121 protein-coding genes, 15 tRNA genes, 7 rRNA genes and 1 other annotated feature (2 of these 144 cut by a window edge) are annotated in these 114,436 nt (G+C 49.5%); of the genes, 9 read left to right on the plus strand and 134 right to left on the minus strand.

The genetic code is table 11. The annotated features are described in order from the left end of the window. From R50912_RS29200 to R50912_RS29355, 31 genes are all read right to left on the minus strand, one after another. Positions 1-331 carry the beginning of an alpha/beta hydrolase family protein gene (locus tag R50912_RS29200; RefSeq protein ID WP_042239879.1) on the minus strand. The gene continues 560 nt to the left of window position 1, outside the view, so the window shows 331 of its 891 coding nt (coding positions 1-331); the start codon lies at positions 329-331; its stop codon lies off the left edge, out of view. Positions 332-364: 33 nt separating this feature from the next. Then, positions 365-1,240 carry a GyrI-like domain-containing protein gene (locus R50912_RS29205; RefSeq protein ID WP_042239881.1) on the minus strand — a complete coding sequence of 292 codons (876 nt, stop codon included), beginning with the start codon at positions 1,238-1,240 and terminating at the stop codon, positions 365-367. A gap of 507 nt (positions 1,241-1,747) precedes the next feature. Beyond that, the gene (glmS, locus tag R50912_RS29210) at positions 1,748-3,580 is read right to left on the minus strand and encodes a glutamine--fructose-6-phosphate transaminase (isomerizing) (protein WP_042239882.1); all 1,833 of its coding nucleotides are present in this window, start codon (positions 3,578-3,580) and stop codon (positions 1,748-1,750) included. A 646-nt stretch (positions 3,581-4,226) separates the two neighbouring features. Then, entirely contained in the window at positions 4,227-5,567 is a 1,341-nt protein-coding gene (glmM, locus tag R50912_RS29215) for a phosphoglucosamine mutase (RefSeq protein WP_042239885.1), read from the minus strand. Between the two features lie 111 nt (positions 5,568-5,678). Then, positions 5,679-7,127 carry a CdaR family protein gene (locus tag R50912_RS29220; RefSeq protein ID WP_052416755.1) on the minus strand — a complete coding sequence of 483 codons (1,449 nt, stop codon included), beginning with the start codon at positions 7,125-7,127 and terminating at the stop codon, positions 5,679-5,681. Next, positions 7,120-7,950: a diadenylate cyclase CdaA gene (gene cdaA, locus R50912_RS29225; RefSeq protein WP_042239887.1), complete on the minus strand. Its 831-nt coding sequence runs from the start codon at positions 7,948-7,950 to the stop codon at positions 7,120-7,122. Before cdaA ends, R50912_RS29220 begins: the two co-directional genes overlap by 8 nt. A 211-nt stretch (positions 7,951-8,161) precedes the next feature. Next, positions 8,162-8,776, minus strand: a complete 615-nt coding sequence (locus R50912_RS29230; protein WP_042239889.1) for a zf-HC2 domain-containing protein — start codon at positions 8,774-8,776, stop codon at positions 8,162-8,164. A 123-nt stretch (positions 8,777-8,899) separates the two neighbouring features. Continuing rightward, positions 8,900-9,466, minus strand: a complete 567-nt coding sequence (sigW, locus tag R50912_RS29235) for an RNA polymerase sigma factor SigW (protein WP_042239892.1) — start codon at positions 9,464-9,466, stop codon at positions 8,900-8,902. A 610-nt stretch (positions 9,467-10,076) separates the two neighbouring features. Further along, positions 10,077-12,869, minus strand: a complete 2,793-nt coding sequence (ppc, locus tag R50912_RS29245) for a phosphoenolpyruvate carboxylase (protein WP_042239897.1) — start codon at positions 12,867-12,869, stop codon at positions 10,077-10,079. 288 nt (positions 12,870-13,157) lie between these two features. Next, complete coding sequence (locus tag R50912_RS29250) at positions 13,158-13,439, minus strand: holin (protein WP_042239899.1); 282 nt, start codon at positions 13,437-13,439, stop codon at positions 13,158-13,160. Beyond that, positions 13,439-14,146 (minus strand): M15 family metallopeptidase, encoded by a 708-nt coding sequence (locus R50912_RS29255; protein ID WP_042239900.1) that lies wholly within the window; start codon positions 14,144-14,146, stop codon positions 13,439-13,441. The genes R50912_RS29250 and R50912_RS29255 overlap by 1 nt, the downstream gene beginning before the upstream one ends. Continuing rightward, positions 14,118-14,507: a hypothetical protein gene (locus tag R50912_RS29260; RefSeq protein ID WP_042239903.1), complete on the minus strand. Its 390-nt coding sequence runs from the start codon at positions 14,505-14,507 to the stop codon at positions 14,118-14,120. Before R50912_RS29260 ends, R50912_RS29255 begins: the two co-directional genes overlap by 29 nt. Further along, on the minus strand, positions 14,494-14,691 hold the full coding sequence (locus R50912_RS29265) for a hypothetical protein (protein WP_042239905.1): 198 nt from the start codon (positions 14,689-14,691) through the stop codon (positions 14,494-14,496). The genes R50912_RS29260 and R50912_RS29265 overlap by 14 nt, the downstream gene beginning before the upstream one ends. A gap of 1 nt (position 14,692) precedes the next feature. After that, the gene (locus tag R50912_RS29270) at positions 14,693-15,034 is read right to left on the minus strand and encodes a hypothetical protein (protein WP_042239906.1); all 342 of its coding nucleotides are present in this window, start codon (positions 15,032-15,034) and stop codon (positions 14,693-14,695) included. A 452-nt stretch (positions 15,035-15,486) separates the two neighbouring features. Next, positions 15,487-17,193: a hypothetical protein gene (locus R50912_RS29275; protein ID WP_042239910.1), complete on the minus strand. Its 1,707-nt coding sequence runs from the start codon at positions 17,191-17,193 to the stop codon at positions 15,487-15,489. An 11-nt stretch (positions 17,194-17,204) separates the two neighbouring features. Beyond that, a complete protein-coding gene (locus tag R50912_RS29280) occupies positions 17,205-17,816 on the minus strand; it encodes a putative phage tail protein (RefSeq protein ID WP_042239913.1) in 612 nt (203 codons plus the stop codon). 2 nt (positions 17,817-17,818) lie between these two features. Continuing rightward, positions 17,819-18,154: a hyaluronate lyase N-terminal domain-containing protein gene (locus tag R50912_RS29285; RefSeq protein WP_081956713.1), complete on the minus strand. Its 336-nt coding sequence runs from the start codon at positions 18,152-18,154 to the stop codon at positions 17,819-17,821. Between the two features lie 12 nt (positions 18,155-18,166). After that, on the minus strand, positions 18,167-19,189 hold the full coding sequence (locus tag R50912_RS29290; protein ID WP_042239915.1) for a DUF2793 domain-containing protein: 1,023 nt from the start codon (positions 19,187-19,189) through the stop codon (positions 18,167-18,169). 1 nt (position 19,190) lies between these two features. Continuing rightward, positions 19,191-19,604 carry a hypothetical protein gene (locus R50912_RS29295; protein WP_042239920.1) on the minus strand — a complete coding sequence of 138 codons (414 nt, stop codon included), beginning with the start codon at positions 19,602-19,604 and terminating at the stop codon, positions 19,191-19,193. A 2-nt stretch (positions 19,605-19,606) separates the two neighbouring features. Beyond that, the gene (locus R50912_RS29300) at positions 19,607-20,665 is read right to left on the minus strand and encodes a baseplate J/gp47 family protein (protein ID WP_042239923.1); all 1,059 of its coding nucleotides are present in this window, start codon (positions 20,663-20,665) and stop codon (positions 19,607-19,609) included. Next, positions 20,658-21,089, minus strand: coding sequence for a DUF2634 domain-containing protein (locus R50912_RS29305; RefSeq protein WP_042239924.1), 432 nt, complete (start codon positions 21,087-21,089; stop codon positions 20,658-20,660). The genes R50912_RS29300 and R50912_RS29305 overlap by 8 nt, the downstream gene beginning before the upstream one ends. Next, positions 21,086-21,379 carry a DUF2577 domain-containing protein gene (locus tag R50912_RS29310; protein WP_042239926.1) on the minus strand — a complete coding sequence of 98 codons (294 nt, stop codon included), beginning with the start codon at positions 21,377-21,379 and terminating at the stop codon, positions 21,086-21,088. The genes R50912_RS29305 and R50912_RS29310 overlap by 4 nt, the downstream gene beginning before the upstream one ends. A 5-nt stretch (positions 21,380-21,384) precedes the next feature. Then, entirely contained in the window at positions 21,385-22,347 is a 963-nt protein-coding gene (locus R50912_RS29315; RefSeq protein WP_042239928.1) for an XkdQ/YqbQ family protein, read from the minus strand. A gap of 12 nt (positions 22,348-22,359) precedes the next feature. Beyond that, positions 22,360-23,106 (minus strand): LysM peptidoglycan-binding domain-containing protein, encoded by a 747-nt coding sequence (locus tag R50912_RS29320; protein ID WP_042239931.1) that lies wholly within the window; start codon positions 23,104-23,106, stop codon positions 22,360-22,362. 1 nt (position 23,107) lies between these two features. Continuing rightward, positions 23,108-24,940, minus strand: coding sequence for a phage tail tape measure protein (locus tag R50912_RS29325; RefSeq protein ID WP_042239934.1), 1,833 nt, complete (start codon positions 24,938-24,940; stop codon positions 23,108-23,110). Positions 24,941-25,132: 192 nt separating this feature from the next. Beyond that, the gene (locus R50912_RS29330) at positions 25,133-25,555 is read right to left on the minus strand and encodes a phage tail assembly chaperone (RefSeq protein WP_042239937.1); all 423 of its coding nucleotides are present in this window, start codon (positions 25,553-25,555) and stop codon (positions 25,133-25,135) included. A gap of 195 nt (positions 25,556-25,750) precedes the next feature. Then, a complete protein-coding gene (locus R50912_RS29335; RefSeq protein WP_039294168.1) occupies positions 25,751-26,221 on the minus strand; it encodes a phage tail tube protein in 471 nt (156 codons plus the stop codon). 1 nt (position 26,222) lies between these two features. Further along, positions 26,223-27,545: a phage tail sheath family protein gene (locus R50912_RS29340; RefSeq protein WP_042239940.1), complete on the minus strand. Its 1,323-nt coding sequence runs from the start codon at positions 27,543-27,545 to the stop codon at positions 26,223-26,225. Further along, the gene (locus tag R50912_RS29345; protein WP_042239943.1) at positions 27,545-27,751 is read right to left on the minus strand and encodes a hypothetical protein; all 207 of its coding nucleotides are present in this window, start codon (positions 27,749-27,751) and stop codon (positions 27,545-27,547) included. Before R50912_RS29345 ends, R50912_RS29340 begins: the two co-directional genes overlap by 1 nt. Further along, positions 27,748-28,170, minus strand: a complete 423-nt coding sequence (locus R50912_RS29350; protein WP_042239946.1) for a phage tail terminator family protein — start codon at positions 28,168-28,170, stop codon at positions 27,748-27,750. Before R50912_RS29350 ends, R50912_RS29345 begins: the two co-directional genes overlap by 4 nt. 429 nt (positions 28,171-28,599) lie before the next feature. Continuing rightward, complete coding sequence (locus R50912_RS29355) at positions 28,600-29,082, minus strand: ArpU family phage packaging/lysis transcriptional regulator (protein WP_042243594.1); 483 nt, start codon at positions 29,080-29,082, stop codon at positions 28,600-28,602. Between the two features lie 289 nt (positions 29,083-29,371). Here R50912_RS29355 and R50912_RS29360 point away from each other — a divergent pair, with 289 nt between their 5' ends. Both R50912_RS29360 and R50912_RS29365 read left to right on the plus strand, forming a co-directional pair. Beyond that, on the plus strand, positions 29,372-29,818 hold the full coding sequence (locus tag R50912_RS29360; protein WP_442950496.1) for a helix-turn-helix domain-containing protein: 447 nt from the start codon (positions 29,372-29,374) through the stop codon (positions 29,816-29,818). Between the two features lie 42 nt (positions 29,819-29,860). After that, positions 29,861-30,274: an ImmA/IrrE family metallo-endopeptidase gene (locus tag R50912_RS29365; protein ID WP_042243597.1), complete on the plus strand. Its 414-nt coding sequence runs from the start codon at positions 29,861-29,863 to the stop codon at positions 30,272-30,274. A gap of 79 nt (positions 30,275-30,353) precedes the next feature. On the opposite strand, the gene R50912_RS29370 is transcribed toward R50912_RS29365, so the two are convergent. The 20 genes from R50912_RS29370 to R50912_RS29465 form a co-directional block, all read right to left on the minus strand. Beyond that, positions 30,354-30,427 (minus strand) — tRNA-Pro (locus R50912_RS29370). Positions 30,428-30,445: 18 nt separating this feature from the next. Then, positions 30,446-30,519, minus strand: a tRNA-Gly gene (locus R50912_RS29375). Between the two features lie 12 nt (positions 30,520-30,531). Continuing rightward, positions 30,532-30,605, minus strand: a tRNA-Pro gene (locus R50912_RS29380). Positions 30,606-30,636: 31 nt separating this feature from the next. Continuing rightward, positions 30,637-30,713: transfer RNA gene (locus tag R50912_RS29385), tRNA-Arg, on the minus strand. A gap of 8 nt (positions 30,714-30,721) precedes the next feature. Next, positions 30,722-30,796: transfer RNA gene (locus R50912_RS29390), tRNA-Gly, on the minus strand. Between the two features lie 7 nt (positions 30,797-30,803). Beyond that, positions 30,804-30,887 (minus strand) — tRNA-Leu (locus tag R50912_RS29395). 16 nt (positions 30,888-30,903) lie between these two features. Continuing rightward, positions 30,904-30,976: transfer RNA gene (locus R50912_RS29400), tRNA-Lys, on the minus strand. 5 nt (positions 30,977-30,981) lie between these two features. After that, a tRNA-Gln gene (locus R50912_RS29405) sits at positions 30,982-31,055 on the minus strand. Positions 31,056-31,108: 53 nt separating this feature from the next. After that, a tRNA-Val gene (locus R50912_RS29410) sits at positions 31,109-31,184 on the minus strand. Positions 31,185-31,239: 55 nt separating this feature from the next. Further along, positions 31,240-31,314, minus strand: a tRNA-Glu gene (locus R50912_RS29415). A 17-nt stretch (positions 31,315-31,331) separates the two neighbouring features. Further along, positions 31,332-31,407, minus strand: a tRNA-Thr gene (locus tag R50912_RS29420). A 1-nt stretch (position 31,408) separates the two neighbouring features. Then, a tRNA-Asn gene (locus R50912_RS29425) sits at positions 31,409-31,484 on the minus strand. Between the two features lie 9 nt (positions 31,485-31,493). Then, positions 31,494-31,610 (minus strand): 5S ribosomal RNA (gene rrf, locus R50912_RS29430). A gap of 77 nt (positions 31,611-31,687) precedes the next feature. Then, a 23S ribosomal RNA gene (locus R50912_RS29435) occupies positions 31,688-34,616 on the minus strand. Positions 34,617-34,907: 291 nt separating this feature from the next. Further along, a tRNA-Ala gene (locus R50912_RS29440) sits at positions 34,908-34,983 on the minus strand. Positions 34,984-35,011: 28 nt separating this feature from the next. Further along, positions 35,012-35,088 (minus strand) — tRNA-Ile (locus R50912_RS29445). 44 nt (positions 35,089-35,132) lie between these two features. Continuing rightward, a 5S ribosomal RNA gene (rrf, locus tag R50912_RS29450) occupies positions 35,133-35,249 on the minus strand. A 124-nt stretch (positions 35,250-35,373) separates the two neighbouring features. Beyond that, positions 35,374-36,931 (minus strand): 16S ribosomal RNA (locus R50912_RS29455). Together the 16S, 23S and 5S rRNA genes with 14 tRNA genes alongside form the textbook arrangement of a ribosomal RNA operon. A gap of 389 nt (positions 36,932-37,320) precedes the next feature. Next, entirely contained in the window at positions 37,321-37,551 is a 231-nt protein-coding gene (locus tag R50912_RS29460) for a hypothetical protein (RefSeq protein ID WP_025336637.1), read from the minus strand. A 242-nt stretch (positions 37,552-37,793) separates the two neighbouring features. Next, a complete protein-coding gene (locus R50912_RS29465) occupies positions 37,794-38,405 on the minus strand; it encodes a stage II sporulation protein M (protein WP_042239951.1) in 612 nt (203 codons plus the stop codon). A 132-nt stretch (positions 38,406-38,537) separates the two neighbouring features. Between R50912_RS29465 and pdaB the strand changes: the two genes are divergently transcribed. Further along, positions 38,538-39,341: a polysaccharide deacetylase family sporulation protein PdaB gene (pdaB, locus tag R50912_RS29470; RefSeq protein ID WP_042239954.1), complete on the plus strand. Its 804-nt coding sequence runs from the start codon at positions 38,538-38,540 to the stop codon at positions 39,339-39,341. A gap of 46 nt (positions 39,342-39,387) precedes the next feature. Here the strand turns inward: pdaB and R50912_RS29475 are convergent, their stop codons facing one another. Continuing rightward, positions 39,388-40,209: a PPK2 family polyphosphate kinase gene (locus tag R50912_RS29475; RefSeq protein ID WP_042239957.1), complete on the minus strand. Its 822-nt coding sequence runs from the start codon at positions 40,207-40,209 to the stop codon at positions 39,388-39,390. Between the two features lie 130 nt (positions 40,210-40,339). Next, complete coding sequence (locus R50912_RS29480) at positions 40,340-40,930, minus strand: KinB-signaling pathway activation protein (RefSeq protein ID WP_042243600.1); 591 nt, start codon at positions 40,928-40,930, stop codon at positions 40,340-40,342. Between the two features lie 127 nt (positions 40,931-41,057). Between R50912_RS29480 and gerD the strand changes: the two genes are divergently transcribed. Beyond that, complete coding sequence (gene gerD / locus R50912_RS29485; RefSeq protein ID WP_042239960.1) at positions 41,058-41,759, plus strand: spore germination lipoprotein GerD; 702 nt, start codon at positions 41,058-41,060, stop codon at positions 41,757-41,759. A gap of 79 nt (positions 41,760-41,838) precedes the next feature. Here the strand turns inward: gerD and R50912_RS29490 are convergent, their stop codons facing one another. From R50912_RS29490 to R50912_RS29680, 41 genes are all read right to left on the minus strand, one after another. Continuing rightward, complete coding sequence (locus R50912_RS29490) at positions 41,839-42,948, minus strand: Mrp/NBP35 family ATP-binding protein (RefSeq protein WP_042239963.1); 1,110 nt, start codon at positions 42,946-42,948, stop codon at positions 41,839-41,841. Positions 42,949-43,037: 89 nt separating this feature from the next. Then, entirely contained in the window at positions 43,038-43,784 is a 747-nt protein-coding gene (gene cwlD / locus R50912_RS29495; RefSeq protein WP_042239966.1) for an N-acetylmuramoyl-L-alanine amidase CwlD, read from the minus strand. Positions 43,785-43,856: 72 nt separating this feature from the next. After that, positions 43,857-45,032 carry a sulfate adenylyltransferase gene (gene sat, locus R50912_RS29500; RefSeq protein WP_042239969.1) on the minus strand — a complete coding sequence of 392 codons (1,176 nt, stop codon included), beginning with the start codon at positions 45,030-45,032 and terminating at the stop codon, positions 43,857-43,859. 35 nt (positions 45,033-45,067) lie between these two features. Next, positions 45,068-45,760: a phosphoadenylyl-sulfate reductase gene (locus R50912_RS29505; RefSeq protein ID WP_042239971.1), complete on the minus strand. Its 693-nt coding sequence runs from the start codon at positions 45,758-45,760 to the stop codon at positions 45,068-45,070. Between the two features lie 226 nt (positions 45,761-45,986). Beyond that, positions 45,987-46,379, minus strand: a complete 393-nt coding sequence (gene rpsI, locus R50912_RS29510) for a 30S ribosomal protein S9 (protein ID WP_042140127.1) — start codon at positions 46,377-46,379, stop codon at positions 45,987-45,989. Between the two features lie 20 nt (positions 46,380-46,399). Next, positions 46,400-46,837: a 50S ribosomal protein L13 gene (rplM, locus tag R50912_RS29515; RefSeq protein WP_042140128.1), complete on the minus strand. Its 438-nt coding sequence runs from the start codon at positions 46,835-46,837 to the stop codon at positions 46,400-46,402. 234 nt (positions 46,838-47,071) lie between these two features. After that, positions 47,072-47,851 (minus strand): tRNA pseudouridine(38-40) synthase TruA, encoded by a 780-nt coding sequence (gene truA, locus R50912_RS29520; protein ID WP_042239973.1) that lies wholly within the window; start codon positions 47,849-47,851, stop codon positions 47,072-47,074. A gap of 179 nt (positions 47,852-48,030) precedes the next feature. Continuing rightward, on the minus strand, positions 48,031-48,396 hold the full coding sequence (rplQ, locus tag R50912_RS29525) for a 50S ribosomal protein L17 (RefSeq protein WP_019908254.1): 366 nt from the start codon (positions 48,394-48,396) through the stop codon (positions 48,031-48,033). A 41-nt stretch (positions 48,397-48,437) separates the two neighbouring features. Next, positions 48,438-49,382 carry a DNA-directed RNA polymerase subunit alpha gene (locus R50912_RS29530; RefSeq protein WP_039298711.1) on the minus strand — a complete coding sequence of 315 codons (945 nt, stop codon included), beginning with the start codon at positions 49,380-49,382 and terminating at the stop codon, positions 48,438-48,440. 131 nt (positions 49,383-49,513) lie between these two features. Beyond that, positions 49,514-49,909 (minus strand): 30S ribosomal protein S11, encoded by a 396-nt coding sequence (gene rpsK / locus R50912_RS29535; protein ID WP_019908251.1) that lies wholly within the window; start codon positions 49,907-49,909, stop codon positions 49,514-49,516. A 19-nt stretch (positions 49,910-49,928) separates the two neighbouring features. After that, positions 49,929-50,297 (minus strand): 30S ribosomal protein S13, encoded by a 369-nt coding sequence (gene rpsM / locus R50912_RS29540; RefSeq protein ID WP_025706577.1) that lies wholly within the window; start codon positions 50,295-50,297, stop codon positions 49,929-49,931. A gap of 19 nt (positions 50,298-50,316) precedes the next feature. Beyond that, entirely contained in the window at positions 50,317-50,430 is a 114-nt protein-coding gene (rpmJ, locus tag R50912_RS29545; RefSeq protein ID WP_003322638.1) for a 50S ribosomal protein L36, read from the minus strand. 53 nt (positions 50,431-50,483) lie between these two features. Further along, positions 50,484-50,699: a translation initiation factor IF-1 gene (gene infA, locus R50912_RS29550; RefSeq protein ID WP_018753971.1), complete on the minus strand. Its 216-nt coding sequence runs from the start codon at positions 50,697-50,699 to the stop codon at positions 50,484-50,486. A 2-nt stretch (positions 50,700-50,701) separates the two neighbouring features. Next, the gene (locus R50912_RS29555) at positions 50,702-51,010 is read right to left on the minus strand and encodes a KOW domain-containing RNA-binding protein (protein WP_039298678.1); all 309 of its coding nucleotides are present in this window, start codon (positions 51,008-51,010) and stop codon (positions 50,702-50,704) included. A gap of 11 nt (positions 51,011-51,021) precedes the next feature. Then, complete coding sequence (gene map / locus R50912_RS29560) at positions 51,022-51,774, minus strand: type I methionyl aminopeptidase (RefSeq protein WP_042239978.1); 753 nt, start codon at positions 51,772-51,774, stop codon at positions 51,022-51,024. A gap of 4 nt (positions 51,775-51,778) precedes the next feature. Then, on the minus strand, positions 51,779-52,423 hold the full coding sequence (locus tag R50912_RS29565; protein ID WP_042140132.1) for an adenylate kinase: 645 nt from the start codon (positions 52,421-52,423) through the stop codon (positions 51,779-51,781). Positions 52,424-52,521: 98 nt separating this feature from the next. Then, a complete protein-coding gene (gene secY / locus R50912_RS29570) occupies positions 52,522-53,820 on the minus strand; it encodes a preprotein translocase subunit SecY (RefSeq protein ID WP_039298668.1) in 1,299 nt (432 codons plus the stop codon). Next, on the minus strand, positions 53,820-54,260 hold the full coding sequence (rplO, locus tag R50912_RS29575; RefSeq protein WP_039298666.1) for a 50S ribosomal protein L15: 441 nt from the start codon (positions 54,258-54,260) through the stop codon (positions 53,820-53,822). Before rplO ends, secY begins: the two co-directional genes overlap by 1 nt. A gap of 40 nt (positions 54,261-54,300) precedes the next feature. Next, a complete protein-coding gene (rpmD, locus tag R50912_RS29580; RefSeq protein ID WP_019908243.1) occupies positions 54,301-54,486 on the minus strand; it encodes a 50S ribosomal protein L30 in 186 nt (61 codons plus the stop codon). A 14-nt stretch (positions 54,487-54,500) separates the two neighbouring features. Beyond that, the gene (gene rpsE / locus R50912_RS29585; RefSeq protein ID WP_036652980.1) at positions 54,501-54,998 is read right to left on the minus strand and encodes a 30S ribosomal protein S5; all 498 of its coding nucleotides are present in this window, start codon (positions 54,996-54,998) and stop codon (positions 54,501-54,503) included. A gap of 27 nt (positions 54,999-55,025) precedes the next feature. Then, positions 55,026-55,394, minus strand: a complete 369-nt coding sequence (gene rplR / locus R50912_RS29590; protein WP_042140134.1) for a 50S ribosomal protein L18 — start codon at positions 55,392-55,394, stop codon at positions 55,026-55,028. Between the two features lie 84 nt (positions 55,395-55,478). Then, the gene (rplF, locus tag R50912_RS29595) at positions 55,479-56,021 is read right to left on the minus strand and encodes a 50S ribosomal protein L6 (RefSeq protein ID WP_036692405.1); all 543 of its coding nucleotides are present in this window, start codon (positions 56,019-56,021) and stop codon (positions 55,479-55,481) included. A gap of 30 nt (positions 56,022-56,051) precedes the next feature. Beyond that, entirely contained in the window at positions 56,052-56,450 is a 399-nt protein-coding gene (gene rpsH, locus R50912_RS29600) for a 30S ribosomal protein S8 (protein WP_019908239.1), read from the minus strand. Positions 56,451-56,482: 32 nt separating this feature from the next. Further along, positions 56,483-56,668, minus strand: coding sequence for a type Z 30S ribosomal protein S14 (locus R50912_RS34600; protein ID WP_036589425.1), 186 nt, complete (start codon positions 56,666-56,668; stop codon positions 56,483-56,485). Positions 56,669-56,712: 44 nt separating this feature from the next. Next, the gene (rplE, locus tag R50912_RS29605) at positions 56,713-57,255 is read right to left on the minus strand and encodes a 50S ribosomal protein L5 (protein WP_039298657.1); all 543 of its coding nucleotides are present in this window, start codon (positions 57,253-57,255) and stop codon (positions 56,713-56,715) included. Between the two features lie 30 nt (positions 57,256-57,285). After that, positions 57,286-57,639 (minus strand): 50S ribosomal protein L24, encoded by a 354-nt coding sequence (rplX, locus tag R50912_RS29610; protein WP_019908235.1) that lies wholly within the window; start codon positions 57,637-57,639, stop codon positions 57,286-57,288. A gap of 56 nt (positions 57,640-57,695) precedes the next feature. After that, the gene (gene rplN, locus R50912_RS29615) at positions 57,696-58,064 is read right to left on the minus strand and encodes a 50S ribosomal protein L14 (protein ID WP_019908234.1); all 369 of its coding nucleotides are present in this window, start codon (positions 58,062-58,064) and stop codon (positions 57,696-57,698) included. 38 nt (positions 58,065-58,102) lie between these two features. Then, on the minus strand, positions 58,103-58,369 hold the full coding sequence (rpsQ, locus tag R50912_RS29620; RefSeq protein ID WP_039298654.1) for a 30S ribosomal protein S17: 267 nt from the start codon (positions 58,367-58,369) through the stop codon (positions 58,103-58,105). 43 nt (positions 58,370-58,412) lie between these two features. After that, entirely contained in the window at positions 58,413-58,610 is a 198-nt protein-coding gene (rpmC, locus tag R50912_RS29625; RefSeq protein ID WP_019908232.1) for a 50S ribosomal protein L29, read from the minus strand. Next, on the minus strand, positions 58,600-59,034 hold the full coding sequence (gene rplP, locus R50912_RS29630) for a 50S ribosomal protein L16 (RefSeq protein ID WP_039298647.1): 435 nt from the start codon (positions 59,032-59,034) through the stop codon (positions 58,600-58,602). The genes rpmC and rplP overlap by 11 nt, the downstream gene beginning before the upstream one ends. A gap of 2 nt (positions 59,035-59,036) precedes the next feature. Next, on the minus strand, positions 59,037-59,702 hold the full coding sequence (gene rpsC / locus R50912_RS29635) for a 30S ribosomal protein S3 (RefSeq protein WP_039298645.1): 666 nt from the start codon (positions 59,700-59,702) through the stop codon (positions 59,037-59,039). Positions 59,703-59,715: 13 nt separating this feature from the next. Continuing rightward, the gene (gene rplV / locus R50912_RS29640; protein WP_036680546.1) at positions 59,716-60,048 is read right to left on the minus strand and encodes a 50S ribosomal protein L22; all 333 of its coding nucleotides are present in this window, start codon (positions 60,046-60,048) and stop codon (positions 59,716-59,718) included. Positions 60,049-60,079: 31 nt separating this feature from the next. Next, positions 60,080-60,358 carry a 30S ribosomal protein S19 gene (rpsS, locus tag R50912_RS29645; RefSeq protein WP_039298640.1) on the minus strand — a complete coding sequence of 93 codons (279 nt, stop codon included), beginning with the start codon at positions 60,356-60,358 and terminating at the stop codon, positions 60,080-60,082. A gap of 76 nt (positions 60,359-60,434) precedes the next feature. Further along, a complete protein-coding gene (gene rplB, locus R50912_RS29650; protein WP_039298637.1) occupies positions 60,435-61,265 on the minus strand; it encodes a 50S ribosomal protein L2 in 831 nt (276 codons plus the stop codon). Positions 61,266-61,292: 27 nt separating this feature from the next. After that, positions 61,293-61,586 carry a 50S ribosomal protein L23 gene (rplW, locus tag R50912_RS29655; protein ID WP_039298634.1) on the minus strand — a complete coding sequence of 98 codons (294 nt, stop codon included), beginning with the start codon at positions 61,584-61,586 and terminating at the stop codon, positions 61,293-61,295. Continuing rightward, positions 61,586-62,209: a 50S ribosomal protein L4 gene (gene rplD, locus R50912_RS29660; protein WP_042239980.1), complete on the minus strand. Its 624-nt coding sequence runs from the start codon at positions 62,207-62,209 to the stop codon at positions 61,586-61,588. The genes rplW and rplD overlap by 1 nt, the downstream gene beginning before the upstream one ends. A 25-nt stretch (positions 62,210-62,234) precedes the next feature. Further along, positions 62,235-62,858 (minus strand): 50S ribosomal protein L3, encoded by a 624-nt coding sequence (gene rplC / locus R50912_RS29665; protein WP_036692386.1) that lies wholly within the window; start codon positions 62,856-62,858, stop codon positions 62,235-62,237. A 42-nt stretch (positions 62,859-62,900) separates the two neighbouring features. Next, positions 62,901-63,209, minus strand: coding sequence for a 30S ribosomal protein S10 (gene rpsJ, locus R50912_RS29670; RefSeq protein WP_017692074.1), 309 nt, complete (start codon positions 63,207-63,209; stop codon positions 62,901-62,903). A gap of 285 nt (positions 63,210-63,494) precedes the next feature. Then, positions 63,495-63,635 (minus strand): hypothetical protein, encoded by a 141-nt coding sequence (locus R50912_RS35405; RefSeq protein ID WP_156123403.1) that lies wholly within the window; start codon positions 63,633-63,635, stop codon positions 63,495-63,497. A 257-nt stretch (positions 63,636-63,892) separates the two neighbouring features. Beyond that, positions 63,893-64,669 carry a protoglobin domain-containing protein gene (locus R50912_RS29675; RefSeq protein WP_042239982.1) on the minus strand — a complete coding sequence of 259 codons (777 nt, stop codon included), beginning with the start codon at positions 64,667-64,669 and terminating at the stop codon, positions 63,893-63,895. An 87-nt stretch (positions 64,670-64,756) separates the two neighbouring features. Beyond that, positions 64,757-65,395: a Crp/Fnr family transcriptional regulator gene (locus tag R50912_RS29680; protein WP_052416756.1), complete on the minus strand. Its 639-nt coding sequence runs from the start codon at positions 65,393-65,395 to the stop codon at positions 64,757-64,759. A gap of 243 nt (positions 65,396-65,638) precedes the next feature. Here R50912_RS29680 and R50912_RS29685 point away from each other — a divergent pair, with 243 nt between their 5' ends. Both R50912_RS29685 and R50912_RS29690 read left to right on the plus strand, forming a co-directional pair. After that, entirely contained in the window at positions 65,639-66,088 is a 450-nt protein-coding gene (locus R50912_RS29685; protein WP_231637732.1) for a V4R domain-containing protein, read from the plus strand. A gap of 52 nt (positions 66,089-66,140) precedes the next feature. Next, positions 66,141-66,482, plus strand: a complete 342-nt coding sequence (locus R50912_RS29690; RefSeq protein WP_042239986.1) for a cupin domain-containing protein — start codon at positions 66,141-66,143, stop codon at positions 66,480-66,482. An 89-nt stretch (positions 66,483-66,571) separates the two neighbouring features. On the opposite strand, the gene tuf is transcribed toward R50912_RS29690, so the two are convergent. The 25 genes from tuf to R50912_RS29810 all read right to left on the minus strand — a co-directional run bounded on the left by tuf (position 66,572) and on the right by R50912_RS29810 (position 92,815). After that, complete coding sequence (gene tuf, locus R50912_RS29695; protein WP_039298612.1) at positions 66,572-67,762, minus strand: elongation factor Tu; 1,191 nt, start codon at positions 67,760-67,762, stop codon at positions 66,572-66,574. 109 nt (positions 67,763-67,871) lie between these two features. Beyond that, positions 67,872-69,950 carry an elongation factor G gene (fusA, locus tag R50912_RS29700; RefSeq protein WP_042239988.1) on the minus strand — a complete coding sequence of 693 codons (2,079 nt, stop codon included), beginning with the start codon at positions 69,948-69,950 and terminating at the stop codon, positions 67,872-67,874. Between the two features lie 47 nt (positions 69,951-69,997). After that, on the minus strand, positions 69,998-70,468 hold the full coding sequence (gene rpsG, locus R50912_RS29705) for a 30S ribosomal protein S7 (protein WP_020427074.1): 471 nt from the start codon (positions 70,466-70,468) through the stop codon (positions 69,998-70,000). A 46-nt stretch (positions 70,469-70,514) separates the two neighbouring features. Beyond that, positions 70,515-70,934, minus strand: a complete 420-nt coding sequence (gene rpsL / locus R50912_RS29710; RefSeq protein ID WP_020427075.1) for a 30S ribosomal protein S12 — start codon at positions 70,932-70,934, stop codon at positions 70,515-70,517. A 134-nt stretch (positions 70,935-71,068) separates the two neighbouring features. Further along, on the minus strand, positions 71,069-71,320 hold the full coding sequence (locus tag R50912_RS29715; RefSeq protein WP_039298604.1) for a ribosomal L7Ae/L30e/S12e/Gadd45 family protein: 252 nt from the start codon (positions 71,318-71,320) through the stop codon (positions 71,069-71,071). A gap of 178 nt (positions 71,321-71,498) precedes the next feature. Then, positions 71,499-75,110 (minus strand): DNA-directed RNA polymerase subunit beta', encoded by a 3,612-nt coding sequence (gene rpoC, locus R50912_RS29720; RefSeq protein ID WP_042239992.1) that lies wholly within the window; start codon positions 75,108-75,110, stop codon positions 71,499-71,501. Positions 75,111-75,222: 112 nt separating this feature from the next. After that, positions 75,223-78,768, minus strand: coding sequence for a DNA-directed RNA polymerase subunit beta (gene rpoB / locus R50912_RS29725; protein WP_042239995.1), 3,546 nt, complete (start codon positions 78,766-78,768; stop codon positions 75,223-75,225). Positions 78,769-79,197: 429 nt separating this feature from the next. Beyond that, positions 79,198-79,794: a class I SAM-dependent methyltransferase gene (locus tag R50912_RS29730; protein ID WP_042239999.1), complete on the minus strand. Its 597-nt coding sequence runs from the start codon at positions 79,792-79,794 to the stop codon at positions 79,198-79,200. A gap of 133 nt (positions 79,795-79,927) precedes the next feature. Beyond that, the gene (gene rplL, locus R50912_RS29735; RefSeq protein ID WP_039298590.1) at positions 79,928-80,287 is read right to left on the minus strand and encodes a 50S ribosomal protein L7/L12; all 360 of its coding nucleotides are present in this window, start codon (positions 80,285-80,287) and stop codon (positions 79,928-79,930) included. A gap of 63 nt (positions 80,288-80,350) precedes the next feature. After that, the gene (gene rplJ / locus R50912_RS29740) at positions 80,351-80,854 is read right to left on the minus strand and encodes a 50S ribosomal protein L10 (RefSeq protein WP_042240002.1); all 504 of its coding nucleotides are present in this window, start codon (positions 80,852-80,854) and stop codon (positions 80,351-80,353) included. 64 nt (positions 80,855-80,918) lie between these two features. Then, positions 80,919-81,071, minus strand: a sequence feature (ribosomal protein L10 leader region). A gap of 68 nt (positions 81,072-81,139) precedes the next feature. Next, positions 81,140-81,832 (minus strand): 50S ribosomal protein L1, encoded by a 693-nt coding sequence (rplA, locus tag R50912_RS29745; RefSeq protein ID WP_039298583.1) that lies wholly within the window; start codon positions 81,830-81,832, stop codon positions 81,140-81,142. Positions 81,833-81,913: 81 nt separating this feature from the next. After that, positions 81,914-82,339 (minus strand): 50S ribosomal protein L11, encoded by a 426-nt coding sequence (gene rplK, locus R50912_RS29750; RefSeq protein ID WP_020427083.1) that lies wholly within the window; start codon positions 82,337-82,339, stop codon positions 81,914-81,916. Between the two features lie 75 nt (positions 82,340-82,414). Next, positions 82,415-82,948, minus strand: coding sequence for a transcription termination/antitermination protein NusG (gene nusG / locus R50912_RS29755; protein WP_020427084.1), 534 nt, complete (start codon positions 82,946-82,948; stop codon positions 82,415-82,417). A gap of 21 nt (positions 82,949-82,969) precedes the next feature. Beyond that, on the minus strand, positions 82,970-83,161 hold the full coding sequence (gene secE, locus R50912_RS29760) for a preprotein translocase subunit SecE (protein ID WP_020427085.1): 192 nt from the start codon (positions 83,159-83,161) through the stop codon (positions 82,970-82,972). Positions 83,162-83,181: 20 nt separating this feature from the next. After that, positions 83,182-83,331, minus strand: coding sequence for a 50S ribosomal protein L33 (gene rpmG / locus R50912_RS34605; protein WP_074086515.1), 150 nt, complete (start codon positions 83,329-83,331; stop codon positions 83,182-83,184). Positions 83,332-83,695: 364 nt separating this feature from the next. Then, entirely contained in the window at positions 83,696-84,340 is a 645-nt protein-coding gene (gene sigH / locus R50912_RS29765; protein WP_020427086.1) for an RNA polymerase sporulation sigma factor SigH, read from the minus strand. Positions 84,341-84,478: 138 nt separating this feature from the next. Beyond that, a complete protein-coding gene (locus R50912_RS29770) occupies positions 84,479-85,000 on the minus strand; it encodes an NYN domain-containing protein (protein WP_042240004.1) in 522 nt (173 codons plus the stop codon). A 2-nt stretch (positions 85,001-85,002) separates the two neighbouring features. Beyond that, a complete protein-coding gene (rlmB, locus tag R50912_RS29775) occupies positions 85,003-85,764 on the minus strand; it encodes a 23S rRNA (guanosine(2251)-2'-O)-methyltransferase RlmB (RefSeq protein WP_042140140.1) in 762 nt (253 codons plus the stop codon). A gap of 60 nt (positions 85,765-85,824) precedes the next feature. Then, positions 85,825-86,262 (minus strand): Mini-ribonuclease 3, encoded by a 438-nt coding sequence (locus tag R50912_RS29780; protein WP_039298565.1) that lies wholly within the window; start codon positions 86,260-86,262, stop codon positions 85,825-85,827. Beyond that, the gene (gene cysS / locus R50912_RS29785) at positions 86,259-87,665 is read right to left on the minus strand and encodes a cysteine--tRNA ligase (RefSeq protein ID WP_042240007.1); all 1,407 of its coding nucleotides are present in this window, start codon (positions 87,663-87,665) and stop codon (positions 86,259-86,261) included. The genes R50912_RS29780 and cysS overlap by 4 nt, the downstream gene beginning before the upstream one ends. A 52-nt stretch (positions 87,666-87,717) precedes the next feature. After that, entirely contained in the window at positions 87,718-88,410 is a 693-nt protein-coding gene (gene cysE / locus R50912_RS29790; RefSeq protein WP_042240009.1) for a serine O-acetyltransferase, read from the minus strand. Between the two features lie 519 nt (positions 88,411-88,929). Beyond that, positions 88,930-90,393, minus strand: a complete 1,464-nt coding sequence (gltX, locus tag R50912_RS29795; protein ID WP_042240012.1) for a glutamate--tRNA ligase — start codon at positions 90,391-90,393, stop codon at positions 88,930-88,932. A gap of 55 nt (positions 90,394-90,448) precedes the next feature. Continuing rightward, entirely contained in the window at positions 90,449-90,937 is a 489-nt protein-coding gene (ispF, locus tag R50912_RS29800; RefSeq protein WP_042140144.1) for a 2-C-methyl-D-erythritol 2,4-cyclodiphosphate synthase, read from the minus strand. Continuing rightward, entirely contained in the window at positions 90,934-91,632 is a 699-nt protein-coding gene (ispD, locus tag R50912_RS29805; protein WP_042240015.1) for a 2-C-methyl-D-erythritol 4-phosphate cytidylyltransferase, read from the minus strand. The genes ispF and ispD overlap by 4 nt, the downstream gene beginning before the upstream one ends. Positions 91,633-91,726: 94 nt before the next feature. Continuing rightward, positions 91,727-92,815, minus strand: a complete 1,089-nt coding sequence (locus R50912_RS29810) for a PIN/TRAM domain-containing protein (RefSeq protein WP_042240017.1) — start codon at positions 92,813-92,815, stop codon at positions 91,727-91,729. A 212-nt stretch (positions 92,816-93,027) separates the two neighbouring features. Here R50912_RS29810 and R50912_RS29815 point away from each other — a divergent pair, with 212 nt between their 5' ends. Continuing rightward, positions 93,028-93,423 (plus strand): nucleoside triphosphate pyrophosphohydrolase family protein, encoded by a 396-nt coding sequence (locus tag R50912_RS29815; RefSeq protein WP_039298549.1) that lies wholly within the window; start codon positions 93,028-93,030, stop codon positions 93,421-93,423. A gap of 123 nt (positions 93,424-93,546) precedes the next feature. Here the strand turns inward: R50912_RS29815 and pssA are convergent, their stop codons facing one another. From pssA to R50912_RS29875, 12 genes are all read right to left on the minus strand, one after another. After that, positions 93,547-94,287, minus strand: a complete 741-nt coding sequence (gene pssA, locus R50912_RS29820; RefSeq protein WP_039298546.1) for a CDP-diacylglycerol--serine O-phosphatidyltransferase — start codon at positions 94,285-94,287, stop codon at positions 93,547-93,549. A gap of 65 nt (positions 94,288-94,352) precedes the next feature. Then, positions 94,353-95,429, minus strand: a complete 1,077-nt coding sequence (disA, locus tag R50912_RS29825; RefSeq protein WP_039298543.1) for a DNA integrity scanning diadenylate cyclase DisA — start codon at positions 95,427-95,429, stop codon at positions 94,353-94,355. A gap of 13 nt (positions 95,430-95,442) precedes the next feature. Next, the gene (gene radA / locus R50912_RS29830) at positions 95,443-96,810 is read right to left on the minus strand and encodes a DNA repair protein RadA (protein WP_042240020.1); all 1,368 of its coding nucleotides are present in this window, start codon (positions 96,808-96,810) and stop codon (positions 95,443-95,445) included. Between the two features lie 222 nt (positions 96,811-97,032). Then, positions 97,033-99,510, minus strand: a complete 2,478-nt coding sequence (gene clpC, locus R50912_RS29835) for an ATP-dependent protease ATP-binding subunit ClpC (protein ID WP_042240021.1) — start codon at positions 99,508-99,510, stop codon at positions 97,033-97,035. A 36-nt stretch (positions 99,511-99,546) separates the two neighbouring features. Beyond that, positions 99,547-100,611: a protein-arginine kinase McsB gene (locus R50912_RS29840; protein ID WP_039298534.1), complete on the minus strand. Its 1,065-nt coding sequence runs from the start codon at positions 100,609-100,611 to the stop codon at positions 99,547-99,549. A gap of 29 nt (positions 100,612-100,640) precedes the next feature. Beyond that, entirely contained in the window at positions 100,641-101,165 is a 525-nt protein-coding gene (locus tag R50912_RS29845; RefSeq protein ID WP_039298531.1) for a protein-arginine kinase activator protein McsA, read from the minus strand. A 30-nt stretch (positions 101,166-101,195) separates the two neighbouring features. Then, on the minus strand, positions 101,196-101,657 hold the full coding sequence (locus tag R50912_RS29850; protein WP_039298529.1) for a CtsR family transcriptional regulator: 462 nt from the start codon (positions 101,655-101,657) through the stop codon (positions 101,196-101,198). 364 nt (positions 101,658-102,021) lie between these two features. After that, positions 102,022-103,194: a GNAT family N-acetyltransferase gene (locus R50912_RS29855; protein WP_042240025.1), complete on the minus strand. Its 1,173-nt coding sequence runs from the start codon at positions 103,192-103,194 to the stop codon at positions 102,022-102,024. A 435-nt stretch (positions 103,195-103,629) separates the two neighbouring features. Next, positions 103,630-103,746 (minus strand): 5S ribosomal RNA (gene rrf, locus R50912_RS29860). Positions 103,747-103,873: 127 nt separating this feature from the next. Continuing rightward, positions 103,874-106,802: ribosomal RNA gene (locus R50912_RS29865) — 23S ribosomal RNA — on the minus strand. Positions 106,803-107,105: 303 nt separating this feature from the next. Beyond that, positions 107,106-107,181 (minus strand) — tRNA-Ala (locus tag R50912_RS29870). 103 nt (positions 107,182-107,284) lie between these two features. After that, positions 107,285-108,842, minus strand: a 16S ribosomal RNA gene (locus tag R50912_RS29875). Between the two features lie 402 nt (positions 108,843-109,244). Between R50912_RS29875 and R50912_RS29880 the strand changes: the two genes are divergently transcribed. Then, entirely contained in the window at positions 109,245-110,495 is a 1,251-nt protein-coding gene (locus R50912_RS29880; RefSeq protein WP_042240029.1) for an MFS transporter, read from the plus strand. Positions 110,496-110,678: 183 nt separating this feature from the next. Beyond that, a complete protein-coding gene (locus tag R50912_RS29885) occupies positions 110,679-111,953 on the plus strand; it encodes a molybdopterin-dependent oxidoreductase (protein ID WP_042240032.1) in 1,275 nt (424 codons plus the stop codon). Between the two features lie 103 nt (positions 111,954-112,056). Here the strand turns inward: R50912_RS29885 and R50912_RS29890 are convergent, their stop codons facing one another. The 3 genes in view from R50912_RS29890 to R50912_RS29900 are tightly spaced (at most 13 nt apart) and all read right to left on the minus strand, a layout consistent with a single transcriptional unit that may run on beyond the window. Beyond that, positions 112,057-113,001, minus strand: a complete 945-nt coding sequence (locus R50912_RS29890; RefSeq protein ID WP_231637733.1) for a hypothetical protein — start codon at positions 112,999-113,001, stop codon at positions 112,057-112,059. A 13-nt stretch (positions 113,002-113,014) separates the two neighbouring features. Then, a complete protein-coding gene (locus R50912_RS29895) occupies positions 113,015-114,289 on the minus strand; it encodes an ABC transporter permease (RefSeq protein ID WP_042240037.1) in 1,275 nt (424 codons plus the stop codon). Continuing rightward, positions 114,286-114,436: the 3' end of an ABC transporter ATP-binding protein gene (locus tag R50912_RS29900; protein WP_052416757.1), read on the minus strand. 578 nt of this gene lie beyond the right edge of the window; only the last 151 of its 729 coding nucleotides appear in the window; the start codon falls outside the window, past its right edge; its stop codon occupies positions 114,286-114,288. Before R50912_RS29900 ends, R50912_RS29895 begins: the two co-directional genes overlap by 4 nt.

Here is a 114,436-nt window from a genome sequence, read left to right on the forward strand (position 1 = left end):
TACCTTCCAAACTATTATCGTTGCGGTTATTGAATGGATGTTCGAGCAGGCCAACGATAAAGCCGCTGCGCGCCAAATGCCGAGCGAGCGACCGGTACACAAGCGGTGAACCGCCTGTACCGTGTGAAATGAGGACCATCCTAAATTCCCCATCCAACGGCGCTGCATCTCTGGCCACCTCCAACGAGTACGGCCCCATCCTATCAGTCTGTTCCGGTGCATCTGTCGGATACATCACGATCATGGGAACGGTCACCCTCAATGCGTTGTCGGTAATTTGTACCTCGCAGCAACCTGCATATACTTCAACAATGTCTTCTATTTTGTTCATCCTGATCTCTTCCTCTCCTTGAGCTACATACTCCTAATATGGCGAGCCAACGGGAATATATATGTCTACTACCGAATCCTCGTTCATCGGTCCTAGATATCGATGGTCATAACGCACAAACTCCGGGTATTTCGTACGAACGCTGCCTGACTGGGGTAACCATGTTTCATAAATGTACTGGACCGTATCGTTGAGTCTCGATAATGTCCCCTTATGAGTAAAAACCGCATAAGTTACCACTGGGAGCAGCTTAGCGACCATTCCCAAGGGAACTGCACTCTCCTCGCTAGCCACCTCGACACAAGCGATATACGTGATTTCCCATTGCCTACCTGTAAGTTCAATGACCGCATAAAATATGTCTTCCGTATCCGGCTTTCGCTCAATTTCAAACAAACGCTGCCTAAAGCTCCGCCATAGCTTTCCGACCTCGTCCGAATTGACACCCGGTATTGACATGCCGACCAGATTCAGCTTATTCAGGCAAACAAAAGCTGGCACTAGGGAAACGCTCTTATTCAAATGCTGTAGCCCCACTTCATCCAAAGGAAGCTTCTCCATTGCCCGGAACAGCGTGTCTTTCATGTCCCTTTGCTTTCGAAATTGTCCAGGCGAGATGGAGAACATTTTCCAAAAGGCTCGGGCGAAGGATTCCTGAGACTCGAATTGGTACAATATGGCAATATCTATGATCCTTTGATTGGTATAAAATAAATCGTATGCTGCTTGTGTCAATCTCCGCTTGCGTATGTACTCCGAGACGGAGTTTCTCGTAACCGATAGGAAGATCCGGTGAAAATGGTACGGCGAATAGCCCGCAGCCTCCATAACCTTGTTGCTTAAGCTCTCTTCGGTCAGATGATCCTCAATATAGGTAATGGCCTTGATTACCAAATCCTTATAATCCACTTGAATACCTCCATATCGATATACTCACTTTACGACAGATGGAACGCTCTGTTTTGATATTTTTTGCGGAATTTCACTTTACTCAACAGCTAACACTACTTTCCAAGCATAGATAGTTTCCTGTTCAGTCACACTCTTCGGTTCGCAAAAAGAGCGACCTCTGGCAATTGCTCAGTCTCGCTGGTTTTACACAAATTTGCCCGTCCCTCGGTTAATGATGCATCGTTAGTCTAAAACTTTATTTTTTAGTCTATCATTAAATATTCCCACTAATATATTTAGTAGAATTAGTATTTACAAAATAGTTTTTTATAGAACAAAAAAAGCGGCACAAAAAGAGGGATGCACCTTTCGTACACCTTGCTCTTCTTGTGCCGCATGGCTAGAAGCGATACCGTTACCGTCCATAATGGTTGACGACCGTAACTACTCCCATTTGAAATTTTTATAAAACCAGTTACTAACATTAATGTCTCTGAACAATCACCATGACGCCAATTCCCTCATTTATTCAACAGTAACACTCTTAGCCAAGTTTCTTGGCTTATCAACATCATGACCCAGAGCCAATGAGGCGTAGTAAGCCAGCAACTGCAGCGACACTACGGACAGTGCAGAGGTCAGCAGCGGCAGGGTCTGAGGAATCACGAACACCTGGTCAACGGATCTGAGCAGATCGTTTTTGTGTTCTTCATGAGTGATGGCCAGGACATGTGCGCCGCGGGCCTTCACTTCTTTGATGTTGCTGACAGTCTTCTCAAGCACGGATTCCTGGGTTGCCAAGGCAATGACAGGAACGCCTTCTTCGATCAGCGCCAGTGTACCATGCTTCAGTTCACCCGCAGCATAAGCTTCGGAGTGAATGTAGGAGATTTCTTTCAGCTTCAGCGATCCTTCTTGGGCGACTGCGTAATCTACGCCGCGGCCGATGAAGAAGAGGTGCTTATGCTCAGCGATTTGCTCGGCGTAAGCTTTAATCGCGTCTTTCTGAGCCAGGATTACTTCTACTTGCTCCGGCAGGGACTGCATAGCTGCCAGAATCTTAGCCACTTCTGGTTCAGACTGGGTGCCGCGTACTTCAGCCAGGTACAGACCCAGCAACGTGAATGCGATCAACTGGGAAGTATAAGCTTTGGTCGAAGCTACAGCGATTTCTGGACCAGCCAGGGTTACGAGTACACTGTTTGCTTCCCGGGCAATGGAACTGCCTACCACGTTAGTGATTGCCAGAACATGGGCTCCGTTGGCTTGCCCTTCACGAAGAGCGGCCAGTGTATCTGCAGTTTCACCGGATTGGCTGACTACGATAACCAGTGTTTCCGGAGTCACGATTGGCGCACGGTAACGGTATTCGGAAGCAATGTCATTCTCTACCGGAATACGCACCAGGGACTCAATCAGGTTACGTCCTACGAGACCTGCGTTATAAGCAGTACCGCAAGCGACGATCTGAATGTTGCGGATGTTCTTAATTTGTTCTTCAGTCAGGTTAAGCTCAGGTAAAATGACTTTGTTGCCTGCAGCATTCATGCGTCCGCGCATTGTATCGCGGTAAGCCTTTGGCTGCTCGTGGATTTCTTTCAGCATGAAGTGCTCATAACCGCCTTTTTCTGCGGTAACAGCATCCCAATCGACAGTAATCATTTCCCGAGAAATAAAGTTGCCTTCAATCGTCATGAGTTCGACAGCATCCCGTGTCAATACAGCCATTTCGCCGTCGTTCAGAATATATACGTTGCGGGTATATTCCAGCAGAGCAGGAATATCAGACCCGATAAAGTTCTCGCCTTCTCCAAGACCGATAATCAGCGGGCTGGCCTGACGTACAGCTACCAGTTTATCCGGTTCATATTCAGTCAGAACACCCAGCGCGAACGCACCGCGCATATAAGTGATCGCTTTTTGCACAGCCTTCACGATATCCCCATTGTATTCACGCGCAATCAGATGGGAGATAACTTCGGTATCTGTTTCGGAAGAGAAATTAGCTCCTCCAGCAATCAGTTCTTCCTTGAGATCCAGATAGTTCTCAACAATCCCGTTATGAACTACGGAGAATTTGTGGGTGTTATCTGTGTGCGGATGAGAGTTCTCATCGGATGGCTTGCCGTGTGTTGCCCAGCGGGTGTGGCCAATTCCTGCGCTTCCTGTCAGCGGAGTTGCTTCGAGACGGGATTCCAGGTTCGCCATACGGCCCTGTGCTTTTACAACCTGCAGACCTTCCTTAGTGAATACGGCAATACCTGCGGAATCATACCCGCGATACTCCAGCTTCTTCAAACCCTCGACCAAGATCCCCTGCGAATTCTGATTACCAATATATCCTACAATACCACACATTATATTTTCCTCCGTCCAATTTTTCGTAGTAAGGGCGGCCATGAGGAAAGAAACGTGCCGTGCGGCATGTTTTGAAGAAAAGCAAATATGTTGTTGTCATTTACAGATCAACAAAATAACCTGTCACTTGCATCTATAGTCACGAAAATGCACAGTCTTCTCCTCTGCCGTGGCAGAACCATCTGCGTTTCCTGCATGCGCATACCCATGATTTGTACATTTCAATTGGCACCCACAGGAGCGTTGTGTGAGAGGTCGCCCTCGCATTTTCCGCTTCCATTTACGGCTCTGGTGCATCACCGGGAGGTCCCCGCCGAACATTTCGAACACCTCCACCTCGTCAGCTTACATCTGCCGTGATCCGTTCAGGCCGTTCTGCCCTTAATGGCAGCTTCCAGTCTTCCCTTCTCCCCCGCGCAAGATCAAGCTCTGGCGCTTGCATTGCTCCAACCTTACTATCCCCGCTTTCCTTCTGGAATGACACTTAGTCTATTATATGCACCTTACATCGTTTTGGCAATGATGCGGCAAAGAAAACCTTTTTCATCCATTTCAATTGAAAACATCGTCCACATTAAAGGTTCAGCCGGTGAACGAATATTACTCCTCCGTCCCACCGGCTGCCCATTTTGCTTTATTAGTGTAATTACACCAGCTCGCGCTGCACCACTTCAACAATCTGTCCTACAAAAAGATCAAGCTCAGCCTTATCCGGTCCTTCCGCCATTACACGGATCAGCGGCTCGGTTCCCGAAGGACGCACCAATACACGCCCGTTGTCGCCTAGCTTGCCTTCCACTTCTATGATCGCAGCTTCAATTGCCGGATTGTTCGGATAATTGGTTTTGTCCTGCACACGCACATTTACCAGTACCTGCGGATATTTGGTCATCATGGACTTCAGTGTGCTAAGCTTTTTGCCGGAACTCTTCATGGTATTGACCAGTTGAATCGCCGTCAGAATACCGTCACCTGTCGTATTGTAGTCCAGGAAGATTACATGGCCGGATTGTTCTCCGCCCAGGTTATAACCGCCACGGCGCATTTCTTCCATGACATACCGGTCGCCGACAGCAGTCTTCGCCGTATTCAGCGATAATTTCTCTGTCGCTTTGTAGAATCCGATATTGCTCATTACTGTAGATACAATTGTACCGTCTTTCAGCTTCCCTGCACGATTCATGGCATCCCCGCAAATGCAGAGGATAAAGTCACCGTCAACCTCATCGCCGTTCTCATCGATAGCAATCAGGCGGTCGGCATCGCCGTCAAATGCGAGTCCCAGGTCCGCCCCGTGACGCAGTACTTCCGCACGCAGGGTCTCCGGATGCGTGGAACCGAATCCATCATTAATGTTAAGCCCGTCCGGCTCTGCACCGATGGAGATTACTTCGGCTCCCAGCTCTCTGAACAGCCGTGGTGCCAGCTCATAAGCAGCGCCGTGCGCACAGTCCAGTACTACCTTAATGCCCTTGAAGTTCTGGTCGATCGTCGTTTTCAAATATTCCAGATACAGATATTTGGCATCATTATCTACCTGGAGCGTACCGAGACCCGATCCGACCGGACGCGGCAGCTCATCCTGCTCGGCATCCATCAGTTCTTCAATACGCAGCTCTGTTTCATCAGTCAATTTGAAGCCGTCTCCGCCAAAAAACTTAATCCCGTTATCTTCCACGGGGTTATGCGAAGCTGAAATCATGACGCCGGCATCCGCCTTGAGCAATCTTGTAATATAAGCAACCGCAGGTGTAGATACTACACCCAGGCGGACTACATCCGCACCAATGGACAATAACCCGGCAATCAGTGCCGATTCCAGGAGCGGACCAGAAATCCGTGTATCCATCCCAATTACGACCTTAGGCTTTTCCACATTTCCTGCCAGTACATATCCACCGCAGCGTCCAATGCTGTAGGCCATCTCCGCTGTTAATTCACGGTTTGCGACACCGCGTACGCCATCTGTTCCGAAATACTTACCCATCTTTTTTCTCCTTCTAATACGCTGCTTCAGCTTAATAAATTATAGTATGATTGATTCTTTATTCCGTGTATATGAGATGCCTAATAAATAGACGTGTTCTTGAACAAAAAGTTACGTCCCCCCCGTACTTCCGGCGTTATTCCCGCCTGCTGCCGGTGTAGCCGTGTTCTCCGCAGGAGTGTGTGACAGAGTCGGGGTCGGCTCTGCAGACTCGTCAGTATGGGTAGGAGACGGCTCTAAGGGCGTCTCCTCAACGGCAGCCGGCTCAGCACTGGGCTCCGTAGTAGGAACTGCCGTGCTGTTGTCAGCACCGGCAGAAGGCTCCGGTGTAGCTGGAGCCAGCAGTTCTACCTTTGCAGTAAGCTGCGGACCGTCATTCTGCAGTGCTATGAACCGGGGAAGGGAGATTTGCAGCGGAATATCATGAATTCCAGCCGTAAGCCCGCCCACATCAGCAACCACACTGACATTATCCTGGTCCAGCTGGTCCAGAAGGGTGGGCGCACCCGATACCGTCAGATCCATGGAGGTGCTCACAGGATCTAATATAAGGGCCGTCAGCCCGGTAGCTACACCCTCCAGCTTTATAGGCACAGCGGAGATCGTCCGCTGGGCGATCTCCGCTGTTGAGACCGATACATTCATGGCCGCCGGTTCGATCTTACCGGTCCCTTCTGGCGGCTTCAGCTCCAGCTTCAGCTGTTCTGTACCGGCAGCTGTAATGGAGCTTAGATTAAGAACCGCCTCATAGGAGGATAGGTTCTGCAATGTCTCCGCACTGCCATATACAGTCACCATATCCTGTTCAGGCGTAACCCGGGACAGGACCAGTGAACCGGGCAGACTGCCGGTATAGCTGATATCCAGCGGCAGTGTTTTGGATGGAAGCGTAATAGGCAGTTCTACACCTACTGTTGAAGGTTCGATCATAGCATCCTTCAGCTCGTTTCCTTCACTGTCATAAGCATAGAGCTTCAGCTTCTTCTCACTGAACGGCTCATTCTCGCCATCCAGCTCAATATCCCCCTGTACCTTCGCTACCCGTCCGAGTTCACTGGCCGGAAGGGTCACCTCTGCCGATACCGGGTCAACCACCGGAGCCCCCACCTGATAACCTGCTGCAGGCTCCCCCGTGATATTCAGGGTTACCGGAAAAGACTTGGTCGTCCGCAGCTCAATATGCACATTCACCTGATTCGGCACCATATCATCCAAGGTTACACCACTCGGCGTCGAATACATTAAGGGAAGCGTATTGTCGCCGGGTTTCACATCACTAAGATCCAGCCACACCCGGTAGGCATCGGAGAACTTGTAGGTAAGATCGGACCTCTTGCCCCTTACCTCCATCCTTACGCTATCTACATCCTTGGTCAGTACATAAGCATCACTGTCGAAGCCTTCAATCTCCACTTTGACATTCTCGATCGTCTTCGATTCGGTATTAACCGTAGTCTGATTCGCCGGTGCCGTATCTACATGTACAATGGTCCAGAGAATAATACTGAGGGCAAGCGCAAGAATTTTGTTGAAGTTATTATTCTTCATCCATTTATCCATTGTTCTTAGTCCCCCTCCATTTCCAGAAAGCGGAACCTTTATCCTTTAGGAGTGAGCTTGCACTCAGCTCTTGATGCAGCTTCGAGATCAGCGACTCTTCCTTAATATCCCGGACGATTTGTCCGTTGATGGCCAGAGAGATCTGTCCGGTCTCCTCGGAGACGACAACAGATACGGAGTCTGCCACTTCACTAATACCGATGGCGGCACGATGCCTTGTTCCGAGCTCCTTGCTGATGAATGGATTCTCTGACAATGGCAGGTAACAGGCGGCCGCAGCAATCTGGCTCCCCTGCATAATCAGCGCCCCGTCGTGCAGCGGTGTATTGGGAATGAAGATATTAATCAGCAGCTCAGAGCTGACTTCCGAACGCATGGCGATCCCGGATTCCGTATATTCATTAAGCCCTGTGGCCCGTTCAAATACGATTAATGCCCCGATTTTGCGCACAGCTAAATAATTCACAGCTTTTATAACTTCCCCAATTAATTTACTGATCTCTTCATCATTCTCGGCAGTCCGCCCGAAGAATTTCCCCCGGCCGAGCTGTTCCAGCCCCCTGCGCAGTTCCGGCTGAAAAATAATAAAGATCGCAAATACCCCAAACGTAAACATCTGGTTCATCAGCCATTTGAGCGTGTACAAATCCAATAGGGTACTGCCCCCCCAGATTACAACCAGGACCAGAATTCCCTTCAGGAGCTGAACGGCCCGCGTACCGCGCACCATATTCAGTACTTTGTAGATGATGTAGCTGACAATCAGAATATCAATTATATCTTTAATGGACTCTTTCCATGTAAGGTCGGTAAAATAGCTCATGGCCGAAAACCCCCGTCATTTCAAAATTAGCTGGGTTTATGTAAATTGTATGTTAGCACTTTATCATATCTAGGTTATAACGTTCTGCCTCCGGTTGCAAGTTTAGGGCTGAAGCAAATTGCAAAACTGGTGTTTTCAGGCAACAAAAAAGCGCCATCTTTCCGGAAAAAGAGGCGCAAATGAGTTTTCTGCTACAAGCGACCAACATTAGCTATCGGTAGGCAACTTCAGAGAACATGTTCGTCACTTTATACCAGAGCCAGCTTACCGCTTGGTCTATGCTTTTGACTTGCCCGGAAATATGGGCGGTTGAAGCCTGATACAGCGAGCCGTCGATCACCGTCACATTGCCGTTGACTTCCCCATAAACTTGAGTTTTACCGTTCTCCACCGTCAGATTGCCGGAAATGACTTTGCCGGAAGGTACGATAACCGTATCCCCTTGGATAACAACCTGATCGAGGTCAGTCCCTCTGACTACAAGCTGTCTATCCTGATTCCAAAAAGTTACAGAGCTCATCAGCATCACGAAGATAAACACAGAGGCTGCCGTAAGCGCCGGATGTCGTTTGATCCAGGTGATAAAAGCTCTTTCCTTCTTGGGTTTCGGTAATGAATTCATAATCCGGCCTACAAGATCCTCCGAGGCAACAGGGGTCTGGTGCATCAGGGAAAACATCAGCATATCGGTCTGTTCCAGTTCCTTGAACTTCGCACGGCAATCCGTACAGGATAGAAGATGCTCCTTCAATTCCCTCTGCTGCAGTTCGGGCAAGTCGTCATCCAGGTAGTCGTGCATCATAGAGACGGCCAGTTTGCATTCCATAGGAGCCAATCCTTTCATGAGTGCTTATTTAATTCTTTCAAGACATAGGAGCAGGACGCATAAGACTTGCTTAACTTACATACGTCACTGCCATGCAGGAGTTTCATAAAAAATAATCTATTTTTACAATTTAGGGCCTAATTTTTTACGTAAAAACTCACGTCCGCGATGCACACGGGTCTTGATCGTCGTCACAGGCATATCCAGCACATCACTGATTTCCTGAAGCGATAAATCCTGCAGATAGCGCAGTATCATCACCGATCTGTATTTCACGGGCAGACTGTCGATGGCTTCATAGATGAGGCCCTGAGTCTCTGAGAGCAGCAGTTCTGTCTCCGGTGTCACATTATCGCTCGGAATCATCGAATACCCGTCAATTCCCTCTTGATCGTTCATCTCGGCATCTAATGAATACGTTGGGCGCCGCTTGCGCAGCCGGTCAATACAAAGGTTCGTACCGATACGGTAGATCCACGTTGAGAACTTCTGTTTATCATCATAACGGTCCAAATTCCGGTACACGCGCAAAAACGTTTCCTGAACAATATCTTCCGCCTCATGGCGGTTATTCAGCATACGGTAAGCCAAATGATATATTTTGTCTTTATATAGTTCCACAAGCTCGGCAAATGCCCTTTGGTCGCCCTTCAAGGCGAGCTTTGTCAATCTGCCTTCCAGATTCTCCACCTGTTAACTCCCCCAGACTTGCCGCCCTTGGTATCTCAGTTTCCGAAAATCCACGGTACAAGCATATAAATCGTAATTCAAGTTCTTGCAAAAATCAAGGTTTGTATTGTTACCTTCTATATATTGTGATTGGAAAAGAGGACAGGCGGGCTGATTAGTCGCGGACTGCGCAGAACATTTGGACTTCCGGTCGCTGTTATTGGCAGATTTCCTGATTGGAACCGCAATCTGCGGTCGAAATCTGCCAATAAAGGCGAACGCTGCCGCTCCTCCAGTTCCAAATTTCCGCTCCGCCGTCTCCATCAGCCAGGGGGGACCTCTTTTTTGTTGCCCAAAGTATATCTCAGGCAACAATGGGGTAGGGCAAAGTGCGCGAAGCTGCACTGTGTTTAAGCAGCTTCTACTACTGGCACTTGGATTCGGCTGGATTTATGACTCCCGGCCTCCCTTATACAAACAAACCCCCCGTCCAGCCTCTAATGCAGAGGCGACGGGGGGTTTGGGAAGCGGCTGCGCCGGCTTCACATCAAAACCTGCAAAGCGGCTTCGCCGACTTTAAGATCAAGATCGCTAGATCAAGACCGAACAAGCAAGAGCTCAAGCAAAGGCATCAGCCGGTATTCCGGAGACCGGCGGCAATACCGTTGATGGTAAGCAGTACCTCGCGCAGCAGCTCAGCGTCATCGCCCTCCACATCGCGCAGGGCGCGAAGCTCGGCAAGGAGCTGAACCTGCAGGTAGCTGAGCGGATCAACATACGGGTTACGCAGGCGGATCGATTCCTGAATAACCGGAACATTATCCAGAATGTCCTGCTGACCGGTAATCTTCAGGATCAGCTCGGAGGTCAGCTTGAATTCGGCTTCAATCTGGCCGAAGATCCGCTGACGCGCCTCTTCGTTTTTGCCCATGCCGGCATATTCCTTGGCGATTACGAGATCCGCCTTGGCAATAGCCATCTGCAGGGTATCGATCAAGGTCGTGAAGAAAGAGAAGTTGGCATACATATGCTGCATGATCTTCAAATTCTCTTCTTTATCCTCATAGAAGCTCTGCAGTCCTGTTCCGGCCGCATACCATGCAGGCAGCAGATAACGGCTCTGCGTCCAGGCGAATACCCAAGGGATGGCACGCAGATCCTCGAAGCGTTCACTGTTCTTACGCTTCGAAGGACGTGAACCGATATTCAGTTCCCCAACCTCCGGCAGCGGGGTTGATTCTTTGAAGTACGTCAGGAAATCTGGATCACGGAAGATCAGATCCTGATATTTGTTCAGGGAGACTTCAGAGATGCGCGCAATAATCTCATCCCATTTCGCTTCATACAGATCCGCCTGTGGCGATCTGGCATGAATGGCTGCCGTAACCAGAGCAGATGTCGCCTGCTCCAGACTGCGGTAAGCAATGCCTTTCATCGAATACCGGGAAGAGATCACCTCCCCCTGCTCGGTAATCTTGATACCGCCGCCAATGGTGGAAGCCGGCTGGGCCAGAATACTCCGGTTCAGCGGCATACCGCCACGTCCGAGGGCTCCGCCGCGTCCGTGGAAGAATTTCAGCTTAATGCCGAATTCATCGGCTGTCGCTGTAATCTGCTTCAGGGCAACGCGCAGCTCCCAGTTCGCCGTAACCACGCCACCGTCCTTATTACTGTCCGAATAACCAAGCATGATTTCCTGCAGGTCATTCATCGCAGTAACGGCATCGCGGTAGATCGGCATGCTGAGCAGCGTATGCATAATCTGCGGTGCCTCATGAAGGTCGTCAATGGTTTCAAACAGCGGTACCGCCTGCAAAGTACAAACCACCGTACCGTCGTTGTCTTTGCGGAACAGTCCCACTTCTTTGGAGAATACCATGACTTCAAGAATATCACTGGCTGCCTCCGCCATACTGATCAGATAGCTTGTGATACACTGTTTGCCGTATTCCTCCTGGGCCTGGAAGATTGTCCGGTATACCGCAAGGCACTCCTCCGTACCTTCACTATAAGACTGGTAAGGAGATGTCAGCGGACGCGGATCATTCAGCAGCTTTTCGAGCAGCTCAATCTTTTGTTTCTCCTCAAGCTTGGAGTAGTCCGGTGTAACATTCATTTTGGCCAGAATCTCCGTCATCGCATTCTCATGCTCCTGGCTGTGCTGGCGGACGTCCAGGGTTGACGTATGGAAGCCGAACAGCTCCACCTGGCGGATTAGCTTCTTAATGTAGGTGTCTGCTACATAATCAGCATAGTGATGCCGCAGGCTGCGATCAATCACGTTCAAATCATCTATAAATTGCTCTGGTGAGGAGTAGCGCACAGGCGTGCCTTTTTTCTCATCGTCCAGAACATTCTGTGTCTTGGAGATCATATAGCTGAGCTTAATCCGGTATGGTTCATTATCATTACGCCAGGCATCAACCCGGTTAAGATTGATAATATTACGGTCCTTCTCAATGGACTCCAGCAGCTCCGGCGTCACATTGACGATGCTTGTACTAAAGCTTAGGTACTGCATCAATTCGCGCATAATCCGCTGATACTCACGAATGGCCAGTTTGCGCTGCAGACGCAGCGTCTGCATAGTTACGGCTGCTGTCACGGAAGGGTTACCGTCGCGGTCGCCGCCAATCCATGAACCGAAACGAAGATAAGTTGGCACATGCCAGTTCTGGCCAGGATAGTACTTACTCAAACATCGCTCAAGTTCTTGATAGACATCCGGCAGCACTTCAAAAATCGTCTCATGGAAATAGTACATGCCATTGCGCACTTCATCGAGCACAGTAGGCTTACGGTCGCGCAACTCATCCGTCTGCCACAGTGTAATCACTTCATTCAGCAGCTTCTCACGGAGCTGTTCGCGTTCGCGGAACGTCAGAGTCGGATTATCCAGTCCCATGACATCATCGGAGATCCGTTTGTGGATATCGAGGATCGCACGGCGCATAGCTTCCGTAGGGTGAGCCGTCATAACTAGTTCCAGAGACAGGCCGTTCATAATCTCATGAACATCCTCGTGGGAGAAATCCCGCTCGCGGAGCTCCTGAATCGCGCTTTCAATCGACCCTGGCTGTACGGTCTCCCCGGCAGAACGTTCATAATCGCGCTTACGGCGAATCCGGTGATTCTGCTCGGCTATGTTCACTAATTGAAAATAAATGGCGAAAGCCCGTATCACCTGATGCCGGTTCTCCGTATCCAGTGAACTAATTAGCTCTTTAAATTCATTGTGCAGTTCAGGCAAAAACAATGAGCGCAGCGATTTACTGGTTTCACGGATCTTCTCCACGATATCCAGCAGTTCGTTGCCACCTTGGTGTACCAAGACTTCGCCCAGAATATTCCCCAAGAACCGTACGTCCCGCCGCAGCAGATTATTGGAGTTGCTTTTGCTAACGGTAGTCGTAAGTTCGGTCATTCTGCTCCCCCCATCCTCTTCCGGATCAATGCTCTTAACATTGTCTATTTAAAAGCTTTCCTCATATCATACAATAAAACTGCCCGGAAATCTTCAACTTTATTGCGCGGTAAAGCGATACAGCAATTAAGATTATACACCAATCCAGTTATTTATGCAGTCAGAATTAATTATGTATCTCTTCCTATATATATTGTCTGTTTTATGTAGTTAATATGTAATATTACATGACATAAAATAGAAAAAAAGCCGACTCCTCAGAGCCAGCTGTCAATTATAAGTCATGTTTCATTTCATGGTATTCCCTGGCCGGTTATTGAATGCCAATTCAAATAATCCTGTAGCAGACAGTCCGGCAATCCCTCCTGCCCAGAGGCGAAGGGTAATACCGAGATCTGTAAAAGGGTACGCTGCCGCTCCAACCAGTAACCCTATGCCTAATCCTACAAACGGGATAACGCCCCGCGGCAGACGGGTATTATTTTTGATCAGCTGCACCAAAGCCAGAATAACTACGGCCAGTATTGAAGCAAAAGCTAACACATTGTCAAACAGTTCACTGTTAATCATCAGTTCGCTCCCTTCTGGTGGCTACTTGTAATATTCACTGTTCTTGTCGCCGGATTGTAGCCGACCTGTGCTCCTAGCGCTTCTGCGATCACACGAACGGGAGCATAAGTAACACCATTCTCCAGCATCCCTTCTACAATCTTCACTCCGTTCACTTTTACCGTTGCTGTAATTTCACTCTTCACAGTTTGTTCCTCCTTGAGCTTGATGCGTTCATACACTGCCGCCACTGCTGCCGTAGCAGGCTCCGCTCCTGTCCGAAGTGCTGCCAGCGTCATTCCAAAGCTCAGCTGAAAATGCGGATAATCCTTGAAACTGGTCCAGTCCCCGCCCCATTCAAACCCGATTGCCTTGGCCTGCTGCACCACTTCCAGCCAATCGGCCGTGCAGTCATTGTCCCCGTCCTTGTTCGTATCCCAAGAAACACTTGAGCCATTCGGGAGCAGCAGTGCAAAATCCACCGCCAGTCCATAATTGTGATAGCTATATCCGCCGCGTGCATTAGTGACAATCGTTCCCGGCTTGGTTCGTCCCTGGGCATAGAGCGCATCCTGCTCGGCAGTCGTCCGCAGTCCCTGGGTAATCAGGATGGGAACACCGCAAGCATAGCAGCGTTCAATCAGCGTTGTAGCTGCGGCGAGTACGGCGGGATGGAGTCCGGATAGACGGGCAGCGGATCTATTTAAAACCTGAGTCAGAGTCAGCATGCGGATCCCTCCCTTTCCTGATCCCGGACAGTACCAAGAACAAATCCTGGCATTTGGTGTACATTAACAGCGTCAGAATGACCAGTCCTACAGTAGTGCACGTCTGGGCAATGGCCCAGGCTTCCGATTGCAGCGAGCTCAGCACAGCGTCCGAACCGGAAGTACTGAATCTGATCCAGAAGGCAACCGCCATGTTAACGGTATACGCCCCCAGAAAAAAGAACACTGCCAGCATAAACAGACTGACCACGCGTACCTGGAACCTTTTGCGGAAATACAAAAAAAGCGCAGCTATCAGCAGCAGCGCACAGATAAAGGATATGGAATACGCTATGAACAACACAATATCAATGATGCTCATCCTCTGCCCCCCGATCATAGATTAGGAACTCGGCGAACCCGTTGTTCCTGATTTCATCTTGAATTTCTTTGGAGACATTCTTGTACCTTCGGATAGAGAGCGATACTCTCATTCCCGCTTGCGTCAGCTTCCGTTCTCTATCCCGGTGCAGGGGAGATAGTCGCTTGATCCAGTGGCTCAGCACGTTATCCCCCCCTGTCTTCTTCATTAATACCATCTGAATTCTTGTTGCCCGCTGAATGGTCGATCTTCAATCGCTGCAGCACTTCAAGTGTCGGTGCCATGAAGTCAGACCGCTCTTTGTCGAGGATATTCTGCAGCCTGTCCCTGTCTTCCTCAGCACGCTCCAGCAGTTCACGCGGCACCAGATTCCCCTTCACAATCGACCGCAAAAGCACAAGAAAAATCATCAGCAGAATCAAAGCGATGATGTAGGCCAGCCCATACTTATCTGCCAAAGGCAGCAGCTTCTCCAAATTCGCAACATCGTTGCTGTCCATTGCTTCACTCCCTTCTGTGTTGGTCATTGATGAAATTGCCCCCGAATGGGTCCGGGGGCAAAATAAAAACGCCTTGTTCGGCGCCTGCTAATCTTTTTGTGATGTGGCAAGAATTTCATCCAGTTCTTCGGCTGTGATATATTTTGGGCTGTACGTCTGCAGTTTAGTCTCTGTGACTTTGCCCATAACCCACATGTTAAGCAAAAACGGATACATTCGTAATCTTCTCCTCCATCTCATAAGCAAGCCCATTACAGGCCAAAATCCAGCAGCGCCAGAATTGCAGCCTCGTTCGCCTCGGTACGCTGCTGTAGCGTAGCTATTTCTTATGAGAGCGGCTTTTTAATAGATTGTTTCCACTGGGGTCCCCGAGTCCTCGCTGGGAGTAGGACAACTAATCTCTAGCTTTTTAGTTTCTGGATTGACTCGTTAGTTGTTGTTACATTCTGCAAAGTCCTGGCTGTACTTGTTCTACTCCCTTAACCCCATGCTTCCCACGTAAAGGGTACGCTTATTGTGCTGCTCCAACCATCAATAAATCCACCGAACCCACTACTATTAGTGTAAACATACCCCCCCATAGTTTGGGATGTGAATAAATATACGTTCCCTATGCCAACCTTCCTCCAAAAACAGTATGTCACTCCATCCTGCGGCACATTCCATACTATAGACATACTATCAGTAGTCTTCAGTCTGATAAATTCAGGTTTGAACGCCAAACCGCCTACAGAAACATAACCCATTTCCCCCCCTGGAGTACTGTTACTTATATCTTTTGCGGGGTAAACAGTATTTAGTACGGTACCTGAACCTGAAGCATATAGTTTAGGTTGCATCGTGCCAACTACATTAAAGATATCAACACCACTACGAATATTACTTGCTATGAAGTTGCCATTTGCTATTACTGTAGACGCAATACCTGTTCCAAATCCACTATTAGTCACATAAGCCCCTGTAGGAAAACCCACAGATAATTGTCCCGCTCCGTTTGTCCAAATAGTTGTTGCCGATTGGTCATTAGCTCTATTAGGCATCGTCCCCACCGTCCCAGCAATAGTAGTTCCAGCCAACACATTTGCCGCTGGAACTGTAACGGCGGCAACCGTCCCGCCAGAAGTATATCCCGCCGGAATTGATTGAGCTACATTGCTAGGCGTACGATTAACAGCTCCGTTGTTCGGCATTGTCCCAGCAGTCCCCGCGATAGTTGTCCCAGTTAACACATTAGCTGCCGGCACAGATACACCAGCCACCGTAATATCGGCATCATAAATTCCTGCTGCCTTCACAACAGCCGAAGCTCCCGGCGTCACCGTCCCTCCCGTTTGCACCGCCAGCGTACCGGTTACATCCCCTGCATCCGTTGCCGCCGTTTTTCCCGCGCGAATATCTCCGGCCACTGCATTCCCGGAGCCACCCGCGCTATCTGCCAAAAAATCCGTTCCAACCTTGCGGAACATATAGGGTTTGCCTGCAAGCAGTTTCCCGGCGGCGTAGGCGATACCTTTTTGATCTTTCAATGGGATAGCTCCAAGACCGTTCACATTGAGGGTCGGTCCTGCTGTATTTACCAGATTGGGCACAATTGTAATACCGAATCCTTCCGGCAAACTCGCTGGTGCAGGGGTCAAATTTACAGTATAAGCTGCACCAGTACCTGCCGTTATTGAATACGCAGGCTGCCGCACGTAGTCCACAGTAGGGGATTTCCCATTCAACTGCCCCTGAATCCCCGCTGTCACCCCATCCAAATACCCGAACTCCGCATTAGTCACAACACCCGTCCCGATCTTCGTAGCATCAATCGCCGCAGCAGCATTAACGTCCGCATTCACAATCACCCCCGGAGCAATCGCCGTTACGCCATCCCCCGTACTGGTTACATCCCCGGTATGATTGGGATGCACATAATTATTCGCCCCGGCAGCCACACCATCCAGCTTCGCCTTATCCGCTGCAGCCATCAGCCCGGCGGCGGACGCAGTAGCGGCGGCGGTGGATGCCTTGGCATTCCATGCTGTGCGATCAGCAGCCGTGATATGCTTGACCGCATCTGCGGCATGATCCTGTACAGCCTTGACGGCTGTGTCCAGAATATCCATATTGCCGTTCAAATCCGTAATATCCACGATATCTGTGCCATCCGGCTTTTTCAGTCCCAAATTCCCTGTTGTTTTCATCGCTCACACTCCTATTCATATACTCTTAATTCGTTCCAGGTCTTGCCATGTGCACCACTCCAGGTAAGCGTCTTGACGGAGTCCCACCAGGTATAGCTGTACACGAAGCTATAATCCAGATGCGCCGGCTTAATCTCTTCCATGATCTGAATCAGACCGGCCATATTGGCCGGGATGCCCAGCGTACCGACGAAACGCACCTCGAAGCTGTACGCTCCGGGCACCTCCACCACCTCAACATCCCCGCCGGAAAAAGCAGATGCCGTCCTCCGGATCATCTCCGGCGTGGTCGTTCCGTTCCCCCGCAGCTTGGCCTTGATCATCTCCCGGCGGGTTGCGTAAGACTTCCCCGTATCCGAAGTCAGCGCCAGCATCCGCTCCCAGCGGGACAGACTCCACGTTGCAGACTCCAGAGTCTTCTGTGCATCGCTGTCAGCCATCGCATAGGCAAGCTCGCCACATTCCGCACCGGCGCTCGCCTGCAGCTGCTCCATCTCGGGTACGCTCTGATAATACTCCGGCAGGTATTTCATCAGATCAGGGACCTGAACTTCCGGCCCTTCCCCCGACACACCCTCTTCGGAATACTTCAGAAGGCCATATATACTGTCTCCATAAGCCACAGCTACACCCCCTTAAGCTGATTCCAGGTTAGCGGACCTCTGGGCAAATAATCATGGGTATGCGCAGCCGGTGGAAATACGGATGGCTTGCCGTCCACACCGGACCAAGGGACACTATCCGCAGCCTGCGCATAATCGACCTTGCCGTTGTTATTGGTATCATAGATGCTCTTCAGCATGTCGCCGGTGCTTTGGGCGGCAACCAGCAGCAAATTGCTGCTGCCATTCCCAATGTAGAGCTTGCCTGTATCGGTGCAGTAGCCCAATTCGCCTGCGGCAAGCGTACCCAGTGCACTTTCCAGGCCGCGGCGGATTTGAATCAATGTCTTCAGTGCCATGGTCACCGCCCCCTAGAATGTTCCGCCATCTATACTGCCCACCGTCAGCCGGTTGCCGTTGCCCGCATCATAGACAATGCTGCTTCCATCCACATTGGCCGCAACACCTGCCGCATCTACAGTAATACCTTTGCCGGCGGTTACAGCAATCGCATCTGCACTTACCGTAATCCCGTTTCCCGCTCCGACATTCAGCGTTACCGCATCGGCCTGTCCGCCGCCGGTGAGCCCGCTGCCCGCTGTAATGGTCTGCAGTGCTCCCCCCGTCCGCACCCAGGCGGTCCCGTTCCAGCTGTAAATTTTCTGCTCATCATCCACATAAGCCGTCCAGCCGACAACCGGAACATAATACACCCAGACAGCAGACTGGTACTCGGCAACCTGATTGGTTTTCCCTGCCCATACACCCGTAGCTCCAGCCGGGATGATGTAACGTTCACCTTCGACCGGGCTGGCCGGCGGAGCGCTGAGGTTCTGATCCTTGACCGAGGCCTGAGGCTCGATATTATGCTTGGCCAGCTCAATCTCATTTTTGATTTTTTGTGCAGACCACAGATCCGTAATTGCCGTTCCCGTATCATTGATTAACCGGTGCTTAGCGGCATCGTCGATATGGGTTTTGATCTCAGCAGCCGTCTTGGTATTAGTGCCGTCCGACACCTTGTTGGGATGTCCCGCAGTGATATCCGCTTTGAGCACTTTGGCATAGGTAGTGCCATCTGCGATATCATCCACGGTTCCGGTCAGATCTGTTAATTTCTGCGCATTCACCCGGCGCCAGGCCGCCCCGTCATCGAAGTACAAATAACCGCTGTTACTTCCGCTGCTCACATAATACAGCCGGCCCACAGACGCTGCCGCAGGGCGAGAGGCTTCCGGACCGGACAACGCCCGACCGACCATGGAATTGGATGTACCGTCTCCGATGTATATTTCCTTCGTGTCTGTACAGAAGCCCATTTCACCGGCCTTCAGCGTCCCGTAAGTGGATAGCTCTGCCCGCGTACCGCGTTTCACTTGAATAGTTTGTGCCATTTTACACCTCTCTTTTGAAAGATCCGCCGTCAATCAGCCCGGCCTTTTTATAACGATCCAGCTCACTCTGCGTGGCTGTCAGCCCTGTCTGCAGCTGATTCACATCATCCGCTTCCACCGTATCTCCCGGCGTTTCGTAAGTCACGTACACTTCAGGCACATCGGCATAAATCTTAATCATCCGCCGCCAAGGTGCCTCGTCAGGAAAAGACACCGAGTAATTCCGCACCTCTGTCCCGCTATAGCGTGAACCTGTATAAACAGATAAGGTCTGATTATTAATGTTATCGTGGGCAAGCAGGCCGCTGTATACACCGCCTGCCAGAAGAAGCTTCTCTTCGACGACATAGCTACTGCCGTTTGCTTTTTTGTTCAGCTTGTCCTGAAAGACGTCAATCTGCTCCGGATATCCCATAGCTACACCTCCAGTACGACATTGCCGAATAGCGGCACTTCAGTCTCGTTTAGAGTCACATTTCCCGTCCCGCCGTTCAGCTTGAGTCCGCTATAATCCATAACACCCTCGGTATCCAGCAGCAGCGAACCAACTACGGATTGACTGATATAGGTGGCATCAAAAGCCTTCTCTTTGCGGTATTTCTCCAGAATCGCTGTAAAAGCTTTAATGACCGGCTGCAGCGCATAACCGGCTGCCAGCGTAACCCTGGCTGTGACGTTAATGGTTTTGCCTGTGGCGGATTCCACCGTCACTACGGCTCCGACCGGAGCTTGTCCTTCGCCAAGACCCGGAGCAGGATCAATGTATTGTTGAACCTGGGAGACCAGCAGCGCGGAAGCAGGCTTATGCTCCGCGTTCACAATGACCACTTTTACCGTCTTCGGCCCGGCCCACAGCGGAAAAACCCGCGCTCCCCCTACGCCCGGGGTGTCCAACGCCCATTCCATATAATGATATTTATTGCCGCTCGTCGAAGGCCGTCTAGCCGAGTCGAAGTACCGCTGGCGCAGCGCCTCATCTGACTCCGCATCCGTACCGGGAACGAGCAGTGCCGTAATCTCCCCGCGTGCCAGCCCGGAAATATAATCGATGGGCAGCAGCGTACCCGAGTACTGATTCCCCTCTGCACCGGCGGTCTCACTTTCAAGACGGTACGTTCCGGGCGACAGCTTCTCCGCTGCGCTATAGTGGTGCAAGCCCAGGGAAAACCGGCTGCCAAGAGGAACATCCAGCAGCTCCCCTCCGCTTGTATAGAACTTGCCGCTCAGCTGCGCTTTCCCTGCGGGATGACGGGTAATCCCCGTCCAGGCAATGCTGCGTTCCAGATACTCACCACCCGCTGTATCGGGGAAATACAGGTTATTGCTGACCTCAAGCTCAATATACATCTGGGCCATTTCAGCCGCCGCCGGAGCGAGTGCATCATAAATAATGCTTCCCTCGCGCTTGTCCATCCCTTCCGGAACCCGGTCCAGCATACGTTCGAGCAGGGCCTCATAGGTTTGATCTTCATACACCGGCAATCTCCTCCTTTCTCAGTTCAAAATTGCCGTAAACCGTGACCGCAGTGCAGCTGAAGCTCACCGTATCCCCGTTAAAAAGAATGTCCACATCCTCAAGCTGTTGAATCCGCTCATCCTGCAGCAGCGCCTCACTTACGATTCTGCGCAGCTCCGGCCGGGCCAGCAGCCTGTCTTGTCCAAGTACGAGACTCCATTCCGTTCCGTAGTTTGGACTATAGATCAAATGCTCGAAGCGGGCGGTCTGCAGCACTTTAACCGCTGCCTGTTTCACTGCCTCAAGTCCATCCATACGTCCGGCTATCCGCTTGTGCTCAAAGTCCATCCGGTACGTCAGACTTGGACTGACTCCGGAATACAGAGCATTTCCTGCTTCAAGAGCTGCCGTAACCGGACCCGATCTGCCAATGGCCGGGATCATAGGTCCACCAGCCGATCCAGGACGATATAGCTCTGTCCGCCCTGCATACGCACAAGCAGCACGCGGTCTCCCGCTGCCAAGGCCCGGCGGAGCAAGATCTCTCTGCCCTCAAACACTGCCTTGCTCTCCATCACGGACTCTGGCACAACCAGCGCCGGTCCCGTCAGAATGAACCGCTGCTCCACCTGGATCTGCAACGGCTGTACCCCGACTACTGTCCCATAAGAAAAAGCCACCGGATTCGTATTCGATACGGCCCCGAGGCTTGCTTGTTTAATAATATCGAGCATGTCTTCTACACCACCTTAATGTCTAGGGACATCGTATGCTCCCCGCCTGAAATCTTATGGCTGCATTGATCGACCAGAAACAGCTGTGTCTGAAACTCATCCAGCAGTACATAAATGAAATTCCCGGCCCGGACCCGCATATCGCCAATGGCCTGCACAGATAGGCTAAGCTTCTCGCGGTTATGCAGCTTCAGCAGATTACCTGCCTTTTCCTGGATTTGTGCGGCATTCGCTTTATCATCTGCCTTCTGGTACAGGTGAAGAATCCCCCAGCGTTCCACATTTTCCTTATCCGTCTCCGGATAGAACTCCCGTTTGCCGGTTTCCTCATTGTCTTGATAGAGCAGGATCGTATTGTACGTATCATCGTCAATGCTTCTTTTCAGCGAATAATCATACAGATAATGACCGGCACCAAGGATCACATTCAGCAGCATTGCCTGAGGCGCACGCAGGGTCAGCTTTCCGAAATCATCATAAAAAGCCATCAGCTGGCCCATATACTGCAGTTCACTGCCCACAGCTCCCATAATTATATCCAGCAGCTTTTTATTATCCTCGATCAGGGAAGGAATCGTGTACTTCGCCGGGTCCATTACTCCGAGCCGGAGGCCATAGTCTTTGGCGATTTTGCTGATCAGCTCACTTGCTGTAATATCCTGCAGCACATAACTGCCGTTGCCCAGCAGATAACGGATCTGATCATACGCCGTCAGCTTCATTTCCTGATTCGCTCCCGTATCGATGCTGAAGACGAACCCGTAGAACACATCCATCCCGTCTTTCCTGAACTGCACAATATCCCCGTTGCTGATGCCGAACTTAGCATGCTGATAAATGCCGCTATCCACCAGTGTGAGCTCGAGGGTGGCAGGCTTGCCGGTACGGGTGGTTTTCCAGGAGATGTCAGTGGCAATCCCGGAAACATCCCAGATCGTGCCTTCTTTATTGATTACTATTAATTCCATCGCCATGGCCTCCTACGACAGCTTAATCACTCTGCCGGGTTTGAGCTTCTTCAGTTCGCTGTCAGAGATACTGTTAAGCTTTTGCAGAGTTTGATATTTGCTGCCTTCACCCAGTTGTTTTTGGGCAATGGACCAGAGGGTATCACCGGCTTTGATGGTATAAGTGGAGGCTGCTGTTTTTTCGCTTGCCCGCTTCTGCTGCGTCTTCACTTCACCCTTGCTGTCAACCTTCATGGCTAACGCCTGATAGAACACATATTTTTTCAAGCCGATCGTATACTCGATATCCCCGGAAGAGCCCGCACTCAGCTTCCAGGAGAAGCTTTCAATGCTGACAGCCATATTGATGCCAATGTCCCCGGTAAAAGTCTGCTGCGCCTGTGCATTCGCCTGCTTCAGCCAATCTGGAGTCTGCGTATCCTGCACATTCACCGCCTTCAGCCCTGAGAAAACAAACCGGACCGGCCTGCGGCTCAGCATCCATTTGCGGATCAGCTCCACATATTCATAAGGCTTCAGCAGCTTGCCGGCATTCTCTCCCGAATACACCACAAACGGATAATACTGTGCCGGAAAAATACTCTCAATGGTGATCTCCGTCAGCTTCGGATAAGCAATAGCATTGATCTCGCCAAAATCTATGACCGTATAGCTCTTGCTGTCGCCATTCTCTTTGATCTCGAGGGTCTCAGGATTAACCGGAAGCCGGATCACCTCTTCATAGTTATTGAAGCTAAGATAGAACCCATACTCCTCCATGTTACGTATACACCCCCTGGGCCGTAGAGACAAACTCCTCTTTCAGCTTTTGTCCGATCTTCGTGATGATGGAGTCAATATCGCCGGAGTTATTAATATTACCCGTTGTTACCTGAACTGTTGGTGTCAGCTCTACAAAATTCTGAATCGACTGAATCTCGGCCAGCTCGCGCAGCATGTCCAGATCATCGCTGGAGATATCGACCTTATCATTAATGGAGCCTACTTCACCCACTTTGTTGATGTTGTTGATGTTAGCTGCAGCAGTTTGAGCAGGATTCTTGGTTTTATCATCTTTGGGCTTGGCCGAATCCAGCTTGGTATTGAATTTTGCGGGGAGAGCTGCTGCCTTGTTCTCATATTCCGCTACTGTTTTGGCGGTATCGACAAATTCTTTCTTTGGGGTATTGTGTACATCCTTAGTTGATGTAGGCTCTACCAGGGTACCTTGAGCATTCTTGACCATATCACTGAAGACATGCGGATTCTCTGCTTCAAGAAAGTTGGGTTTGAAATCGGCCAAAAATTCAAAACCGGGGAATTTGCTTAACCACCCTGCCACACTTTGAATCCCCTTAAGCACAAAGTTTATTCCTTCTGCTATGGCCTTTACGAACCCGCCTGCAAAGCTTTCAACACCTAACGCCATTTGGTAAATGAAGCCCAGGAAGTTCGTGGCCAGGTCATAAAATAGCTTTTGCACAGCATACGTCGGATCAATAAACAAGTTACGGAAGAAGTCTGCAAATGAAACAAAGTTATTGTACAGACCGATAACAAAATTCTCTATAGTCGCCCTCAGCCAGCCAAAAGCTCCCCCGATAAAAGCCACTACCTCGTTTATGGACACACCTGCTTGTTGAAGAATATAAATAAGCAGCGCTACAGCAGCAACAATTAAAAGGATCGGCCCCATGCCTACAAGCCACGCGGCAGCAAGATTATATAACTGCACAATCATCGCAGCTATGAAGACAAGGGCAATGGCCGCAAGGATAGGCCCTACAACATCCCAGTTCTCCTGGAACGCAGTAAACATATACAAGATGCCGTCTACCACCTCTCCAATCACCGTAGCTATTACCAGGAATGCATTCGCGATCAGATTTAGTGCAGTAGACATTCCTTCAGACTGAAATGCATTATTCAAGGTATCCAGAACCGGACGTAACGCAACGATGGCTTTTTGACCCATCATTTCAACTGCGCTATCCATGTTTCCCTGCAGCTTGTTCCATTTCCCCTTATCTTCCTCCGTCGCGTTAGCAGCTATCGCTTTCGTACCCAGAGACTTCACCTTATCGAACACACCGCCAAGGTCCAGTGAACCCAAGGAGTCCTTCGTTTTGGAGAGGAATCCCGGCTCCGCTGCTTTCCGTGCCTTCTCTGCTGCCTTTTGTTCCTTTTCCGCTGCAGCTTCCTTCTTCTTGTTCTGCATATAACCTATAGCTTTGTCCCCAACGTAAGTGATAAGTTCGAATCCGCCTACGTCCAGGGCCTTCATTATTTTTTGGACTTCACCCATGAATCCGCTTTTGGCATTCCGGACATCGTTATGATCCGGATCGTCATCGTTAGAACTGCCTGCAGAGCGGCGGGGTCTGGAAGAGTCTCCTTCATCCGCCAGCCGTCTGGCCGCTTCCTGAGACTGCATGAACCCTTCCATGAAAGACTTGTTTTTCTCTTCATACACCCGCTCCAGTATCTGCTGCAGATCACCCAGCGAGTGGCTGGCCCGGTTGAAATTCTGATTCAGCCGGTCCCACTGTGAGTTCACATTTTGCCAGACGGTTAATGCTGTTACGGGAACCAATGCTGTACTCGTAATTTCCATTCATTCACCCCCTTCATCTCTTCTTCCCCTTGCTCCGGGCGCGCTCCCGCTTCTCCTTGTCCACGCGCACAGCAATCATGGCATAGATCGCCGCGCGTTCGCGGACGGAGAGCTTCATCAGCTCATGCGGCAGAATATGCAGCTCGTGGAGGGCGTAGTAGGCCAGATTGGCCTCACCATCGCCCTCGTTGATTAGTTTTTTACGTCATCTACCAGCTCGTTCATATCTGTAGCGAAGCCGTTCAGGGCCTGTACCCGCTCACCAAGCGCGGCGAACTCACCGGGCAGCAGCATTTTGCGCAGCAGTGATTCGGCCCCCATCACCCCATAAGAACGCTGCAGCTCGGTGTTCTTCAGATCCGGATGCACAACGCTTGCCGTCATCAGCTTGGCCATATACTCATTCGGATCAATCTCGGTGGTGTAGGTGCCGTTCTTTCCTTTGACCTTGCGGGTTGCGGCTTTGCGGCATTCCTGGTTCTCATCCTCATTCATGCTGCGCAGCTTCCAGACGGCAGCTTTACCTTCCTTATCCTTGAAACGTAGCGAGACCACAAACTCCTCTGTTGTATCACATGCTGCATTTTGCGCAAAAAACAAGCTTAATTCACTCATGTTGTTCCTCCCGGATTCTTAGTATTGGATTAATTAGAGACAGAGAAAAGACCCGCCGCAAAATAACCCCACAACGTGGGGCTTGGCTTCGATAATTATTCAGGTACTTTGCGGGGACCCCGAAACAAATAAATAAATTTAAAACACACGCCCGGGTCTTCCAGCTCCTGTCTGGGCGATGAATCTGCTTATCTGTTATTGGCCGGAATTTGCCGGGGCACTGAAGGGCTGAACCAACTCCACATCCTCAAAGGTAAAGCTGACCTCTTCCTCCAGCGCATCCGACTCCGTATCCAGCGAAGCCATAATGACACTGTCCAGATTGACATCCTTCAGCATGATGCGCTGCGCGCCAACTGTAGAGGACGGGTCTTCATTCGTCACAATAATACTGAAATACTGGTCAATCCCCGTCTTCATGTATTCCAGCATCATTTGCCGGAAACGGCTGGTCATATAGAAAATCGTCATCGTACCGCTGCCCGACCATCCGGTTGCCTTATGCTGCACCCCGCGGCGTCCAAGCGTTTTCACTTCCGCCTTCTGTTTCTCCACTGTAGCCTCCAGCGTTTTTACATAGAACATTTCTTCCGTCTGTCCGTTAATTGTCGCATAGGCCCGGCCCTCCTGGCCGGATAGCGTATCGCTGGCTTTCAAGAATGTCATCTTAAACCACCTTCACTTTCATATATACTTTTTCTACGGAATCCACCGGCTTCACAGCCACATCCAGCACAACACTGTCACTGTCCGCTCCGGGGGTAACTACAATATCGCTCTGTGCATTGAAGTTCTCAATCGCCCCCAGGTTCTGCAGATCATTCATATAGGTGACGCACTGCGACCAGAACAGCGCACGCCCGTCTTCATTATTCGGCAATTTACCGATGAAGTAATTCTCAAAAATACGCTTCAAATCACCGGAGATTCCATCCAGTACGCGCAGTACACGATTTTTGGAGAATGCCTTACCCTTATCTGGTGAAAATGAAGTAAAGGTGTTGATATCCTGCTCTACCACAGCACGGCCGCCATTATACGTAAAGAGCAGTTCACCGTCTGTAAGCGCGGCTACGGTCTCGGAATGGCTGAAGCGCACATCCGCATCAACAGCGTCATCGTAGGCCTGATAGGTCAGGGATTCGTTCACCGCAGCGGCGGCAGTAGCACCGGCTACCCAAGCCACGGCATGTGCTTTATCCACCACAGTTCCGTCACTCAGCACCACACCGTTTGCCACACTGATAATACCCTCGTGGTCAGCCGTAGCATAATCGGACAATACTGCCTGCACCTTCTTGCCTTCCGTATTACGCAGACGCTTCACATAAGCGCTATATAGCGCCTTGAGCGTGTTATCCTCGGATACCAGCCCCACAGTCTGGAAGTCCTGAACCTCCAGCTCCGCCAGGAAGTCGCTATGTTCTGCATTCGTTACCGTACCATTAGCACCGCCTACAAGCGGCATCCCGGCTGTTAGCGTCAGCGCACCGGGTCCATTCGGCTTAAATTCTACATAGTCGTTCGCAGTCAGCCCGGCAGCCGTAGCTACTGTCTGCTTGTCCACCTCTGTATTCTCAAGCAAAGTCCGCACATCGAACTGAGCGTTGTCGTCGATATTCTTCTCGATAACAATCTTGAGTGCATTGCCGCGTTCCCCGCCATACAATGCAGTAACTTGAACCCCATTATTGGTCACAGCTGCCTTTACACCCTGATTCAAACGATAGAGCAGCAACGTGCCTGCCCGTTTCAGTACCTCTCTTACCGGCAGCAACTCAGCACCCGTCAGATCATACCCAAGCTTCTTCTGGAAATCATCCTGTGCGGTGAGCTTAAGAATTACTCCGGCTTGTCCCCAAGGCAGCGTAAGCGCCAGGGCCGCCGTACCGCGTTCCCCCATTTTACCTGACACGCTTCCGTTCGAAGCCACATTTACGTATACTCCCGGACGCACCTTGTTTTGTGTTGTCCATGTTCCTCCAGCCATTAGATAACCTCCTTATTTAGATAAAGCATCATTAATTGCTTAACCTCTTCCAGGCTGTAGCTCCCGCTCTCATGCAGAACTACATCCAGTACATCTTTTTCCTTCGGCGAAAATAAGACAGAACCCATAATCTGCTGTTTGCCAAAAGCATTCTGCTCTTCCCCGCCTCGCTTCAGCTCACTTGCATTCATTTCCTTTGAATTCATTTCAGCCGTGCTCCTTCTGTGAAGTGACCCATCAGTTCTGCCTCGCCCTCCGGCTGCTTCTGCTTCTGGAGATAGAGCATATAGTCTACTGTGAACAGCGGCCCATGTCCCTCTGCTCCTGCCTCCCATGACTGGCGCATTACACGAAAAGCTGGATTGCCGCTTTCCCTGTCCGCCAACGCTTCACACAAGCCGTCCGCCATGCTCTCTGCATCCAGCGGACTTCCCTGCTCGTAGCGGATACCGAAACGGTACACCGCCATGTATCTGCCTTCACGCTGCCGGTCGTAGGTTGCTGAGATGAGCCCCGTTTTGAAGTAGGCTGACTGCGGCTTGTCCCCTTCCACATAGACAGGTACATCGGGATAATACTCTGCCAACGCATCTGTGATGTTCTCCCGCACTTGTTGTACAGTCATGATTTCAATCCTCTCAAGATTAGTTGTGATAATCCCTCCCCCCTTCCTGGAAATCACAACGGATACTATCCTGACAAGAATAATATCCGTCTTGTATTAGGCCTCTGCTGAAGGAACTTTCACCACGCTTATGCCTCAGCCCCCAAGGGAGCCGATATTTTGTAGAGCATTCATGCTCCCGCGGTGTCCTTCTGCTTCATTTGCCATGTTATAAATATAGACCCTTTGAATCTCTGCGCAGACGCTATTATAGAGGAGAATGGACTAACTTCCGGAGACCCTTGGGATGAAAAAAGGAGGTGCCAGTTGTGCCGCAAAAAAAGCCGCATCACCCATTGGGCAATACGGCTTCGTGTACTACTTATTATCTAAAATAACCGAATCTCCAGGCTATTTCCGTGAGAAGGTTCAGCTTCAGCGGGCAGTCTACTATTTCTCCTTGCGGGGCCCTGATGTTTTCTCTAGCGAAGTTAATGACAACAACTGCAGATCTGCGAGCGCCAGCGCCATTTTATAGAACGCCTTCGACCTTATTTTCACATAAGTGTCCTTGCTCACCGGGGGATCGAATACATGATTATAGATCGTGTAGTCGTAGCTCTCCTCTCTGCGCAAGTAACGTTCCCGCACAAGCTGCTGTTCTCTAAGTGTAAGTCTCTCTACTACGGAATCTATCATTGCACAGTATGCTCTTCTTGCCGCAGGCACATCCACATTATGAGTTGCTATAGCCGCCGTCTGATCCGTAACCGTATTAGTCGCGCCGTGGAACCTTTCCGTATAAGAGTACGTAATCCCGGCCTCTTTAGCCTCGAAAGTTACGGTCTTAAATATACGGTATTTCTCCAGCATATTTTCTATAGTGACCTGAGTAAGACGGCGGTCAAGCTCGGGCAGCGAAGCTAGAATCATCATGTTAACCACTCCTTTTGATGTCATACAGATTTGAGAACTTTATTGCGGACCTTTCCAGCCAAATGTGGTAAAATTCTATTTGTTCGTATGTTGTTCGTGTTTTTCATTAATATACCACTTATCTACCAATTCCGTAAAATGCCATTTAGACCCGTTTTAGAGTATAAACAAGCTATATTCATTATTTATCTTACCTTTTGGCAATATTGTCCGCTTTATTGTTTACCTATTGGCATAAATAGCTTATATTAATAGCAACAGCTTATTAGGTGATAAGGAGTGGTTAATGATGGCAGAGGAATTCGGGAACTATCTGAAACAGCTTCGGGAAGAAAAGGGACTGACAATCAATCAGTTGGCATCCCTTGCCGGGATTAGCGGAGCACAAATTTCGCGGATAGAGAATGGACTGCGTGGTGTCCCTAAGCCGGCTACACTGCGTAAGATCGCTGAAGCGACCGATGTCTCTTATGAGGAGCTTATGGGCCATGCCGGTCATTTAACCGAATCACAGAGCAGTACTGTAGGGTCAGTGCCCGCATGGGCTACGAGTAAGGATAAACGGGATTTCCGTCAAATGCTTGAGGATGATGGCGAGCTGATGTTCGACGGAATCCCACTGAACAAGGAGGATAAGCAGCGGATCAAGGATGTATTAACAGGCCTATTCTGGGAGGCCAAGCAGATGAACAAAAGAACTAAGCCCAAGCACGATTCAGGTACGAAGGAATAGCCAGGCAATCATACAACTATTAACATGCTGCGGGTGAAGAATATGGATGAGCTAATCAAGCGTCTGGTCAAAAAATATAATACCAACAACCCCTTCGAGCTGGCCGGAGCCCTCGGCATTCACATCAGGTTTATGGATCTAGGCGAAGGCACCAAGGGCTTGTATTACCGTAAGTTGAGAAGAAGGTTTATCGTCATTCATAATGAGCTGCCTCTGGAGTGGCAGCGGTTTGTATGTGCGCATGAATTGGCTCATGACCGTCTGCATAAAGGGGTCAACCGTTTTTTTCTGGAGGAAAACTCTTTTTTCTCACCGGGGAAGCTGGAGCGTCAGGCCAATATATTCGCAGTGAAGCTGCTATCCGCTGGCACTTCTATCGAGCAGGATGAATCTTTACAGAGCTATTATGCAAGGATCGGCATCCCGGCAGAGGTTGTCTTTTTTTTAGACGATTAAAGGAACATATGTTCCTTTAATAACGCAACAAAAAACTCTTACCGAAGTAAGAGTTCATTGCCAGCTATTAGCTGTGTTATCGGGATGACACGATTTGAACATGCGACCCCCTGGTCCCAAACCAGGTGCTCTACCAAGCTGAGCTACATCCCGAAACTATGAAATTTAATATGGAGCGGGTGATGGGAATCGAACCCACGCTATCAGCTTGGAAGGCTGAAGTTCTACCATTGAACTACACCCGCAAAGGTGAAATATCGGGATGACACGATTTGAACATGCGACCCCCTGGTCCCAAACCAGGTGCTCTACCAAGCTGAGCTACATCCCGTTAATATAAAGCCTATTACTCAAAATAATAATGGCGCGCCCTGAGAGATTCGAACTCCCGACCTTTTGATTCGTAGTCAAACGCTCTATCCAGCTGAGCTAAGGGCGCAAAAAATATGGAGCGGACGACGGGAATCGAACCCGCGACCCTCGCCTTGGCAAGGCGATGCTCTACCGCTGAGCCACGTCCGCAAATTAGTGGTGCGCGTGAAGGGACTTGAACCCCCACGTCTTACGACGCCAGATCCTAAGTCTGGTGCGTCTGCCATTCCGCCACACGCGCATAAAACTAATAAAAGTGAGCCATGAAGGACTCGAACCTTCGACACCCTGATTAAAAGTCAGGTGCTCTACCAACTGAGCTAATGGCTCGCAATTGGCAGGGGATATAGGATTCGAACCTATGATGACGGAGTCAGAGTCCGTTGCCTTACCACTTGGCGAATCCCCTACAATAGATACCTATATAATGCCCACAATCTCCCACAAATATCAAGAAAATTATGGTGGAGGCTGAGGGGTTCGAACCCCCGACCCTCTGCTTGTAAGGCAGATGCTCTCCCAGCTGAGCTAAGCCTCCATATGTATGGCGCTCCAAAGGGGTGAAACTCAGGGAATTATCATCCCATAAAAATTGGTGACCCGTATGGGATTCGAACCCATGTTACCTCCGTGAAAGGGAGGTGTCTTAACCCCTTGACCAACGGGCCTTAGTAAAGTAAATCTGTGGAGCTCTCAACCGGATTCGAACCGGTGACCTCTTCCTTACCATGGAAGCACTCTACCTGCTGAGCTATGAGAGCATGGCTCCCCGAACAGGACTCGAACCTGTGACAACTCGATTAACAGTCGAGTGCTCTACCAACTGAGCTATCAGGGAATATTGTCCGCTTGGCGGCGTCCTACTCTCCCAGGACCCTTCGGTCCAAGTACCATCGGCGCTGGAGGGCTTAACGGTCGTGTTCGGGATGGGTACGCGTGGAACCCCTCCGCTATCGCCACCAAACGGGCATTTACAGCGTAAATGCTTCAGGAATTGATTCCTGAAAACTGAATCCGAAACGAATCTGCGCTCTAAGAAATTTGGATAAGCCCTCGACCGATTAGTATTGGTCAGCTCCATGCATTGCTGCACTTCCACCTCCAACCTATCTACCTCGTCGTCTTCAAGGGGTCTTACTAGTTGGGAAATCTCATCTTGAGGGGGGCTTCACGCTTAGATGCTTTCAGCGCTTATCCCGTCCGTACGTAGCTACTCAGCCATGCTCCTGGCGGAACAACTGATGCACCAGCGGTACGTCCATCCCGGTCCTCTCGTACTAAGGACAGCTCCTCTCAAATTTCCTGCGCCCACGACAGATAGGGACCGAACTGTCTCACGACGTTCTGAACCCAGCTCGCGTACCGCTTTAATGGGCGAACAGCCCAACCCTTGGGACCTACTTCAGCCCCAGGATGCGATGAGCCGACATCGAGGTGCCAAACCTCCCCGTCGATGTGGACTCTTGGGGGAGATAAGCCTGTTATCCCCAGGGTAGCTTTTATCCGTTGAGCGATGGCCCTTCCATGCGGTACCACCGGATCACTAAGTCCGACTTTCGTCCCTGCTCGACTTGTAGGTCTCGCAGTCAAGCTCCCTTATGCCTTTGCACTCTGCGAATGATTTCCAACCATTCTGAGGGAACCTTTGAACGCCTCCGTTACTCTTTAGGAGGCGACCGCCCCAGTCAAACTGCCCGCCTGACACGGTCCCCGTACCCGCTTAGGGCACTAGGTTAGAACCTAGATACGATCAGGGTGGTATCCCAACGGCGCCTCCGCAGAAGCTTGCGCTCCTGCCTCAACGGCTCCCACCTATCCTGTACAGATCGTACCCAAATTCAATATCAAGCTGCAGTAAAGCTCCATGGGGTCTTTCCGTCTTGTCGCGGGTAACCTGCATCTTCACAGGTATTAAAATTTCACCGGATCTCTCGTTGAGACAGCGCCCAAGTCGTTACGCCATTCGTGCGGGTCAGAATTTACCTGACAAGGAATTTCGCTACCTTAGGACCGTTATAGTTACGGCCGCCGTTTACTGGGGCTTCGGTTCACAGCTTCGGGTTGCCCCTAACCACTCCCCTTAACCTTCCAGCACCGGGCAGGCGTCAGCCCGTATACTTCGCCTTGCGGCTTCGCACAGACCTGTGTTTTTGCTAAACAGTCGCTTGGGCCTTTTCACTGCGGCCCCCTCGGGCTATTCACCCTACCGAGGCACCTCTTCTCCCGAAGTTACGAGGTCATTTTGCCGAGTTCCTTAACGAGAGTTCTTCCGCGCGCCTTAGAATTCTCTTCTCGCCTACCTGTGTCGGTTTGCGGTACGGGCACCTTCTCCTGGCTAGAGGCTTTTCTTGGCAGTGTGAGATCATGACCTTCGCTACTATAATTTTCGCTCCCCATCACAGCCCAGCCTTAATGATGTGCGGATTTGCCTACACATCAGCCTCACTGCTTAGACGGACACATCCATCAGTCCGCGTCACTACCCTCCTGCGTCACCCCATCGCTCATAGCGGATTACGGTGGTACAGTAATTTCAAACTGTTGTCCTTCGACTACGCCTTTCGGCCTCGCCTTAGGTCCCGACTTACCCTGAGCGGACGAGCCTTCCTCAGGAAACCTTGGGCTTTCGGCGGATCAGATTCTCACTGATCTTTTCGTTACTCATACCGGCATTCTCACTTGTATGCTGTCCAGCGCTCCTTACGGTACACCTTCAACCCACATACAACGCTCCCCTACCCCAGATGCAAAGCATCTAGCCATAGCTTCGGTGGTGTGTTTAGCCCCGTTACATTTTCGGCGCAGAGTCACTCGACCAGTGAGCTATTACGCACTCTTTCAATGGTGGCTGCTTCTAAGCCAACATCCTGGTTGTCTGTGCAACTCCACATCCTTTCCCACTTAACACACACTTGGGGACCTTAGCTGATGGTCTGGGCTGTTTCCCTTTTGACAATGGATCTTAGCACTCACTGTCTGACTCCCGGCAAGAAGTTAATGGCATTCGGAGTTTGACTGAGCTTGGTAACCCTTGCGGGCCCCGCACCCAATCAGTGCTCTACCTCCACCACTCCATTCACCGAGGCTAGCCCTAAAGCTATTTCGGGGAGAACCAGCTATCTCCGAGTTCGATTGGAATTTCTCCGCTACCCCCACCTCATCCCCGCATTTTTCAACATGCGTGGGTTCGGGCCTCCAGTGCGTGTTACCGCACCTTCACCCTGGACAGGGGTAGATCACACGGTTTCGGGTCTACGTCCACATACTCATTCGCCCTATTCAGACTCGCTTTCGCTGCGGCTCCGTCTTCTCGACTTAACCTTGCATGTTAAACGTAACTCGCCGGTTCATTCTACAAAAGGCACGCCATCACCCAGTAATAGGGCTCTGACTTTTTGTAAGCACACGGTTTCAGGTTCTATTTCACTCCCCTTCCGGGGTGCTTTTCACCTTTCCCTCACGGTACTGTTTCACTATCGGTCGCCAGGTAGTATTTAGCCTTAGCAGATGGTCCTGCTGGATTCATACGGGGTTTCACGTGCCCCGCACTACTCGGGATCCGTCTCGGAGAGAACACAGTTTAGGCTACAGGGCTTTTACCTCTATCGCGGGCCTTTCCAGACCTCTTCACCTACCATATTCCTTTGTAACTCCATGTGAGACGTCCCACAACCCCAAGGGGCAAGCCCCTTGGTTTAGGCTGTTCCGCGTTCGCTCGCCGCTACTGACGGAATCACTATTGTTTTCTCTTCCTCAGGGTACTTAGATGTTTCAGTTCCCCTGGTCTGCCTCTACATTTCCTATGTATTCAGAAATGAGTAACTGCGAATTACCACAGCTGGGTTTCCCCATTCGGACACCCCCGGATCAAAGCTTGCTTACAGCTCCCCGAGGCAGTTTCGTTGTTCGCCACGTCCTTCGTCGGCTCCTGGCGCCTAGGCATCCTCCGTGTGCTCTTATTAGCTTAACCAATCGCTCCGGTATTGGCTCATTCGCTCCTCTTGTTTTAAACAGCGCTTCCGGATGAATCCGTCCGCTAGTCTGTTTAAAGCCAAAAGTCGCTCATAATCCAAAACCATCGCTCAGCATGACTAATAACTATTTCAACTTGCTTACACAAGTTTCAGCTAAAAGATGTTCTAAAACGCAAATTCGTTTCGGTATCCAGTTTTCAAGGATCAAGGTGCTGTTATTATGAAACAATCACGACTGTGATGTTCGGAATAACAGACAATGTGCATATAATCTTGTAAAGAAGTATTGGTGGAGCCAAGCGGGATCGAACCGCTGACCTCCTGCTTGCAAGGCAGGCGCTCTCCCAGCTGAGCTATGGCCCCATAAAGGTATTCAATTCTAAATGTTATATGGTGGGCCTTGGTGGACTCGAACCACCGACCTCACCCTTATCAGAGGTGCGCTCTAACCAACTGAGCTAAAAGCCCATATAACAGATAACATTGTGAATCAACCAATAAATTGATTGTTCGCTTGGCGGCGTCCTACTCTCCCAGGACCCTTCGGTCCAAGTACCATCGGCGCTGGAGGGCTTAACGGTCGTGTTCGGGATGGGTACGTGTGGAACCCCTCCGCTATCGCCACCAAACGCATACGAAAGAGACTTGCTCTTTCAAAACTGAACACGAGTGAGTGTCCGAACCCTAAGGTTCGTTGTGGAAGCTTTAGCTTCCGATTTGAATGTTTCCGTTGCAGGAAACGATTCTCCATAGAAAGGAGGTGATCCAGCCGCACCTTCCGATACGGCTACCTTGTTACGACTTCACCCCAATCATCTACCCCACCTTCGGCGGCTGGCTCCCTTGCGGGTTACCCCACCGACTTCGGGTGTTGTAAACTCTCGTGGTGTGACGGGCGGTGTGTACAAGACCCGGGAACGTATTCACCGCGGCATGCTGATCCGCGATTACTAGCAATTCCGACTTCATGCAGGCGAGTTGCAGCCTGCAATCCGAACTGAGACCGGCTTTGCTGGGATTGGCTCCACCTCGCGGTTTCGCTTCCCGTTGTACCGGCCATTGTAGTACGTGTGTAGCCCAGGTCATAAGGGGCATGATGATTTGACGTCATCCCCACCTTCCTCCGGTTTGTCACCGGCAGTCACTCTAGAGTGCCCAGCTTAACCTGCTGGCAACTAAAGTCAAGGGTTGCGCTCGTTGCGGGACTTAACCCAACATCTCACGACACGAGCTGACGACAACCATGCACCACCTGTCTCCGATGCTCCGAAGAGGGGCACTATCTCTAATGCTTTCATCGGGATGTCAAGACCTGGTAAGGTTCTTCGCGTTGCTTCGAATTAAACCACATACTCCACTGCTTGTGCGGGTCCCCGTCAATTCCTTTGAGTTTCAGTCTTGCGACCGTACTCCCCAGGCGGAGTGCTTACTGTGTTAACTTCGGCACCAAGGGTATCGAAACCCCTAACACCTAGCACTCATCGTTTACGGCGTGGACTACCAGGGTATCTAATCCTGTTTGCTCCCCACGCTTTCGCGCCTCAGCGTCAGTTACAGCCCAGAAAGTCGCCTTCGCCACTGGTGTTCCTCCACATATCTACGCATTTCACCGCTACACGTGGAATTCCACTTTCCTCTTCTGTACTCAAGTCACCCAGTTTCCAGTGCGACCCCAGGTTGAGCCCAAGGTTTAAACACCAGACTTAAATGACCGCCTGCGCGCGCTTTACGCCCAATAATTCCGGACAACGCTTGCCCCCTACGTATTACCGCGGCTGCTGGCACGTAGTTAGCCGGGGCTTTCTTCTCAGGTACCGTCACTCCGGTAGCAGTTACTCTACCGGACGTTCTTCCCTGGCAACAGAGCTTTACGATCCGAAAACCTTCATCACTCACGCGGCATTGCTCCGTCAGGCTTTCGCCCATTGCGGAAGATTCCCTACTGCTGCCTCCCGTAGGAGTCTGGGCCGTGTCTCAGTCCCAGTGTGGCCGTTCACCCTCTCAGGTCGGCTACGCATCGTCGCCTTGGTGAGCCGTTACCCCACCAACTAGCTAATGCGCCGCAGGCCCATCCCCAAGTGGCAGATTGCTCCGCCTTTCATTCTCTCTTCAGGAGAGGAAAGAAATTATCCGGTATTAGCTACCGTTTCCGGTAGTTATCCCAGTCTTGAGGGCAGGTTGCCTACGTGTTACTCACCCGTCCGCCGCTAAATTCATTTGAAAGCAAGCTTTCAAATGAACTCCGCTCGACTTGCATGTATTAGGCATGCCGCCAGCGTTCGTCCTGAGCCAGGATCAAACTCTCCAAATTGGTTTTAGAAAGAGCGATTGCTCATTTTGAAACATCTGACGAGAATTTTCATTCTCACGATGAAGTTTCTAAAGCGTACAAGACGCTGTGAAACTCATCATTTTTGGAAGTCACTTTCGTGATTCCCCACTCACTCGTTGTTCAGTTTTCAAAGATCAATGTCTCATTTTAACTCTTCACCGCATCTCAGCGGCGACCTTTATAATATATCATAGTGTTTCGTTGTTTGGCAAGCTTTTTTTTGAAAAAGTTATTTTTCATTATTTCCTGCCTGTAGCACCCTTTTAAACATTCAAAAGGAGCGCGAGATATAATGTATCATGCCGGCTCCCTTTTAGTCAAGCTATTAGGTTAATTTTATTTGTTCTGGTCTTATAGCACTTTAGTATTCAATGTTTGAACTGTGAGGAACGTCCTCCCCACGCGTACTTGGACAACTCCTTCTGTGGAGCAAAACGTGCATACATACGGAATACCGTTTTATATCGATTGGCAATAGCGTGTCTGATATTCTGATCTAAACGCTGATCGCTCAAGTCCAGAAGCATTTCATCCAGCTCTTTGCGCAAAACATAGTCCAGCTCCTTGCATTCCTTCTCATTGAACAACATCCCGAGCATATGCTTGGCCTCCTTCATGAAATTCATAGCTATCAACAACCATCAAATGCCATGTCCTCTACTGTAGAAAATAGACCATTCGATGTGGGAAGCTCCAATTGTACTGCTTACACTAGATTAACCGGAGCATAGGATCTATAACCATAATTATAAAAAATTCCATTATGGTCTCGTTATATCCAAATTCCGACTATGGGACCAATTTATTTGGCTTTTAATGTTATGCTCAATTCCCATAAATTTTATGATAAAAGTGAAAATGTAATTGTACTCTCAATGATTGCGGCAACGAACAGCAGAATAACAATCCATACCGAAGCGGTAAAAGTCTGCCTCATGAACGCCGGCCAATGGTCCCCTTCCCTCTCATTCCTCTTTCCTGCCCGAAATAGGGCAGACAACGCTTTGCCTCCGAATTTCAGACCAAAGGCACAGGCAATAATGATTGCCGGAATTTCGATAATCCCGTGCGGCAGCAATCCTTTTACAATCAGGGTGAACAGGTCCTGTCCCTGTATTGCGGACAGATGAATCAGATAACCAATGACCGCACCGTTAATCAGCAGGAAGAACACCGGCAATATTCCAAACAGTGCCCCTAGAAATATAATGACTACACTTTTGATGCTGTTGTTCAGAAAGATAAATACAAAAAAGCTCCATTGCGGATTAGAGGATTCTCTAAGGTTCCCGCTGATTTCGCTGATTCCTTTCAATTGCTCATTCAGCAGCTGCTGCAGACTTCCCGTACCGATCCAGCCAATTACTCCGCCGGCTATGAATAACAAGGCTGCTGTCAGCAGCGCTTTGCGGATCGTTCCCAGATCTTTGATAAACGTATTAAAAGATAACATGTGTACCTCCTGATATGATATCGCGCTTTAGAAGCATTTGCTGCAGGTTTTATATCTGCGGTCATAAGCGCCCTGTACGAGCATACATTTAGAACAAACAAGCATTTCGCATGGGAGAGGAGCGCTGACATTATGAATTCTTTTTATGTATTCAGCGGCAAAAAGATAAAACGGTTCATTTATATCTTTGCTGCTGCGCTTCTTACCGCCGGTGTCGTCTATGTCGAAAGGGGTAATATTACTGTTTTCTCTGAAGCAGCCCCTTCCGCCATTTACAGCGTGCCGACGGAAAAGAAGCTGATTGCCTTAACCTTTGATATTAGCTGGGGGGAGAAGAGACCGGAACCGATCCTGAAGGTGCTGGAAGACAAAAAGGTGGATAAGGCTACCTTCTTTCTATCCTCCCCTTGGAGTAAGACCCATCCAGAGATTGTCACCAGCATCAAAGACGCCGGATACGAGATTGGCAGCCACGGCCACAAGCATGTGAACTACAGTACACTGAGCAATGAAGAAATCCGTACGCAAATTACTACAGCCCATACGGTCTTGACCGAGTTAACAGGTACACAGCCCAACCTCATCAGAATGCCTAACGGCGATTTTGACAAAAGAGTGCTGCAGGTTGCCTCTGATCTTGGGTATAAGGTAATTCAATGGGATACAGATTCGCTGGACTGGAAGAACATCGGTGTGGATAATATCGTGAACCGTGTGACGAGCAAGGCCCATCCCGGAGATATCGTATTGCTGCATGCCAGCGACTCCTGTAAGCAGACTCATGAAGCATTGCCGCAAATTATTGATAAACTGCGCAGCCAAGGATATGAATTCGTTACAGTCTCTGAACTAATTAGCCAAAGCAGTGCCGAAGGCAAGGAAGTCCGCGACTCCGCTTGGCTGGATAATGGGTTAGAAGACGCTGCCGGGATGTAACTATAGACCAGTTCTAAACGCGCCGCTATAGGTTATGTGCTATGAATTAGTGGCGCGGAGAAATGAGCTTGGAAATATCCGGAGTAGGTGTATTTAGTTTCGGGTAGCTCAGGTCAAGCCCCTCCAGCGTTTTCACCACAATGGCCAGCGCCAGATAATTGCGGTACCAGCGGTGATTCGCCGGAATCCAGTACCATGGAGCTTTCTCTATACCGGTTTCCTCAAAAACATCTTCATAGGCTTGTTGATAATCATCCCAGAATTCGCGTTCCTGCAGATCGCTGGCGTCGAACTTCCAATGTTTCGCCGGATCATCAAGCCGCTCCTGGATCTTCTCCAGCTGCTTCTCCTTGGAGATGTGCAAAAAGAGCTTGATTACCGTTGTCCCCTCTTCCGCCAGCATTTCTTCAAACTGGCGGATGTAGCGGAAACGCCGCTTGGCATCCTCTTTCTTCAGACTGCCATGCACACGCGGTACCAGCACATCCTCATAATGCGAACGGTTAAACGCAGCAATATAGCCATTGGGCGGTGTCTTCATATGGACTCTCCACAGGAAATCGTGAGCTTCCTCCTCCAGAGAGGGCTTCTTGAAGCTGGTAACGATGAAGCCTTGCGGGTTAATACCGGAGAAAATATGCTTAACGGTTCCGTCCTTCCCGCTGGAATCCATTCCTTGAAGAATAACGAGCAGGGAATGCTTCTTTTGTGCAAAAAGGATATCCTGGAGCTCTGCCAGCCGTTTCTTCAGCTTCTCCATTTTGGCTTCCGCTTCTTCTTTAGATTTGAATTCGCCGCGTTCGTCCGGATCGAGGTCTTTCAGGCGTGTTTCACTTGTGTCTTTTATCATATAACGCTTGATGTTCATATATTCCCTCCTCCACTCTATTCTTTAAGATTAACCTCATCAACTTGATTCTAACCGTTCCGTATAAGCAATGCCAAAACCCCGCCACCCTGAGTGTATTCAGGGAAGCGGGGTTTTGGTTTATGGACATTTAAATTGAGGCTGGTTTCAAAATCCGGTGCAGCATCAAAATCTGGAACGCATTGCAAGCGACCAGCGGCACCAGAATAAAAATGGTGGCGCTATCTACGCCAATCCGGAGTACACCGATAATCTCAACAATGGTGATGGCGGTCATAAAGAAAAAGGTTGGAATCCAGGCCGAAGCGTTGGTACCCCGCATTTTGAACCAGGAAACAATAATTGCGGTAAGCAGAATCCCGAGACCCAGAATCAGGTCGGATGCAACACTCCGGTCCCCGCTCAAAAATGTACGCAGGAAAACCAGTTCAAGCAGCGCAAGCACTGCTAGCACCAGTTGTATGTACCGCCATGCCTTGCGCGGGAACACGCCGGTGCCCATGTAATTAAGAATCAGATAAGCGAAGAACCCAAGCTGTGCATATACACTGACGAGCACTCCGTAGCCAAAAAGGATCAGGGAGTAAAGTAAAAGGTCGGCGGTGCTCTTGAAATCGATTCCGCCATTGACTATCTGCAGGGCAAGACCGGCAATCACGGCTCCTCCTGCTCCGATCAAAAGCGTGGTCCAGAATAAATAAAACCATTTTCTTAAGTTCAGCGCTTCCACCTCCCTGTGTCAGATTTATTTTACCAAGGTTACCGTCAAAAAACCATTACACTCCAACATAAATGTGTGCCCCCGCGGCATACTACAGTCAGTAACTCTATAAAGGAGGGCAGCGCCAATGAAATGGAGGACTTTGTGGTCTGGAGGCTTGGCACTCGGCTTGGTTATGGCCTTAACGGCCTGCGGAGGCGAACAGAGCAGCAGTTCTTCTTCCGGACAGGGCGGATATAAGGAAATGAAGACGATGGTTGTAGATATATTGAAAAGCGATGAGGGGAAAAAGGCAGTTGAGGAGGCCCTTTCTACCCCCAGCTCGGGTGAAGGCAGCACAAGCGGGCTGAGCATGAAAATGATGCCGATGCAAACAACCGAGCAGATCCGGATCGCGGTTAAAGACACCATCACAGCTCCTGAGTACCAGAAGGAAATCGAAAAAATCATGACGGACCCGCAGTTTGCCGGGGAGTTCGCCAAAGCGATTAATACGCAGAGCAAGGAATTGCATCTTCAATTAATTAAGGACCCCACTTATCAAAAGTCTGTCGAAGAAATTATGAAATCGCCTGAAATGATGAAAATGTTCCTCGACCTTACTAAGACTTCCGATTACCGCAAGCAATCCATGACCATTATGCAGGAGGCCATGCAGAATCCGCTCTTCCGTATGGAAGTGCTCGATCTGCTCAAAACTGTAGTACAGGAAGAGCTGCAGCCTAAGGTACAGAAAAAGGATGCCGAAAAAGGCGGCGGGGGCGGAGAGGAACAGGAAAGCGGGGGCGACAGTCAGAAGCAGGAAGGCGGAGATGATTCCGGCTCCTAAAATAACATACATTATTTTCAAAAAAGGCCATGTCCCATATAGGACAGGCCTTTTTGTGTGCAAACAAATTACGCAGAGCTTAATGTTCGTACTTGGCGATCAGCTTATCTGCAACTTCTGCAAACAATCCTGCAGTTGGCGTATCCGCCTTGTACACCGATGGTGAGAAATCAGGCTCAGAGATATGGTTATCAGGTGCACCCAGCGGCACCTGGGCCAGCAGCTCTGTATGCAGTGTTTCGGCCAGGCGGGCACCTCCCCCGCGTCCGAAGATATAATCCTTCTTGCCGCAGGAGGAACATTCATAATACGCCATATTCTCGATGACCCCAAGAATCTCATGATCGGTCTGCAGAGCCATAGAGCCCGCTCTTGCTGCCACAAAGGCCGCCGTTGCATGAGGGGTGGTTACAATAATCTCCTTACTGTGCGGCAGCATCTGATGCACGTCAAGCGCCACATCGCCCGTTCCCGGAGGCAGGTCCAGCAGCAGGTAATCCAGTTCACCCCAGCCTACATCGCTGAAGAACTGGCGCAGCATTTTGCCAAGCATGGGCCCTCTCCAGATGACCGGACTATTCTCACGGATGAAGAAGCCCATCGACATGACCTTCACTCCGAATCGTTCCACCGGAATAATCGTACCTTCTTCCACGACTGGTCCTTCTTCAATCCCCATCATGTCAGGGATACTGAAGCCGTAAATGTCAGCATCGATCAGACCGACCTTTTTGCCTTTTCTGGCTAGTGCTACGGCCAGGTTCACTGTCACCGTTGACTTTCCCACTCCGCCCTTGCCGCTGGCGATCGCGATGAAGTTCACACCCGAATTCTCGTTGATCAGCTCATGCCCCTCAAGGCCCGCTGCGTGGCCTTTCAGCTTCTCGCCTTGTTCTGATTCCTGCTCGTCTTCTGCACTCTCTCCACGGAGTATAGCTCGTTCATAATCGGTGGCATCACGCAGACGGATATGAATATTATCTGCTCCGCCCGCAGTAAGCAGATCGCGAACCTGCTGCTCCAGCTCCATACGCTGCTTCTCCTCGGAGTCAAGACACACGACAGATAGCGAGATCCGGTCTTCTTTAATCATGATATCGCGGATCAGCTGTAATTCGACAAGGCTTTTTCCGGATTCCGGGTCTGTGAGCGGCTGCAAAAGTTCCTGAATTTGTTCCCTAGTCAGCATGGAAAGCACCTCTGTTCCTTACCGGATGGGTAAGCTCCGGTATTTTCGTCTATTATAGCATTACCCTCCGGCGGAAGAGTAGTCCCACCCTATGGCTGCTCAGAGGTATACCGCAAGATCCCCCGGTAGATACTGGTTGCCACCTTCCGTTGATACACATCGTCTCCAAGCAGAACGGATTCCTCAGGATGGGATAGGAATCCTACCTCAACTAAGACAGCCGGCATCTTTAATACTTTTAACAAATAAATGGTATTCGCAGTCTTGGCCACACGGTCTGTATTCTCAAGGGTAGCCTTCAGCTCATCCTGTACCGATCCGGCCAACGCCTTGTTGCCCTCATTGCTTGGATAATAGAAGGTCTGGGCTCCGCTCCAGCGGTTCGAAGGAATACTGTTCATATGTACGCTGACAAACAGATCGGCGCCTTTCTCCTCGATACTTCTGACCCGCTGCTTCAGATCCTCCGTCTTGCGTCTGGCATACCCCTTGGTGCTGTCCTGGGCCAGATCATAATCCCCTTCCCGGGTCATCACCACAATAGCTCCCGCCTGCTGAAGATAATCGCGTAAATAGAGGGACACCGATAAGTTGATATCCTTCTCAATCAGCCCCTCCCGGCTCACTGCGCCGCCATCCGGCCCCCCGTGGCCTGCATCAATGGCAATTACCTTGCCGGAGAGCGGCAGACTCCAATAATTGATCGTCTTGGCAGTCGGCATATCATAAGCAATGATACCGATCATCACAGCGAGTAATGCAGCGCCAAGGATGCTTTTTTTGATGCTGCTCCAAGAGATCCAGACCGAGACTTTATGCTGTTGTCGGCCAGACATAACAAAGACCCCCTCGTCCCGATAGATTCTACTCATCTATATGGGACAAGAGGGCCAAATAGTACTGGCTGTTTAAGCTTGGACCGAAACTTCCGGAGACATGCCTTCAATCAGAATCTGCGCCACTTCGGGGCGCGTGAATTCTGGAGGCGGACATTGTCCGTCGCGAAGAAGTGCCCGTACCTTGGTTCCGGAAAGCGTCAAATGCTGATCACCCGGATGCGGGCAGGTTTTGCTGGAAGCCATATTGCCGCATTTCAGACAGAAGAAGCTGTGCTCGAAGAATAATGGTGTAATGCCAAGTTCCTCGGCGGTAAAGTTCGCGAAGATCTCCTGCGCTTCGTAAGTGCCGTAGTAGTCACCCACACCGGCATGATCACGGCCGACAATAAAATGTGTGCAGCCGTAATTCTTGCGCACCATCGCATGGAATATCGCTTCACGCGGTCCGGCATAACGCATTGCCGCCGGGAATACGCCCAGGAATGTGCGGTTCTCCGGATAATAATTCTCCAGGAGCGCAAGATAACTCTTCATCCGCACATTGGCCGGCACATCGTCAGACTTGGTTTCACCCACAAGAGGATTCAGGAAAAGAGCGTCTACAACCTCCATAGCACACTTCTGAATGTACTCATGAGCGCGGTGTACCGGATTGCGTGTCTGGAAGCCCACAACGGTTCTCCAGCCTTTGTCCGCGAAGATCTGACGGGTCTCGGCGGGGTCGAAATAGAACTCACCGAATTTCTCAGGCTGCGGCCGGTTCAGTACAGTTATAGGACCGCCTACATAAGTTGCCGGACGGGCGAGCAGTTTGCTTACGCCAGGATGCTCAGGATCGGTTGTCTTGAACACATTCTGCGCTTCAAGCTGCTGATCCACTACATAAATACTCTCAATATCAAGCAGTCCGTAGACTACACCGTCTTCTTCACTAATCAGTGATACCCTGTCACCCACTGTAAGGGATGCCGCCTGCTTGTCATCTACAGCGAGTGTGATAGGAATGCTCCATACGGTTCCATCTGCCAGACGCATGCTTGTGACCACAGAATGGTAGTCCGCTTCATTCAAGAAGCCAGTGAGCGGCGAAAATGCACCTACACCAATCAAATCCAAATCAGATAAAGTCCATGTATTGAGAGAAATTGATTTATTGGCTGAGGCCTGCTGCAGCAGTTGTTCTCTCTCCGTACCCTGTGCTATACGCTGAACCAGCGCTCCTCCATGAGGAAGTATTGAAGTCATCCTTGTTCTCTCCTCCTGTGTGCAATGCTAGTGTGTTATTTATGCAATCCACATTCTGTTTTGTCTGATCCGGACCATCTTCCGGCACGCGGATCTTCACCAGGCATAACTGCCCGGGTGCATTGCTCACAGCCAATACTAGGGAAGTTACGGTCATGAAGCGGGTTATAGACTACATCATTCTCGCGGATATAATTCCATACATCCTCTGTGGTCCAGCTTGCAATCGGATTAAACTTTACAAGGCCAAATTTGTTATCATACTCCACCTTTTTAGAGTTGGCGCGGGTTGGCGCCTGGTCACGGCGGATTCCGGTAATCCAAGCGTCGTATTGCGAAAGAATACGCGTGAGCGGCTCAACCTTACGGATGGCGCAGCATTGATTCGGGTCAGTGTTCCAAAGCGCCTCACCATATTGCAGTGCCTGCTCTTCTACTGTAATCTGCGGCGATACACGGACGAACTCCATTCCGTACTTGTCGGCCATAACATCTCTTGTCTCATAGGTTTCCTTGAAGTGATAATCGGTATCGAGATAGAACACATCTGTCGACGGGCTTACCTTCTGGATCATATCCACCAGCACTACATCCTCGGCACCAAAGCTGCAGGCAAAGGTTATGTTAGGAAAAGTCTCTACCGCCCAGCGGATAATCTCTTCAGGAGTGGCATTCTCCAATTCTTCAGCTTTAACTTTGATTAAATCCTCTTTCTCAAGCAGATTCATCTAATCTTCCTCCATCCGGGTATAGCCAAGATCGAATCCTCAGAGAGATTAATCCCGACTAATTCTATATGGTATAGTATATCCGTTTCAGTGGCGAAGTCAATGGGTTTTGTTCATTTTGGAATAAAGTATGCGGGGAATTAATATTTGTATGTTAATGAAACGTAAAAAAGCTCCCGGCCATAAAGGCCAGGAGCTTGAGTTCCTTGATAACAAGGGACAGATCTTAACGTTTCGAGAACTGTGGAGCACGACGAGCGGCTTTGAGGCCGTATTTCTTACGTTCCTTCATACGTGGGTCACGAGTCAGGAAGCCTGCTTTCTTCAGCGCACCGCGATATTCAGGGTCAACTTTGAGCAATGCACGGGAGATCCCGTGACGGATTGCGCCAGCTTGACCGGAAATGCCGCCACCATGTGCAAGAACGATTACATCGTAGTTGCCAAGTGTTTCAGTCAGGTTCAAAGGTTGTCTTACGATCATCTTCAGTGTTTCAACACCGAAATATTCGTCCATCTCGCGTTTGTTAATGACAATGCGTCCTTCACCCGGTACAAGGCGAACACGTGCTACCGAATGTTTACGACGACCTGTCCCATAGTATTGTACTTGTGCCATGAAACTGTCCTCCTCTATTCTTATCCGCGAAGTTCGTAAACTTCAGGTTTTTGTGCTGCATGTGGATGTTCAGCGCCTGCATATACTTTGAGTCTCAGCTTCATGTGGTCCCCTTGACGAGTCTTAGGAATCATGCCATGAACTGCGAATTCAATCATACGCTCAGGTTTGGTCTTGATCAGGTCTTCTGCAACAGTAACCTTCAAGCCGCCTGGGTGCATCGAGTGACGGTAGTATTTCTTGTTTTGCATTTTCTTACCGGTCAGGTGAATCTTCTCAGCGTTGATAACAATTACGAAATCTCCAGTATCAACATGTGGAGTGAATTGCGGTTTGTGTTTGCCACGGATCAGAGCAGCGGCTTCGCTTGCCAAACGACCAAGTGTTTTGCCTTCGGCATCAATGATGTGCCAATTGCGTTCAACTTCGTTTGGCTTCGCCATATAGGTGGTACGCATGAATGTTTCCTCCTTGTTCTCGTACGAAAATCATCTGTCTCGTATATCTTGTTTCTCATTGGATTACAATTATGTGAGTTAAGAAAAACTTGTTTGTTGGCATTTCCTTGATCGGGGCTGTGGGATAGCCATCAAGAAAACACAACTTTTATATTACAGTATAAACATGACAAGTGCAAGTGATTTTTAACTTTTCAAGCTCTATTTTTCAGAAAAAAATAGTGTGCATGTCGTTTAAATCTCATTCTCGTCATATTCTACACTCCACAGTGCCAGACCTTTCGAAACGGCCGTAGGTCCGGCAGCCGCACGGTCACATGCCGCAAGAATTGCAGGGACTATGTCCGCGCTGATTTTACCTTCCCCCACTTGCATCAGCGTACCCATAATAATGCGTACCATATGCTGTAGAAATCCACTGCCTGTAATATACGTATGAATAACTCCCTGATCGGATGATCCCGGCCGGCACATGCTGCGGTCCACTTCAAGATACGCTTCAAATATTGTCCGCACATGCGATGTCTTGGTAGACTTCCTTGATGCGAACGAAGTGTAATCATGAGTACCCAGCAGCCCTGCCAGTCCCTGCTCCATCGACTGAATGTCCAGCTTCACCGGATGATGATGCTGCCAACGCCGCTGGAACGGGTCCGGGAACCGGTTGCCGTTAATCGTGTACCGGTAGGTTTTACGCTTCGCTCCTCTACGCGAGTGGAATGAGAGCGGAACCTCCCAGGCCTCGGTAACCACGATATCCTGCGGAAGCCTGGCGTTCAGAGCCAGACACCAGCGTTCCAGCGGGATCTGGGAAGAGGTTATGAAATTAAAAGGTTGGCCATAAGCGTGCACACCCGCATCTGTCCGTCCTGAGCCCGTTATCTTGAGCGTCTCACCGGTCAGATGAAGAATAGCATGCTCCAGCTTGTCCTGAATCGTATTGCCCTGAGGCTGGGTCTGAAAGCCATCATAGTGGGTACCGTCATAATTGACTTTCATCAATAGATTGCGCATTTCATTCTCCTGTTAGTCCATAGGTTTTTCTGTGTCATAAAAAAAGAGCCCCGGCGGGAGCTCCTTCTACTCTATACAAGGTGATTCCCGCGGTTATTTGCACGGCAGGGTCAAGAATGCCCTGCAGTACAATAACGTTAAATACGTAATGCGTACATCCGGAAATCATGCTTGTGAAACTACGCGCGGTCTACCAGTTCAAGATAAACCATAGGCGCAGCATCGCCACGGCGAGGTCCCAGCTTCAGGATACGAGTGTATCCGCCTGGACGCTCTGTGTAACGAGGAGCAATATCAGAGAACAATTTTTGGATTGCATCTTGTTCACCGTCTACAGTCTCACGACGAACAAATGCTGCTACTTGACGGCGAGCATGAAGATCGCCCTTTTTCGCTTTTGTGATCAGTTTCTCAGCGATGGAACGAACTTCCTTCGCCTTGGCTTCTGTAGTCTGGATGCGTTCGTATAGGAACAGATCCGTTACCATATCGCGGAATAGTGCTTTGCGCGCGCTGGAATCACGGCCCAATTTTTGGTATGCCATTTGTTTTCCCTCCTTCACTCAAGTCTCAAGAAACCCTGTAACTATTCTTCTGTACGAAGACCCAAACCGAGCTCCTCAAGCTTCTCTTGAACTTCTTCCAAAGATTTGCGGCCCAGGTTACGGACCTTCATCATATCTTCTTCAGTTTTCGTAGTCAGCTCTTGCACGGTATTAATACCGGCACGTTTGAGGCAGTTGTAGGAACGGACAGAAAGATCAAGCTCTTCAATGGTCATCTCGAGTACTTTTTCTTTTTTGTCTTCTTCTTTTTCAACCATAATTTCGGCGTCTTTCGCTTCGTCCGTAAGACCTACGAACAGAACGAGGTGCTCGTTCAAAATTTTGGCTCCAAGACTAACGGCTTCTTCCGGTCTGATGCTGCCATCCGTCCAAATTTCAAGCGTCAATTTGTCGTAGTTAGTCACTTGACCAACACGGGTATTATCAATACCATAATTCACGCGGGAAATAGGAGTGTAGATGGAGTCAACTGGAATAACCCCGATTGGCTGATCGTCGCGTTTGTTCCGGTCCGCTTGGACGTAGCCGCGACCACGGCCTGCAAAAATGCGCATGTGTAGTCTCGCTCCAGGTCCCAGCGTTGCAATATGAAGATCCGGGTTCAGGATCTCAACATCGCTATCCGCACGAATATCACCTGCGGTAACGATGCCTTCTCCTTCAGCATCAATCTCGAACACTTTCTCTTCATCCGAATGAATCTTCAGAGACAGAGCTTTAAGGTTCAGGATGATTTCCGTCACATCTTCCATTACGCCGGGAACGGTCGAGAACTCATGCAGAACGCCGTCAATTTGGACCGAAGTCACTGCGGCTCCCGGAAGGGAGGAAAGCAAGATCCGGCGAAGCGAATTCCCCAGAGTCGTGCCATATCCACGTTCCAGCGGTTCAATTACGAATTTCCCATAGGTTCCATCATCATTGGCTTCTACGGTCTCAATCTTCGGCTTTTCGATTTCTATCACGAGTGTACCCCTCCTTCAAACGTCGCTCCTATATGAAACAGTCACCCCATCAGGTGTATCATGTAGTATGCCTAAACACCTATTATTAGCAGATGCGTCAGAATTATACCACAATCACAATTCTGATTTTACTAAACGCGGCGACGCTTCGGCGGACGGCATCCATTGTGAGGAACCGGAGTAACGTCTTTAATGAGGTTTACTTCAAGGCCAGCGGCCTGAAGGGAACGGATGGCTGCTTCGCGGCCCGCGCCCGGTCCTTTAACCATAACTTCAACGGACTTCATGCCGTGTTCCATAGCTGCTTTAGCGGCAGATTCGGCTGCCATTTGCGCTGCAAATGGAGTCGATTTACGGGAACCTTTGAATCCTTGACCGCCGGAGCTTGCCCAGGAAATTGCATTTCCGTGAGGGTCCGTGATCGTAACGATAGTGTTATTGAACGTGGAACGGATATGTGCCACGCCAGACTCGATATTTTTCCGGTCGCGACGTTTCGTACGTACGACTTTTTTCGGTTTAGCCATTGTCTCTTATCACCTCTTCTTATTTCTTTTTGTTTGCTACCGTACGACGCGGGCCTTTACGGGTACGAGCATTGGTTTTGGTACGTTGACCGCGAACAGGCAATCCACGACGGTGACGAACACCGCGGTAACAGCCGATCTCAGTAAGACGCTTAATATTCAAGGAAATTTCACGACGAAGGTCACCTTCAACCTTAACCTGCTTGTCGATCGTTTCACGCAGTTTGCTGACTTCATCTTCCGTCAAATCACGGACACGTGTGTTAACGTCAATGCCTGTTTCATTAAGAATTTTCTGGGAAGTCGTTTTACCGATTCCGAAAATATAAGTCAAGGCGATCTCAACGCGCTTATCACGTGGCAAATCCACTCCAGCTATACGAGCCATTTTACGCTACACCCCCTTCTTAACCTTGTTTTTGTTTGTGTTTCGGATTTTCGCAAATTACCATAACAGTCCCTTTGCGGCGGATGACTTTGCATTTTTCGCAAATGGGCTTTACAGAAGGTCTTACCTTCATGTTAATTACCTCCTCAAAGTTTTGCGAAGCAAAACTTTTGTTGTAGTTCCCATCTATTTACGGTAAGTTATACGGCCTTTTGATAAATCATAAGGCGATAACTGCACGACCACTTTGTCTCCGGTTAGGATACGGATAAAGTGCATCCGCAATTTCCCGGACACATGGGCAAGTATTTGATGACCGTTCTCAAGCTCAACCTTAAACGTTGCGTTAGGCAACGGCTCAATGACCGTTCCTTCTACCTCAATGACATCTTCCTTAGCCACAGTTAGTCTCCTTTCTCATTAGCACTTTTTCCAGCTGGTTCCCCATACTTCATCACTGCGAACCGCAGCTTTCCGTTGGTTACCCGGCCGGTTTCTTCCAAACTATCTACAATCTCACTGCTGATGAAGGGTATGAGCTCCAAGTGCTGAATATTCTTCTTCTTTGGACTATCAAACTTGCGTTTGTCCCCGTCAGCAATATATACAAATCTGCTATCAACAACTGCGATAACAACGGCAGCCTCTCCGGCATCCTTGCCTTTGAGAATTCTCACGATTTGACCAATCTGCGGGCTGCTCCCAGTATTCACGTGAAGATCACCTACGCATTCAGTTTTGTGAAAATCTCCATGCCGTCCGGTGTAACTGCTACTGTATGCTCAAAGTGAGCGCATAGTGAACCGTCTACCGTAACGACCGTCCAGTTATCTTCCAGCGTTCTGACATATCTGTCCCCGGCGTTAACCATCGGCTCAATCGCGAGTACCATACCCGGCTTCAGACGTGGTCCGCGGTCCGCTATGCCATAGTTCGGAATTTGCGGTTCTTCATGCAGTTCTGCCCCAATGCCATGACCAACATACTCGCGGACAACGGAGAAGCCGGCGTCCTCGATGTACTGCTGGATTGCATGGGAGATTGTAAACAAGCGCACATCCGGTTTGACTAACGCCAGTCCTGCGTACAAGGAGCCTTCCGTGACGTCCAGCAGACGCTGAGCCTCTTCAGAAATGCTGCCCACCCCGTAGGTCCAGGCGGAATCACCGTGATAACCGCGGTACTCTGCACCGATATCCAGCGTAACAATATCGCCTTCTACCAGTTTGCGTTTACCTGGAAATCCATGCACCAATTGTTCGTTGACTGAAGCGCAAATGCTGGCAGGAAAACCGTTGTAACCTTTGAAAGACGGCACAGCACCTTGACTGCGGATGTATTGATCGGCGATTCTGTCGAGCTCTCCAGTTGTAATACCAGGCTCAATAGCCTCAGCAATACGGCGGTGACTCTCGGCAACAATTCGTCCAGCTTCCCTCATAAAGGCAAGTTCCTGTTCGGATTTACAAATGATCATTACATTAACCCCGCAATAAAGACACGATTTCGGAAGAAACGACATTGATTTCGTTTTCTCCGTTTACCTGACGCAAAAGACCTTTATCGTCATAAAATGCAAGCAGCGGCGCTGTTTTGTTATCATACTCATCCAGACGCTTGCCTACACTCTCTTCGTTGTCATCCGGACGCTGATACAATTCACCGCCATCAATGTCGCAGATGCCATCTTGCTTCGGCGGGTTGAAAATTAAATGGTAGGATGTTCCGCAAGTACTGCAGATCCGGCGTCCTGTAAGGCGCGCCATGAGCAGTCCGCGGTCCACATTCAAGTTGATTACGTGATCTAATGAAGTGCCGAGGCGGCTAAGGATTTCACCCAGCGCTTCCGCTTGCGAAAGGGTTCTTGGAAAGCCATCCAATAAAAAACCTTTTTCGCAATCGGACTGCTGCAGCCGTTCTTCAACGATTCCAATAGTCACATCATCAGGTACAAGCAAGCCTTGCTCCGTGTAAGATTTAGCTTTCAGCCCGATTGGAGTTCCCTGCTTGATCGCCAAGCGGAAAGCATCTCCAGTCGAAATATGCGGAATACCAAGTTCCTTCACTACTACAGCGGCTTGTGTTCCCTTGCCTGCCCCAGGAGGGCCCATGAATAAAATGTTCACGATTCTCTTCTCCCCCCAAAAGTTCGCCACCAAGCAAGAAACAGCACAATAGGTACCGGGAAGTTTAAAACCCTAGGTACTTCACCGGAACCTATCGCCTATTTATTGATGAAGCCTTTGTAATGGCGTTTGATCAATTGGCTCTCGATCTGCTTCATAGTATCCAATGCCACACCGATTACGATCAAGAGAGCAGTACCGCCGATCTGTACTTGCTTCGGCAGACCGGACAGTGAACCAAACAATACTGGCAGCACAGAAATGAGGGATAGGAACAACGCACCGGACATAGTCAGACGCGACATTACTCTAGTCAAATATTTCTCTGTAGCCTTGCCTGGACGAATCCCCGGAATGTATCCGCCATTCTTTTTCATATTATCAGCCATTTGCTGCGGATTCATCTGGACAAACGTATAGAAGAACGTAAATCCAATGATCATGATTACATAAAGAACCATGCCGAGCGGCTTCGTATGATCCAGATTTTGAGAAACCCATTTGGCCCAAGCGAGATGTGGCCAGATACTTGCGATAACGATCGGGAATTGAAGCAGTGAAACGGCGAAGATAACCGGAATTACACCAGCCGCATTAATTTTAAGCGGAATGTGCGTATTCTGTCCACCGTACATTTTGTTACCGACTACGCGTTTGGCATATTGTACAGGAATCTTACGGATACCTTGTTGAACAAAGATAACCCCGACAATAATCGCAACAACCACAATCAGTACAATAACGACTTTAAGAATATTCAGGAACATCTGATCCGGCTGAATAAAGCTTGATTGAGCCGTAGTTGTGATATATCCCGGAAAGGCGGCGACGATTCCCGCAAAAATTAGGATGGAAATCCCGTTTCCTATACCCTTTTCAGTGATCTGCTCACCTAACCACATCAGGAACGATGTACCCGCCGTCAGTATGATCGCAATGAGCAGGTAATCCGCAAAGGTTGCATTTGGAATCATCTCAGTGCCATAAATCCGGTTAAACCCGATAGATGTGGCAAACGCTTGAATCAAACCTAGCACTACCGTGCCGTAACGCGTAATTTGCGCCAGTTGTTTTTTCCCGTGCTCCCCTTGCTTAGCCCATTCGGCAAACTTAGGGATAACATCCATCGAGAGCAATTGCACTATGATGGATGCTGTAATGTACGGGTAAATACTGATCGCAAAAATCGAGAAGTTTTTGAGCGCTCCGCCCGAGAAGGTGTTCAAAAGACCCATCAAAGCGTCTCCGCCCTGATTTGTTGATTCCAGTACTTCTTTGTTCACACCGGGAACCGGTACAAACGAACCGATGCGGTAAATGATCAGAACGAACAGGGTAAACAGGATCTTTTTGCGCAAATCTTCAACATGCCATATATTCTTAAGCGTCTTGAACATTAGATCACCTCGGTTTTACCGCCGGCAGCTTCGATTTTCTCTACCGCAGATTGAGAGAACTTATTTGCTTGTACAGTCAATTTAACAGCCAGTTCGCCATTGCCGAGAATCTTAATGCCGCTCTTAGTGTTGCTGACAACACCAGTTTCAAGCAACAGTTGTGGAGTCACTTCTGTTCCTTCAGCAAAGCTATTCAGATCTTCCAGGTTCACAATCGCGTACTCTTTACGGGTAGGATTGATGAAACCACGTTTAGGCAGACGACGATAGAGTGGATTTTGTCCACCCTCGAAGCCTGGACGCACACCACCGCCGGAACGGGAGTTTTGACCTTTGTGACCGCGGCCCGAAGTTTTACCGTTCCCGCTACTTGGACCACGACCAACGCGGTTGCGTTCTTTGCGTGAACCAGGAGCTGGAGCAAGTTCATGTAACTTCATCGTTTGCACCTCCTTATGTTTGTTAATTTATGCGAGGCAATTAGCCTTCAATTTCAGTAACGGATAGCAAGTGACTCACTTTGTTGATCATCCCGCGAATTGCAGGAGTATCATTGTGAACCACGGACGAGTTGGTTTTGCGCAGGCCGAGCGTCTTAACAGTAACACGTTGTGTTTCTGGACGTCCGATCACACTGCGTACGAGGGTAATTTGCAACTTTGCCATTGACGTTCCCCTCCTTAACCGCGTAATTCTTCGACAGATTTGCCGCGAAGCTTCGCGACCTCTTCAATGCGTTTCAGACGGGAAAGTCCCTCTAAAGTAGCATTGACCATGTTCATGGAATTCGAAGAACCCAAAGATTTTGTCAAGATGTCGCCAACGCCTGCCAATTCAAGTACCGCACGAACTGGACCACCAGCGATAACGCCGGTACCTTCGGATGCTGGTTTCAGCAGAACGCGTCCTGCGCCGAAATGCCCAGTAACCAAGTGAGGAATCGAAGTTCCTACGATTGGAATGTGGATCAGGTTTTTCTTGGCGTCTTCAATGCCTTTACGGATGGCATCCGGAACTTCGCCGGCTTTACCGATACCTGCACCGACATAGCCGTTGCCGTCGCCCACAACAACAAGTGCGCTAAAGCTGAAACGGCGTCCGCCTTTTACAACTTTTGCAACACGGTTAATGTGCACAACTCTTTCTGTCAGTTCTAAACTGTTCGGATCTACACGCAAGTCGTTAACCTCCTTTTAAGAAATATTCTAGAATTCAAGACCAGCTTCGCGTGCTGCGTTAGCCAAAGCCTGAATCCGTCCATGGTACAAGTATCCACCGCGGTCAAATACAACCACTGCATAACCTTTTTCTTTAGCGCGCTCAGCGATCAATTGACCTACTTTGCCTGCAGCTTCAACGCTGCCGCCATTTCCGATTGTAGCACTCAATTCTTTATCCAGAGTGGAGGCGGATACGATAGTAGCGCCTGTCACGTCATCGATCAATTGAGCGTAGATGTGTTTCGAAGAACGGAACACGTTCAAACGTGGACGCTCAGTAGTACCCTGGATCTTTTTACGAACACGCAGGTGTCTTTTGAGACGAGCCTTGTTTTTATCCTCTTTTGTAATCATGACTTCCCTTTCACTCCCTTCAGTTTGCCGTAAACAGCTTCACTTTAAGATGCACGGGGTATCTTACAATTTAGGTAGAGCTGGTTATTTCTTCTTACCAGCTTTACCTTCCTTGCGGATGATACGCTCGCCTTCATATTTGATACCTTTACCTTTGTACGGTTCTGGTTCACGTACGGAACGGATTTTGGCAGCATAAGCGCCTACGCGTTCTTTATCGATACCTCTAACGATGATCTTCGTGTTCGCAGGAACATCGAACTCAATGCCCGCTTCCGGTGTAATTTCAACCGGGTGGGAGTAACCAACGTTCAGTACGATTTTATCTCCGGATTTGCTTGCACGATATCCGACCCCAACCAGCTCCAGAGATTTCGAGAAACCTTCAGTCACACCACTCACCATGTTGTTGACAACGGAGCGGGTTGTGCCGTGAAGTGAACGATGCAATTTGTTGTCCGACGGGCGAACAACAGTGATTTCGTTATTTTCAACTGTAATCTTCATGTCTTTATGAAGCTCACGAGTCAAAGTGCCTTTAGGACCTTTTACTGTAATAACGGTGTTGTCCAAAGTGACATCTACACCGCTAGGTACTGCGATTGGTTTGCGACCAATACGAGACATGTGTTGCACCTCCTTATCTTGTGACGTTTATTACCAAATGTAGCAGACAACTTCTCCGCCGGATTTTGATTGACGAGCTTCTTTGTCGGTCATAACTCCCTTAGATGTGGAGATAATCGCGATTCCCAGACCACCGAGTACACGAGGCACTTCATTGCTCTTCGTGTAAACGCGAAGACCTGGTTTACTGATTCTTTTCAGACCAGAGATAACGCGCTCCTGGTTCGGGCCGTATTTCAAGAAAATACGGATAATCCCTTGTTTGCTATCTTCAACGAATTCAGCATCACGGATGAAACCTTCACGTTTCAAGATGTCCGCGATTTGTTTCTTCATAGTAGAAGCAGGCATTTCTACTGTCTCGTGACGCACAGTGTTGGCGTTACGAATACGAGTAAGCATATCTGCAATAGGATCAGACATAGTCATGTGTGTAAACCTCCTTCCCGTTTATAAACTTCTTACCAACTTGCTTTTTTCACGCCAGGAATCTGGCCTTTATAAGCTAATTCACGGAAACAAATTCTGCAAATTTTGAACTTTTGCAATACCGAATGTGGACGACCGCAACGCTCGCAACGTGTATATGCACGTACTTTGAACTTAGGCTCGCGTTGTTGTTTAACTTTCATTGAAGTCTTTGCCACTTAGACTGACACCTCCTAAACATTTTCGGAGAAATGGATGATTCTTATTTTGTGAAAGGCATTCCCAGCTGATTCAGCAGCTCACGGGATTCCTCGTCCGTCTTTGCAGTCGTTACAATAACGATGTCCATACCGCGGACTTTATCCACTTTGTCATATTCGATTTCCGGGAAGATCAATTGCTCTTTAAGACCCAGTGTGTAGTTACCACGGCCATCAAAGGCTTTGTTGGAAATACCACGGAAGTCACGTACGCGTGGAAGCGTTACGTTGATCAATTTATCCAGGAAGTAATACATACGCTCGCCGCGCAGTGTTACTTTAACCCCGATCGGCATATTTTCGCGCAGTTTGAAACCGGCGATGGATTTCTTTGCTTTAGTGATAACTGGCTTTTGACCAGTGATCAATTGCATGTCATTAACTGCAGCATCAAGTACTTTGGAGTTTTGAACAGCGTCACCCACACCCATGTTGATGACGATCTTCTCGATCTTAGGCACTTGCATAACAGTAGTATAGTTAAACTTCTGCATCAGAGCAGGTGTAATTTCATTCAGAAAACGTTCTTTCATTCTTGCTGCCATGAAGATTTACCTCCTTTCTTTAGGACTGTATTAGTCGATAATCTCTCCGGATCGTTTTGCTACCCGAACCTTCTTACCGTTATCGAGCACTTTGTAGCCAATACGTGTTACTTTACCGCTCTTCGGATCGATGTGCATTACGTTGGACACATGAATCGAAGCTTCTTGCTCGATGATTCCACCCTGTGGATTCAACTGGTTCGGCTTCTGGTGTTTTTTCACCATGTTCACGCCTTCTACCAGAACGCGGTTTTCACGAGGATAAGCAGCGATGACACGGCCTTTTTTACCTTTGTCTTTCCCGCTGATCACAAGTACCACATCATCTTTCTTCACGTGCAGTTTATTGTTATGGGATTCCAGAACTTTTTTCACTCTAGGCATTTATTACACCTCCTATAACTGACCTTTTCAATTAAAACCGAGACCGGCTCGATTTATTAGATTACTTCCGGTGCCAAGGAAACGATCTTCATGTAGTCCTTGTCGCGAAGTTCGCGAGCAACTGGTCCGAAGATACGTGTTCCGCGCGGGCTTCTGTCGTCTTTTACAACAACAGCTGCGTTTTCGTCGAATGCGATGTAAGATCCATCTTTACGGCGTACAGAACGTTTCGTACGAACAACTACCGCTTTAACAACATCACCCTTTTTGACAACGCCGCCTGGTGTTGCTTGTTTAACGGAACAAACGATCAAATCGCCGATTGCTGCTGTACGGCGTCCAGTACCACCTAGTACGCGGATACACATCAGTTCCTTCGCACCAGAGTTGTCAGCCACATGCAAACGTGTAAATGGTTGAATCATTATTAATTTCCTCCTTCCGGAAAGGGTTCAGCTTTGTATTAGATGATTACCGCTTTTTCTACCACTTCAACCAGTCTCCACCGTTTGTCTTTGGACAATGGACGAGTTTCCATGACTTTCACGACATCACCAATTTTAGCTACATTCTCTTCATCATGTGCCTTGAATTTCTTCGTGGACTTGATGCGTTTGTGATACAGATTGTGCTTTTTATAGGTTTCAACAGCAATTACGATGGTTTTATCCATTTTATCACTGACTACTTTACCGGTCAGCACTTTACGTGCATTACGTTCTTCGCTCATAGTTAGCCTCCTTCCTGATTACGGATTAAGAATCCGCGGTCACTTAACTGATCCCAAGTACTCTTTGATGGATAACGGTTTTAGCACGAGCTATTTCCTTGCGCACGTCACGAATCCGAGTCGGGTTATCCAGTTGGCCAGTTGCCAATTGAAAACGGAGATTGAAAAGTTCCTCTTTGAATCCAGCGATCTTTTGTTCAATCTCGGCAGTGGTTAAGTTGCGAAGTTCATTAGCTTTCATTTGCTTCACCACCCAATTCTTCACGTTTCACAAACTTAGTCTTTACAGGCAGCTTGTGAGCGGCAAGACGCATCGCTTCACGAGCGATTTCTTCCGACACGCCTCCGAGTTCGAACATAATCTTGCCCGGTTTTACTACCGCTACCCACTTCTCAACGTTACCTTTACCACTACCCATACGAACCTCGAGAGGCTTCTGAGTAATAGGCTTATCTGGGAAAATCTTGATCCAAACCTGACCGCCACGTTTGATGTAACGTGTCATTGCAATACGGGCAGCTTCGATCTGACGGTTAGTGATCCACGATGGTTCCAGTGCCTGCAAACCATATTCGCCGAAGTTCAATTCTGTACCGCCTTTTGCCATACCCTTCATGTGACCGCGTTGTTGCTTGCGGTGTTTAACGCGCTTTGGTACCAACATGATTAGTTGCCTCCTTCCTGAGCAGCTTGTTTCTTAGCTGGGGGAAGAACTTCTCCACGGTAGATCCATACTTTTACGCCGATCAGGCCGTAAGTTGTATGTGCTTCAGCTGTTCCGTAATCGATATCAGCACGAAGCGTATGAAGTGGAACTGTTCCTTCGCTATAACCTTCTGAACGGGCAATCTCAGCGCCGCCAAGACGTCCGCCTACTTGAGTTTTAATTCCCTTTGCGCCGGAACGCATAGTTCTCTGAATAGCTTGTTTCAGTGCACGACGGAACGATACGCGACGTTCCAATTGTTGTGCAATGCTTTCAGCAACCAGAATTGCATCCAGTTCAGGGTGTTTAATTTCATTGATGTTAATGTGTACTTTTTTGCCACCGGCGATAGTTGTAACTGCGCTGCGAAGTACTTCCACTTCTGCTCCGCCTTTACCAATTACCATACCAGGTTTAGCAGTGTGAATTGTAACGTTCACGCGGCTTGCCGCTCTTTCGATTTCAATGCGGGAAACAGCGGAATCCTTCAACTTGCCTTTAAGGTATTCCCGGATTTTGACGTCTTCCATTAAAAGAGTACCGAAATCTTTGCCTGCATACCATTTAGATTCCCAATCGCGAATAATACCGACTCGGAGTCCGACTGGATTTACCTTTTGACCCACGTGTTATCCCTCCTTATTTCTCAGATACCACCAAAGTAATGTGGCTGGTACGTTTGTTAATCCGGCTTGCGCGGCCCATGGCGCGCGGACGGAAACGTTTCATAGTTGGACCCTGGTTAACGAAAACTTCGCTTACGAACAAGCTGTTCACGTCCAAAGAGTAGTTATGCTCAGCGTTCGCAATCGCCGAGTTCAGTAGCTTCTCAACAACCGGAGAAGCGGATTTCGGAGTGTGGCGAAGAATTGCAATTGCTTCCCCCACTTGCTTGCCGCGAATCAAGTCAACAACCAGTTTCGCTTTACGAGCGGAAATCCGCACCGATCTTGCATGTGCTTTTGCTTCCATTGTTTTCCCTCCTTTCAAACGAAGACGTTAATTATCTTCTGGTTTTCTTATCGTCACCCGCGTGGCCTTTGTAAGTACGTGTTGGCGCGAACTCGCCCAACTTGTGACCTACCATATCTTCCGTTACGTATACAGGCACGTGTTTGCGGCCGTCATATACACCAAACGTATGTCCGATAAACTGAGGGAAAATGGTTGAGCGACGGGACCAAGTTTTAACTACAACTTTCTTATCTGCCTCGTTCAAATCCTCAACTTTTTTCAGCAGGTAGCCATCAATAAACGGCCCCTTCTTTAAACTGCGACCCATGTGTGAATCCTCCCTTCATCCGGTTCTTCAAACCGCGAATCGACGCTTCGCGCTAATCTAACTTGCCTGAAGCGTCTTATTTTGTGCGGCGACGAACGATATATTTATCAGATGCTTTGTTTTTCTTACGCGTTTTGTAGCCAAGGGTTGGTTTGCCCCAAGGTGACATTGGCGATTTACGTCCGATTGGAGCACGGCCTTCACCACCACCGTGTGGGTGATCGTTAGGGTTCATGACAACACCGCGAACTTCAGGACGACGTCCTAGCCAGCGGCTGCGTCCGGCTTTACCAATCTTGATCAATTCATGATCTTCGTTACCTACGGATCCGATGGTTGCGCGGCATACGCTGAGGATTCTGCGAACTTCGCCGGAGTTCAAACGAACGGATACGTATTTTTCTTCTTTACCCAGCAACTGAGCTTCAGTACCAGCAGCACGAACCAATTGTCCGCCTTTACCTGGTTTCAACTCGATGTTGTGGATAATTGTACCTACCGGAATGTTGATCAGCGGAAGGCTGTTACCAATTTTGATATCCGCAGCAGGGCCGGACTCAACTTTATCCCCAACTTTAAGGCCTTTAGGAGCGATAATATAACGTTTCTCTCCATCAGCATAGTGGATCAAAGCAATATTGGAAGTACGGTTCGGGTCATACTCGATTGTAGCAACGCTACCTGGTATGCCGTCTTTAGTCCGTTTGAAGTCGATGATACGGTATTTACGTTTGTGTCCGCCGCCGTGGTGACGAACCGTAATTTTACCTTGGTTGTTGCGTCCCGCATGTTTGAACAGCGGAGAAAGCAACGATTTCTCTGGCTGGTTTGTTGTGATTTCTTCAAACGTAGACACAGACATGTTGCGTCTTGCCGGAGAGGTCGGTTTGTACTTTTTGATTGGCACTATAGTTTCCTCCTTACTTTAAGAGTATTATTCTACCGCTTCAAAGAATTCGAGCGGCTTGCTGTCCGGGCTAAGCTTAACGATGGCTTTTTTCCACTCCGGAGTGTAACCGGAATATTTGCCGTAACGTTTCAGTTTGCCAGGTACGCGCATTGTGTTCACACTAACAACTTTAACTTTAAAAATAGCTTCAACAGCTTTTTTGATTTCGGTCTTGTTAGAACGGATATCCACTTCAAAAGCGTATTTCAATTCGCTCATGTATTCGGATGTGCGTTCCGTAATCACCGGACGCTTGATAATATCACGCGGATCTTTCATTACGCGAACACCTCCTCTACCTTCAGAACTGCTTCTTTAGTGATAATCAGTTTGTCGTACGTCAGTACGTCAAGAACATTGATGCCGTCAGCCGCTACGAATTTCACCCCAGGGATGTTACGAGCGGAAAGTGCTACATTGTCATCATAGCTAGGAGCTACGATCAATGCTTTTGTACCAACCTTCAGGTTGTTCAGAATAGCTGCGAATTCTTTCGTCTTCGGAGCACTCATAGTCAAGCTATCCAAAACGATGATGTCATTCTCAAGTACTTTCGAGGACAACGCGGATTTGATGGCCAACCGGCGAACCTTCTTAGGCAGTTTCCAGGAATAGCTACGTGGTGTTGGTCCGAAGACTACGCCGCCGCCTTTCCATTGCGGTGAACGAATGGAGCCTTGACGAGCACGACCTGTACCTTTTTGTTTCCAAGGCTTACGTCCGCCGCCACGCACTTCAGAACGTCCTTTTACTTTGTGTGTACCACGACGAAGGGAAGCTCTCTGCATAAGTGCAGCTTCATGCAGCACATGTACGTTCGGTTCAATACCGAAAACTGAATCACTCAGTTCAACTTCGCCAACTTCGTTACCACTAATATTATAAAGTGTTACTTTTGGCATTTCATGTTCCTCCTTTCTTCAGAGATTATTTCTTAACGGTTTGTTTAACTTTCACGAAGCTGTTTTTAGGGCCCGGAATCGCGCCTTTAACCAGCAATACATTACGTTCTACGTCAACTCGGATGATTTCAAGCTTTTGAACCGTTATAGTCGTGTGACCCATATGTCCTGGCAGGCGTTTGCCCTTAGGAACACGGTTAGCTTGAATGGAACCCATGGAGCCTGGTCTTCTGTGGTAGCGCGATCCGTGTGCCATTGGTCCGCGGCTTTGTCCCCAGCGTTTGATGTTACCCTGGAAGCCTTTACCCTTCGAAGTACCTGTTACGTCAACAAATTCGCCTTCTGCGAAGATGTCAGCCTTAAGCTCTTGTCCAACCTCGAGTGACCCGAGGTCAACACCGCGAATTTCGCGAACGTAGCGCTTAGGTGTTGCGTTTGCCTTTTTGGCGTGACCTTGTTCAGGCTTGTTGGAGCGACTTTCCTTTTTATCGGAAAAGCCCAACTGCACTGCTTCATATCCGTCGATATTCAGGTCTTTCTTTTGCAGTACCACACAAGGGCCAGCTTCGATAACAGAAACCGCGATTACGTTACCTTCTGGAGTAAACACTTGAGTCATACCGAGTTTTTTTCCTAAGATACCTTTCAATGTTGACACCTCTTTTCTTTTCCTAGTTGCTTAATAATGAAATTACAATTTGATTTCGATATCTACACCGGACGGTAGATCCAAGCGCATCAAGGCATCCACAGTTTGTGGTGTTGGGTTCACAATATCGATCAAACGTTTGTGAGTCCGTTGCTCAAACTGTTCACGGGAATCCTTGTACTTGTGTACCGCACGGAGAATAGTAATGATTTGCTTCTCAGTTGGCAGCGGGATCGGCCCGGATACACCAGCACCCGAACGTTTTGCTGTTTCAACGATTTTCTCTGCGGATTGATCAAGAATTCTGTGGTCGTATGCTTTCAAGCGAATACGAATTTTTTGCTTTGCCATTTTAGTCCCTCCTTCTATCGCCCAATTTATTATCGGACATACTCCGTGAAAATTTTCTGACGTCGACCTCATGGCAAAGGGGCCGGGTGTGTCAGTAACCTCTCACATCATCGCAACGTCTCAGAACAACATTTATTATTATATATAATAGGCGGCTATATTGCAAGGGGATTTGCAAAAACAAATCAACTTTTTCCGAAAAGAATAGAAAAGGTGCCTTTCTTGTTCAGAAATGCACACTACGAGCTGCAATATAACGTTTTTCTTCTATATAAATAGCTCCGTCTATAAATTATCCGTCGCAGATTTGAATTGTCCTGCCGAAGCTGCTGTCTGCGCAGTTGCAGAACCAATACCTTCAATGGTCTGAATGAGCACCTTGATCTCTTCCTCTACCGTAACAATTCTCTGTGTACTCGTCTGCATGGAGTCTACAATATCACTGAAGAGCCTGCTAGTCTCGAGGGACTGGTGTTTACCGCTCTTCGACAGCTCCTGAACTTTGCGGATCTCCCCAACAACCTACGACGTAAGAGAGCTGGACTGAAGGGTCAGTTCACCGATCCAGACCACCGTGTTCTTGGTATCTTCGGCGAGTCTGGTCAGCAATATCCTGAACAGCCGCCACAATTTTACGGATTTTCTGTGACGAACTGCTCAGTTCATTTACTGACCGCTCCATCTCATTTCGCATATATAAGATTAATCTGACCTGTAAGGTTGATCAGCTGTCCATGTCCCTCCCTGGCCTTCCCCTGTGACTCCAGAGCGGAGGCGGCAGTTCGCTGGAATGTATTGTCGACTTCATTGCTGCTCGTCACCAGCTGCTCCACAGCGGCGTTGGTATCTATGCTAAGATCAATCAGCTCTCCGCTGAATTCAGCTATCTTATGTTTCAATTCGTTCTTAACCAGCAGATACTGTTCTTCCTTTTCCCTAATGTTCTCCTTCTCATATTCCTCAAGGACCAGTTGCTGTTCCAGATTAAGCGATTTGGTTACGGTCTGGACCAGTTTGATCCTCTCGGCATCTGTATGTGTCTCATTATAAATAGCCGTAATGAACACATTCTGCAGATTCTGAAAAGCGGAGAGATACCATTTAGGCTCCAGGCCAATCCTCTTATGAATATTTGCAATTTTTAGCCGCTTGGCTATGTACTCCTCGTTAACATTACCATCAAAAATCTCGATGATATGCTCACGCAAAGTCTTTTTAAGGCGATCAATACTGCTGTGTTCCAGAATAATTGCTTCCAGTTTGTTGACTCCAAGAACCGTATTATAGAATTGATTTGTGATATCGTCGATTCTCTGTTCTACAACAGGTTTCATCAGGCGCAGGAGTCTTAAATCTTCCTCAGTTAAATCGATCATTCGCATTTGCTTGTTCAAATCATCATGCCCGTCAGGGGTATGAAACATCTCTGTGGTAGCGGGTGCAAAGCTTTTGATGTCCATTGATGGAGCGGCGGGAGATTCCTCATTGGTATTCTTTGAAGTCAGACCATGCATAAATGAAAAAGGACATTTCCCCAGATTAGTAGTTCAATCTCTGATTTCTGCAATCTGAATAAGAGCTTCCAGCTCAAGAATATTTACGGTTCTTTTATGCATAGCGATAATCTTCAATGCTTCCAGTTTATTCAGTTTGCGGCTTAGAGTTTCTGCCGTAGTTCCAATCATGGCTGCTACTTCTTTTTGGGCTGACGGCAAATCTACGGAGTGTCCTAAGGATTGTACAGTCACTGCCGATTCGGCAAGATTCCTTGTATACAGGTATACCAACAGCCTGGCCAGTCTCTTCTCAACCTCAAACATGTGCAATGCCCCAGCAGCCTCCTCGGCCTGATGCAGCTGCTCGCTAACAGACATAAGGAAGCTAAAGGCAAGACCTGCATTCTGCTCCAGCAAGGGAATAAAGTCTTTACGGTGCATCCGGCATACCTCTCCGCTCTCAATCACCTCTGCCGTTACATCATTATTTTTATTATGGAGTAAGGCAAACTGGCCGAAATAATCACCCGGGAAAAGAAAACGGACAATATGCTGCTTTCCATCCTTACTGTTCTGAGTCAGCTTGATGAGACCGCTTTTTACTACAAACAATGCTTCAGACGGCTCCCCTTCTCTGCACACTTGACTTCCTTTTTTATAGTTATGGGTCTCTGTAATCGATTCGACCATCACTAATTCCTCATCAGACAAGCTCCGAAATACGGGAACCTGACGTACACAGGCATGCGAATTGCAGGTAGGACAGCTCATGATCCTTCACCCTTCCTTATAGCTGACTCTAACATATCAAAATTCCGGATTCCGGCGGGTGACTGGAAACACATATTTCTCAAAAACTTGATCTGCATCAAGGAATCTTCACCGGCTTATCATTACAATAGAATTATAGAGAGAGTAAAGGAGTTGGAGTAATTGCTGCAGTATTCATTTGAAGATATGCGTCAGATTGATAGGAGTACCCTTGGTAATACGGTGCCCCTTGAGTTGTTCCGTACCATACGTCTGATTGGACTGAACCAGGGACTTCCCCTTGGAGGAAAAGGGACTACGCTTACCATTGGCAGAAAGATTGGTGAAAGCCTGCCTGTAAACTCTGTTGATGATCTTCTACAGATGTTTGAAGAGCTCAAAATCGGTATTCCGCGGATTGTTCATTCTGATAACCGTAAGATCAATATTGCTGTAGAGGATTGCTTTTGCAAAGGACTGCCAACTCTCGAAGAAGAGAAAATGGTATGTGACTTAGAGGGAGCGATTCTTGAAGGGGCACTCGGCAAGATTCTCGGCCGTAAGGTCTCTGTTAAAGAGATCAAATGCAACGTTACCGGTCATGAGCACTGTGAATACGAAGTTAAGCTTTAAAGGATGAAATTGAGATGGATAAATTTATAATTATGAAAGCAGGGATTATCTAATGGAAAAGAAAAGTTTAGCTGACGTGCTGCAGTATCAGGAGGAACGTTTTACAAAGAAAATCCTCTTCCAGCAAGGTGAAAGTGTTGTATTCGTGCTTAATTTCATGCCGGGTCAAAAATTGCCTGTTCATAAGCATCCTGGAGCGGATGTATATATCCTTGCTTTAAAAGGAAATGGAACCATTCATGTAAATGAAGCCGTGCAGCCCCTTATTGAAGGAGAGACTATCTATATCGCCGGAGATGAATCTTTTGCCTACACTAATGACAGCTCTTCCCCTTCCAGTCTGCATGTCATTCTGTCCAAGCTGCCGAGTCCGGCCTATGCCAAAGAAATCTAGATCCTACAGCCTGCAATAAAAACAGGGCCCCTTCATAATGAAGGGGCCCTGACTTATATTCCGGATCTATCCTAACGGATAGAGACGAATTATTTCTGGATGGAAGCTACGGAACCGGCACCAACTGTACGTCCGCCTTCGCGAATGGAGAATTTAGTACCTTCTTCAATAGCGATTGGGGAGATCAGGGAAACAGTTACAGTGATGTTGTCACCAGGCATAACCATTTCAGTACCTTCTGGCAGGTTGATGATGCCAGTTACGTCAGTTGTACGGAAGTAGAACTGTGGACGGTAACCAGTGAAGAATGGTTTGTGACGTCCGCCTTCTTCTTTAGTCAGAACGTAGATCTGAGCAGTGAACTCTGTGTGTGGGTTAACGGAGTTCGGCTTAGCCAATACTTGGCCGCGCTCGATCATGTTACGGTCTACACCACGCAGCAATGCGCCGATGTTGTCGCCCGCTTGTGCGGAATCGAGCAATTTACGGAACATTTCAACGCCTGTAACAACGGATTTTTTCTTTTCTTCGTGAATACCAACGATTTCGATTTCTTCTCCGACTTTAACTGTTCCGCGTTCTACACGACCAGTTGCCACAGTACCGCGGCCAGTGATGGAGAATACATCTTCGACAGGCATCAAGAATGGTTTGTCAGTCTGACGTTCTGGAAGCGGGATGTACGTGTCGATCGTTTCGAACATTTCAACGATCTTCTGTGCATATTCGCCTTCAGGGTTCTGCAGAGCTTCACGAGCAGATCCACGGATGATTGGAGTATCATCGCCTGGGAAGTCATATTCGCTCAGCAGGTCGCGAACTTCCATTTCAACCAGTTCAAGCAACTCTTCGTCTTCAACCATGTCGCATTTGTTCAAGAATACAACGATGTAAGGAACGCCTACTTGACGGGACAGCAGGATGTGTTCACGAGTCTGTGGCATAGGGCCATCAGCTGCGGATACAACCAGGATAGCTCCGTCCATTTGCGCTGCGCCAGTGATCATGTTTTTAACATAGTCGGCGTGTCCAGGGCAGTCTACGTGAGCGTAGTGACGATTAGGAGTTTCATATTCAACGTGAGCAGTGGAGATAGTGATACCACGTTCGCGTTCTTCAGGAGCCTTATCGATTTGGTCGAATGCTACAGCAGCGCCACCGTATTTCTTGGACAATACAGTAGTGATTGCAGCAGTCAGAGTTGTTTTACCATGGTCGACGTGACCAATAGTACCAATGTTAACGTGCGGTTTGTTACGTTCAAACTTTGCCTTTGCCATTTGAACAGTTCCTCCTTAATGTGGGGTTCCTTATATTTGAGCCGCCCGCCTACATGCAATTCTTAGATGACTTATGTGATATACCCGGACGGCAAGTTAAAAATGATGATTATTCTCCGCCTTTGTTCTTGGCTACGATTTCTTCAGCAATGGATTTAGGTACTTCTTCATAGTGAGAAAGTTCCATTGAGAATACGCCGCGTCCTTGAGTACCGGAACGAAGTGTTGTGGAGTATCCGAACATTTCGGAAAGAGGTACCTTTGCACGGATAATTTGCGCACCGCCACGGGAATCCATACCTTCGATCCGTCCGCGTCTGGAGTTCAACATACCCATTACATCGCCCATGTATTCCTCAGGAACAGTTACTTCCACTTTCATGATTGGCTCGAGCAGGACAGGTTTACACTTGTCTTTAGCTGCTTTGAGTGCCATCGAGCCGGCGATTTTGAACGCCATTTCGTTGGAGTCAACATCATGATAGGAACCATCTACGATGGTAGCCTTAACGTCAACAAGCGGGAAGCCTGCAATAACGCCGTTTTTCATTTGCTCTTCAATACCGGCAAGTGCAGGAGCGATGTATTCTCTAGGAACAGAACCACCGACAACTTTACTTTCGAACTTGCTGCCAGTACCAGGCTCGAGAGGTTCAAATTCAACCCATACGTGACCATACTGACCGCGACCGCCGGATTGGCGAACGAATTTACCTTCAACACGTGCTGGTGCTTTGAATGTTTCACGGTAAGCAACCTGTGGTTTACCCACGTTGGTTTCTACCTTGAATTCGCGGCGCATACGGTCGATGATAATATCCAGGTGAAGCTCACCCATACCTGCCAGGATCGTTTGGCCAGTTTCTTCATCAGTGTGAGCACGAAGAGTAGGATCCTCTTCAGTCAACTTTCCGAGAGCTACGCCGAGCTTATCTTGGTCAGCTTTGGTTTTTGGTTCAACTGCGATTTCGATAACCGGATCAGGGAAGTTCATGGACTCCAGGATAACCGGATGTTTCTCATCGCAAAGGGTATCGCCGGTACTTGTGTCCTTCAGACCAACGGCTGCCGCGATATCACCGGAATACACAATGGAGATTTCTTGGCGGCTGTTCGCATGCATTTGCAGGATACGGCCGATACGCTCACGTTTGTTCTTTGTAGCGTTAACTACATAAGAACCGGATTCCAGTACACCGGAGTATACGCGGAAGAACGTAAGTTTACCTACATAAGGGTCTGTCATGATTTTAAATGCCAGTGCTGCGAATGGTTCTTCGTCCGAAGAGTGACGAACCGCTTCTGTACCGTCATCCAGATGACCTTGAATAGCAGGTACATCCAGTGGGGATGGCAAGTAATCAACAACAGCATCCATCATGAGCTGAACACCTTTATTACGGTAGGAGGATCCGACAATTACAGGGAAGATTTTAACATCACATACGCCTTTGCGCAATGCTGCCTTAATCTCATCCACTGTGATTTCTTCGCCTTCCAGATACTTCATAGTCAGATCTTCGTCAAGTTCTGCAACCTTCTCGATCAACTCGAGACGCAGTCCCTCAACTTGTCCCAAGTATTCAGCAGGAATATCAGTAACTTCGATGTTTTGTCCCAGGTCATCCTTGAACATGTGAGCTTTTTGCTCAACAAGGTCAATGATACCAATGAAGTCGTTTTCGGCACCAATTGGCAATTGAATTGCAATTGCGTTGGCTTGCAGGCGGTCACGCATGCTGTCGATAACGTTCAGGAAGTCTGCACCGATGATATCCATTTTGTTCACATAAGCGATACGGGGAACGCCGTAACGGTCAGCCTGTCTCCATACGGTTTCGGACTGAGGCTCTACGCCCTCTTTCGCACTAAATACACCAACTGCCCCATCCAATACACGAAGGGAACGTTCAACTTCAACAGTGAAGTCAACGTGCCCAGGGGTATCAATAATATTGATGCGGTGGCCCTTCCATGCAGCGGTCGTAGCAGCGGAAGTAATCGTAATTCCGCGCTCCTGCTCTTGTTCCATCCAGTCCATTGTAGCAGCGCCCTCGTGAACTTCACCGATTTTGTGCGTACGGCCTGTGTAGAAAAGAATCCGCTCAGTAGTGGTAGTTTTACCAGCATCAATATGTGCCATGATCCCGATATTACGTGTATTTTTTAAGGAGAACTCTCTTGACATGAAATGGATCTCCTTTCAAAATAGAAGTTATTTGAACGGCTATAATCCTACCAGCGGTAGTGAGCAAACGCTTTGTTCGCTTCAGCCATTTTGTGCGTGTCTTCACGTTTCTTAACGGAAGCGCCTGTGTTGTTGGAAGCATCGATAATCTCAGCCGCCAAACGCTCTTCCATAGTCTTCTCACCGCGGTTGCGTGAGTAGTTTACAAGCCAACGTAATCCCAAAGCAGTACGTCTTTCAGGTTTAACCTCGATAGGCACCTGGTAGTTAGCACCGCCGACACGACGAGCTTTAACTTCCAATACAGGCATGATGTTCTTGATGGCAGCTTCGAAAACTTCCATCGGTTCTTTACCTGTACGTTCCTGAATCAACTTGAACGAATTGTACAAAATGCTTTGAGCGACACCTCTTTTACCACCCAGCATAATACGGTTGATCAAACGAGTAACCAACTTGCTATTATACAATGGATCTGGCAATACATCTCTCTTAGTAACTGGACCTTTGCGTGGCATGGATATCCCCCTTTCTTAAAATGTTTATTATTCGGATATGCTTGTCTTATTTCTTAGCCTTAGGACGTTTCGCACCATATTTGGAGCGAGCCTGCATCCGGTTAGCAACACCTGCAGTATCAAGTGCACCACGAACGATGTGGTAACGAACTCCTGCAAGGTCCTTAACTTTACCTCCGCGCAGCAATACTACACTGTGCTCTTGAAGGTTGTGTCCGATACCCGGAATGTAAGCAGTCACCTCAAGACGGTTCGTCAAACGAACACGGGCATACTTACGAAGTGCTGAGTTTGGTTTACGTGGAGTCATTGTGCCTACACGAGTGCACACACCGCGTTTCTGCGGGGCGCTCAAATTTGTAGCCTCACGCTTGAGGGCGTTGAACCCTTTTTGAAGAGCGGGAGATTTGGATTTTTCGATTTTGGCTTGACGGCCTTTACGAACCAGTTGATTAATAGTTGGCATGTTGTGCCACCCCCTTCCTGAAATGATAGTCAATTTACAAACATTAAGTCCACAGACCCAGGTGGTTCATAAAAAGACAAATGAAAAGTCCTTGCTGCCGAAGTGTACCCCGGTACAAAAACGTTCTCTTGTTGCTATTGTTTTAAGACGGCTGCCATAGCAGCACCAACTTCTATACCGCAGGCCTTGCCCAAATTCAGCATGGTGTCCACATATGTGACCTTCACACCTTGTTTGCCGCAAAGCATAACAATTCTGGAAGTAAGCCGTTGATCTCCGTCCTCCGCCACATAGACTTCTGCGGCTTGGCCCAACTCCACCGCCTTGACGGTTTGTTTGGAACCGATCTTGACCTGAGCATCCTGTAACCCTCTATCATCAGTCATGAAAAACATTACCTCCACTGAACAAGAATGACAAGGCTACTCACGCACCTTAGACATATTAGCATCCTCAGCACACGATGTCAAGAAAAACAGCAATAATTATATTAATATTCATAACAGACAGCCGCGTCACGCAAGGTTATCACGTGACGCGAAAGCTGAATGCCATGATTATTTATTACTCAGCTGGAACCGTTTCTAAAGCGGCTTGCTTGCTTTCTTCATTCGGATCACTAAGTTTCACATTACGGTAACGATTCATACCTGTACCTGCAGGAATCAGCTTACCGATGATAACATTTTCTTTAAGACCGAGCAACTTATCCACTTTACCCTTAATTGCTGCATCCGTCAAGACGCGGGTAGTTTCCTGGAAAGAGGCCGCAGACAGGAAGGAGTCTGTTTCCAGAGAGGCTTTGGTAATACCGAGCAGTACCGGTTTGGCAACTGCAGGTTCTTTACCAGACAGGATAGCTTCCTTGTTGGCTGCTTCATATTCATGAATATCCGCAAAAGCACCCGGCAGGAGAGTGGTATCTCCAGCATCGATAATACGAATTTTACGCAGCATCTGCTTGATCATAACTTCAATATGCTTATCATTGATCTCAACGCCCTGGTTACGGTATACACGCTGTACTTCTTGCAGAATGTAGTTCTGTACCCCGCGGATCCCTTTGATGCGCAGCATTTCTTTAGGGTCGATAGAACCGTCTGTCAATTCATCACCAGCTTCAATCTCCTGGCCCTCACTGACACGCAGACGGGAACCGTAAGTGATGGAATAGGTCTTGGACTCCGCTTCACCCTGGACTTCGATTTCACGACGGTCCTTGGTTTCACGAATTTCCTTAACTACGCCGTCAATTTCACTGATTGTCGCCTGACCTTTAGGGTTACGGGCTTCAAACAACTCTTGGATACGCGGCAAACCTTGCGTGATATCGTCTCCGGCAACACCACCGGTATGGAATGTACGCATGGTAAGCTGTGTTCCTGGTTCACCAATGGATTGTGCAGCAATAATGCCGACAGCTTCCCCGATTTCCACGAATTTACCTGTTGCCAGGTTACGACCGTAGCACTTCTTGCAGACACCGTGACGGGCACGGCAACTCAGTACAGAGCGGATCTGCAATTTAGTAACGCCAGCATTCACGATTGCTTCAGCCTTATCGGAGTCAATCAGATCGTTACGGTGAACGAGGATTTCCTTCGTTTCCGGATGACGCACAGTTTCGAAGGAATAACGGCCTTCAATACGGTCGTAGAGATCCTCGATAACTTCCTTGCCATCTTGAATCCGGCTGACGGTGAAGCCTTTATCGGTACCGCAATCTTCTTCGCGGACGATTACGTCCTGAGCCACGTCAACGAGACGGCGTGTCAAGTACCCGGAATCCGCTGTACGCAGCGCTGTATCGGCCAGACCTTTACGCGCTCCGTGAGTGGAAATAAAGTACTCGAGGACGGTCAGACCTTCACGGAAGTTCGCTTTGATTGGCAATTCGAAAATCCGGCCCGAAGGGGTAGCCATCAGACCACGCATACCACCGAGCTGGGTGATCTGCGATTTGTTACCACGCGCTTTGGAGTCGACCATGAGCATGATGGAGTTGAAACGATCCATCGATTTCAGCAGGACGTTCGTAAGTTCATCCTTAGTCTTCGACCAGATCTCGATAACACGGTCATACCGTTCATCATTGGTAATCAGACCGCGGCGGTATTGATTCGCTACTACATCAACCTTAGCTTCGGATTCTTTAAGAATTGTAGCTTTTTCCTCAGGCACAATAACGTCTGATACGGCAACCGTAACACCAGAACGTGTAGAGTACGTAAAGCCGAGCTGCTTAATTTTATCCAGAATTACTGAAGTCTTGGTAGTGTGATAGGTTTCGAAGCAGCGGGCAATGATTAGGCCCAGATATTCTTTACCTACAGCACTGGCTTCCGGAGCAGCCATGATCAATTCGCGGACATCCGCGCCTTTTTCATAGATGAAGTACTTCTCTGGTGTACCCTGCAGCAGGTTTGTTTTGGTAGCTTCATTGATATATGGGAAACTGCTTGGATAGATTTCGTTGAAGATAATCTTACCCACCGTTGTAATCAGCAATGCATTTTGCTGCGCTTCTGTAAAGTTGGTTTTACCCAGTGCCTTAACAGGAATAGCAACACGCGCATGCAGACCAGCGGTTCCGCGTTGGTAAGCTGAAACAGCTTCGTTCACGGTACGCAGAATCATACCCGTTCCCTTTTCTTCCTTGTTATCCATGGTCAGATAGAACGTACCAAGGACCATATCCTGGGAAGGTGTAACAACCGGCTTACCATCTTTAGGGTTCAGGATGTTACCGGATGCCAGCATGAGAATACGGGCTTCAGCTTGAGCTTCAGCGGACAGAGGAACGTGTACCGCCATCTGGTCACCGTCAAAGTCGGCATTGTATGCCGTACATACGAGCGGGTGAAGACGGATCGCGTGACCTTCTACCAGAATCGGTTCAAACGCCTGTATACCCAGTCTATGCAGTGTAGGGGCACGGTTCAGCAGAACCGGATGTTCTCTGATTACTTCTTCAAGCACATCCCAGACTTCAGGACTTACGCGCTCAACCTTACGTTTTGCGCTCTTGATGTTGTGGGCAAGGCCCTTATTAACCAATTCTTTCATTACAAACGGTTTGAAGAGTTCCAGTGCCATCTTCTTTGGAAGACCGCATTGGTACATCTTGAGGTAAGGTCCTACGACGATAACGGAACGTCCGGAATAGTCAACGCGCTTACCGAGCAAGTTCTGGCGGAAACGTCCTTGTTTACCTTTCAGCATATGGCTGAGCGATTTGAGCGGACGGTTACCAGGACCTGTTACAGGACGGCCGCGGCGGCCATTGTCGATCAGGGCATCAACAGCTTCCTGAAGCATCCGTTTCTCATTCTGCACGATAATATCAGGAGCACCGAGATCCAGCAGTCTCTTCAGACGGTTGTTACGGTTAATTACGCGGCGGTACAGGTCATTAAGGTCAGACGTAGCAAAACGGCCGCCATCGAGCTGAACCATAGGGCGAAGCTCCGGAGGAATAACCGGAAGTACATCCATGATCATCCAGTCTGGCTTGTTGCCGGAGTTGCGGAAAGCCTCAATAACTTCGAGACGTTTGATCGCCCGGTTACGGCGCTGGCCTTGGGCCGTGCGCAGCTCTTCTTTGAGGAATTCCAGTTCTTTATCGATATCGATATCCTGAAGCAGTTTTTTGACGGCTTCAGCACCCATGCCAGCCTGGAAGCCGTAGCCGTATTTCTCACGGTAGCTGCGGTATTCTTTCTCAGATAGCAGTTGTTTCTTCTCCAAAGGAGTTTCACCCGGATCGGTTACAACATAAGATGCAAAGTAGATAATCTCTTCGAGCGATCTTGGAGACATATCCAGTGCCAGACCCATACGGCTCGGAATACCTTTGAAGTACCAGATATGAGATACCGGAGCTGCCAGCTCGATGTGGCCCATACGTTCGCGGCGGACTTTAGCGCGGGTAACTTCCACGCCGCAGCGGTCGCACACAACGCCCTTATAACGGACGCGTTTGTATTTACCACAGTGACATTCCCAGTCCTTTTGCGGTCCAAAGATGCGTTCGCAAAAAAGACCCTCTTTTTCCGGTTTCAAAGTACGATAGTTGATGGTTTCCGGTTTTTTCACTTCTCCGCGGGACCAAGAACGAATTTTTTCCGGGGAAGCGAGCCCGATTTTCATAAATTCAAAATTGTTAACGTCCAACAAGGAGCAACCCTCCTTAACCTATATCCTGATTTAGTACCACAGCCCTCTCTTGACGTTAAGTCAACAGAGGGCGCGGTCCTTTGTGTAATGAAATTAGTGGCTTGCTGGTGAACTACTCTATGCCGACTTCTGCGCCTTCCAAATTGAGGCTCAGCTTGTCGCCTGACGTCTCGTCCTCATCGTCCAGTTCCTTCATCTCGATCTCCTGCTCGTCACCGCTAAGGATTTTGACATCCATACCCAGCGACTGCAGTTCCTTGATCAATACCTTGAACGATTCCGGAACACCCGGTTCTGGAACATTTTCACCTTTGACGATGGACTCGTACGTTTTCACACGGCCAACCACGTCATCGGATTTCACGGTCAAAATTTCTTGCAATGTATACGCCGCGCCGTAAGCCTCAAGCGCCCACACTTCCATTTCCCCGAAACGCTGTCCGCCGAACTGAGCTTTACCACCCAGTGGCTGCTGTGTAACGAGTGAGTAAGGACCTGTAGAACGGGCATGAATCTTATCGTCAACCATGTGCGCAAGCTTGATCATGTGCATAACGCCGACAGTAACTTCACGCTCGAAGCGCTCGCCTGTACGTCCGTCATACAGCACAGTCTTACCGTTACGCTGCATACCGGCTTCTTCCATCGTATCGAACACGTCATACTCACGGGCTCCGTCGAATACCGGAGTAGCCACGTGGATACCCAGACGCAGTGCCGCCATACCTATATGGACTTCCAGCACCTGTCCGATGTTCATACGTGAAGGTACGCCCAGCGGGTTCAGGACAACCTGTACCGGTGTACCATCCGGAAGGAACGGCATATCTTCTTCTGGCAGGATACGGGCAACGACACCCTTGTTACCATGACGTCCGGCCATCTTGTCACCTTCAGAAATCTTACGCTTCTGAGCGATGTAGACACGAACCAATTGATTCACACCTGGAGGCAGCTCATCGCCGTTCTCACGGGTAAACACCTTAACGTCAACGATAATACCATCACTACCATGCGGAACGCGCAAGGAGGTATCACGGACTTCACGAGCCTTCTCACCGAAGATTGCGTGCAGCAGGCGTTCTTCAGCAGTCAGTTCAGTTACGCCCTTCGGAGTAACTTTACCTACCAGAATGTCGCCGGCATTGATTTCCGCACCGATACGAATGATTCCGCGCTCATCCAAATTGCGGAGCGCCTCTTCACCAACGTTTGGAATATCACGCGTGATCTCTTCAGGTCCTAGCTTGGTGTCACGGGCTTCGGATTCATATTCCTCGATATGGATCGAAGTGTATACATCTTCCTTAACCAGCTTCTCACTGAGCAGGATCGCATCCTCGTAGTTGTAACCTTCCCAAGTCATGAACGCAACGACTACGTTACGGCCAAGAGCAAGTTCGCCCATTTCTGTGGAAGGTCCGTCTGCCAGGATATCACCCTTCTTAACAATATCGCCACGTTTAGCCAGCGGACGCTGATTAATGCAAGTCCCTTGGTTCGAACGCATAAATTTGTGTAATTTATATTTAACGATATCGCCTTTAACTTCCTTGCCTTCAACTGCCTCTACACGGCGCAGCCAGATTTCATTGGCAGAGGAGCGTTCAATAATACCGTCATATTTGGAAACAATACATACGCCAGAATCCTTGGCGGATTTATGTTCCATCCCTGTGCCGACAAGCGGAGCTTTCGGAATCAGAAGCGGAACGGCCTGCCGCTGCATGTTCGATCCCATCAGTGCGCGGTTGGAGTCATCGTTCTCAAGGAACGGAATGAGCGCCGTAGCGACCGACACAACCTGCTTAGGTGAAACGTCCATGTAGTCAACACGGTTACTAGGCATAGTAGTAATGTTATCTGAATCCTTGTTGTAACGAACGATAACCATGTCTTCCTTAAATGTACCATTCTCATCAATCAGTACATTCGCCTGAGCAACTACATAGTTATCTTCTTCATCAGCAGTCAGATAATCGATTTGTTCTGTAACCTTACCAGTCTTTGGATCCACCCAACGATACGGAGCTTCGATAAAGCCGTATTCATTGATGCGTGCAAAGGTAGACAAGGAGTTGATCAGACCGATATTCGGACCTTCCGGTGTTTCGATAGGACACATACGGCCGTAGTGACTGTGATGTACGTCGCGGACTTCAAAGCCTGCGCGTTCACGGGTCAGACCGCCGGGTCCAAGTGCCGACAGACGGCGCTTGTGTGTAAGTTCAGCAAGCGGGTTCGTCTGATCCATAAACTGGGACAGCTGCGAACTACCGAAGAACTCTTTGATCGACGCGATAACCGGACGGATGTTGATCAGTGCCTGCGGTGTAATCGCATTAGCGTCCTGAATTGACATTCTCTCCCGCACCACGCGCTCCATACGGGACAGACCGATACGGAACTGATTCTGCAGCAATTCACCTACAGAACGCAGACGGCGGTTACCCAAGTGGTCGATATCATCTGTATTACCGATACCGTGCAGCAAATTAATAAAGTAGCTGATTGAGGATATAATATCAGCCTGGGTAATATGCTTGACCGACTTGTCAATGTTGCCATTGGCGATCAGCTTGATAATCCGGCCTTCTTCAATTGGCGAGAATACGTCAATAGTCTGCAGCGGAATATCTTCACTGTCCATAACCCCGCCGGTAACACGGTAGTTCTTGCCAGCTACATTCTTCTCGAAATAAGGAATCAGCTCGTCAAGCAGGCGGCGGTCAACCATCTGGCCGGATTCTGCCAGGATTTCTCCTGTAGATTCATCAACCAAAGGCTGCGCCAGACGCTGATTGAACAGACGATTCTTAATATGCAGTTTTTTGTTGATTTTGTAACGGCCTACATTGGCCAAATCATAACGTTTCGGATCAAAGAAACGTGCGACCAATAGGCTCTTGGCATTGTCAAGTGTCGGTGGTTCACCCGGACGCAGACGCTCGTAAATTTCAATAAGCGCCTTCTCCGTAGAGTCCGTGTTGTCTTTATCCAGCGTATTGCGAATATATTCATCATTACCAAGCAGTTCCAGAATTTCAGCATCACTGCCGAAGCCTAGAGCACGCAGAAGCACGGTTACCGGGATCTTACGGGTCCGGTCGATACGGACATACATGATGTCCTTAGCGTCGGTCTCCAGTTCCAGCCAAGCTCCGCGATTCGGAATTACTGTGGCGGTGTAGGTTTTTTTGCCGTTCTTATCCACTTTCGTGCTGAAATAGACGCTTGGAGAGCGAACCAACTGGCTGACAATAACCCGTTCCGCACCATTGATAATAAAAGTGCCGGTTTCCGTCATCAGCGGGAAATCTCCCATGAACACTTCCTGCTCTTTGACCTCACCGGTCTCCTTATTGATGAGACGCACCTTTACACGCAGAGGAGCCGCATATGTTACGTCCCGCTCTTTAGCGTCGTCAACCGTATACTTCGGTTCACCCAGGCTGTAATCAATGAACTCTAGTACCAAATTTCCTGTGAAATCCTGGATCGGCGAGATGTCCTGGAACATTTCCCGCAATCCTTCCTCCAAAAACCAGTCATAAGATTTTTGTTGGATCTCGATCAGGTTCGGGACCTCGAGTACCTCGTTAATTCTCGCATAGCTCCGCCGAGTGCGTCGACCATACTGAACAAGATGTCCTGCCAACTTTACTCACCCCTCATGTCTACTCACTTAAAAATTGATTGCGAACCCTTGTTTGGACCCGTATAATGGAACCATAACACAAGGATTCAGCCATAAATACAGAAAAGCCCCTTATCGAAATCTTTCGAAAAAAGAGCGCATCTATCCACGGCCAAAATACTCCTTATCCAGTAGATTTGCCCAAAACGTGTGTATTATACGTCACCAAGCAACAGTTTATGCGCTATTATCTATTGTCCCGGCGACCTTCGCCGTGACAGGAACATAGAGAACGGAATTCGCAAAAACCTGCCGTACGGCATGCGCTTACCGGGCGACAATATATCACTTGACATTTCAGCAAACTAAAGACATGGAGCCTAGTTTAATACTGACATTTTATAATAATAACACTATCAACATTGCATGTCAATAAGTATTATTTATTTTTTACTTCTTCGCTCTGATAATGCGATATCCCTTATCTTTCCCCACTTCTTCTACATCCGAGAATAAGCTTTCCAGCTTGGCGGAGGCCGATGGTGCGCCCTGCTTCTTCTGGATGACTATCCATAGACTTCCACCCTCATTCAAATGCGCATGCGCCTGCTCAAAAATCTCATGAACCACAGCCTTGCCTGCACGAATCGGCGGGTTGGTAAGAACCACATCGAATGTACGCCCCTTCACCGCAGACAGTACATCACTTTCCATAACCGTAACATTGCGGATTCCGTTATGCTGCGCATTCTCGCGGGCAAGCTCTACCGCACGGCTGTTGATATCAATCATCGTCACATGTCCCTTGGGAGTGAGGAGTGCTGCACTAATCCCTATAGGTCCGTAACCACAGCCAACATCCAGCACCTCCGCCCCATCCGAAATTTTCATAGCTTCGATCAGAACTCGGCTACCATGATCGATATCCCCTTTGGAAAAAACACCGGCGTCGCTTGTAAAGCGGAGGCTTTTGCCTCTCAGTACCGTATCGATGCTGCGTCTGTCATGACGTGCTTCCGGCTGCTGCGAGTAATAATGCTGCGACATACAATCCTCCCTTTCACATGGCTCTAATATACAAAGCATCTCTTATAGAGCAACCCCCTTGAACAAGTTCAAGGGGGTTGCAAGAACCGGAATGAATCACTTCATATCCGGGGCAGTACCTACTTAAATCAAATTATTTCACTTCTACAGAAGCGCCTGCTTCTTCCAATTTTGCTTTGGTAGCTTCTGCTTCTTCTTTGCTTACTTTTTCTTTGATTGCTTTTGGAGCGTTGTCTACAACGTCTTTAGCTTCTTTCAAGCCAAGACCTGTGATTTCGCGAACGATTTTGATAACGTTGATTTTGGAAGCGCCAGCGCCTGTCAAAATTACGTCGAATTCGGATTGCTCTTCTTCAACAGCTGCTACTGCGCCGCCAGCTGCTACTGGAGCTGCTGCAGTTACGCCGAATTCTTCTTCGATTGCTTTAACCAGGTCGTTCAGTTCCAATACGCTCATGCCTTTAATTTCTTCCAAAATTGTTTCTTTGCTCATGATTGAACCTCCATTATATTTGAATTGGTTTGTGGTAATGATTATGAAGCTAGAAGCAAAGGCTTACGCGCTTTGTTCTTCTTTCTCAGCAACAGCTTTAACTGCAAGCGCGAAGTTGCGCATTGGAGCTTGAAGCACGCTAAGCAGCATGGACAGCAAACCATCGCGGGATGGAAGCTCAGCCAGTGCTTTCAGTTGGTCAGCGTCGATAACGCGACCTTCTACAACGCCGCCTTTAAGTTTCAGAGCGTCGTTCTTCTTAGCGAAGTCGTTCAAAATTTTGGCTGCTACTACCGCATCAGTTTCACTGAAAGCGATCGCTGTAGGACCAGTCAGGACAGCGTCCAGATCAGTCAACTCAGCCGCTGCAGTTGCACGGCGAAGCAATGTGTTCTTCAGGACTTGAAAATCAACGCCAGCTTCACGAAGCTGCTTACGCAGTTCAGTCACTTGCGAAACGTTCAATCCGCGGTAGTCCGCAACAACAGTAGAGATACTGTTCTGCAGTTTGCCAGTTACAACATCAACCGCATCCTGTTTAGCTTGGATTACTTTTGCATTTGCCAATTGTATACACCTCCTGAAAATTTATGTGACGGCGATTCTTCCGGAGAATCCGCGCCGTTCCTACGCAGGCATTAGAAAAGCCTCCGCAGATTCACGAAGGCTTGATAAAACGGAAAGCAGTCAGGCGAGCCTGCTACTTTTTGTTTCTATCACAACACCTCGGTAGGAAATTAAGCCCTACGGCACCTACTGTCTACGGTAAGCATATTCAAATTCAAGATTGATCACCTTAATGTTCACAACTGTTATAGATTATCAAAGATGACTCAAAGAGTCAACCCTTAATTATCTGAAAGCAGCTGCGTTCACGCGAGCGCTAGGTCCCATAGTGGACGAAATAGCGATGCCTTTAAGGTATACACCTTTAGCAGCAGCCGGTTTCGCACGGTTCAGAGCGTCGATGAGGGATTTAAGGTTCTCGTTCAGTTGTTCAGCGTTGAAAGACACTTTGCCGATTGGCGCGTGAATTTGGCCCGCTTTGTCAAGACGATATTCGATTTTACCGGCTTTGATTTCTTGAACAGCCTTGGTAACGTCGAAAGTAACTGTACCTGCTTTAGGGTTAGGCATGAGGCCTTTACCACCGAGCAGACGACCCAGTTTACCGACTTCACTCATCATATCAGGTGTAGCTACGCAGACATCGAATTCAAACCAGCCCTGTTGAATTTTGTTGATCATATCAGCATCACCAACAAAATCGGCGCCAGCAGCTTCCGCTTCTTTCGCTTTTTCACCTTTTGCAAATACAAGCACGCGTTGAGTTTTGCCTGTGCCGTGAGGCAGGACAACAACACCACGAACAGCTTGGTCTTGTTTACGCGGGTCTACACCCAGACGAACTGCTGCTTCAACGGTTTCGTCGAATTTAGCAGTTGCTGCCTTTTTCACAAGCTCTACAGCTTCTGAAGGCTCGTAAGTTGCTTCGCTGTTGATCAGCTTAGCAGATTCTTGGTATTTCTTACCATGTTTAGCCATGAAAATGTTCCTCCTTTGTGGTGTTAGCGGAAATTCCTCCCACATATTGCGGTCATGAATGACCGGTTCATCGAATACATATTAGTCTTCGATTGTGATACCCATACTGCGGGCAGTACCTTCAACCATACGCATTGCAGCTTCGATAGATGCAGCGTTCAGATCGGGCATTTTTGTTTCAGCAATTTCACGAACCGCTGCGCGGCCGAGTTTTGCTACTTTCTTCTTGTTTGGTTCACCGGATCCTTTTTCTACTTTTGCAGCGATGCGAAGCAGAACAGCAGCCGGAGGAGTTTTAGTGATGAAGGTAAAGGAACGGTCTTCAAATACTGTAATTTCAACCGGGATGATCAGGCCAGCCTGGTCGGCAGTACGAGCGTTGAATTCCTTACAGAATGCCATGATGTTGACACCTGCTTGACCTAACGCCGGACCTACTGGAGGCGCTGGATTCGCTTTCCCTGCAGGAATCTGCAGTTTCACCATTTTAATAACTTTTTTAGCCATGAGTGACACCTCCTTGCGTAAATAGTGGTATTCGAATGCTAAACAGCATTCTCCCACAAGAAACCCTTGCGCTTGTTATATCTTCTCCACTTGAGTGAAATCCAACTCGAGCGGGGTTTCCCGTCCAAACATGTTGACATGTACCTTGATCTTGCTCTTGTCTGCCAAAATCTCTTCCACGGAGCCCACAAAATTCGCAAACGGACCGACCATAATACGTACGGATTCCTTAATTTCGAAATCAATCTTCGCTTTAGGTTCAACCATGCCCATATGCTTCAGAATTTGTTCAACCTCTTCAGGGAGCAGAGCGGTAGGCTTGGACCCCGAACCAGTTGAACCGACAAATCCGGTAACGCCCGGCGTATTGCGGACTACATACCAGGAATCATCAGTCTGTACCATTTCGACCAAAACGTAACCGGGGTAAACTTTACGCATGACAGTTTTTTTCTTGCCATCCTTGTTTACCAATTCTTCTTCCATAGGAACAAGAACGCGGAATATTTTGTCTTCCATGCCCATGGACTCAACGCGTTTTTCCAAATTGGCCTTGACCTTATTCTCATACCCGGAATAGGTATGAACGACATACCATCTTTTTTCCATATCAAGCCACCTGGGACCTCTCTAAATAATCGCTTCAATCACAGCGGAAATACCGATGTCCAGAACCCAGAAGTAAAGAGCGATAACTACAATTGTACCGAGAACGATCAATGTATAGTTTTTCAGTTCCTTACGGCTAGGCCAGCGAACCTTTTTGAGTTCACTCCAGCTCTCAGTGAAAAAGGAAAACAAAGACTTGAAACTACGTTTCACGCCGACTACACCTCCAAAGACTATCTGGTTTCGCGATGAGGAGTTTGCTCGTTACAAAACTTGCAAAATTTCTTCATCTCCAAGCGGTCGGGGTGATTTCGCTTGTTTTTGGTTGTTGCATAGTTTCTTTGTTTGCAACTTGTACAAGCCAAAGTGATAATTACCCGCATGATATGCACCTCCCGAAGACGTACTTCTAACCGTTAAATTAGAAGACGCAAATATTGATTCAAAAAAAAAGCCGCGAATTTAGGCCTACCTAAAACACTTTAGCATAATATCATCGCCCGTGTCAACGAAAGAATTCCCCCATCGCATTGGGTATTTCCAGGTGGTGTAGCCTGGTGCCGTACATAATCTCTGGTCTTGGCATTCCTTTGCCACTCGCTGTCTTCACTACCATTATGGATCATTCCGCCGTGGTATAAACCTGCAGCCTACTGTTGTCTAACAAAACACATTTCCATCACGATGAAATCTTGCAGGACACTAAAAAAAGACTCGAGTCCCGAGCCTTTCTAGTTCATTATATCATTAATTGTCACGCACTTCCAGATATCTTTCCAACTTACGCTTCACTCGCTGCAGTGCATTGTCAATAGACTTCACATGCCGCTTCAAGTCCTCAGCAATTTCCTGATAGGACCGTCCATCCAGATAGAGCATTAGAACCTTGCGTTCCAGATCACTAAGGATCTCCGCCATCTTATCTTCCAGTCCGATGAACTCCTCCTGGTTGATAATCAGTTCTTCAGGATCAAGCACCTGCGTTCCGCAAATCACATCCATCAGCGTCCGGTCGGAATCCTCATCATAGATGGGTTTGTCGAGCGAGACGTATGAGTTCAGCGGAATATGCTTCTGGCGGGTCGCTGTCTTAATGGCAGTTATAATCTGACGGGTGATGCACAGCTCGGCAAACGCCTTGAACGAGGAAAGCTTGTCCCCCTTGAAGTCACGAATTGCCTTATATAAGCCAATCATGCCTTCCTGTACAATATCTTCACGATCTGCCCCGATCAAAAAATAGGAACGAGCCTTGGCACGTACGAAATTACGGTACTTGTTGATTAAATGTTCCAATGCGCCACTGTCGCCACCACGGAAGATCTCGACAATTTCTTCATCACTTATGAAATCATACTCGGATAGCATTAATTCCTTGAGGTCGACACTCACCAAGAATCCCCCCGGCTGCAACGCAAGACACATCGTTACTTCGCGAAATATAGGATCAGTATATATTATGTTACCTTACAACGTCAACCGAAGATTGTCCAAAAACAATCTTCTATAACATATTATGGCATTTCTTAATCACTGTCTGCGCCAGTCTTCGAGACGTTTCCGCGTTTCCGGAGGCAGCTTGTCTTCCAGGGAGTGACGGGTGCTGCTTACACTTCCCGGTTCAATAGCCTTTTTAACCTGTTTCTGATTCTCTTCAATCTCCAGTCTCAGTTCTCTTGCCGAGATCCGGAGCGCCCCTTGCGCAAAAACAACATGCTGCTCCACAAAATCGCTGGTCGCCACAGAAATCTGTCTGCGGCGGTGAGTGAATTCTCCCACCAGCCGCTCAATGCACTCATCTGCCGTTTCCTTTTCCTTAGTGAAGAATACCTGGACTTTCCCCTGTACAAACGACCGTCCAAGTCCCGGCACACGGTATGCATCGAATACGGCTATGACGCGCAGCCCGGAGAATGCCTGATAATCGGCCAGCATATCGAGCAGCCGGTCGCGGGCCCCCTGCATGCCGGTCTGCGACAGCGCCGCAAGCTCCGGCCAGCCGCCGATCATGTTGTATCCGTCCACGAGCAGTATATCGCGCCAGTCTGCCATAGTTATCCCTGTTCTTGCCGGCGGCGGAGCACCTCGTACATAATTACACCGGCTGCTACGGAAGCATTAAGAGAGTTGATTCTTCCCGCCATCGGCAGCTTCAGGAGCACGTCACATTTCTCACGGATCAGGCGGCCCATTCCTTTATTCTCATTGCCGATAACCACCGCTACCGGTCCGGTAAAAATATCAGATCCGAAGAGATTCTGATCCGTATCCACATCGGTTCCAACCACCCACACCCCAAGTTCCTTAAGGCGGTCTATCGTCTGGCCCAGATTGGTTACGCGTGCAACAGGCACATATTCCACTGCACCGGCAGAGGTTTTGGATACTGTTGCTGTAATCTGCGCAGAACGCCGTTTCGGTACAATGACACCATGCACACCAGTGCAGTCGGCAGTGCGCAAGATAGATCCCAGGTTATGAGGGTCTTCAATTTCATCCAGCAAAAGAAGAAAAGGCGGTTCCCCTTTGGCTTCAGCCGCCGCAAGAATATCAGCAACCTCGGTGTAGGCAAACGGTGCCGCCTGTGCTACCACCCCTTGATGCTGAACTCCCGGTGCGAGCTGATCCAGCTTCCGCTTATCTACATGCTGAATTACAATTCCTGCTTTGCGGGCTTCAGCGACGATAGGTGCCGTTAAGTGCTTTTGTGCAGTTTCGGCGATCCATATTTTATTCAGTGTCCGGCCGGCACGAAGCGCTTCAAGGACTGAATGCTTGCCCGCCAGTATTTCCTCTTCCGTTCTCAATTCTTCCATGTTCATGTCTCCTGTTCTAAGTACCCATATATAACTATAAACTCCGCTGCCTGTTTAAACTCATTTGGTCCGATTCAACATGTATTCGATGCTGCTGTGAACAAGCTCCTGGATTCTCGCCTGCTGTCCTGTATAATATAAATGCCCGATCAGGCATTCAAAAGCAGTCGCGTGGCGGTATTCCAGCACATCTGCGTTTTTGGGAATCGTGCCGGACTTGGCATTGCGCCCTCGTCTTACCACGTCCTTCTCTTCCTCCGTGAGCACCGGCTCAAGGTAGGCAAGAATCGTGCTCTGGGCTTTGGCCGAGACCAGTCCCGTTGCCGAGCGGTGCAGATGATTCGGACGCAGATTGGGCAGCGAAATCAGATACTGCCGCACAGCCACTTCATAAATGGCATCTCCTGCATACGCCAGAACAATCGGCGAGAGCAAACGGGCCGGCTTGGACGGTTCGTACGGAAACCATGCGCTGTTCAGATCAAACTGCCCGCTCATTTACGCCGCCACCGCATTCCCTGTGGAGTGTCTTCCAGCAGAATGCCCAGAGTATTCAGCTCATCGCGGATTTCATCGGACCGGCTCCAGTTCTTATTCTTGCGCGCTTCTGTGCGTTCAGCAATGAGGCGCTCAACCTCTTCACTGGCGACCTCTTCTTCAGCCTCCTGAGTAAGGCGCAGTACCGAATTCATCTCGGCAAAAGCCTTCAGCAGTGCTGCAAAGTCTGCGGAATGCGCGTCATTATCAGCAAGCGTCAAATTAGCCAGGCTTACCCAGTCAAACAGAGCGGTAATCGCATCCGGCGTATTGAAATCATCCTGCATTCTGGCGTGGAAATTGCCAACAATAGCTGCCAGGCGTTCAACGATCTGTGAGCTTGCCGCTCCCTCTGCCCCGTCCGTATCCAGTTCAAGCCGATGCTTCACATTACCTGCTGCCGTAGTGATGCGCTCCACGCTTTTCTCAGCAGAGAGCAGTGCTTCCTCCGAGAAGTTCAGCTGATTGCGGTAATGGCTTGAAAGCATAAAATAACGGATAGTCCCCGCTTTGAAACGTGCACGAATATCCTTCACAAGCAGACCATTTCCAAGTGATTTCGACATTTTCTCCTCACCAATGTTCAAAAATGCGTTGTGCATCCAATACTTCGACAGCGGCTCACCCGTCAGCACTTCTGTTTGCGCGCATTCGCACTCATGGTGCGGGAACTTCAAATCCTCTCCGCCGCCATGGATGTCGATCGTTGTGCCCAAATATTCGCGGACCATTGCCGAGCACTCGATATGCCAGCCCGGACGCCCCTCTCCCCATGGACTGGACCAGTGTACCTCACCCGGCTTGGCTGCCTTCCAGAGCACAAAATCCTCCTGGTTCTCCTTGCGCGAATCCACCTCAACACGGATACCAAAGCGCAGTTCCTCCAGATTCTGGCCTGACAGCTTGCCATAATTGGCAAACTTGCCGGTCCGGTAGTACACATCTCCGCCGTTCTCGTAAGCAAATCCTTTCTCTTCAAGCTCCTTAATGAACTCAATGATCTTGTCCATGCTCTCTGTTACGCGCGGATTCATTGTTGCCGGCTTTACACCAAGTCCGGCCAGGTCTTCCTGATAGGCGGAGATGAACATTTCCGCGACCTCAGCTACAGTAATGTTCATCTCTTCCGCTTTGCGGATCATTTTATCATCCACATCGGTAAAGTTCGTCAGATAGCGGACTTCATTGCCGAGGGCTTCCAGGTAGTTGCGGACCATGTCAAAAACGATAACCGGTCTAGCATTCCCGATATGCATATAGCCGTAAACGGTTGGACCGCATACATACATTTTCACTTTGCCAGGTTCCTGCGGTACGAATTCTTCCTTGCTCCGTGTCATTGTGTTATAAATCTGTACAGCCATTCTGTTCCCAATCCTTTCTGTTCCCCCTGGATTCTCTTAAATCTCCATATGGTTATATTTCATAATCGCCGATATACTGCTGGCTCTCCAGCCGCCGCTGTTCCTTCTTCAGCTTGTCTTCGGTGCCCATCTGCTCGCGCAGCTCTTCGATTTCCTTTTGCAGAAAACGCAGGGAATCAATCAGCGGATCCGGCATCTGGGTATGATCCAGCCGATCGGACACGCGTTCCCCGTTGCGCTTAACCACGCGTCCTGGATTTCCTACAACGGTGCTGTTGCTGGGCACTTCACGCAGAACCACTGAATTGGAACCGATATTGCAATTATCGCCGATTCTAAACGATCCCAGTACTTTGGCACCGGAGCCAATGACAACATTGTTGCCGACGCTAGGATGACGTTTGCCCTTTTCTTTCCCTGTCCCTCCAAGTGTGACCCCCTGATAGATAATGACATCGTCACCAATCTCACAGGTTTCACCAATGACTATACCCATTCCATGGTCGATGAACAACCGGCTGCCGACAACCGCACCCGGATGAATTTCCACTCCGGTCATAAATCTGCTCATCTGCGATACGATGCGTGCCAGTGTAAACCAGCGGCGTTTATATAAAGAGTGGGCAATCCGGTGTGCCCATATAGCATGAAGCCCGGCGTAGGTGAAGACAACCTCGAACTTGCTGCGGGCAGCGGGATCGTTGTCGAATACTGCCCGAATGTCCGACTTGATATGCTTAAACATCAGGGTTCCCCTCTTCTTTGACTTCCCCACCTCCTGTTTACAGGTACGCAAAGGAAGATAGTGTCTTCAGCCCACTTGCTCTATTCATCTGTATGCTGTGAGCATTCAATCGGTATCCTTATAGTTCAACAAAAAACGCCCCTGCAGCATTATGCTGCAGAGACGTTTAACCGCGGTCCCACTCTGCTTGAACATTCGCACAATCAGACTGCCGTTAACTTCGCGGCAGTTGCATGCGGTGTTCCTCTTGGCGTCTGTAACGGCAACGTCCCCGGCACAGTCTACTGTCCCCTGACAGACAGGGACGCTCAACCGTGCAGCTCACAGGTGCATGTTCAGCGGCAGACAAATGAATAACTCCCAGCCTGCAAGGGAAATCTCCCTCAGCGGTTATTCTCTCTGGCAATTGCCCGTATACGCGTACTTTTCCTGATCACAGCTATTATTAGTTATTATATTCTTCTATCTTAGCGAAAAGCCGCAGGGCTGACAAGGGGTTCTACCCTCATATCCCCCGGTTTATGCGCCTTTGATCTGCGATTTCAGACGTTCGATGACCCGGTCCCGGCCAAGCAGCGCGATGGTCGCATTCAAATCACGGCCATGCATCTGACCAGTCAGAGCGACACGGATCGGCATAAACAGCGCTTTGCCTTTGTGTCCGGTTTCTTTCTGGACTTCTTTGATCAGCACAGCCATATTAGCAGCGCCGAAATCCTCAGCAGCTTCCACTTTAGCGAGAAAAGCGGAGAGCACTTCAGGAACCTGGGCTTCGGCAAGTACTTGTGCCGCTTCCGTCTCCAGTTCCAGATGGCTGCGGAAGAAGAGCTCGGAGAGTCCTACAATATCCGAAGCGGAGTTCATCTGTTCCTGATACAGTGCAACCAGGCTTTCTGCCCAGATCTGCTGCTCATCACTCAGAACCTCCGGCAGACGTCCCGCCTTCTGCAGATGGGGAATAGCAAGTGCCGCGATCCGCTTAGGATCGGCATGCTTGATATAGTGATTATTGAGATGTGCCAGCTTGTTCGTATCGAATACAGCCGGGCTCTTCGACAGACGGTCGGCAGTGAAGATAGAGATCAGCTGTTCCTTGCTGAAGATCTCCTCCTCCCCCTCCGGCGACCAGCCGAGTAATGTGATGAAGTTGAAGAGCGCTTCCGGCAGATAGCCAAGCTGGTCATACTGCTCGATAAACTGAATGATCGATTCATTCCGTTTGCTCAGCTTCTTGTGGTCATCGCCGACAATCAGTGTCATGTGGCCGAACAGCGGCGCTTCCCAGCCAAGGGCTTCATAAATCATGAGCTGACGAGGCGTGTTCGAGATATGGTCTTCCCCGCGCAGCACATGGGAGATGGCCATCAAATGATCATCTACAGCTACAGCGAAGTTATAGGTTGGAATACCATCCTTCTTCACAATGACGAAGTCGCCCATTTCTTTGGTGTTGAACGAAATGCTGCCTTTAACGATATCATTGAAGGTATAAGTTCGGTCCTCAGGAACCAGGAAACGGATGCTGGCAATGCGTCCTTCCGCCTCATAGGCAAGGCGCTGCTCCTCCGTCAGATTACGGTGTCTGCCGGAATAACGCGGGGTTTCGCCACGTGCAGTCTGTTCTTCACGCTCTGCTTCCAGCTCCTCTTCTGTACAATAGCAGCGGTAAGCAAGGCCGCGGTCCAGCAGATCCTGCCAGTAGACACGGTACAGATCCAGACGTTCTGTCTGGCGGTAAGGGCCATATTCTCCGCCTACATCTACGCTCTCATCCCAATCCATTCCCAGCCATTTCAAATATTTCAACTGGCTTTCTTCGCCTTCCGCGATATTACGCTTAAGGTCTGTATCTTCGATCCGGATAATGAATTGGCCGCCCAGATTGCGGGCGAACAGGTAGTTAAATAACGCCGTTCTGGCATTTCCGATATGTAAATGTCCCGTAGGGCTCGGTGCGTAACGCACCCGGACTTGATCCGTCATGGGTTTCCCTCCGCTTCATATTGGTTATTATTAGGCTGTTGTTACTTCAGCCATCTCAAGATGATATCACATCTTGGAGCAGACAGACAATAGATTGTGCGGCAATTCCTTCTCCGCGTCCGGCGAAGCCGAGCTGCTCGGTAGTTGTCGCTTTTACATTGACCTTTGAGAGGTCCGCATCCAGTGCACGGGCAATAACCTCGGTCATTTGCGGAATATAAGGCGCCATTTTGGGTTTCTGGGCAATGATGGTCGAATCTATATTTCCCAGCCGGTATCCCCGGTCACGGGCAAGCGCCCATACATGCTCCAGCAGCTTCAGGCTGTCTGCATCCTTGAAGGCAGGATCGGTATCTGGGAAATGTCTGCCGATATCCCCCAGTCCAAGCGCCCCAAGTATAGCATCGCTTACTGCATGCAGGAGCACATCCGCGTCAGAGTGTCCCAGTAACCCCTTCTCATAGGGAATAGTCACTCCCCCAATAATACACGGCCTTCCTTCCACCAGCTGATGCACGTCAAATCCTTGTCCTACAGCGATCATCTCTGTTCCTCTCCCCTGCTTCTTTCTGTGAATTCAGCGAAATCCAGGTCTTCCGGTGTCGTAATCTTAATATTCCTGTAGCTTCCTTCTACTACAGAAACGGTAATTCCGCTGCGTTCCGCCAGACTGGAGTCATCTGTACCGAGGAAGCCGTCACGCTCTGCCTCGTCATAGGCTGACAACAGTTCGGACAAACGAAAAGTCTGCGGGGTCTGAATCGCCCACAGACTTCGCCGGTCCGGCGTAGACAGCACGTTGCCTTCACCATCCACCTGCTTGATCGTATCCTTAACCGGAACTGCAAGCACAGAGGCTCCGGCAGATCTGGCCCGTTCATAACAAGCTTCAATCTCACTGCCCTGTACGAAAGGCCGGACCCCATCATGTACCATTACCCAGGTGGTCGTAAGTTCTCCCAGTCCCCGGCGTACCGAGTGCTGGCGTTCAGCCCCTCCCGGAATAACAACAGACACTTTGTCCAGCTTGTAGGCCTGCACCCATTGCCGGCAGCGCTGCACATCCTCTTCACCGGTGACAAGCACGATTTCAGAGATGAGTTCATGCTTCTGGAATACCTCCAGGGTATGCACGATAATAGGTTTGCCATGAAGCAGCAGATATTGTTTGCTCTCTGCCGTTCCCATTCGTGTCCCTCTGCCTGCCGCCACTATAACGGCGCCTACACTGTTTGACATTCTTTCGGCTCCTGTCTTTCACGTATATCCCCATCATAACGTGTTTGGACGGCATTTCCAAGCCTATAAGACCGCTCCAGGGGCTGATTAACCCTTATTGCGCTTTTTCCAGCAGCTTCGGTTTGGCAAAAATCATCCGGCCTGCGGAAGTCTGCAGCACACTGGTAACCAGAACCTCCATCGTAGTGCCGATATAATCACGGCCGCCTTCCACGACAATCATGGTGCCGTCGTCAAGATAAGCCACGCCTTGTCCATGTTCTTTGCCGTCTTTGATCACCTGCACAATAATTTCCTCACCAGGCAGAACCACCGGCTTCACCGCGTTGGCCAGATCGTTAATATTCAGCACCGATACGCCCTGGAGCTCGCAAACCTTGTTGAGGTTGAAGTCATTGGTAACAACCTTGCCATGCAGCACCTTAGCCAGCTTGACCAGCTTGCTGTCCACTTCGGAAATCTCCTCGAAATCGCCTTCGTAGATCAGCACTTTGACATCCAGTTCTTTCTGAATCTTGTTTAGGATATCCAGCCCTCTGCGTCCGCGGTTGCGCTTCAGCAGATCTGACGAATCCGCAATATGCTGAAGCTCCTCAAGAACAAACTCGGGAATAACGATGGTTCCTTCAATGAAACCCGTTTTGCAGATATCAGCAATCCGGCCATCGATAATAACGCTCGTATCAAGAATCTTATGCTCCTCAGGTCCCCGGCCCTCCGGTTCAGCAGAACGCCCCCAGCGTCCGGTAGTCCATAGCGAAGCCAGCTCTTCCTTCTTCTCCAGCCCGATCCGCAGGCCCATATAACCCAGAGCCAGGGTTGCTGCCACCTGCAGCAGCTCTCCGGCCTTGCCGAGCCAGGCCATGACCGGATACAGCAGCAGTGACAGCAGCAGACCTCCTGTAAGCCCTGCAGCGCCTGCAGCGAGTTCGCTCATCGGTATACGCGAACAATACTGAACCGCCTCCTGCAGTTTTGTACCCGCCCAATCCGCGCATAACGTCCCCGCAAACAAAAAAATAATGGCACCCAGCACCGCAAACAAAATGCTTCCTTCCACGGGCAAGCTATCACCCAGTTTTCCCATGCCTTCCGGGAACCCTCTTTCTGCTGCATGATATAGCGAATAACCGGACCAGGCTCCACATAACCCGGCAAGCGTCAAAATAATCTTTTTCCACATAACCAGCACCTCCTTCTATTCATCCAAAAATCATCTATACCTCACCAGTATGTTCCAATTTTTAGGACGATAATCCGGGGAACCGTTATTTTTTCTGAATCCATTAATTTTCTGGTTTGCAAAGCCCAGCCGTAAACTTCTATTCCTTATTGAAAACAGGGGAGGCCCTGGCATATAATGAACTCAATTACGAACCCAGGGGTGAATGGAAAATGAGCGCACCAAGTTTACAGGCTTTCCAGGATCAAGTTTCCGAACTGCTGCTCCGTCACCGCAGTCTTCTGGATGTAATGTCCAAGAACGGACAGAGCAGTGCATCCGTCAACCGAGCTGTCGTCAAATCCATTACTGAATGCGGCTGCATTCAGCTTCACGCAACCAAGCAGGTCTTCGAACCGGCTTTGGGACTTGAACAAGCCAAAGAGCTTGCCGGAACCCACCTAGAAGGTGAACTGTGTGAGAACTGCCGGGAGGTCATTGCCTCAGAACTGGGCCGGGAGCTGTTCTATATGTCTGCACTTTGCAATTTGCTCGATATTAATATGGACGAGGTTGTGTCTAAGGAATCGCAAAAATGCGCTACACTCGGATTATTTAACTTGTCCTAGCAGGGCTGCCCGCGCTCTCCTTCATCCGTTACCAATGCAGAAAAGGCTGTGCCTTCCCCTGAGTCAGGAAGGGCACAGCCTTTTCTGTATAGATAAAAAAAAGTAATACGTACGTAGTTAGAATTATCCGTTCTTGGAGTGATACACCTTATCCTCCGCATGTCTCTTCCTGCGGCGGCGTTGACGGCGGGCTGTCAAGAGGCCCAGGCTCTGTCTGAACCCGTATAGGGCATATAACGCAAGCAAAGCAAAGATCAGCTTGGCAATCTGTTCAGGGAAAACAACAGCTACCGCTACGGCGATCACAATTACTACAGGGGCACCTATAACTGCCTTTTTGGGAAAGCCGATCTTCTTGAAGTTAGGGTACTTCACTGTGCTGACCATCAGGTAAGACAACAGCAGGGTAGCGACAATCATAAACGGTGCAGATACATCTTTATGAAAAAGTGCCAGCGTGGCCAGAACGCCACCTGCAGCAGGAATCGGCAATCCTACAAAATATCCCGGAATTCCCGGGCGGACATTAAACCGGGCCAGACGCAAAGCTCCAAACACCGGGAAAATCGCTGTAATGGTCCATCCTAGTGCAGAGTTTAAATCCTGCAGGCTTGTGAGATACATAATGAGCGCTGGTGCCACGCCGAAAGATACTACATCGGATAAGGAATCCAGTTCCTTGCCGAACTCGCTCTCACACTTCAGCGCGCGCGCAACACGGCCATCGAGCCCGTCGAGCAGCATAGCGATAATCACCATGATAGCGGCCATGCTCAGCTTACCGTCAAACGCCATCATGATACCAAACATTCCAAGCATCAGATTACCGATGGTAAAAAGACTCGGAATTGATTTTTGTATCATTTCTTCACCTCAATTTTCCTACTTTGAACTTCATGGGTTCCCAATATTACGTGATTGTATGTTATTTACATTTGCCTGTCAATAAGAACTTGTTTCTGGAGCCGCTTCAGTCCGTCCTGAATATTGCGTGCCCGCACCTCGCCAATGCCGTCCACTTCATCAAGTTCAGCAATGCTCGCTGTCATCAGATTAGGCAACATTTCAAAGCGTTCCACCAGATTGTGGATGATCACATTCGGCAGCCGCGGAATTTTGTTGAGCAGACGGTAACCGCGCGGAGTTACGGCTTCCTCGGATGCAATAGCCGTGGAGGAATAGCCCAGCAAGCGGGCAATATGGTTGTCATCCATCAGTTCATCGTCACTGCTTCTCTTCAGCCCGGCGATAATTTCGCGGATTTTGTCCTCCTGCTCCTCTCTTGCATAGTCTCTGTACAGAAGCCAGGCTTCTTCCTCTGTATTTCCGACCAGTTCTTCCATCTGCATGCTGATCAGCCGGCCTTCATTGCCGAGTTCGTTAATATAACGCTTAATTTCCATTTTGATCCGCAATACCATTTCTACCCGCTGGATCACGCCGACTACCTCAGCCACCGTCACAAGCCCCTCATATTCGGCAGCAGAAAGGTTAGTCAACCCCTGTGTCAGCACGGCTTTGTACTTCTCTAGGGTCTGAATCGCCTGATTGGCTTTGGCCAGAATCGCTCCGATCTCCTTCAGCGCATAGCGGATAGAGCCCTGATACAGGGTGATTATATTCCGCCGCTGGGAAATGGAAACAACCAGTTTGCCGGTCTGTTTAGCCACCCGTTCAGCGGTCCGGTGACGGATGCCGGTCTCGATGGATGAAATGGAGGAATCGGGGATCAGCTGGGTGTTGGCATACAGAATCCGCTTCAGATCCTCACTCAGGATGATCGCTCCGTCCATTTTGGCCAGCTCGTATAAATAATTGGGTGAAAAATCGCAGTTAATGGAGAATCCGCCATCGACAACTTCCATCACTTCCGGACTGTATCCGACAACAATAAGTGCCCCGGTCTTCGCGCGCAGCACATTCTCCAGCCCCTCCCGGAAAGGTGTTCCGGGTGCGGCCATTCTAAGCAGATCATTCATATTATCTAATGGATTGTATTCTTTCATGTCCCTGTGCCCCCTAATCTAACGCGACCGCTAGTGCATCTGCTACGGTGCTGACGCCTATAATCTGGATATCCTGCGGATGCTTCCAGCCTTTCATGCTTTTCTCAGGCATAATTACCCGCCGGAAGCCGAGCTTAGCGGCCTCCTTCACCCGCATCTCTGCGCGTGACACCCCTCTCACCTCGCCGGTAAGTCCTACCTCCCCAAAAAACACATCATACGGCTTGGTCGGAATATCCCGGAAGCTGGAAGCAATACTGACGGCGACTGCCAGATCCACCGCCGGCTCATCCAGCTTAACACCTCCGGCAACATTGAGGTAAGCATCCTGATTCTGCAGGAACATGCCCATCCGTTTCTCCAGGACAGCAATGATCAGCGCCATTCTCTGATGATCCATACCTGTGCACATTCTGCGGGGCGAAGGGAAATGGGTTGCTGCAACCAGCGCCTGTAATTCGACAAGCACCGGTCTTGTGCCTTCCATGCTGGCTACAACCGCGGAACCAGCCACTCCGAGCGGCCGTTCAGAAAGGAACAGCTCGGAAGGGTTCTCCACCTCGGTAAGGCCAACCTCACCCATCTCGAAAATACCGATTTCATTGGTTGAGCCAAAGCGGTTCTTCACCGCCCGTAGCAACCGGTACGTATGATGACGTTCTCCTTCGAAATAGAGCACACAGTCCACCATATGCTCCAGCATCCGTGGACCGGCAATTGCGCCTTCTTTCGTTACATGTCCTACAAGTACCGTTGCAATTCCACGGATCTTGGCAATCCGCATAAATCTTGTCGTACATTCCCGCACCTGTGTTACACTGCCTGGCGCACTGGTCACTTCAGGCATAAATACGGTCTGGATCGAGTCGATGACCAGAAACTGCGGCTTAATCTGCTCGATTGCTTCTTCAATGCTCTCCATGTTCGTCTCACAGAGAACGTACAGTTCCGCCGACAACGCCCCGAGGCGGTCAGCCCGAAGCTTAGTCTGGCGCACCGATTCTTCCCCGGAGATATACAGAACGCGGAGCCCCTGTATTGTAAGGGCGTGCGATGTCTGCAGCAGCAGTGTGGACTTCCCGATTCCGGGGTCACCACCGACCAGTACTAGCGAGCCGGGAACGATACCGCCGCCAAGCACACGGTTAAGCTCTCCGATGCCTGTAAGGATACGCGGCTCTTTGTCACTTTCTATATTTATGATCGATTGCGCCTTTTCTTTACTCTGAAAAATAGGTGCATTCATGCCTTGGGTTTTGACTACGCTTTCCGTTTCTTCCACCATGGAGTTCCATTCCTGGCAGCCCGGGCATTTCCCGAACCATTTCGGTGATTCGTAACCACATTCGGTGCAGAAAAATTTTGTTTTTGGTTTGGCCATGTGCGCTCCTTACGGTCCGAACTTGCTAAAATTGCGGATAATTTTCTCTTAATCAAAGTTTACCATTTCTGCACACTGAACGAAAGGTCACTTAAGATCTACTTTTCGTTTGCGTCCTCCTTAACCTGCCTGATTCGGGGCAGAATTAATCACTCCGGACATATAAAAGCTCCCGCCCCTCTATACGGAGGAGCGGGAGCTTTGTTTCATATTGCTGGAAAATTATTCAGTTTCGACTTCCTTCTCTTCCTTCTCCAGGGAGAGCTCGGCCGGCACTTCCACTTTGGTTACCACAAGCTCACCGTTCACCTCATCAATGTTGAGGGAATCACCTTTCTTGATGTTGCCCTTAAGCAGCTCTTCGGAAAGGCGGTCTTCGATGTGCTTCTGAATCGCCCGGCGGAGCGGGCGGGCACCGAAGGCCGGGTCATAGCCCTCTTTGGCCAGGAACGCCTTGGCGCCGTCGGTAAGCAGGAAGTCTACATCATACTCACGCAGACGCTTGCGCAGCTCCTCGGACATCAGGGTAACGATCTCGGCGATATGCTTCTCATCCAGAGAGTGGAAGACAATGATCTCGTCGATCCGGTTCAGGAACTCAGGGCGGAAGCTCTTCTTCAGCTCTTCCATTACCTTGCCCTTCATATTGCCGTAATCGGCACCGGCATCCTGCACCGCCGTGAAGCCCAGAGTCGAATTCTTACGGATCGCTTGTGCGCCTACGTTAGAGGTGAGGATAATTAAGGTATTGCGGAAATCGACTACACGGCCTTTGGAGTCGGTCAGACGGCCGTCTTCCAGTACCTGCAGCAGAATATTGAATACTTCAGGGTGAGCCTTCTCAATCTCATCCAGCAGGACAACGGAATACGGTTTGCGGCGTACCTTCTCAGTCAGCTGTCCGCCTTCTTCATATCCTACATAGCCTGGAGGAGCCCCGACCAGACGGGATGTAGAGTGCTTCTCCATGTACTCCGACATATCGATACGGATTACCGCATTCTCGTCACCGAACATTGCTTCGGCAAGTGCCCGTGCCAGCTCTGTTTTACCGACCCCGGTTGGACCGAGGAAGATGAAGGAGCCCATTGGACGTTTCGGATCCTTCAGACCCGCACGCGCCCGGCGGAGTGCCCGGCTGACAGCCTTAACGGCTTCATCCTGCCCGATTACACGTTCATGCAGCAAAGACTCCATGTTCAGCAAACGGTCTGTCTCTTCTTCTTTCAGCTTGCTGACCGGAATGCCGGTCCAGCTGGCAACCACCTGTGCGATATCCTCAGGTGTAACCTGGGAGTCCGTACGGCCCTGTTTCTCTTTCCATTGGTTCTTCGTTGTGTCCAGCTCTTCACGGATCTTCTGCTCGGTATCGCGCAGCGCTGCAGCCTTCTCGAATTCCTGGCTTTGTACAGCGGAATCCTTCTCCTTGCGGATATCATCCAGACGCATTTCGAGTTCCTTCAGATTCGGCGGGATCGTGTAAGAGTTAAGTCTTACCTTGGAGCCTGCTTCATCAATCAGGTCAATCGCTTTGTCCGGCAGGAACCGGTCAGGGATATAGCGGTCGGACAGCTTCACAGCTTCCACAATAGCTTCATCCGTAATCTTCACCCGGTGATGGGCTTCATAACGGTCCCGAAGACCGAATAAGATCTGTACAGCTTCTGCAGGAGAAGGCTGATCCACCGTAATCGGCTGGAAACGGCGTTCAAGTGCAGCGTCTTTCTCAATGTATTTGCGGTATTCGTCAAGCGTTGTGGCACCGATGCACTGCAATTCACCACGGGCCAGAGCGGGCTTCAGGATGTTGGAGGCATCAATTGCACCTTCCGCACCACCGGCTCCGATCAGGGTATGCAGCTCATCGATGAAGAGCACGATATTGCCTGCCTGGCGAATCTCATCCATGATTTTTTTGAGGCGGTCTTCGAACTCACCGCGGTATTTCGTACCGGCAACAACAGAACCCATATCCAGGGTCATTACGCGTTTGTCGCGCAGGGTTTCGGGAATTTCATTGTTGATGATCTTTTGGGCCAGGCCTTCAGCAATTGCTGTCTTACCAACCCCTGGCTCACCGATCAGTACCGGATTATTCTTGGTACGGCGGCTGAGCACCTGAATGACACGTTCAATTTCCTTGCTGCGGCCGATAACCGGGTCGAGGTTGCCGTCCTTGGCATAGGCAGTCAAGTCACGGGCCAGACCATCCAGCGTTGGTGTGCTGACATTTACCGGAGCACCGCTATGACTTGAAGTGGCTTCACTGCTGCCCAGAAGCTGCAGCACCTGCTGACGGGCCTTATTCAGACTGATCCCGAGATTGTTCAGCACACGGGCAGCTACGCCCTCTCCTTCACGGATGAGTCCGAGCAGGATATGCTCAGTGCCCACGTACGTATGTCCCAGCTTGCGGGCTTCGTCCATAGACAGCTCGATAACTTTTTTGGCACGAGGAGTATAAGCGATGTTGGTCGGTTGTTCCTGACCTCTGCCAATCAGCGTTTCCACTTCATCCTGAATCTTCTCCAGACCCAGACCGAGTCCGATCAGTGCCTTGGCGGCAATGCCGTCACCTTCACGAATCAATCCGAGCAAAATATGTTCTGTCCCAATGTTGTTGTGTCCCAAACGAACGGCTTCTTCCTGCGCCAGCGCCAGCACCTTTTGTGCTCGTTCCGTAAATCTTCCAAACATCATATCTCCTGCACCTCCACGGATAATATATATCTATAATTAATGTTGTGATCCCAGTGTCTCCCGGAGCAGCTTCGCCCGGTACATATCGCGTTCGGTAGACGAAAGCTCGTCGCCGAACAGCTTTTGCAGAAAGCCCGGCTGCGTCTTGACATTCAGCTCATTAAGCACTGAAATCGATGGCCCTTCCAGTATCCCCAAATCTACACCAAGCCTCAGATCGGAGAGCCGCTGTGCAGACTCTTTAAGCTCCATCACAGCCGCGTAGGCTAGAATCCCGTATGAACGTTTGATGCGGTCGGTAATCCGCAGGGCGGAATCCACAAGCAGGCGTTCCCGCGCGTTCCGCTCATGCTCTATAATCTGGGTGACTACGCTGTGGAGATTCTCAATAATCTCATTCTCGGTCTGACCAAGGGTAATCTGGTTGGAGATCTGAAAGATATTCCCTACTGCTTCGCTGCCTTCACCATAAATTCCTCTAACGGTAAGACCAACCTGATTAACTGCGGATAGAATCCGGTTAATCTGATGGGTCATGACCAGCGCCGGCAGATGAACCATTACTGAAGCCCTAAGCCCTGTCCCCACATTGGTGGGACAACTGGTCAGGTACCCTCTGCGGTCATCAAAGGCGTAATTCACAGCAGCCTCAAAGATATCGTCGATGGCTGTTGCCCTTACCCAAGCCTCTCTGACCTGCAGGCCCGGAAACAGGCATTGAATGCGGAGATGATCCTCCTCGTTGATCATAATGCTGACTGACTCGTCCTCATTAAGAATGACTGCTCCACCTTTGGAATCATCAGCCAGATTAGGACTGATCAGATGCTTCTCCACCAGTACTTTTTTATCCAGCTCATCGAGCTCATCCAGCCTCAGCAGCTGAAAGTTGCCGAAATCCGCAGAGGCTTCTCCCTGAAATACAGGAGCAAGCTGCTCCAGCACCTCTTCCGACTGCTGCGCAGACGCTAGTAGCGGGAAAGGAAGGTGCTCCAGATTACGGGCAATACGCATGCGGCTGCTGATAACAATCTCGGAATGACTCCCGCCGCAGCGCATCCAGTCACTGAGTGCTTGTTCGGTAAACCGGAGACTTGACATGTGGAATCCCCTCCTATATATCAAAGACTTTACTCTTGTGGCATTTCTTTTTCAAGTTTGCGGATTCTGTCCCTCAGCTCAGCTGCAGTTTCAAACTCCTCCTGCATAATGCTCTGCTGTAATTCCTGCTTCAGCTCGTCAATTTGGCGTTTACACATGATCTGTGCACCGGCGCGTTTGGGAAGCTTGCCCACATGGGCCGTACTTCCGTGTACCCGTCTGAAGAGCGGGTCTAGCGTGCTGTCAAAATATTTGTAGCAGGAGCTGCAGCCGAAACGTCCCAGCTTGCTGAACTGTGAATAGGTCATACCGCAGTTCTCACACTGCAGCCCCTGCACAGTCTGTGCGGCCTCTGACTTGCCCTTGCCTGCGCTCTCCAGATCAAGCAGTCCGGAAAGCAAGCTGTGTATGGAGAATCCTCCGGCAGTACCGGGGATAAGCTCCCCCTTTTCCCGCGCACAGCTTTCACAAATATGAAATTCTGTCTTCTCTCCGTTCACGATCTTCGTGAAGTGGAGTGTAGCCGGTTTGACCCCGCATTCCTGGCATAGCATAAGCGGTGTCCCTCCCTCACATTTTGACAATTATTTACCTAACAAAGAGATTAGCATGGCCTTCATTAGCTTGGCACGAATCTCATCCCGGTACGGCAGATTAACCGTCAGGCATTCCCGGGAAACAGCGGACCGCATAAGACACGCTTCACGCTTGGAGAGAAAACGGGCCTCCTCCAGCTGATAAATCAGTCCTTCGGCGGAATTCTGGTCAATATCATTCCCTATTGTGGAGTTCAGGTGTGCATACAGTGCCACATTCTGAGGCAGCTCGAAGCGCTGAATCCGGATATACCCTCCACCGCCGCGTTTGCTCTCCACTACATATCCCTTTTCCAAAGTAAAGCGTGTACTGATGACGTAATTGATCTGTGACGGCACACAGGAGAACTGGTCCGCCAGATCATTGCGCTGAATTTCCACCGTACCTTCGGGACTTTCATGCAAAATATTCTTCAGATATTGTTCAATAATATCGGAGATATTACGCATCACTCATCCTCCAGTGTGTAAGCCTTGGTTAAGCTTGTGCTGTGCCAACGTCCGCCGTCCATACATAGCTCTAAAGAATTTAACCCGGGGACTGAAGTGCGAATCGGCTGCAATAGCCTTCGTACGTAGCCCGACCACCAACTGTTACAATCCTAAGAACACTGCTGCCAGGCTCGCGTTGACTTTGACTTTCTTTGACTTTTTTCATATTATAACATATTCTCACTGAATTCCAAGTGGTTGCTCTTATTTTTTACTTTTTAACCGTATTGTATTCCGAATAGCTTCACGGATCCCATTGCAAGGAGTTATGTATATAAGGCTCCCCCTGCTTCTACGGTAAGCGGAAGAGCCTTCAGGTTTGTCAGAAAAAATCAAATAAAGCCGTTTGCGCCTGCGGGATCAGCCCCTCCAGCCAATCTACAGCTTCATGTGTACCGGATAACTGTCCATATCGGGCCATTTCAGCTGGACGTCTATATCCCATCAACAGCGCGGTAAGTGTACCAATATTGCATATAAGATCAGCGTTTGATCTATCCCCCTGGATCTGAGTAAATGATACCTCCCCATGTTCAGCTGCTGTCCAACGCCACAGGCCGTTATTCCAGGGGGCATGCTCATCTTCAATATAAAGCAGCCGTTCCTGAACGCCGCTTAGCACGTTTAAAGTCATGTTCTCCACAAAAGCCTTAGCTTTAACAATACGTGCCATGAAATATGGATAATTCTCCTGCGTAATCCGCGGATCGGGAAGGAGATACGGCAGGATATCATCAGAAGGCACCAGCTTCAATGAAGCTCCGGTGATCATCGAGTCATGGTTAGCCAGAAAAGTCCACAGCCCTTGGCGGGCCTTCTCATTCAGATAGACAAATTCATCAATGACCAGTTCTTTGTTCACTATTTTATACAGCACATACCCTTCCGGTTCACCCTGCTGCGAATAAAATACACACTGATGTGTATCTTCATCGAGTACTTTTTCCTTCCACCATTCCTCCGTACGCTGCAGTGTCCCGTTGTACCGGGCTGCAAATGAGACATACAGCTGTTGCAATACTTTAATATCAGCCGCCCCGCGCTTCACAGAGCCTCGTATTTCAGCCTTCCGCGGAAATTTATCCACAGGTATGTTGTATTTCTTATATTCACAATAGACTTCCCAGCCGAATTTCCGGTAAAAGGGGATTAAAAACGGGTGCAGAAAAGACAGCGTTTGACCCGCCTCGTTCATTGTTTGCAGCGCATGGGTCAGCAGCTTGGCCACATATCCCTGCCTGCGGTCCTCCGGCCACGTGGCTACACCGGCTATTCCGCCCATAGATACGGGCTTGCCCTGTATGTATGCCTGCAGGGGAAGAAGTACCAGCTTGGCACATAAACTCGGTCCTTCGAATACTCCCCATATTTGTTCGGGCTTGAACTTCTCTCTGGCGCGTTCCCTGTCTTCTCCGGACACCTTGTACTGAAAAGCATATTCAGACAAGCCTAAGCCTTCTTCAAAATCATCTGCATGCAATTGCCTTATTTCCATGCTGCTCACCCCGTTAATGAATTTATAGAGATAGAGTCCAATAGTTGCTCAGATTGAGTATATCAAGCAAATTGCCCAGAAGCTAATGAGGTACAAAAATAGCCCGTGAACAAAAGTTATCCACAGGCTTGGTACAGTAAAACAAAAAACCGGAAAGAGTTTCTTCCCCGCAAAAATTAGTTATCCACGATTCATATTTATCTATCCACAAAATTCACTTTTTATCCACAAAAACAGTGGATTACTTAGGTTTTTTCTTGACTCATTCGCCTGAATATGCGTTTCAGTCCACATTATCAGGGAAAAGACTTCTTCCTGAAATTGTATCCACATGTGCGTAAGTTTTCAGCAGTTGCTGAAATTTATCCACAGCTTTTCCACAACCCTGCACAAACCAAAAAAGCCATTGTCGATTGCTCAACAATGGCTTCATGTGCTTGGCGGCGTCCTACTCTCCCAGGACCCTTCGGTCCAAGTACCATCGGCGCTGGAGGGCTTAACGGTCGTGTTCGGGATGGGTACGCGTGGAACCCCTCCGCTATCGCCACCAAACATGCGTCTGTGAAACAGACGCTGCCGCTTGAAATTCGGTTCATCACGGATGTGTGAATGAATTTCATGGCGTACAGGCTTGATCGCCTGAAAACTGAATCCGAAACGAATCTGCGCTCTAAGAAATTTGGATAAGCCCTCGACCGATTAGTATTGGTCAGCTCCATGCATTGCTGCACTTCCACCTCCAACCTATCTACCTCGTCGTCTTCAAGGGGTCTTACTAGTTGGGAAATCTCATCTTGAGGGGGGCTTCACGCTTAGATGCTTTCAGCGCTTATCCCGTCCGTACGTAGCTACTCAGCCATGCTCCTGGCGGAACAACTGATGCACCAGCGGTACGTCCATCCCGGTCCTCTCGTACTAAGGACAGCTCCTCTCAAATTTCCTGCGCCCACGACAGATAGGGACCGAACTGTCTCACGACGTTCTGAACCCAGCTCGCGTACCGCTTTAATGGGCGAACAGCCCAACCCTTGGGACCTACTTCAGCCCCAGGATGCGATGAGCCGACATCGAGGTGCCAAACCTCCCCGTCGATGTGGACTCTTGGGGGAGATAAGCCTGTTATCCCCAGGGTAGCTTTTATCCGTTGAGCGATGGCCCTTCCATGCGGTACCACCGGATCACTAAGTCCGACTTTCGTCCCTGCTCGACTTGTAGGTCTCGCAGTCAAGCTCCCTTATGCCTTTGCACTCTGCGAATGATTTCCAACCATTCTGAGGGAACCTTTGAACGCCTCCGTTACTCTTTAGGAGGCGACCGCCCCAGTCAAACTGCCCGCCTGACACGGTCCCCGTACCCGCTTAGGGTACTAGGTTAGAACCTAGATACGATCAGGGTGGTATCCCAACGGCGCCTCCGCAGAAGCTTGCGCTCCTGCCTCTACGGCTCCCACCTATCCTGTACAGATCGTACCCAAATTCAATATCAAGCTGCAGTAAAGCTCCATGGGGTCTTTCCGTCTTGTCGCGGGTAACCTGCATCTTCACAGGTATTAAAATTTCACCGGATCTCTCGTTGAGACAGCGCCCAAGTCGTTACGCCATTCGTGCGGGTCAGAATTTACCTGACAAGGAATTTCGCTACCTTAGGACCGTTATAGTTACGGCCGCCGTTTACTGGGGCTTCGGTTCACAGCTTCGGGTTGCCCCTAACCACTCCCCTTAACCTTCCAGCACCGGGCAGGCGTCAGCCCGTATACTTCGCCTTGCGGCTTCGCACAGACCTGTGTTTTTGCTAAACAGTCGCTTGGGCCTTTTCACTGCGGCCCCCTCGGGCTATTCACCCTACCGAGGCACCTCTTCTCCCGAAGTTACGAGGTCATTTTGCCGAGTTCCTTAACGAGAGTTCTTCCGCGCGCCTTAGAATTCTCTTCTCGCCTACCTGTGTCGGTTTGCGGTACGGGCACCTTCTCCTGGCTAGAGGCTTTTCTTGGCAGTGTGAGATCATGACCTTCGCTACTACAATTTTCGCTCCCCATCACAGCCCAGCCTTATTGATGTGCGGATTTGCCTACACATCAGCCTCACTGCTTAGACGGACATATCCATCAGTCCGCGTCACTACCCTCCTGCGTCACCCCATCGCTCATAGCGGATTACGGTGGTACAGTAATTTCAAACTGTTGTCCTTCGACTACGCCTTTCGGCCTCGCCTTAGGTCCCGACTTACCCTGAGCGGACGAGCCTTCCTCAGGAAACCTTGGGCTTTCGGCGGATCAGATTCTCACTGATCTTTTCGTTACTCATACCGGCATTCTCACTTGTATGCTGTCCAGCGCTCCTTACGGTACACCTTCAACCTACATACAACGCTCCCCTACCCCAGATACAAAGTATCTAGCCATAGCTTCGGTGGTGTGTTTAGCCCCGTTACATTTTCGGCGCAGAGTCACTCGACCAGTGAGCTATTACGCACTCTTTCAATGGTGGCTGCTTCTAAGCCAACATCCTGGTTGTCTGTGCAACTCCACATCCTTTCCCACTTAACACACACTTGGGGACCTTAGCTGATGGTCTGGGCTGTTTCCCTTTTGACAATGGATCTTAGCACTCACTGTCTGACTCCCGGCAAGAAGTTAATGGCATTCGGAGTTTGACTGAGCTTGGTAACCCTTGCGGGCCCCGCACCCAATCAGTGCTCTACCTCCACCACTCCATTCACCGAGGCTAGCCCTAAAGCTATTTCGGGGAGAACCAGCTATCTCCGAGTTCGATTGGAATTTCTCCGCTACCCCCACCTCATCCCCGCATTTTTCAACATGCGTGGGTTCGGGCCTCCAGTGCGTGTTACCGCACCTTCACCCTGGACAGGGGTAGATCACACGGTTTCGGGTCTACGTCCACATACTCATTCGCCCTATTCAGACTCGCTTTCGCTGCGGCTCCGTCTTCTCGACTTAACCTTGCATGTTAAACGTAACTCGCCGGTTCATTCTACAAAAGGCACGCCATCACCCAGTAATAGGGCTCTGACTTTTTGTAAGCACACGGTTTCAGGTTCTATTTCACTCCCCTTCCGGGGTGCTTTTCACCTTTCCCTCACGGTACTGTTTCACTATCGGTCGCCAGGTAGTATTTAGCCTTAGCAGATGGTCCTGCTGGATTCATACGGGGTTTCACGTGCCCCGCACTACTCGGGATCCGTCTCGGAGAGAACACAGTTTAGGCTACAGGGCTTTTACCTCTATCGCGGGCCTTTCCAGACCTCTTCGCCTACCATATTCCTTTGTAACTCCATGTGAGACGTCCCACAACCCCAAGGGGCAAGCCCCTTGGTTTAGGCTGTTCCGCGTTCGCTCGCCGCTACTGACGGAATCACTATTGTTTTCTCTTCCTCAGGGTACTTAGATGTTTCAGTTCCCCTGGTCTGCCTCTACATTTCCTATGTATTCAGAAATGAGTAACTGCGAATTACCACAGCTGGGTTTCCCCATTCGGACACCCCCGGATCAAAGCTTGCTTACAGCTCCCCGAGGCAGTTTCGTTGTTCGCCACGTCCTTCGTCGGCTCCTGGCGCCTAGGCATCCTCCGTGTGCTCTTATTAGCTTAACCAATCACTCCGGTATTGGCTCATTCGCTCATCTTGTTTTAAACAGCGCTTCCGGATGAATCCGTCCGCTAGTCTGTTTAAAGCCAAAAGTCGCTCATAATCCAAAACCATCGCTCAGCATGACTAATAACTATTTCAACTTGCTTACACAAGTTTCAGCTAAAAGATGTTCTAAAACGCAAATTCGTTTCGGTATCCAGTTTTCAAGGATCAAGGTGCTGAAATTTCGGAACAATCACGACTGTGATGTTCGAAAATTCAGACGATATTAAAGTTTCTAGACATAACAAATTGATGAAGTTTGTTGGTGGAGCCAAGCGGGATCGAACCGCTGACCTCCTGCTTGCAAGGCAGGCGCTCTCCCAGCTGAGCTATGGCCCCGCAAATTCCATCAAAACCGAACAAATGGATACGCGTTAAGTATCTTTTGGAAGCTTTAGCTTCCGATTTGAATGTCACCGCTTCCGGCAACGATTCTCCATAGAAAGGAGGTGATCCAGCCGCACCTTCCGATACGGCTACCTTGTTACGACTTCACCCCAATCATCTACCCCACCTTCGGCGGCTGGCTCCCTTGCGGGTTACCCCACCGACTTCGGGTGTTGTAAACTCTCGTGGTGTGACGGGCGGTGTGTACAAGACCCGGGAACGTATTCACCGCGGCATGCTGATCCGCGATTACTAGCAATTCCGACTTCATGCAGGCGAGTTGCAGCCTGCAATCCGAACTGAGACCGGCTTTGCTGGGATTGGCTCCACCTCGCGGTTTCGCTTCCCGTTGTACCGGCCATTGTAGTACGTGTGTAGCCCAGGTCATAAGGGGCATGATGATTTGACGTCATCCCCACCTTCCTCCGGTTTGTCACCGGCAGTCACTCTAGAGTGCCCAGCCTTACCTGCTGGCAACTAAAGTCAAGGGTTGCGCTCGTTGCGGGACTTAACCCAACATCTCACGACACGAGCTGACGACAACCATGCACCACCTGTCTCCGATGCTCCGAAGAGGGGCACTATCTCTAATGCTTTCATCGGGATGTCAAGACCTGGTAAGGTTCTTCGCGTTGCTTCGAATTAAACCACATACTCCACTGCTTGTGCGGGTCCCCGTCAATTCCTTTGAGTTTCAGTCTTGCGACCGTACTCCCCAGGCGGAGTGCTTACTGTGTTAACTTCGGCACCAAGGGTATCGAAACCCCTAACACCTAGCACTCATCGTTTACGGCGTGGACTACCAGGGTATCTAATCCTGTTTGCTCCCCACGCTTTCGCGCCTCAGCGTCAGTTACAGCCCAGAAAGTCGCCTTCGCCACTGGTGTTCCTCCACATATCTACGCATTTCACCGCTACACGTGGAATTCCACTTTCCTCTTCTGTACTCAAGTCACCCAGTTTCCAGTGCGACCCCAGGTTGAGCCCAAGGTTTAAACACCAGACTTAAATGACCGCCTGCGCGCGCTTTACGCCCAATAATTCCGGACAACGCTTGCCCCCTACGTATTACCGCGGCTGCTGGCACGTAGTTAGCCGGGGCTTTCTTCTCAGGTACCGTCACTCCGGTAGCAGTTACTCTACCGGACGTTCTTCCCTGGCAACAGAGCTTTACGATCCGAAAACCTTCATCACTCACGCGGCATTGCTCCGTCAGGCTTTCGCCCATTGCGGAAGATTCCCTACTGCTGCCTCCCGTAGGAGTCTGGGCCGTGTCTCAGTCCCAGTGTGGCCGTTCACCCTCTCAGGTCGGCTACGCATCGTCGCCTTGGTGGGCCATTACCCCACCAACTAGCTAATGCGCCGCAGGCCCATCCCCAAGTGGCAGATTGCTCCGCCTTTCATTCTCTCTTCAGGAGAGGAAAGAAATTATCCGGTATTAGCTACCGTTTCCGGTAGTTATCCCAGTCTTGAGGGCAGGTTGCCTACGTGTTACTCACCCGTCCGCCGCTAAATTCATTTGAAAGCAAGCTTTCAAATGAACTCCGCTCGACTTGCATGTATTAGGCATGCCGCCAGCGTTCGTCCTGAGCCAGGATCAAACTCTCCAAATTGTATTTAGAAAGAGCGATTGCTCATTTTGAAACTGACGATTCATTAAATGAATCTTGTAAAAATTAACGCGTTCCATTTGTTCAGTTTTCAAAGAACTTGCTCCCGGCATTTCAACACTATGTATCTTGCACAGGAATTAGATCATATCATGTTTGCGTATTTCTTGTCAACTTATTTTTTCTTCGCCGCTTGTTTCAGCGTCGATGTCTCATAAGCACAAGAGATAATATATCATGCGAATCAGATGTTTGCAAGCCTTTTTTATAAATAAAATCAAGAACGCATAAATACCCTCTATACCGCACAAATTGATTCCCATAATACATCGCTTATGGCTACAATAGGATTTATCTTCATCTTATAGATGCTCCTGCTAATTCCCGTCTCTGAAAGGAGTCCTTATGTCCAACAAGTCTATACCCGCTGCTCCTGCCACCGCTATTGAGGAATCCCGCAATTTGCAGCAGGCAACCATTTACCGGATTTTACTCGCAGTCAGTTTTGTTCATCTGTTCAATGATTCCATCCAGGCGCTTATTCCGGCGATGTTTCCTGTACTGAAGGATAACATGCTGCTCTCTTATGCCCAGATTGGCTGGATTGCGTTCGCGCTTAACCTCACCTCCTCGGTGATTCAGCCCATTATCGGCTTTGCCGCTGACCGCAAACCCCGCCCAATTCTGCTTCCTCTGGGGATGTGCTGCACTTTTGCCGGCGTCTTCTTACTCGCTTTTGCCGGGAACTACGTACTTGTCATCATATCCGTGATGCTCGTAGGCTTTGGTTCAGCCGCCTTTCATCCGGAAGGCATGCGTGTAGCCCATATGGCCGCCGGTCAACGGAAGGGGCTGTCGCAATCTATTTTTCAGGTGGGCGGCAACGCCGGTCAGTCCTTGGGTCCGCTTCTGATGAAATGGGTATTCATCCCCTTCGGGCAGATGGGGGCCCTCGGGTTCACCGTAATCGCCGCTGCCGGGATCGCCATCCAGACTTATGTGGCCCGCTGGTACCGGGAGATGCTTGATTCCGGGTATACTTTTCGCAAAAAATCAGTGTCCCGCTCCATTGACCCCGCCCGCAGCAAACGTATTCTGATTACAACGGTCATTCTGGTCTTCATTGTGTTCGTGCGATCCTGGTACGGTGCCTCCATCGGCGGCTATTATGCCTTCTACTTAATGGACAAATACGGAATGACACTTGATGATGCTCAGATCTATATTTTCATGTATCTCGCGGCTGGTGCAGTCGGGACGTTCTTCGGGGGGCCGCTCGCGGACCGTTTCGGCCGCCGCAATCTCATCCTGGTCTCGATGATCGGGACGGTGCCGTTTGCGCTGGCTCTGCCTTTTGTGAGCCAGTTCTGGGCGGCAGTGCTGCTGATCATCTCCGGGTTCATCCTACTATCCAGTTTCTCCGTAACTGTGATCTACGCGCAGATGCTGTATCCCGGCAATATCGGTACGGTCTCAGGTCTGATTACCGGACTTGCCTTCGGTCTTGGCGGTATAGGATCTGTTGTAATCGGACATTTCATTGATACGATCGGAATCGGGACGGTGTTCGTAGCCTGCGGATTCCTTCCTCTGCTTGGCCTGCTGGCCCTCCTCCTGCCAGGGGACAGGAAGCTTGAGGAATGGGCGGCAGAGTAAACAACTGGACCCGCTATCTCTGTATGAGAACAGTCCATCCTTCCCTGAGCGGGAAAGATGGGCTATTTTTGTAAAAAACGCGGTCAATCGCAGAGAATTATTCAGGGGACTTTTTTTGCGGTACAATTAGTTTAAACTTTAATTAATCATCGTCAGGCTGAAGACTCCTAAGGAGGTAGGCAATTGAAGAATATACTTACGAAAATCCGCAAAGGGTACGGTAAAAAGCTAGTATCCATTCACATGTGGAATGCCTGGCTGGTCTTGTTCCTCGCGCTCAGCGGCTTGATGCTGGTGGGCGGCTTCTGGAGGGAGATACTGGGGGAAGGCAGAGTGTGGCTGAAATGGGGCCATATTGTGTTTGGACTGGCGCTGCTGATCCCTGTAGTCTACTATTTGCTGCTGGCTGCGAAGCATTGGAAGCGATTGAAGGGCAAAACGGGACAAAAGGCTAATGTCATCTTCGTCCTTACTCTTTTGACCGGCTGGCTGGTCTCCGGAGTTGTCCTGTGGCAATTCAGGCTTGCCGGGCCCAGAGCGGCTAATAGTGCGCTGTTCATTCATGATCTGCTGACTTGGATAGGACTCCCGGTGATCATCTACCATTCCGTTACCCGGGTTAAATGGCTGAAGGAGCCTAAGAAGCGCTCTATCGTAGCGGAGACGTTACCTGTAGAGAGTAATACTGAACCTACTGTACGGCCACGACCCGCAGCTTCGTCAGAAGCTCAGCCTATGTACACACGCCGCGGTTTCATCAAAGTGGCTGTAGGAGCAGGTCTCGCCGTAACGCTAGGCCCAACCTTTGTACGCTGGATCGGCAAATCCCTGCAGCTTCCGGGTACAGCCGATTATGCGGCCTCTAATGCCAATGCCCTGATTCCCGATCCGGTTCCGCTGGCGGAATCAGCCCCTCCCATCGGCGGGGGTGCCGAAGGCAGCTTTCGTGTATACACCGTCACTGACATTCCCGCCTTCGATAACTCCAACTGGTCCTTTACTATCGATGGTCTGGTGGACAAAAAGTTCACCTGGAACTGGGAAGAATTCGTCAAGCTGCAGCGCGAGGTGCAGGTCAGTGATTTTCACTGTGTAACCGGCTGGTCCGTCTATAAAAACACATGGGAAGGTCTTCCACTCTATAAGCTGCTGGATATGGCCGGTGTGCAGGATGAAGCTGTCACGGTCAAGCTCTACTCGGGAGACGGGGTCTACACGGACTCACTAACGCTGGCTCAAGCGCGGATGGAGGATATCATGGTGGCTGTAATGCATGACGGCAAACCTATCCCTAATCAGCTCGGGGGACCTGTACGCTTGGTTACTCCGCAAATGTATGCCTACAAGTCAGTTAAATGGCTCAACCGCATCGAATTGATCGCAGGTGATCATGTCGGCTATTGGGAACAGCGCGGGTATGACATTGATGCCTGGCTGCCTAATGCCAAACGGGTATAACTGCTGCTGGCGCCTCCATATCATGCGGGTTTGAACCGCAGCTGTGGTCATCAAGATAACAAGCCTCCATTCCCATCAGGGTACGGAGGCTTGTTTTCATGTACTATAAGTTTTTGAATGAAGCATCATATAGACGGAACATGGTTTTGTAGCCTGACTCATCAATCTTGATACCTACATCCAGACGGCCCGATATTTCCAGCGGACCGGAAGTATGACGGAGCTTGCTGCCTTCAGGGACAAAGACGATCATAATCTTGTTCCAGTAGGTCTCATCACCATTATCAAACGGGCACTCTGCACCCGGTTCTGGAATAAGGAGAAACCAGTTCTTTTCAAAAGAAAGGACTTCGCCCATAAAGCCCTTGATCGTAACGTGGCTGCCGCTTAGATCCCAGAACTTCTCTGAGGGCCGGGTCTGATCGTCACCGTCAAAGAAACCGTTCCAGTCAATATCAGTCTTCCCTGCAGGGGCTGCTGCCGCTGTATTCGGCGTATTGGCAGGCTGTGCCGGGCTGGACGCCGGGACATCGCCGGCTTTAGCTGCTGCTGGCTCAGCACTAGGATTCCCCGCGTCCTTTACCTTTGCCGGTTGCCCGGGTGACGGCTGCGGCTTTGTGCTCTCCACAGGAGAAGGAGATGCAGAGCTTGTGACAGCATCATCAGCAGTCTTCTTGGGAGACTCCTGAGCCACAGCAGATTCAATTGCCGAAGTTGCAGAAGGCATAGCTAAAGGTTGGGACGTGACACCCGCTTGAGCCTCTGCTATCTCAGATCCGGAGTCTGCATTTGTTGATTGCACTACCGGAGCATCCTTCACAGCAGGGGAGGGTGAGGCCGGAGCCCGGGCAATTTGAGAAGCTGGTTGCGGGACATCCGCCGCTTGTGCTTCCGTTGCTGGCTCGTCCGTTCTATCTGATGCCTCTACTGCCGCAGCAAAGGATTGTCCGCTGCCCTCCGCTGCGTTGTTCTGTCCGCAGGCCGGAAACAGCAGCAGACTTATGACGGATGCCAATATCAGGATCATCCTTCCCTGTACTCGTATCAAGTGTGTATCCCTCCTAAGATTTGAACAAAGCGAGCGGATGCATCCGGTACATCCGGAATGCCGGCCCCAGTGAGGACAGCAGACCAATGGCAATGGCGCCAAGGACGATATACCAATGCTCCGGCGTCCAATGGAAAGACTCTATTTGAATACCTGCCTGCGAGAATAACATATCCTTCAGCAGGTAGGCTCCGAGATGACCCAGCAACAGACCGGTGATCAGTCCGGTTACCGTCACGAGCAGGCCTTCAGTGGTTAACGTCAGCCATACATAAACCCTTGATTTCCCGAGAAGTCGTAAAATCCCCACATCCTTGGTCCGCTCTGAGGCAGCTGCAATCATGGATAATAAAATGGCAATGCCGGCGAGCAGCACGCAAATAGCCGTCAATACACCGAGCAGCCGGGAGCCCTGATCTACCGCATTCAGCACATCGGAGACCGCCTTGCTTGTATAAGCCGCCTGAACACCATTGCTGCCGTCAAGCGCCTGCTTCAGATCATGAGCTCCAAGCAAGCTGGACGGTTTGACCAGCACAGCAGTAATCTCCCGCTCCTCAGGTGCCAGCCCATGCACAGCCCAGGCGTAGTCCACGGTCGTAAACACCGCACGGTCATCCGGGGTGTGAAGTTCAGGGAGAATGCCTGCAACGGTGTATTGGAAGCTCTCGTGCGCATGCTCCTCGTCATGTTCTCCTCCATGCTCTTCGTCCTCCACATGTCCAGCTGCTTCCTCAGTCCCATGATCCTCCTCATGCTCCGTTTCTGCCCCCGCATGACCTTCGTCCTGCACAAGCCCGTGTGCCCCCGTAAAGGTATCTCCTACTTTCAGTCCCAGGGCCCGGGCCACATACGAACCTATAATCGTCTCTCCGGTATGTCCATACATCGTGCCTTCCTGAAGCTTGCTGTCACCATACCGGGTAAAGAAATAACCGGAATCCAGCCCGACAATCGGATAACCTTTGAAGTTATCTCCTGTTGTCATCGCAAAGGCTACATCGACAGACAGATCCTGCTTCGCTTGATCCAGAACTGCAAGCGGAATGTTCCCCGTGGGCGCACCGATATGATAAAAAGTATTGAGCACCAGCTGAGTCTCGCTGCCTGCCGCTCCTATAACAAGGTCGAATGGCCCATAGCCTTTCTTCGCCCCCTGCTCCACGCTCTCGCGGGATAGTGTCAGCAGAACGATAAAACCAACAGTGATGGCCACTGCACATACGGTAAGTAAGGACAGGAACCGCCGGTGCAGCACGTTGCGGAGGGTCAGTCTAAACAGACTCATAACGTCACCTTTTCCCGTTTCCCGAGAGGGACCTGCTGCTTAGGCAGTGCATCCCGGTGCACTTTATTAATCTCCTGAATGTTCAGACAGCGCGGGAAACGGTCCGCCATATTGAGATCATGTGTTACAACGATTAGAGTATGGCCG

The organism is Paenibacillus sp. FSL R5-0912 (assembly GCF_000758605.1).
Classification (GTDB): Bacteria; Bacillota; Bacilli; order Paenibacillales; family Paenibacillaceae; genus Paenibacillus_AQ.

Excerpts from the sequence above, each read along its gene's own strand:
- glmS (WP_042239882.1), bottom strand. The coding sequence starts at position 3,580 with ATGTGTGGTATTGTAGGATATATTGGTAATCAGAATTCGCAGGGGATC.
- glmM (WP_042239885.1), bottom strand. The coding sequence starts at position 5,567 with ATGGGTAAGTATTTCGGAACAGATGGCGTACGCGGTGTCGCAAACCGT.
- R50912_RS29220 (WP_052416755.1), bottom strand. The coding sequence starts at position 7,127 with ATGGATAAATGGATGAAGAATAATAACTTCAACAAAATTCTTGCGCTT.
- cdaA (WP_042239887.1), bottom strand. The coding sequence starts at position 7,950 with ATGAGCTATTTTACCGACCTTACATGGAAAGAGTCCATTAAAGATATA.
- R50912_RS29230 (WP_042239889.1), bottom strand. The coding sequence starts at position 8,776 with ATGGAATGCAAACTGGCCGTCTCTATGATGCACGACTACCTGGATGAC.
- ppc (WP_042239897.1), bottom strand. The coding sequence starts at position 12,869 with ATGACCGAACTTACGACTACCGTTAGCAAAAGCAACTCCAATAATCTG.
- R50912_RS29250 (WP_042239899.1), bottom strand. The coding sequence starts at position 13,439 with ATGATTAACAGTGAACTGTTTGACAATGTGTTAGCTTTTGCTTCAATA.
- R50912_RS29255 (WP_042239900.1), bottom strand. The coding sequence starts at position 14,146 with ATGCTGACTCTGACTCAGGTTTTAAATAGATCCGCTGCCCGTCTATCC.
- R50912_RS29260 (WP_042239903.1), bottom strand. The coding sequence starts at position 14,507 with ATGAGCATCATTGATATTGTGTTGTTCATAGCGTATTCCATATCCTTT.
- R50912_RS29270 (WP_042239906.1), bottom strand. The coding sequence starts at position 15,034 with ATGACCAACACAGAAGGGAGTGAAGCAATGGACAGCAACGATGTTGCG.
- R50912_RS29275 (WP_042239910.1), bottom strand. The coding sequence starts at position 17,193 with ATGAAAACAACAGGGAATTTGGGACTGAAAAAGCCGGATGGCACAGAT.
- R50912_RS29285 (WP_081956713.1), bottom strand. The coding sequence starts at position 18,154 with ATGGCACTGAAGACATTGATTCAAATCCGCCGCGGCCTGGAAAGTGCA.
- R50912_RS29290 (WP_042239915.1), bottom strand. The coding sequence starts at position 19,189 with ATGGCACAAACTATTCAAGTGAAACGCGGTACGCGGGCAGAGCTATCC.
- R50912_RS29295 (WP_042239920.1), bottom strand. The coding sequence starts at position 19,604 with ATGGGATATCCGGAGCAGATTGACGTCTTTCAGGACAAGCTGAACAAA.
- R50912_RS29305 (WP_042239924.1), bottom strand. The coding sequence starts at position 21,089 with ATGATCCCGGCCATTGGCAGATCGGGTCCGGTTACGGCAGCTCTTGAA.
- R50912_RS29310 (WP_042239926.1), bottom strand. The coding sequence starts at position 21,379 with ATGCTCGATATTATTAAACAAGCAAGCCTCGGGGCCGTATCGAATACG.
- R50912_RS29315 (WP_042239928.1), bottom strand. The coding sequence starts at position 22,347 with ATGGAATTAATAGTAATCAATAAAGAAGGCACGATCTGGGATGTTTCC.
- R50912_RS29320 (WP_042239931.1), bottom strand. The coding sequence starts at position 23,106 with ATGGAGGAGTATGGGTTCTATCTTAGCTTCAATAACTATGAAGAGGTG.
- R50912_RS29325 (WP_042239934.1), bottom strand. The coding sequence starts at position 24,940 with ATGGAAATTACGAGTACAGCATTGGTTCCCGTAACAGCATTAACCGTC.
- R50912_RS29330 (WP_042239937.1), bottom strand. The coding sequence starts at position 25,555 with ATGAGTGAATTAAGCTTGTTTTTTGCGCAAAATGCAGCATGTGATACA.
- R50912_RS29335 (WP_039294168.1), bottom strand. The coding sequence starts at position 26,221 with ATGACATTCTTGAAAGCCAGCGATACGCTATCCGGCCAGGAGGGCCGG.
- R50912_RS29340 (WP_042239940.1), bottom strand. The coding sequence starts at position 27,545 with ATGGCTGGAGGAACATGGACAACACAAAACAAGGTGCGTCCGGGAGTA.
- R50912_RS29345 (WP_042239943.1), bottom strand. The coding sequence starts at position 27,751 with ATGAATTCAAAGGAAATGAATGCAAGTGAGCTGAAGCGAGGCGGGGAA.
- R50912_RS29350 (WP_042239946.1), bottom strand. The coding sequence starts at position 28,170 with ATGACTGTACAACAAGTGCGGGAGAACATCACAGATGCGTTGGCAGAG.
- R50912_RS29355 (WP_042243594.1), bottom strand. The coding sequence starts at position 29,082 with ATGATTCTAGCTTCGCTGCCCGAGCTTGACCGCCGTCTTACTCAGGTC.
- R50912_RS29360 (WP_442950496.1), top strand. The coding sequence starts at position 29,372 with ATGATGGCAGAGGAATTCGGGAACTATCTGAAACAGCTTCGGGAAGAA.
- R50912_RS29365 (WP_042243597.1), top strand. The coding sequence starts at position 29,861 with ATGGATGAGCTAATCAAGCGTCTGGTCAAAAAATATAATACCAACAAC.
- R50912_RS29460 (WP_025336637.1), bottom strand. The coding sequence starts at position 37,551 with ATGCTCGGGATGTTGTTCAATGAGAAGGAATGCAAGGAGCTGGACTAT.
- R50912_RS29465 (WP_042239951.1), bottom strand. The coding sequence starts at position 38,405 with ATGTTATCTTTTAATACGTTTATCAAAGATCTGGGAACGATCCGCAAA.
- pdaB (WP_042239954.1), top strand. The coding sequence starts at position 38,538 with ATGAATTCTTTTTATGTATTCAGCGGCAAAAAGATAAAACGGTTCATT.
- R50912_RS29475 (WP_042239957.1), bottom strand. The coding sequence starts at position 40,209 with ATGAACATCAAGCGTTATATGATAAAAGACACAAGTGAAACACGCCTG.
- gerD (WP_042239960.1), top strand. The coding sequence starts at position 41,058 with ATGAAATGGAGGACTTTGTGGTCTGGAGGCTTGGCACTCGGCTTGGTT.
- R50912_RS29490 (WP_042239963.1), bottom strand. The coding sequence starts at position 42,948 with ATGCTGACTAGGGAACAAATTCAGGAACTTTTGCAGCCGCTCACAGAC.
- cwlD (WP_042239966.1), bottom strand. The coding sequence starts at position 43,784 with ATGTCTGGCCGACAACAGCATAAAGTCTCGGTCTGGATCTCTTGGAGC.
- sat (WP_042239969.1), bottom strand. The coding sequence starts at position 45,032 with ATGACTTCAATACTTCCTCATGGAGGAGCGCTGGTTCAGCGTATAGCA.
- R50912_RS29505 (WP_042239971.1), bottom strand. The coding sequence starts at position 45,760 with ATGAATCTGCTTGAGAAAGAGGATTTAATCAAAGTTAAAGCTGAAGAA.
- rpsI (WP_042140127.1), bottom strand. The coding sequence starts at position 46,379 with ATGGCACAAGTACAATACTATGGGACAGGTCGTCGTAAACATTCGGTA.
- rplM (WP_042140128.1), bottom strand. The coding sequence starts at position 46,837 with ATGCGTACCACCTATATGGCGAAGCCAAACGAAGTTGAACGCAATTGG.
- truA (WP_042239973.1), bottom strand. The coding sequence starts at position 47,851 with ATGCGCAATCTATTGATGAAAGTCAATTATGACGGTACCCACTATGAT.
- rplQ (WP_019908254.1), bottom strand. The coding sequence starts at position 48,396 with ATGGCATACCAAAAATTGGGCCGTGATTCCAGCGCGCGCAAAGCACTA.
- rpsK (WP_019908251.1), bottom strand. The coding sequence starts at position 49,909 with ATGGCTAAACCGAAAAAAGTCGTACGTACGAAACGTCGCGACCGGAAA.
- rpsM (WP_025706577.1), bottom strand. The coding sequence starts at position 50,297 with ATGGCTCGTATAGCTGGAGTGGATTTGCCACGTGATAAGCGCGTTGAG.
- rpmJ (WP_003322638.1), bottom strand. The coding sequence starts at position 50,430 with ATGAAGGTAAGACCTTCTGTAAAGCCCATTTGCGAAAAATGCAAAGTC.
- map (WP_042239978.1), bottom strand. The coding sequence starts at position 51,774 with ATGATCATTTGTAAATCCGAACAGGAACTTGCCTTTATGAGGGAAGCT.
- secY (WP_039298668.1), bottom strand. The coding sequence starts at position 53,820 with ATGTTCAAGACGCTTAAGAATATATGGCATGTTGAAGATTTGCGCAAA.
- rplO (WP_039298666.1), bottom strand. The coding sequence starts at position 54,260 with ATGAAGTTACATGAACTTGCTCCAGCTCCTGGTTCACGCAAAGAACGC.
- rpmD (WP_019908243.1), bottom strand. The coding sequence starts at position 54,486 with ATGGCAAAGTTGCAAATTACCCTCGTACGCAGTGTGATCGGACGTCCA.
- rplR (WP_042140134.1), bottom strand. The coding sequence starts at position 55,394 with ATGATTACAAAAGAGGATAAAAACAAGGCTCGTCTCAAAAGACACCTG.
- rplF (WP_036692405.1), bottom strand. The coding sequence starts at position 56,021 with ATGTCTCGTATTGGTCGCAAACCAATCGCAGTACCTAGCGGTGTAGAT.
- rpsH (WP_019908239.1), bottom strand. The coding sequence starts at position 56,450 with ATGACTATGTCTGATCCTATTGCAGATATGCTTACTCGTATTCGTAAC.
- rplE (WP_039298657.1), bottom strand. The coding sequence starts at position 57,255 with ATGGCAGCAAGAATGAAAGAACGTTTTCTGAATGAAATTACACCTGCT.
- rplX (WP_019908235.1), bottom strand. The coding sequence starts at position 57,639 with ATGCCTAGAGTGAAAAAAGTTCTGGAATCCCATAACAATAAACTGCAC.
- rplN (WP_019908234.1), bottom strand. The coding sequence starts at position 58,064 with ATGATTCAACCATTTACACGTTTGCATGTGGCTGACAACTCTGGTGCG.
- rpsQ (WP_039298654.1), bottom strand. The coding sequence starts at position 58,369 with ATGAGCGAAGAACGTAATGCACGTAAAGTGCTGACCGGTAAAGTAGTC.
- rpmC (WP_019908232.1), bottom strand. The coding sequence starts at position 58,610 with ATGAAAGCTAATGAACTTCGCAACTTAACCACTGCCGAGATTGAACAA.
- rplP (WP_039298647.1), bottom strand. The coding sequence starts at position 59,034 with ATGTTGGTACCAAAGCGCGTTAAACACCGCAAGCAACAACGCGGTCAC.
- rplV (WP_036680546.1), bottom strand. The coding sequence starts at position 60,048 with ATGGAAGCAAAAGCACATGCAAGATCGGTGCGGATTTCCGCTCGTAAA.
- rpsS (WP_039298640.1), bottom strand. The coding sequence starts at position 60,358 with ATGGGTCGCAGTTTAAAGAAGGGGCCGTTTATTGATGGCTACCTGCTG.
- rplW (WP_039298634.1), bottom strand. The coding sequence starts at position 61,586 with ATGAAAGATCCGCGTGATATTATCAAGCGTCCGGTGATTACGGAACGC.
- rplD (WP_042239980.1), bottom strand. The coding sequence starts at position 62,209 with ATGCCAAAAGTAACACTTTATAATATTAGTGGTAACGAAGTTGGCGAA.
- rpsJ (WP_017692074.1), bottom strand. The coding sequence starts at position 63,209 with ATGGCAAAGCAAAAAATTCGTATTCGCTTGAAAGCATACGACCACAGA.
- R50912_RS35405 (WP_156123403.1), bottom strand. The coding sequence starts at position 63,635 with ATGCAGACGAGTACACAGAGAATTGTTACGGTAGAGGAAGAGATCAAG.
- R50912_RS29675 (WP_042239982.1), bottom strand. The coding sequence starts at position 64,669 with ATGGACATCAAAAGCTTTGCACCCGCTACCACAGAGATGTTTCATACC.
- R50912_RS29680 (WP_052416756.1), bottom strand. The coding sequence starts at position 65,395 with ATGGTCGAATCGATTACAGAGACCCATAACTATAAAAAAGGAAGTCAA.
- R50912_RS29690 (WP_042239986.1), top strand. The coding sequence starts at position 66,141 with ATGGAAAAGAAAAGTTTAGCTGACGTGCTGCAGTATCAGGAGGAACGT.
- tuf (WP_039298612.1), bottom strand. The coding sequence starts at position 67,762 with ATGGCAAAGGCAAAGTTTGAACGTAACAAACCGCACGTTAACATTGGT.
- fusA (WP_042239988.1), bottom strand. The coding sequence starts at position 69,950 with ATGTCAAGAGAGTTCTCCTTAAAAAATACACGTAATATCGGGATCATG.
- rpsG (WP_020427074.1), bottom strand. The coding sequence starts at position 70,468 with ATGCCACGCAAAGGTCCAGTTACTAAGAGAGATGTATTGCCAGATCCA.
- rpsL (WP_020427075.1), bottom strand. The coding sequence starts at position 70,934 with ATGCCAACTATTAATCAACTGGTTCGTAAAGGCCGTCAAGCCAAAATC.
- R50912_RS29715 (WP_039298604.1), bottom strand. The coding sequence starts at position 71,320 with ATGACTGATGATAGAGGGTTACAGGATGCTCAGGTCAAGATCGGTTCC.
- R50912_RS29730 (WP_042239999.1), bottom strand. The coding sequence starts at position 79,794 with ATGTCGCAGCATTATTACTCGCAGCAGCCGGAAGCACGTCATGACAGA.
- rplL (WP_039298590.1), bottom strand. The coding sequence starts at position 80,287 with ATGAGCAAAGAAACAATTTTGGAAGAAATTAAAGGCATGAGCGTATTG.
- rplA (WP_039298583.1), bottom strand. The coding sequence starts at position 81,832 with ATGGCTAAACATGGTAAGAAATACCAAGAATCTGCTAAGCTGATCAAC.
- rplK (WP_020427083.1), bottom strand. The coding sequence starts at position 82,339 with ATGGCTAAAAAAGTTATTAAAATGGTGAAACTGCAGATTCCTGCAGGG.
- nusG (WP_020427084.1), bottom strand. The coding sequence starts at position 82,948 with ATGGAAAAAAGATGGTATGTCGTTCATACCTATTCCGGGTATGAGAAT.
- rpmG (WP_074086515.1), bottom strand. The coding sequence starts at position 83,331 with ATGCGGGTAATTATCACTTTGGCTTGTACAAGTTGCAAACAAAGAAAC.
- R50912_RS29770 (WP_042240004.1), bottom strand. The coding sequence starts at position 85,000 with ATGGCAGACTGGCGCGATATACTGCTCGTGGACGGATACAACATGATC.
- rlmB (WP_042140140.1), bottom strand. The coding sequence starts at position 85,764 with ATGGAAGAATTGAGAACGGAAGAGGAAATACTGGCGGGCAAGCATTCA.
- R50912_RS29780 (WP_039298565.1), bottom strand. The coding sequence starts at position 86,262 with ATGAGCGGGCAGTTTGATCTGAACAGCGCATGGTTTCCGTACGAACCG.
- cysS (WP_042240007.1), bottom strand. The coding sequence starts at position 87,665 with ATGGCTGTACAGATTTATAACACAATGACACGGAGCAAGGAAGAATTC.
- cysE (WP_042240009.1), bottom strand. The coding sequence starts at position 88,410 with ATGTTTAAGCATATCAAGTCGGACATTCGGGCAGTATTCGACAACGAT.
- gltX (WP_042240012.1), bottom strand. The coding sequence starts at position 90,393 with ATGACGGATCAAGTCCGGGTGCGTTACGCACCGAGCCCTACGGGACAT.
- ispF (WP_042140144.1), bottom strand. The coding sequence starts at position 90,937 with ATGATCGCTGTAGGACAAGGATTTGACGTGCATCAGCTGGTGGAAGGA.
- ispD (WP_042240015.1), bottom strand. The coding sequence starts at position 91,632 with ATGTCAAACAGTGTAGGCGCCGTTATAGTGGCGGCAGGCAGAGGGACA.
- R50912_RS29810 (WP_042240017.1), bottom strand. The coding sequence starts at position 92,815 with ATGTGGAAAAAGATTATTTTGACGCTTGCCGGGTTATGTGGAGCCTGG.
- R50912_RS29815 (WP_039298549.1), top strand. The coding sequence starts at position 93,028 with ATGAGCGCACCAAGTTTACAGGCTTTCCAGGATCAAGTTTCCGAACTG.
- pssA (WP_039298546.1), bottom strand. The coding sequence starts at position 94,287 with ATGATACAAAAATCAATTCCGAGTCTTTTTACCATCGGTAATCTGATG.
- disA (WP_039298543.1), bottom strand. The coding sequence starts at position 95,429 with ATGAAAGAATACAATCCATTAGATAATATGAATGATCTGCTTAGAATG.
- radA (WP_042240020.1), bottom strand. The coding sequence starts at position 96,810 with ATGGCCAAACCAAAAACAAAATTTTTCTGCACCGAATGTGGTTACGAA.
- clpC (WP_042240021.1), bottom strand. The coding sequence starts at position 99,510 with ATGATGTTTGGAAGATTTACGGAACGAGCACAAAAGGTGCTGGCGCTG.
- R50912_RS29840 (WP_039298534.1), bottom strand. The coding sequence starts at position 100,611 with ATGTCAAGTCTCCGGTTTACCGAACAAGCACTCAGTGACTGGATGCGC.
- R50912_RS29845 (WP_039298531.1), bottom strand. The coding sequence starts at position 101,165 with ATGCTATGCCAGGAATGCGGGGTCAAACCGGCTACACTCCACTTCACG.
- R50912_RS29850 (WP_039298529.1), bottom strand. The coding sequence starts at position 101,657 with ATGCGTAATATCTCCGATATTATTGAACAATATCTGAAGAATATTTTG.
- R50912_RS29855 (WP_042240025.1), bottom strand. The coding sequence starts at position 103,194 with ATGGAAATAAGGCAATTGCATGCAGATGATTTTGAAGAAGGCTTAGGC.
- R50912_RS29880 (WP_042240029.1), top strand. The coding sequence starts at position 109,245 with ATGTCCAACAAGTCTATACCCGCTGCTCCTGCCACCGCTATTGAGGAA.
- R50912_RS29895 (WP_042240037.1), bottom strand. The coding sequence starts at position 114,289 with ATGAGTCTGTTTAGACTGACCCTCCGCAACGTGCTGCACCGGCGGTTC.